The sequence below is a fragment of the Bradyrhizobium australiense genome, from assembly GCF_013114825.1.
Lineage (GTDB): Bacteria > Pseudomonadota > Alphaproteobacteria > Rhizobiales > Xanthobacteraceae > Bradyrhizobium > Bradyrhizobium australiense.
Genome location: NZ_JAAVLX010000006.1, coordinates 55392 through 169901 on the forward strand (window position 1 = coordinate 55392; position 114510 = coordinate 169901).

General features: G+C 62.6%; 108 protein-coding genes (2 of these 108 running past the window's edge). 40 read left to right on the forward strand and 68 right to left on the reverse strand.

Going from position 1 to position 114510, the window contains the following annotated elements; all coding sequences use genetic code 11:
* Together rcdA and HCN58_RS18990 are read right to left on the reverse strand one after the other, a co-directional pair.
* Window positions 1–376 carry the 5' portion of a protease adaptor protein RcdA gene (gene rcdA / locus HCN58_RS18985; protein WP_171580904.1) on the reverse strand. Its footprint begins 137 nt before the window's first position, so 376 of the gene's 513 nt are visible here — the first part of the coding sequence; the start codon lies at window positions 374–376; the stop codon falls past the left edge of the window.
* A 515-nt stretch (window positions 377–891) separates the two neighbouring features.
* Complete coding sequence (locus HCN58_RS18990) at window positions 892–1083, reverse strand: DUF1192 domain-containing protein (RefSeq protein WP_171580905.1); 192 nt, start codon at window positions 1081–1083, stop codon at window positions 892–894.
* Window positions 1084–1202: 119 nt separating this feature from the next.
* On the opposite strand from HCN58_RS18990, the gene HCN58_RS18995 reads away from it, so the two are divergent.
* Entirely contained in the window at window positions 1203–2201 is a 999-nt protein-coding gene (locus HCN58_RS18995) for an NAD(P)H-quinone oxidoreductase (protein ID WP_171580906.1), read from the forward strand.
* A 120-nt stretch (window positions 2202–2321) separates the two neighbouring features.
* Window positions 2322–5198, forward strand: a complete 2877-nt coding sequence (locus tag HCN58_RS19000) for an EAL domain-containing protein (RefSeq protein ID WP_171580907.1) — start codon at window positions 2322–2324, stop codon at window positions 5196–5198.
* A gap of 150 nt (window positions 5199–5348) precedes the next feature.
* On the opposite strand, the gene HCN58_RS19005 is transcribed toward HCN58_RS19000, so the two are convergent.
* A complete protein-coding gene (locus HCN58_RS19005; RefSeq protein WP_171580908.1) occupies window positions 5349–5606 on the reverse strand; it encodes a DUF7662 domain-containing protein in 258 nt (85 codons plus the stop codon).
* A 131-nt stretch (window positions 5607–5737) separates the two neighbouring features.
* On the opposite strand from HCN58_RS19005, the gene HCN58_RS19010 reads away from it, so the two are divergent.
* A complete protein-coding gene (locus HCN58_RS19010) occupies window positions 5738–7261 on the forward strand; it encodes a GGDEF domain-containing protein (protein ID WP_210266068.1) in 1524 nt (507 codons plus the stop codon).
* 134 nt (window positions 7262–7395) lie between these two features.
* Here HCN58_RS19010 and galU read toward each other — a convergent pair whose 3' ends face one another.
* Window positions 7396–8274 (reverse strand): UTP--glucose-1-phosphate uridylyltransferase GalU, encoded by an 879-nt coding sequence (gene galU, locus HCN58_RS19015; RefSeq protein ID WP_171580909.1) that lies wholly within the window; start codon window positions 8272–8274, stop codon window positions 7396–7398.
* A 254-nt stretch (window positions 8275–8528) separates the two neighbouring features.
* Between galU and HCN58_RS19020 the strand changes: the two genes are divergently transcribed.
* Complete coding sequence (locus tag HCN58_RS19020) at window positions 8529–9911, forward strand: lytic murein transglycosylase (RefSeq protein ID WP_171580910.1); 1383 nt, start codon at window positions 8529–8531, stop codon at window positions 9909–9911.
* 156 nt (window positions 9912–10067) lie between these two features.
* Window positions 10068–11783 carry an SGNH/GDSL hydrolase family protein gene (locus tag HCN58_RS19025; RefSeq protein ID WP_171580911.1) on the forward strand — a complete coding sequence of 572 codons (1716 nt, stop codon included), beginning with the start codon at window positions 10068–10070 and terminating at the stop codon, window positions 11781–11783.
* A gap of 108 nt (window positions 11784–11891) precedes the next feature.
* Here the strand turns inward: HCN58_RS19025 and HCN58_RS19030 are convergent, their stop codons facing one another.
* Together HCN58_RS19030 and HCN58_RS19035 are read right to left on the reverse strand one after the other, a co-directional pair.
* Complete coding sequence (locus tag HCN58_RS19030; protein WP_171580912.1) at window positions 11892–12266, reverse strand: CsbD family protein; 375 nt, start codon at window positions 12264–12266, stop codon at window positions 11892–11894.
* Window positions 12267–12347: 81 nt separating this feature from the next.
* Window positions 12348–13082, reverse strand: coding sequence for an SDR family NAD(P)-dependent oxidoreductase (locus HCN58_RS19035; RefSeq protein WP_171580914.1), 735 nt, complete (start codon window positions 13080–13082; stop codon window positions 12348–12350).
* A 111-nt stretch (window positions 13083–13193) separates the two neighbouring features.
* Between HCN58_RS19035 and HCN58_RS19040 the strand changes: the two genes are divergently transcribed.
* Complete coding sequence (locus HCN58_RS19040) at window positions 13194–13973, forward strand: SDR family NAD(P)-dependent oxidoreductase (RefSeq protein ID WP_171580915.1); 780 nt, start codon at window positions 13194–13196, stop codon at window positions 13971–13973.
* A gap of 98 nt (window positions 13974–14071) precedes the next feature.
* Window positions 14072–14959: a TauD/TfdA dioxygenase family protein gene (locus HCN58_RS19045; RefSeq protein WP_171580916.1), complete on the forward strand. Its 888-nt coding sequence runs from the start codon at window positions 14072–14074 to the stop codon at window positions 14957–14959.
* A gap of 143 nt (window positions 14960–15102) precedes the next feature.
* Here HCN58_RS19045 and HCN58_RS19050 read toward each other — a convergent pair whose 3' ends face one another.
* Entirely contained in the window at window positions 15103–15753 is a 651-nt protein-coding gene (locus HCN58_RS19050) for a YqgE/AlgH family protein (protein ID WP_171580917.1), read from the reverse strand.
* A gap of 137 nt (window positions 15754–15890) precedes the next feature.
* Here HCN58_RS19050 and HCN58_RS19055 point away from each other — a divergent pair, with 137 nt between their 5' ends.
* A complete protein-coding gene (locus tag HCN58_RS19055; protein ID WP_171580918.1) occupies window positions 15891–16727 on the forward strand; it encodes a protein-disulfide reductase DsbD domain-containing protein in 837 nt (278 codons plus the stop codon).
* Window positions 16728–16848: 121 nt separating this feature from the next.
* Here the strand turns inward: HCN58_RS19055 and HCN58_RS19060 are convergent, their stop codons facing one another.
* Together HCN58_RS19060 and HCN58_RS19065 are read right to left on the reverse strand one after the other, a co-directional pair.
* Entirely contained in the window at window positions 16849–17103 is a 255-nt protein-coding gene (locus tag HCN58_RS19060; protein WP_171580919.1) for a hypothetical protein, read from the reverse strand.
* An 89-nt stretch (window positions 17104–17192) separates the two neighbouring features.
* Complete coding sequence (locus HCN58_RS19065; protein WP_171580920.1) at window positions 17193–17390, reverse strand: hypothetical protein; 198 nt, start codon at window positions 17388–17390, stop codon at window positions 17193–17195.
* Window positions 17391–17745: 355 nt separating this feature from the next.
* Between HCN58_RS19065 and HCN58_RS19070 the strand changes: the two genes are divergently transcribed.
* The gene (locus tag HCN58_RS19070; RefSeq protein WP_171581197.1) at window positions 17746–19104 is read left to right on the forward strand and encodes an oligosaccharide flippase family protein; all 1359 of its coding nucleotides are present in this window, start codon (window positions 17746–17748) and stop codon (window positions 19102–19104) included.
* 297 nt (window positions 19105–19401) lie between these two features.
* Window positions 19402–20232, forward strand: a complete 831-nt coding sequence (locus HCN58_RS19075; protein ID WP_171580921.1) for a sulfite exporter TauE/SafE family protein — start codon at window positions 19402–19404, stop codon at window positions 20230–20232.
* Window positions 20233–20382: 150 nt separating this feature from the next.
* On the opposite strand, the gene HCN58_RS19080 is transcribed toward HCN58_RS19075, so the two are convergent.
* From HCN58_RS19080 to cysG, 12 genes are all read right to left on the reverse strand, one after another.
* Window positions 20383–21171 (reverse strand): 3-hydroxybutyrate dehydrogenase, encoded by a 789-nt coding sequence (locus HCN58_RS19080; RefSeq protein ID WP_171580922.1) that lies wholly within the window; start codon window positions 21169–21171, stop codon window positions 20383–20385.
* Window positions 21172–21176: 5 nt separating this feature from the next.
* The gene (locus HCN58_RS19085; protein ID WP_171580923.1) at window positions 21177–22352 is read right to left on the reverse strand and encodes a DUF3734 domain-containing protein; all 1176 of its coding nucleotides are present in this window, start codon (window positions 22350–22352) and stop codon (window positions 21177–21179) included.
* Between the two features lie 136 nt (window positions 22353–22488).
* Window positions 22489–22986 carry a CAP domain-containing protein gene (locus tag HCN58_RS19090; RefSeq protein ID WP_171580924.1) on the reverse strand — a complete coding sequence of 166 codons (498 nt, stop codon included), beginning with the start codon at window positions 22984–22986 and terminating at the stop codon, window positions 22489–22491.
* A gap of 205 nt (window positions 22987–23191) precedes the next feature.
* Window positions 23192–24241 (reverse strand): sulfate/molybdate ABC transporter ATP-binding protein, encoded by a 1050-nt coding sequence (locus tag HCN58_RS19095; protein WP_171580925.1) that lies wholly within the window; start codon window positions 24239–24241, stop codon window positions 23192–23194.
* On the reverse strand, window positions 24231–25205 hold the full coding sequence (gene cysW / locus HCN58_RS19100) for a sulfate ABC transporter permease subunit CysW (protein WP_171580926.1): 975 nt from the start codon (window positions 25203–25205) through the stop codon (window positions 24231–24233). Before cysW ends, HCN58_RS19095 begins: the two co-directional genes overlap by 11 nt.
* A 10-nt stretch (window positions 25206–25215) precedes the next feature.
* The gene (cysT, locus tag HCN58_RS19105) at window positions 25216–26028 is read right to left on the reverse strand and encodes a sulfate ABC transporter permease subunit CysT (protein ID WP_171581198.1); all 813 of its coding nucleotides are present in this window, start codon (window positions 26026–26028) and stop codon (window positions 25216–25218) included.
* A gap of 63 nt (window positions 26029–26091) precedes the next feature.
* Window positions 26092–27081, reverse strand: a complete 990-nt coding sequence (locus tag HCN58_RS19110) for a sulfate ABC transporter substrate-binding protein (RefSeq protein WP_171580928.1) — start codon at window positions 27079–27081, stop codon at window positions 26092–26094.
* A gap of 138 nt (window positions 27082–27219) precedes the next feature.
* On the reverse strand, window positions 27220–27942 hold the full coding sequence (locus tag HCN58_RS19115) for a phosphoadenylyl-sulfate reductase (RefSeq protein ID WP_311966844.1): 723 nt from the start codon (window positions 27940–27942) through the stop codon (window positions 27220–27222).
* 5 nt (window positions 27943–27947) lie between these two features.
* Window positions 27948–28463, reverse strand: coding sequence for a DUF934 domain-containing protein (locus HCN58_RS19120; RefSeq protein WP_171580930.1), 516 nt, complete (start codon window positions 28461–28463; stop codon window positions 27948–27950).
* Window positions 28450–30105: a nitrite/sulfite reductase gene (locus tag HCN58_RS19125; RefSeq protein WP_171580932.1), complete on the reverse strand. Its 1656-nt coding sequence runs from the start codon at window positions 30103–30105 to the stop codon at window positions 28450–28452. Before HCN58_RS19125 ends, HCN58_RS19120 begins: the two co-directional genes overlap by 14 nt.
* A gap of 12 nt (window positions 30106–30117) precedes the next feature.
* A complete protein-coding gene (locus HCN58_RS19130) occupies window positions 30118–30432 on the reverse strand; it encodes a DUF2849 domain-containing protein (protein WP_171580934.1) in 315 nt (104 codons plus the stop codon).
* A complete protein-coding gene (gene cysG, locus HCN58_RS19135; protein WP_171580935.1) occupies window positions 30429–31865 on the reverse strand; it encodes a siroheme synthase CysG in 1437 nt (478 codons plus the stop codon). The genes HCN58_RS19130 and cysG overlap by 4 nt, the downstream gene beginning before the upstream one ends.
* A 253-nt stretch (window positions 31866–32118) precedes the next feature.
* Here cysG and cysD point away from each other — a divergent pair, with 253 nt between their 5' ends.
* From cysD to HCN58_RS19155, 4 genes are all read left to right on the forward strand, one after another.
* On the forward strand, window positions 32119–32913 hold the full coding sequence (gene cysD, locus HCN58_RS19140) for a sulfate adenylyltransferase subunit CysD (protein WP_171581199.1): 795 nt from the start codon (window positions 32119–32121) through the stop codon (window positions 32911–32913).
* A 24-nt stretch (window positions 32914–32937) separates the two neighbouring features.
* Entirely contained in the window at window positions 32938–34854 is a 1917-nt protein-coding gene (gene cysC, locus HCN58_RS19145) for an adenylyl-sulfate kinase (protein ID WP_171580936.1), read from the forward strand.
* Between the two features lie 134 nt (window positions 34855–34988).
* On the forward strand, window positions 34989–37151 hold the full coding sequence (locus HCN58_RS19150; RefSeq protein WP_171580937.1) for a malate synthase G: 2163 nt from the start codon (window positions 34989–34991) through the stop codon (window positions 37149–37151).
* A gap of 84 nt (window positions 37152–37235) precedes the next feature.
* Window positions 37236–37436 carry a CsbD family protein gene (locus HCN58_RS19155; RefSeq protein WP_171580938.1) on the forward strand — a complete coding sequence of 67 codons (201 nt, stop codon included), beginning with the start codon at window positions 37236–37238 and terminating at the stop codon, window positions 37434–37436.
* Between the two features lie 64 nt (window positions 37437–37500).
* Here HCN58_RS19155 and HCN58_RS19160 read toward each other — a convergent pair whose 3' ends face one another.
* Window positions 37501–37653, reverse strand: coding sequence for a Thivi_2564 family membrane protein (locus HCN58_RS19160; protein ID WP_156438825.1), 153 nt, complete (start codon window positions 37651–37653; stop codon window positions 37501–37503).
* Between the two features lie 195 nt (window positions 37654–37848).
* Here HCN58_RS19160 and HCN58_RS19165 point away from each other — a divergent pair, with 195 nt between their 5' ends.
* Entirely contained in the window at window positions 37849–39942 is a 2094-nt protein-coding gene (locus HCN58_RS19165; RefSeq protein WP_171580939.1) for a methyl-accepting chemotaxis protein, read from the forward strand.
* Between the two features lie 173 nt (window positions 39943–40115).
* On the opposite strand, the gene HCN58_RS19170 is transcribed toward HCN58_RS19165, so the two are convergent.
* Window positions 40116–40763, reverse strand: a complete 648-nt coding sequence (locus HCN58_RS19170) for a DUF2865 domain-containing protein (RefSeq protein ID WP_171580940.1) — start codon at window positions 40761–40763, stop codon at window positions 40116–40118.
* A gap of 34 nt (window positions 40764–40797) precedes the next feature.
* Complete coding sequence (locus HCN58_RS19175) at window positions 40798–41568, reverse strand: L,D-transpeptidase (protein ID WP_171580941.1); 771 nt, start codon at window positions 41566–41568, stop codon at window positions 40798–40800.
* A gap of 308 nt (window positions 41569–41876) precedes the next feature.
* Between HCN58_RS19175 and HCN58_RS19180 the strand changes: the two genes are divergently transcribed.
* The 3 genes from HCN58_RS19180 (at window position 41877) to HCN58_RS19190 (ending at window position 43985) form a co-directional block, all read left to right on the forward strand.
* A complete protein-coding gene (locus HCN58_RS19180; protein ID WP_235983753.1) occupies window positions 41877–42980 on the forward strand; it encodes an AI-2E family transporter in 1104 nt (367 codons plus the stop codon).
* A 66-nt stretch (window positions 42981–43046) separates the two neighbouring features.
* The gene (locus HCN58_RS19185; protein WP_171580943.1) at window positions 43047–43406 is read left to right on the forward strand and encodes an ElaB/YgaM/YqjD family protein; all 360 of its coding nucleotides are present in this window, start codon (window positions 43047–43049) and stop codon (window positions 43404–43406) included.
* Between the two features lie 132 nt (window positions 43407–43538).
* A complete protein-coding gene (locus tag HCN58_RS19190; RefSeq protein WP_171580944.1) occupies window positions 43539–43985 on the forward strand; it encodes a hypothetical protein in 447 nt (148 codons plus the stop codon).
* A gap of 919 nt (window positions 43986–44904) precedes the next feature.
* On the opposite strand, the gene HCN58_RS19195 is transcribed toward HCN58_RS19190, so the two are convergent.
* The 8 genes from HCN58_RS19195 to HCN58_RS19230 form a co-directional block, all read right to left on the reverse strand.
* On the reverse strand, window positions 44905–45303 hold the full coding sequence (locus tag HCN58_RS19195; protein ID WP_171580945.1) for a hypothetical protein: 399 nt from the start codon (window positions 45301–45303) through the stop codon (window positions 44905–44907).
* A gap of 373 nt (window positions 45304–45676) precedes the next feature.
* Complete coding sequence (locus HCN58_RS19200) at window positions 45677–46066, reverse strand: hypothetical protein (protein WP_171580946.1); 390 nt, start codon at window positions 46064–46066, stop codon at window positions 45677–45679.
* Window positions 46067–46087: 21 nt separating this feature from the next.
* Window positions 46088–47671: a tetratricopeptide repeat protein gene (locus HCN58_RS19205; protein ID WP_171580947.1), complete on the reverse strand. Its 1584-nt coding sequence runs from the start codon at window positions 47669–47671 to the stop codon at window positions 46088–46090.
* Between the two features lie 168 nt (window positions 47672–47839).
* Window positions 47840–48112, reverse strand: coding sequence for a hypothetical protein (locus tag HCN58_RS19210; protein ID WP_210266069.1), 273 nt, complete (start codon window positions 48110–48112; stop codon window positions 47840–47842).
* Between the two features lie 7 nt (window positions 48113–48119).
* A complete protein-coding gene (locus HCN58_RS19215) occupies window positions 48120–48272 on the reverse strand; it encodes a hypothetical protein (RefSeq protein WP_171580949.1) in 153 nt (50 codons plus the stop codon).
* 502 nt (window positions 48273–48774) lie between these two features.
* Window positions 48775–49386, reverse strand: coding sequence for a LabA-like NYN domain-containing protein (locus HCN58_RS19220; RefSeq protein WP_235983739.1), 612 nt, complete (start codon window positions 49384–49386; stop codon window positions 48775–48777).
* 330 nt (window positions 49387–49716) lie between these two features.
* Window positions 49717–50277, reverse strand: a complete 561-nt coding sequence (locus HCN58_RS19225) for a group I truncated hemoglobin (protein ID WP_171580951.1) — start codon at window positions 50275–50277, stop codon at window positions 49717–49719.
* Window positions 50278–50671: 394 nt separating this feature from the next.
* Window positions 50672–51478, reverse strand: coding sequence for a response regulator (locus HCN58_RS19230; protein WP_171580952.1), 807 nt, complete (start codon window positions 51476–51478; stop codon window positions 50672–50674).
* Window positions 51479–51787: 309 nt separating this feature from the next.
* Here HCN58_RS19230 and HCN58_RS19235 point away from each other — a divergent pair, with 309 nt between their 5' ends.
* On the forward strand, window positions 51788–51979 hold the full coding sequence (locus tag HCN58_RS19235; RefSeq protein ID WP_171580953.1) for a NepR family anti-sigma factor: 192 nt from the start codon (window positions 51788–51790) through the stop codon (window positions 51977–51979).
* Window positions 51979–52527 (forward strand): sigma-70 family RNA polymerase sigma factor, encoded by a 549-nt coding sequence (locus HCN58_RS19240; protein ID WP_171580954.1) that lies wholly within the window; start codon window positions 51979–51981, stop codon window positions 52525–52527. Before HCN58_RS19235 ends, HCN58_RS19240 begins: the two co-directional genes overlap by 1 nt.
* A gap of 259 nt (window positions 52528–52786) precedes the next feature.
* Here HCN58_RS19240 and HCN58_RS19245 read toward each other — a convergent pair whose 3' ends face one another.
* The 16 genes from HCN58_RS19245 to urtA all read right to left on the reverse strand — a co-directional run bounded on the left by HCN58_RS19245 (window position 52787) and on the right by urtA (window position 67895).
* Entirely contained in the window at window positions 52787–54445 is a 1659-nt protein-coding gene (locus tag HCN58_RS19245) for an HWE histidine kinase domain-containing protein (protein ID WP_171580955.1), read from the reverse strand.
* Window positions 54446–54999: 554 nt separating this feature from the next.
* Entirely contained in the window at window positions 55000–55632 is a 633-nt protein-coding gene (ureG, locus tag HCN58_RS19250) for an urease accessory protein UreG (RefSeq protein WP_171580956.1), read from the reverse strand.
* An 87-nt stretch (window positions 55633–55719) separates the two neighbouring features.
* Entirely contained in the window at window positions 55720–56454 is a 735-nt protein-coding gene (locus HCN58_RS19255; RefSeq protein WP_171581200.1) for an urease accessory protein UreF, read from the reverse strand.
* A complete protein-coding gene (gene ureE / locus HCN58_RS19260; protein ID WP_171580957.1) occupies window positions 56435–56992 on the reverse strand; it encodes an urease accessory protein UreE in 558 nt (185 codons plus the stop codon). Before ureE ends, HCN58_RS19255 begins: the two co-directional genes overlap by 20 nt.
* 272 nt (window positions 56993–57264) lie before the next feature.
* Entirely contained in the window at window positions 57265–57564 is a 300-nt protein-coding gene (locus tag HCN58_RS19265) for a putative quinol monooxygenase (protein ID WP_171580958.1), read from the reverse strand.
* A 28-nt stretch (window positions 57565–57592) separates the two neighbouring features.
* Window positions 57593–57892: a putative quinol monooxygenase gene (locus tag HCN58_RS19270; RefSeq protein ID WP_171580959.1), complete on the reverse strand. Its 300-nt coding sequence runs from the start codon at window positions 57890–57892 to the stop codon at window positions 57593–57595.
* Window positions 57893–57940: 48 nt separating this feature from the next.
* The gene (ureC, locus tag HCN58_RS19275; protein ID WP_171580960.1) at window positions 57941–59656 is read right to left on the reverse strand and encodes an urease subunit alpha; all 1716 of its coding nucleotides are present in this window, start codon (window positions 59654–59656) and stop codon (window positions 57941–57943) included.
* Window positions 59657–59798: 142 nt separating this feature from the next.
* Complete coding sequence (locus tag HCN58_RS19280; protein WP_171580961.1) at window positions 59799–60290, reverse strand: endonuclease domain-containing protein; 492 nt, start codon at window positions 60288–60290, stop codon at window positions 59799–59801.
* A gap of 96 nt (window positions 60291–60386) precedes the next feature.
* Window positions 60387–60692, reverse strand: coding sequence for an urease subunit beta (locus HCN58_RS19285; protein ID WP_171580962.1), 306 nt, complete (start codon window positions 60690–60692; stop codon window positions 60387–60389).
* A 102-nt stretch (window positions 60693–60794) separates the two neighbouring features.
* A complete protein-coding gene (locus tag HCN58_RS19290) occupies window positions 60795–61097 on the reverse strand; it encodes an urease subunit gamma (RefSeq protein WP_028349318.1) in 303 nt (100 codons plus the stop codon).
* A gap of 41 nt (window positions 61098–61138) precedes the next feature.
* Entirely contained in the window at window positions 61139–61975 is an 837-nt protein-coding gene (locus HCN58_RS19295; RefSeq protein ID WP_171580963.1) for an urease accessory protein UreD, read from the reverse strand.
* A gap of 44 nt (window positions 61976–62019) precedes the next feature.
* Window positions 62020–62715 carry an urea ABC transporter ATP-binding subunit UrtE gene (gene urtE, locus HCN58_RS19300; RefSeq protein ID WP_171580964.1) on the reverse strand — a complete coding sequence of 232 codons (696 nt, stop codon included), beginning with the start codon at window positions 62713–62715 and terminating at the stop codon, window positions 62020–62022.
* Window positions 62716–62875: 160 nt separating this feature from the next.
* A complete protein-coding gene (gene urtD / locus HCN58_RS19305; protein WP_171580965.1) occupies window positions 62876–63637 on the reverse strand; it encodes an urea ABC transporter ATP-binding protein UrtD in 762 nt (253 codons plus the stop codon).
* A gap of 4 nt (window positions 63638–63641) precedes the next feature.
* On the reverse strand, window positions 63642–64808 hold the full coding sequence (urtC, locus tag HCN58_RS19310; RefSeq protein WP_171580966.1) for an urea ABC transporter permease subunit UrtC: 1167 nt from the start codon (window positions 64806–64808) through the stop codon (window positions 63642–63644).
* A complete protein-coding gene (gene urtB, locus HCN58_RS19315) occupies window positions 64805–66382 on the reverse strand; it encodes an urea ABC transporter permease subunit UrtB (protein WP_210266081.1) in 1578 nt (525 codons plus the stop codon). The genes urtC and urtB overlap by 4 nt, the downstream gene beginning before the upstream one ends.
* A gap of 193 nt (window positions 66383–66575) precedes the next feature.
* A complete protein-coding gene (gene urtA / locus HCN58_RS19320; protein WP_171580968.1) occupies window positions 66576–67895 on the reverse strand; it encodes an urea ABC transporter substrate-binding protein in 1320 nt (439 codons plus the stop codon).
* Window positions 67896–68437: 542 nt separating this feature from the next.
* On the opposite strand from urtA, the gene HCN58_RS19325 reads away from it, so the two are divergent.
* The 4 genes from HCN58_RS19325 to HCN58_RS19340 all read left to right on the forward strand — a co-directional run bounded on the left by HCN58_RS19325 (window position 68438) and on the right by HCN58_RS19340 (window position 72535).
* Window positions 68438–69883: a DEAD/DEAH box helicase gene (locus HCN58_RS19325; RefSeq protein WP_171580969.1), complete on the forward strand. Its 1446-nt coding sequence runs from the start codon at window positions 68438–68440 to the stop codon at window positions 69881–69883.
* A gap of 23 nt (window positions 69884–69906) precedes the next feature.
* Complete coding sequence (gene infA, locus HCN58_RS19330; protein ID WP_025588295.1) at window positions 69907–70191, forward strand: translation initiation factor IF-1; 285 nt, start codon at window positions 69907–69909, stop codon at window positions 70189–70191.
* A 268-nt stretch (window positions 70192–70459) separates the two neighbouring features.
* Entirely contained in the window at window positions 70460–70672 is a 213-nt protein-coding gene (locus HCN58_RS19335; RefSeq protein ID WP_002714433.1) for a cold-shock protein, read from the forward strand.
* A gap of 282 nt (window positions 70673–70954) precedes the next feature.
* The gene (locus HCN58_RS19340) at window positions 70955–72535 is read left to right on the forward strand and encodes a TadE/TadG family type IV pilus assembly protein (RefSeq protein ID WP_171580970.1); all 1581 of its coding nucleotides are present in this window, start codon (window positions 70955–70957) and stop codon (window positions 72533–72535) included.
* A 586-nt stretch (window positions 72536–73121) separates the two neighbouring features.
* Here HCN58_RS19340 and HCN58_RS19345 read toward each other — a convergent pair.
* The 7 genes from HCN58_RS19345 to HCN58_RS19375 form a co-directional block, all read right to left on the reverse strand.
* A complete protein-coding gene (locus HCN58_RS19345; RefSeq protein WP_235983740.1) occupies window positions 73122–73757 on the reverse strand; it encodes a TadE/TadG family type IV pilus assembly protein in 636 nt (211 codons plus the stop codon).
* A 3-nt stretch (window positions 73758–73760) separates the two neighbouring features.
* Window positions 73761–74315 (reverse strand): TadE/TadG family type IV pilus assembly protein, encoded by a 555-nt coding sequence (locus HCN58_RS19350; protein WP_171580971.1) that lies wholly within the window; start codon window positions 74313–74315, stop codon window positions 73761–73763.
* 232 nt (window positions 74316–74547) lie between these two features.
* Window positions 74548–75039: a pilus assembly protein N-terminal domain-containing protein gene (locus HCN58_RS19355; RefSeq protein ID WP_171580972.1), complete on the reverse strand. Its 492-nt coding sequence runs from the start codon at window positions 75037–75039 to the stop codon at window positions 74548–74550.
* 208 nt (window positions 75040–75247) lie between these two features.
* Window positions 75248–76105, reverse strand: a complete 858-nt coding sequence (locus tag HCN58_RS19360) for a sterol desaturase family protein (protein ID WP_171580973.1) — start codon at window positions 76103–76105, stop codon at window positions 75248–75250.
* A gap of 67 nt (window positions 76106–76172) precedes the next feature.
* Window positions 76173–77624: a hypothetical protein gene (locus HCN58_RS19365; protein ID WP_171580974.1), complete on the reverse strand. Its 1452-nt coding sequence runs from the start codon at window positions 77622–77624 to the stop codon at window positions 76173–76175.
* A 113-nt stretch (window positions 77625–77737) separates the two neighbouring features.
* Complete coding sequence (locus HCN58_RS19370; RefSeq protein WP_171580975.1) at window positions 77738–79183, reverse strand: hypothetical protein; 1446 nt, start codon at window positions 79181–79183, stop codon at window positions 77738–77740.
* A 104-nt stretch (window positions 79184–79287) separates the two neighbouring features.
* Window positions 79288–80115, reverse strand: coding sequence for a sterol desaturase family protein (locus HCN58_RS19375; RefSeq protein WP_171580976.1), 828 nt, complete (start codon window positions 80113–80115; stop codon window positions 79288–79290).
* Window positions 80116–80421: 306 nt separating this feature from the next.
* Here HCN58_RS19375 and HCN58_RS19380 point away from each other — a divergent pair, with 306 nt between their 5' ends.
* From HCN58_RS19380 to HCN58_RS19420, 9 genes are all read left to right on the forward strand, one after another.
* Entirely contained in the window at window positions 80422–80586 is a 165-nt protein-coding gene (locus tag HCN58_RS19380) for a Flp family type IVb pilin (protein WP_171580977.1), read from the forward strand.
* Between the two features lie 196 nt (window positions 80587–80782).
* On the forward strand, window positions 80783–81307 hold the full coding sequence (locus HCN58_RS19385; RefSeq protein WP_171580978.1) for an A24 family peptidase: 525 nt from the start codon (window positions 80783–80785) through the stop codon (window positions 81305–81307).
* Window positions 81308–81434: 127 nt separating this feature from the next.
* Window positions 81435–82229, forward strand: coding sequence for a Flp pilus assembly protein CpaB (cpaB, locus tag HCN58_RS19390; protein WP_171580979.1), 795 nt, complete (start codon window positions 81435–81437; stop codon window positions 82227–82229).
* Between the two features lie 17 nt (window positions 82230–82246).
* Window positions 82247–83713 (forward strand): type II and III secretion system protein family protein, encoded by a 1467-nt coding sequence (locus HCN58_RS19395; RefSeq protein WP_171581202.1) that lies wholly within the window; start codon window positions 82247–82249, stop codon window positions 83711–83713.
* A gap of 9 nt (window positions 83714–83722) precedes the next feature.
* On the forward strand, window positions 83723–84478 hold the full coding sequence (locus HCN58_RS19400) for a CpaD family pilus assembly protein (protein WP_171580980.1): 756 nt from the start codon (window positions 83723–83725) through the stop codon (window positions 84476–84478).
* Window positions 84475–85746, forward strand: coding sequence for a CpaE/TadZ family protein (locus tag HCN58_RS19405; protein ID WP_171580981.1), 1272 nt, complete (start codon window positions 84475–84477; stop codon window positions 85744–85746). The genes HCN58_RS19400 and HCN58_RS19405 overlap by 4 nt, the downstream gene beginning before the upstream one ends.
* Window positions 85747–85768: 22 nt before the next feature.
* Entirely contained in the window at window positions 85769–87235 is a 1467-nt protein-coding gene (locus tag HCN58_RS19410) for a TadA family conjugal transfer-associated ATPase (RefSeq protein WP_171580982.1), read from the forward strand.
* A 7-nt stretch (window positions 87236–87242) separates the two neighbouring features.
* Entirely contained in the window at window positions 87243–88220 is a 978-nt protein-coding gene (locus HCN58_RS19415; RefSeq protein ID WP_171580983.1) for a type II secretion system F family protein, read from the forward strand.
* A gap of 10 nt (window positions 88221–88230) precedes the next feature.
* A complete protein-coding gene (locus HCN58_RS19420; RefSeq protein ID WP_171580984.1) occupies window positions 88231–89205 on the forward strand; it encodes a type II secretion system F family protein in 975 nt (324 codons plus the stop codon).
* A gap of 337 nt (window positions 89206–89542) precedes the next feature.
* Here HCN58_RS19420 and HCN58_RS19425 read toward each other — a convergent pair whose 3' ends face one another.
* Entirely contained in the window at window positions 89543–90373 is an 831-nt protein-coding gene (locus HCN58_RS19425) for a tetratricopeptide repeat protein (protein ID WP_171580985.1), read from the reverse strand.
* 128 nt (window positions 90374–90501) lie between these two features.
* Here HCN58_RS19425 and HCN58_RS19430 point away from each other — a divergent pair, with 128 nt between their 5' ends.
* Both HCN58_RS19430 and HCN58_RS19435 read left to right on the forward strand, forming a co-directional pair.
* The gene (locus HCN58_RS19430) at window positions 90502–91884 is read left to right on the forward strand and encodes a leucyl aminopeptidase family protein (protein WP_171580986.1); all 1383 of its coding nucleotides are present in this window, start codon (window positions 90502–90504) and stop codon (window positions 91882–91884) included.
* Window positions 91877–92719 carry a C40 family peptidase gene (locus HCN58_RS19435; protein WP_171580987.1) on the forward strand — a complete coding sequence of 281 codons (843 nt, stop codon included), beginning with the start codon at window positions 91877–91879 and terminating at the stop codon, window positions 92717–92719. Before HCN58_RS19430 ends, HCN58_RS19435 begins: the two co-directional genes overlap by 8 nt.
* A 139-nt stretch (window positions 92720–92858) precedes the next feature.
* On the opposite strand, the gene HCN58_RS19440 is transcribed toward HCN58_RS19435, so the two are convergent.
* The 6 genes from HCN58_RS19440 to HCN58_RS19465 all read right to left on the reverse strand — a co-directional run bounded on the left by HCN58_RS19440 (window position 92859) and on the right by HCN58_RS19465 (window position 101324).
* Window positions 92859–94484, reverse strand: coding sequence for an ABC transporter ATP-binding protein (locus HCN58_RS19440; RefSeq protein WP_171580988.1), 1626 nt, complete (start codon window positions 94482–94484; stop codon window positions 92859–92861).
* A 13-nt stretch (window positions 94485–94497) separates the two neighbouring features.
* Complete coding sequence (locus HCN58_RS19445; RefSeq protein WP_171580989.1) at window positions 94498–95676, reverse strand: ABC transporter permease; 1179 nt, start codon at window positions 95674–95676, stop codon at window positions 94498–94500.
* Entirely contained in the window at window positions 95676–96782 is a 1107-nt protein-coding gene (locus tag HCN58_RS19450; protein ID WP_171580990.1) for a microcin C ABC transporter permease YejB, read from the reverse strand. The genes HCN58_RS19445 and HCN58_RS19450 overlap by 1 nt, the downstream gene beginning before the upstream one ends.
* Before the next feature lie 3 nt (window positions 96783–96785).
* Window positions 96786–98654 carry an extracellular solute-binding protein gene (locus HCN58_RS19455; protein WP_171580991.1) on the reverse strand — a complete coding sequence of 623 codons (1869 nt, stop codon included), beginning with the start codon at window positions 98652–98654 and terminating at the stop codon, window positions 96786–96788.
* A gap of 11 nt (window positions 98655–98665) precedes the next feature.
* Complete coding sequence (locus tag HCN58_RS19460) at window positions 98666–100513, reverse strand: extracellular solute-binding protein (RefSeq protein WP_376701197.1); 1848 nt, start codon at window positions 100511–100513, stop codon at window positions 98666–98668.
* 259 nt (window positions 100514–100772) lie between these two features.
* Complete coding sequence (locus tag HCN58_RS19465) at window positions 100773–101324, reverse strand: c-type cytochrome (RefSeq protein ID WP_171580993.1); 552 nt, start codon at window positions 101322–101324, stop codon at window positions 100773–100775.
* Window positions 101325–101532: 208 nt separating this feature from the next.
* Between HCN58_RS19465 and HCN58_RS19470 the strand changes: the two genes are divergently transcribed.
* Entirely contained in the window at window positions 101533–102273 is a 741-nt protein-coding gene (locus tag HCN58_RS19470; protein ID WP_171580994.1) for a 3-deoxy-manno-octulosonate cytidylyltransferase, read from the forward strand.
* Between the two features lie 34 nt (window positions 102274–102307).
* A complete protein-coding gene (locus HCN58_RS19475; protein ID WP_171580995.1) occupies window positions 102308–103168 on the forward strand; it encodes a prephenate dehydratase in 861 nt (286 codons plus the stop codon).
* A gap of 144 nt (window positions 103169–103312) precedes the next feature.
* Here HCN58_RS19475 and HCN58_RS19480 read toward each other — a convergent pair whose 3' ends face one another.
* Window positions 103313–104332, reverse strand: a complete 1020-nt coding sequence (locus HCN58_RS19480; RefSeq protein ID WP_171580996.1) for an LLM class flavin-dependent oxidoreductase — start codon at window positions 104330–104332, stop codon at window positions 103313–103315.
* Between the two features lie 382 nt (window positions 104333–104714).
* On the opposite strand from HCN58_RS19480, the gene metF reads away from it, so the two are divergent.
* The 3 genes from metF to maiA all read left to right on the forward strand — a co-directional run bounded on the left by metF (window position 104715) and on the right by maiA (window position 110311).
* Window positions 104715–105629 (forward strand): methylenetetrahydrofolate reductase [NAD(P)H], encoded by a 915-nt coding sequence (gene metF / locus HCN58_RS19485; protein WP_171580997.1) that lies wholly within the window; start codon window positions 104715–104717, stop codon window positions 105627–105629.
* A 4-nt stretch (window positions 105630–105633) separates the two neighbouring features.
* Window positions 105634–109491, forward strand: coding sequence for a methionine synthase (metH, locus tag HCN58_RS19490; protein WP_171580998.1), 3858 nt, complete (start codon window positions 105634–105636; stop codon window positions 109489–109491).
* Between the two features lie 160 nt (window positions 109492–109651).
* Entirely contained in the window at window positions 109652–110311 is a 660-nt protein-coding gene (maiA, locus tag HCN58_RS19495) for a maleylacetoacetate isomerase (protein WP_171580999.1), read from the forward strand.
* Window positions 110312–110478: 167 nt separating this feature from the next.
* Here the strand turns inward: maiA and HCN58_RS19500 are convergent, their stop codons facing one another.
* The 5 genes from HCN58_RS19500 to pimD form a co-directional block, all read right to left on the reverse strand.
* Window positions 110479–111108 carry a glutathione S-transferase family protein gene (locus tag HCN58_RS19500; RefSeq protein ID WP_171581000.1) on the reverse strand — a complete coding sequence of 210 codons (630 nt, stop codon included), beginning with the start codon at window positions 111106–111108 and terminating at the stop codon, window positions 110479–110481.
* Between the two features lie 169 nt (window positions 111109–111277).
* Window positions 111278–111871 (reverse strand): GNAT family N-acetyltransferase, encoded by a 594-nt coding sequence (locus HCN58_RS19505; protein WP_171581001.1) that lies wholly within the window; start codon window positions 111869–111871, stop codon window positions 111278–111280.
* Entirely contained in the window at window positions 111868–113379 is a 1512-nt protein-coding gene (glpK, locus tag HCN58_RS19510; protein WP_171581002.1) for a glycerol kinase GlpK, read from the reverse strand. Before glpK ends, HCN58_RS19505 begins: the two co-directional genes overlap by 4 nt.
* Window positions 113380–113580: 201 nt before the next feature.
* Complete coding sequence (locus HCN58_RS19515) at window positions 113581–114354, reverse strand: SDR family NAD(P)-dependent oxidoreductase (protein ID WP_171581003.1); 774 nt, start codon at window positions 114352–114354, stop codon at window positions 113581–113583.
* A 129-nt stretch (window positions 114355–114483) separates the two neighbouring features.
* Window positions 114484–114510: the end of a pimeloyl-CoA dehydrogenase small subunit gene (gene pimD, locus HCN58_RS19520; protein ID WP_171581004.1), read on the reverse strand. 1116 nt of this gene lie beyond the right edge of the window; 27 of the gene's 1143 nt are visible here — the last part of the coding sequence; its start codon lies beyond the right edge, outside the window; the stop codon is at window positions 114484–114486.

The following is a 114510-nucleotide window of genomic DNA, read 5'->3' on the forward strand; positions in this document are numbered from 1 at the left end:
TCAGATCCTGCAATTGCTGCGGGAGCTTCGCGATCATGTCCTCAGGCCCGGGATCGGCGGCCGTGAGCTTGACCTTGGTCTTTTCCCGATTGGCTTGAGTCAGCGTCATCTCGCCTTCCTTGACCGCGCGATGCAGCAACAGCCATGACGCAAGCTGCATCAGGCGGGTGGTCAGGCGCATGCTTTCGGTTGCGTAAGTGAGGCTGACAGAACGTTCGAGCGCCTTGGCTTCCGTGCGGCCGTCGCCGTCGAGATAGGCGGCGGTTTCCTCGACGAGATCCATGCCTTCCCGGAAGAGAGTTCCGAACGCCGCCGAATTAGTCAGCCGCTCGCTGAACAGAACGAGCGCGGATTCGCTTTGCGAACGGTCCGCCATGGTTAACGCCCTCACGCCACTATTTGCCCCACCGGCTGTGAACCACCGGCTTATGATGAACAAATCATTGCTCGGACCAAGTCGAGAGTCCAGCGGCAACCGGATTTATGGTTTCCAGCTCGTGGGGGCACAAAATAGCCGCGGAGAGCACAAAAAAGAGCCGCCGTTTCCGGCGGCTTTTGAAGTTGATAACAGGGAGGCGTCAAACAGAGTGGACAGGAGCCACTCGGTGTCCAAACGAGGACGATGACAGTCATAATCGAGAAAGCTTAACGTATCGTAAACGAACGATTATCTTTAGGCTTTGTTTGCCATGTCGGCCATTGGCCGAGTTTGATGTTTACTCCAAACGCTGTCGTCCGTGCGAACGCAGGAACCCATAACCACCGGCGGTTATGATGGAGGAAAAGTCGGCCAGCGGCCTGCCACAAGATAAGCCGCGGCGTCTGAGTCCCGATCACGTTCGCTGCGCTCATCGTCCGGGACGGCGGAGGAGAGAGGTCGCGGCTTGAATTCTACGTCTTGAAAAAGCTGTTTGCCGCATCTTTCGACGCGCGCTTTTTGGTGACGGCTTGTTGCAGTCGTTCGATTTCCGAATTCAACAGCGCAATGCGCTCGGTCAATTCCTCGACGGACAGCAGCGACAGGTCCTGCCCGATCTCATGGCTGATTTTCTTCCGTGGCTTGTCATCATCCTCGATCGCCATGCGCTTCCTCCTTCGGCCAGTTCGTAACGGCTTGCTGATCCCCCAAGCGGTTGCCAGCCGGAGCCGGGCTGGCTAATCAGGGACCGCCTTCAATTCTCAGCCTTTCGCAAGGACAAATCATGGAAAAGCTGCCCGCGCAAATGACCGTCATCGGCATCAGCAAGCCAGGCGGCCCCGAGGTGTTGCTGCCCGAAACCCGCAGCGTTCCAACGCCCGGTCCGGGTGAAATCCTGGTCAAGGTGATGGCCGCCGGCGTCAACCGTCCCGACGTGGCGCAGCGTTCCGGCGCTTATCCACCCCCGCCCGGCGCCAGCGACCTGCCCGGCCTTGAAATCGCAGGCGAAGTGGTGGCGCTCGGCGAAGGCGCCAAAAAGCACAAGCTCAGCGACAAGGTGATGTCGCTGGTCGCCGGTGGTGGCTACGCCCAATATTGCATTGCGCAAGACGCGCAGGCGATGGCGGTGCCGCCGTCGCTATCCATCCTGGAAGCCGGCGCGATCCCGGAAACATTGATGACTGTGTGGCACAATGTGTTTGAGCGCGGCGGGCTCAAGCCCGGCGAAACACTTCTGATCCACGGCGGCTCATCCGGCATCGGCACCATGGCGATCCAGCTTGCGAAAGCGTTCGGGTCGAAAGTGATCGTGACCGTCGGCTCGCAAGAGAAGGCCGATGCCTGTCTCAAGCTCGGCGCCGATCGCGCGATCAACTACAAGACCGAGGACTTCGTCGCCGTGGTCAAGGCGGAGACCAACAATGTGGGCGCCGACCTGATCCTCGACATGGTCGCCGGCGACTATGTCGATCGCAACTATGACGCCGCCGCGGTCGACGGCCGTATCGTGCAGATCGCAACCCTCAACGGCCCCAAGGTCAGCGTCAACATTGCCAAGGTGATGGTGAAGCGGCTGACGCATACCGGCTCCACGTTGCGCCCCCGTACTAATGCGGATAAGGCGGCGATGGTGGCGGCGATCGAGGCCAAGGTGATGCCGCTATTGCGCGAGGGACGTGTAAAACCGCTGATGGACAGCTCATTCCCGCTGGAAAAAGCAGCCGACGCGCACCGGCGGATGGAAACGTCAGCACATATTGGCAAAATTGTGTTGGCCGTCTAGCCGATCGCGAGCGAAGCACGGGTGGAAACCCTTTGATTTGCTTCGCTTTCATGTCATTTATCGCGGCAACGCCGACCCGTTCGCTGGGCCGGGAGAATCGCTGGTCGCGGAGTACTGACATTGCGTCTGATCAGGTGCCTTGCGCTGGTAGCGCTGGGCCTCATGATTGTTGCGGCCGCGCCTGCGGCGCATGCCATCGACGCGGTCAGCGTCCGCAGCGACGCGCCTGCCATCGATCTCACCGCCGTGCTCGACCACCAGCGCAGCGAAACCGATCGTATCCAGGTTTCGACGGCGCCGGGAACTGACGGCATCGTCCGCCGCATCGAGGTCCGCGCCCGCGAGGGCGGACAGAACTGGGTGGTATTCGCGCTGGCCAACAACACCGACGACCAGCTCGACCGCCTGATCGTCGCCCCGCATTATCGTATCGTGTCGTCGGGTCTGTTGTGGCCCGACCTCGGCCTGTCGCGCATCGCGACAATCACGCCGTCGACCGGCGACCGTCCCGAGCGCCAGGAAAGCGCGACCGCTGACATCTTCCGCATCACGCTCGACCCCGGCGCCGTCATCACCTTCGTGGCGGAACTGCGCACTGACAAGCTGCCGCAGCTCTATCTCTGGGAGCCCGACGCCTACAAGGACAAGGTCAACTCGTTCACGCTTTACCAAGGCATCGTGATCGGCATCTCCGGCCTGCTGGCGCTGGTGCTGACGATCCTGTTCGTGGTGAAGGGCAGCATCATGTTCCCCGCCGCCGCCGCGCTTGCCTGGGCGGTTCTGGTCTATATCGGCGTCGATTTCGGCTTCTGGGGCAAGGTGCTCGACATGTCGAACAACGCCGAGCGCGTCTGGCGCGCGGCCGGCGAAGCGATCCTGGCGGCGACGCTACTCGTGTTCCTGTTCGCCTATCTCAATCTCAGTCGCTGGCATGTGCGCTATTCCCACATCACCGTCGGCTGGCTCGCTTTCCTGGGCTCGCTGGTGGCGCTGGCGCTGTTCGATCCGGCGGTTGCCTCCGGCATTGCGCGCATCTCGCTGGTGCTGATCGCCTTCGCCGGTTTTGCGCTGATCGTCTATCTCTCAACGCATGGTTTCGACCGCGCGGTGCTGTTGATCCCGACCTGGTTCCTGCTGGTGGTCTGGGTGATCGCGGCAGGCATGACGGTGGCGGGCAGCGTCACCAACGACATCGTCGGTCCGGCGCTACTCGGCGGCCTCGTGCTGATCGTGATGCTGATCGGATTTACGGTCATGCAACACGCGTTCGCCGGCGGCGGTGCGACCACCGGCATCGTCTCCGACATCGAGCGCCGCGCGCTGGCGCTGACCGGCTCCGGCGACCTGATCTGGGACTGGGACGTTTCCGCCGACAAGGTGTTCACCAGCCCGGAGACCGAAAGCCTGCTCGGGCTGAAGCGCGGCACGCTGGAAGGTCCCGCCGCAAAATGGCTGGAGGTGCTGCACCCGCTCGACCAGGATCGCTTCCGCGCGGCGCTGGACAGCGTGCTCGATCAGCGCCGCGGCCGGCTGGTGCAGGATTTTCGCCTGCGCACGCCCGATGGCCATTTCATGTGGTTCGCGCTGAAGGCGCGCCCGGTAGTCGGCTCCGACGGCGAGGTCTCGCGCGTGGTTGGAACGCTCACCGACGTCACCGAAATCAAGAACGCCGAAGAGCGCATGCTGCACGACTCCGTGCATGACAACCTCACCGGCTTGCCCAATCGCAAACTGTTCATGGATCGCCTCGGCGCAGTGGCCAATTTCGCCAAGAGCATGCCGAACCTGCGGCCGACGCTGATGGTGATCGACCTCGACCGCTTCAAGCAGGTCAACGATTCCGTCGGCATCGCGGTCGGCGACTCCATCCTGCTGACGCTGGCACGGCGGCTGACCCGCATCCTGAAACCGCAGGATACGCTGGCGCGGCTGGCCGGCGACCAGTTCGGCCTGATCCTGATGTCGGAGCAGGACCCGGCGCGCATCACTGCCTTCGCCGAAACCATCCGCAAGACCATCCGCGCGCCGATCGCCTTCAACGATCGCGAGATCTTCCTGACCGCTTCGATCGGGCTCGCGCTGTCGGATCCGCAGGCGCAACTGTCCGACGAGATCATCAAGGACGCCGAGCTTGCGATGTATCACTCCAAGCGGATCGGCGGCGACCGCATCGACGTCTATAAGCCGGCCATGCGCGCGCGAAAGACCGACCGCCTGACGCTGGAAAGCGAATTGCGCCGCGCCATCGAGCGGCAGGAAATCACCATTCTCTACCAGCCGATCGTGCGGCTGGAAGATCGCTCGATCGCCGGCTTCGAGGCGCTGGCGCGCTGGGATCATCCCAAGCTCGGCCGGATGTCGCCGTCGGAATTCATCTCGATTGCGGAGGAAATCGGCCTGATCGTCGATCTCGGCATGTTCGTGCTGGACCAGACCGCGCGGCAGCTTTCGGTGTGGCAGCGCGCGATGCGCTCGCGCGAGCCGATCTTCGCCTCCGTCAACGTCTCCTCGCGGCAATTGCTGCGGCACGACCTGATCCACGATATCCGCACCGTGCTGTCACGCTCGTCGGTGGCGCGCGGCACGCTGAAGCTGGAGCTCACCGAGTCGCTCGTCATGGAGAATCCGGAGCACGCCGCGCAGATGCTGACGCGCATTCGCGAACTCGGCACCGGACTGTCGCTGGACGATTTCGGCACCGGCCATTCCTCGCTGGCGTACCTGCAGCGCTTTCCCTTCGATACCATCAAGATCGACCAGTCCTTCGTGCGCACCACCAGCCGCGGCACGCGGCCGGTGATCCTCAAATCGATCATCGCGCTGGCGCACGATCTCGGCATGGACGTGGTGGCGGAAGGCGCGGAGACGGATTCGGACGCGGTCGAGCTCTATCAATTGGGCTGCGAATATGCGCAAGGGTTCGCCTTCGGCGAGCCGATGGACGCGGATGCCGCGATGCGGCTACTCACGGAAGAACGGCTGGAAGCGGCGAGTTAATCGCGGTGCAAGTAATGCACCGCCCACCACGGTCGTCATCCCTGCGCAGGCGGGGATCCAGTACGCCGCGGCTCCTCGGCTCTATCCCTGACTTTCTGGAATACTGGATCGCCCGCCTTCGCGGGCGACGACAGCTGAATTTTGCGGCACTCACCGCTTCACCGGCATCCGCTTGAATTTCACGCTCTTCCCATCCGCCTGCCGCGTTGCGATGTAGCCGGCTTCCAGGCAGGCCTGGCGCTGCGGCATCTTCTCCTGCGGGCTGCGCAAGGTTTCCCACCACGATGCTCGATGTGCGGCGCGCGGCAACGCCGCATCGATGATCTCCTCGATCTGTTCGAAGCTCAGCACGAATTCGGTGCGCGCCTGCGCCCTCAGATAGTCCCGTAGCGGATCATAAACGTTCACGCGTATCCTCAATGGCGAATTGCATAAAACCGTCGACGCCTGCAACCAGGCATTAACTCTCTATCATATCGCCGCCGCCGCTTAAGGCCGCAACAATTTATCCGGCGCATACCGGAAGCTTGGAGCGGACGATGCTATTCGGACGGCGCAGAGACGTGGTCAACGGTTTGTTCAGAAAAGACGCCGGCCGCCGGCCCTGGCGGCTGTCGGCAAAACTCTTGATCGCTTCGTCGATCGCGACCGTGATCGGCTTCTCGACGATTTGCGCCAGCGTCATGCTCGACATGCGCCGCGGTGAGGAAGAACTCGCGCGGCAGACGCTGGAAAATCTCGCCTCGAGCATCGACGCCGATATCAACCGGAATATCGAACTCTACGATCTGTCACTGCGTAACGTGGCCACCAATCTGGTGATGCCGGAGATCGAAAAGGTCAGCAAAGAGATTCGCCATCTGATTCTGTTCGACCATGCCGCGACTGCCAGGCATTTCGGCGCGATCCAGGTGTTCGACGCGCAGGGCAAGCTGATCATCGATGCAGCAAGCCTCGATCCGGTGCCGGAGGATCGCAGCGATGAGGAGTACTACTTCGTCCATCGCGACAAGCCCGACGTCGGCTTGTACATGAGCCGCCCGATGCTGCATCGCAGCGCCTACTCGATCGTACTCAGCCGACGCATTACAGACGCTGATGGTGGTTTTCTCGGTGTGGTCGTGGGCTCGATCCGCTTCAGCTATTTCCACGAACTGTTCGGACGGCTGACCCTCAACCCCGGCGACACGATCACCGTGCTGCGCCGCGACCGGACGGTTATCATGCGGACGCCGTTCGACCTCGACATCATCGGCAAGAATTTGGCGGAGCGGAAAACCTGGAATCCGGCCAACCTGAAGGAGGGCGGAAACTTCGCCGGCGTCGGCCCGGTGGATCCGACACCGCGGCTTTACGTTCGAAGCGCCAGCACGAGCCTGTTCTTTGTCGTGGTCGGAAAGCCGCTGGCAAGTGTCCTAAGCCTCTGGCACGGTGAGGTGATCCGGATCGGAGCGGTCATGCTGGCCCTGATCCTGTTCGTGCTCGGCACCACACTGTTCCTCGCGCGCGAGATCGGCCGCCGCGCCGAGGCCGAGGAAAAGCTGGAAGAGCTTGCGACCACTGACGCGCTCACCGGCCTGAAGAACCGGCGCAAATTCGATTCCGAAATCGACCTGGAATGGCGGCGGGCGGCCCGCAACCAGACCCCCGTCGCGGTGCTGATGATCGATGCCGATCATTTCAAATCCTACAATGACACGTTTGGACATCAGGCTGGCGACCAGGTGCTGGTCGGCATTGCGATCTGCATTTCCGACTCGGTGCGGCGGGCCGGCGACTGTCCGGCTAGATATGGCGGCGAGGAATTCGCGGTACTTCTGCCTGGCCTCTCGGCGGTGGAAGCGTTCACCGTCGCCGAGATCATCCGCCTGAAAGTCGAGCAATGGGCGGAAGACCCCAGCGTGACGACCGTTAGCATCGGCGTGGCAAGCATGACGCCCACAGCGGTGATCGATTGGTCCTATCTGATCGAAGCGGCCGACAAGGCGCTCTACGCAGCCAAGGCCAACGGTCGCAACCAGTCGGTGGTCGCCGCGATCCCGCAGCTTGCGCTGGTGGCTTAGGCTATCTCGTCATGCCCGCGAAAGCGGGCATCCGGTACGCCGCGCCGCTTCCGATCATCACTAATGCCGCGGAGTACCGGATCATCCGCTTTCGCGTATGATGACAGCGGAGACGCTGATTGCGTCCCCGCCTCCTATTCCTCCAGATACTTCTTCATCTCCGCGCGCAGGCCGTCGCGCAGCTCGGCGCGGGCCATGCCGTAGGCGATGTTGGCGCGCAGAAAGCCCGACTTGGAGCCGCAATCGTGACGTTCGCCCTCGAACTCGACGCCGTAGAATTTTTGCGTCTTGGCGAGAGCTTTCATCGCATCGGTGAGCTGGATCTCGTTGCCCGCCCCACGTTCCTGGGTTTCGAGAATTTTGAAGATCTCCGGCTGCAGGATGTAGCGCCCGGTGATGGAGAGATTTGACGGCGCCGTGCCTTTCGGCGGTTTTTCCACCATGCCGTCGACCTCGAACATGTTTTTGGCCAAGCGTTTGCCGACGCCGCAAATGCCGTATTGGTGGGTGAGATCGTCTGGCACCGCCTCGACCGCGAGCAGGTTCGACTTCCCGCCGAGCTTTTCTGCCGCATCGATCATCTGCTTCAGGCAACCGGGCGTGTTCAGCACCAGTTCGTCCGGCAGCACCACGGCGAACGGCTCGTCGCCGACGATGTCGCGCGCGCACCAGACCGCGTGGCCGAGGCCGAGCGGCGCCTGCTGGCGGGTAAAACTCATCGCACCCGCCTCGGGCTGATCGCGCGCCAGAATGTCCTGCTCGGTCTTCTTGCCGCGCGCAGCCAGCGTGGTGTCGAGTTCGAACATCCGGTCGAAATGATCTTCGATCACGCCCTTGTTGCGCCCGGTGACGAAGACGAAATGCTCGATGCCGGCCTCCTTGGCCTCGTCGACCACGTATTGGATCAGGGGCTTGTCGACAATGGTCAGCATTTCCTTCGGCATCGCCTTGGTGGCGGGCAGGACGCGGGTGCCGAGACCGGCGACCGGGAAAACGGCTTTACGGATTTTCATGGGATGTCGGGCGCCTTGACATTGAGAAATTTGGAAATGCGGAAAGTGCTTTGATTGCACGTTGATAGTCGGTTTGCACCCCTGAACAAAGGCGGATGTATGGTGGCCTTCCCGCCTCCCTTGCACCTCCCCTTGCGCGCGCCGGGCACGACAACAAAATGCCCTCTGTTAAGCTGTTGGAAACCGTGACAGGGCCTTCTGGCACGGGGTTGGTTGCGACGGACGGGTACGGCATGGGTCTTTTGGAACGAGCGATGAGCAATCGAACCGGCGCGATCATAATCGTGGCCGCGGTGTTGTGTTCCTATCAGGCCGCTTTGGTCAGCCCGTCTCATGCCCAATCCGCCGGCAGTGACGGTATTTCGAACTTTTTGGGCAACATCTTCTCCGGGCCTAAGTCCGGCCAAGCGCCGCAGGCCGCGCCGGGCCCGGACGGCGGCCCGCCGCCCTGGAGCGGCGAGGACGGCGCCTCCGGCCATCCGCTGATGACGGCAGCCGCGATCCGGCAGGCGGCGGCGAATTTTCAAAACTGCGTCGCCTCGATGTGGCCCGATGCCGCACGGCGCAACATCACGCAGCAAAATTTCGAGCGCTTCACCGCTGGCCTCGAGCCCGATTTGCGCATCATGGACCTGATGGATTCGCAGCCCGAATTCACCAAGGCGGTCTGGGACTATCTCGACATCCTCGTAAACGACAACCGCCTGGCCAAGGGTCGCGAGATCCTTGCCAAGTACAAGCCGCAATTTGACGCGGTGGAGAAAGCCTACGGCGTCGACCGCTACATCATTGCGTCGATCTGGGGCATCGAATCCAACTACTCGACGCAGATCGGCGACCGTAACGTCGTGCAATCGACGGCGACACTTGCCTGCGTCGGCCGTCGCCAGACCTATTTCAAGGACGAATTCCTCACCGCGTTGGAAATCCTCAACCGCGGCGATCTGCGCCCCGAACAGATGCGCGGCTCCTGGGCCGGCGCGTTCGGGCCGACGCAGTTCATGCCGACCGCCTTCAAGCGCTACGCGGTGGATGGCGATGGCGACGGCCGCCGCGACGTCGTCGACAACGCCGCTGACCTGATCGCCTCCACCGCCAACAACCTCAAGAAGGACGGTTGGCAGACCGGGCGGAGCTGGGGCTACGAAGTGGTGTTGCCGGAGGGTTTTAATTTCATGCTGGCGGACAAGTCCAAGGCGATGACGATTGCGCAGTGGCAGAGCCAAGGATTGAAGCGGGCCGATGGCCAGCCGTTTCCAGACACAACCGAGAAGGCCTATCTGCTGGCGCCGGCCGGCATGCAGGGGCCCGGCTTCCTGATGCTGCAGAATTTCCGGGTGATCATGAAATACAATCCGGCGGAGGCCTATGCGCTGGCGATCGGCCACTTTGCCGACCGCCTGCGCGGCGGGGCGCCTTTCGTGCAGCCCTGGCCGCGGCAGGAACGGGTGCTGTCGCGGGCGGAGCGGCTGGAACTGCAGCAGCTCCTGGCCCAGCGCGGCTTCTACAAGGGCACGCCGGACGGCCAGTTCGGCGGCCAGACGCGGGAGGCGCTCCGCAGCTTCCAGGCCTCCATCGGGGCGCCGGCGGACGGATTTGCCTCCTCTGACGTGCTGGAGCGACTCAGGGGGCGGTAAACCGCGCTTTCGCCGTCAAACTAACCTGAAAACCACGATTCCGCAGAAGCCTTGACGGCCGGGCCGGAACCCCGGTTTATGGGGAAAATCTGCCCGCTTGCGGCCCGATTCCGCTACTATATTTGACGCTTCACGATCCATTTGCGACCGAGCCGGATGCGAAAGCCAAAGTCCTTTTTGCGCGTGTTCACCGACACCGGCCCGCTGGTGGCGCTGGCGGTTGCGATCGCGCTTCTGGTCGGGATCGTGGGCCCTGCCTCCGCGCAGTTTTTCAATTTCGGCGGCTTTGGCGGCCCGCCGCAGCGGCAAGCGCCGCAGCGTGGCGGCGGCTGGTTCGGCGGCGATTTCTTTTCACCCTTTCAACAGCAGGCACCGCAGGCGCCGCGCCAGGATTTCTCCCGCGCGCCCGCGCCGGCCAAGCGCGACACGGTGCCGGAACGTAACGTGCTGGTGCTGGGCGACGCCATGGCGGACTGGCTCGCCTATGGCCTGGAAGACGCCTATGCCGAGCAGCCCGACATGGGCGTAATCCGCAAGCACAAGACCGTCTCCGGCCTGATCAAGTATCAACCGCGCGGCGAGCCTGCCGATTGGGTGGCGGCTGCCAAGGGCATCCTTGCCACCGAAAAGCCGGACGCCATCGTCGTCATGCTCGGCCTCAACGACCGCCAGGCGATCCGCGAGCCGGTCACCGAGAAGAAGACCGACAAGAAAGAAGACAAGAAGGACGCGCGCGGCAAGACCGATGCCAAGCCAGCAGATGCAAAGAAGCCGGAAGGTTCGGCTGATGCGGCAAAACACGACGACAAGCCGATCGACGCCGAATTGTCGCCGGACGACGCGGCCGACAACGACACGCCACAAACCGCCGCGCCCGATAAGACTGCGCGCTCCGGCGGCGGACTCTACGAATTCCGCGACGAGCGCTGGGTCGAACTCTACGCCAAGAAGATCGAAGAGCTGATCGGCGTGCTGAAATCCAAGGGCGTGCCGGTATTGTGGGTCGGCCTGCCGGCGATCCGCGGGCAAAAGGGAACGGCCGACATGCTGTTCCTTGATGCGCTGTATCGCGACGGTGCCGGCAAAGCCGGCATCACATATGTCGATATCTGGGATGGCTTTGTCGATGAAGCCGGCCGCTTCCTGCAGAAAGGTCCCGACTTCGAAGGCCAGATCCGCCAGTTGCGCACCGCCGATGGCGTCTTCTTCACCAAGCCCGGCGCACGCAAGCTTGCGCATTATGTCGAGCGCGAGGTGACGCGCCTTTTGGCCGCACGCTCGGGGCCGATCGCCGTGCCGATCGAACCGGCAACGCCGGAGGCCAATGTCGCGCCCGGCCAGCCTGCGCCGCGTCCCCTCGCAGGACCGGTCATGCCGCTGGTGGCGTCGTCCGTGGGCACCGATCAGTTGCTCGGCGGTCCAGGCTCGCGTCCAGCGGCGGTCGATGCGCTCGCCGCCCGCACGCTGGTGAAGGGCGAAGCACTGGCGCCGCCAGCCGGGCGCGCCGACGACTACCTGTGGCCTCGCCGGGAAATCGGCCGCGAGCCGGCCAAGGGCGATACGCCGGTGGCGGCCACCTCGCCGAGCGGTACCACGGCAGCCGCCCCTGCACAGAAGCAGCTTTTGCTGCCGCCGCCGCAGCAAACCTTGCAGCAGCAGCAAAAGAGACAGCCGCCGATGCAAATCCGCCCGGCGCAAAACAACGGTCCGTCACTGCGCGATTTCTTCGGCGGTTTCGGCGCGGCGCCGCGGCCGCCTGCACCGCCCGCGGCTGCACCGCCGCGTGGACCCGCTGCTGCTCCGGGCGCGCCGCGTCCGCCGGGTAATGTCGGGCGCTCGGCAGAGGTCCCGCCGGGCAATTTCATGCGATGATCACGCAGTCCCCATGGTGAGGAGCGCGTCTTCGCGCGTCTCGAACCATGAAGCTCCGATGCCACCATCCTTCGAGACGCGGCCAAGAGGCCGCTCCTCAGGATGAGGTTAGCCGTAATAGCGCCAGCGCGGCGGCGGGCGGCGCGGCGGGCGCGTCATCAAGAGCGCCAGGGCAAACCCAATGCCACCGGCAACCAACAGCGCGCCGAGCGGATTTTCCTGCACGGTTTTCGCCACCGCGTGCTGGCCGCTGCGAACGGTGTCGCCGCTGTTCTCATAAGCATCCTTGGCATAGCCGACCGCGGCATCGGTAGCATCGCGGGCGACATCCTTGGCCTGGCCGTAGAGATTTTGCACCGTGCCGGCCGCTTCGCGCACGCGGCCCTCGGCTTGCGTCTTCGCATCGCCAGCCATGTCGCCGGTAGTACTTTCGACCTTACCCGCAAAATCCTTGGCCGAACCAGCAATCCGATCCTTGTCCATCGCGGTCACTCCTGTTTTCAGCAGATGTAACCGACGAGACGCGCCCGGGTTCCTGCCGCACTCGAAACGCCGGTGCAGGGCTCACAGGATCAGCCCGCCATCGACCACGATGGTCTGGCCGATGATGTAGGACGACAGCGGGGAGGCCAGGAACAGCGCTGCACCGGCCATGTCGGCCGGCGTGCCGAGCCGTTTCAACGGGATCCGCTCGAGCGCACCTTCGAGGCGTTTCGGATTGGCGGTGGTCGCCTTGGTCATCTTGGTGTCGACCAGCCCTGGCGCGATGCCGTTGACGCGGATGCCGCTTTCGGCCCACGCCTCGCCGAGCGTGCGGGTCAACCCAACTGCGCCGGTCTTCGAGGCGTTGTAGGCCGGATTACCCATGGTGGAGTGATAGGCGGCGGTCGAACTGACGATGATGAGCGAGCCTTTGCTGGCGCTCAGCATCGCATGGAATTTGGTCGCACAGGCCATCAGGCTCATCAGGTTGACTTCCACTACCTTGCGAAAGCCAGCCATCTCGAATTCGCCGCGGCGGTAGATCACCGCGCCCTGCGCCAGCACCAGCACGTCGAGTTTCGCGAAGGATGGCTGGAAGGATTCAATGGCCTGCGCGTTGCTGACGTCGAGCCGGAAATAATCGAGACCTTCGAGATGCGATCCTTCATCGGGCGAATAATCGGCAGCGCTCGCGCGGGTACCGCACACAGCAACATGCGCGCCCTTGGCGCGGAAGGCGTGCGCGATGCCGTTGCCGATGCCGCTGGAGCCGCCGATCACCAGCACGTGCCTGCCGCTGAAATCCAGTTCGTTCATCCCTGCGATCCTTTTCTTGGTTGCGTTTTTGGCTTCGTTTGACCTGTCTGAGGATCGGTGCCAGCCTTGTCAATCCTGCAACGCGCCCAGCCTTCATTGCCCGGACCCGTCATGTCAGATTTCAAAGAGCTCAGCCGTTCGGTCAAAGGTCTGACCGTTCTTGTCACCGGTGCCGCCAGCGGCATGGGACGCGCCACCGCCCTTGTGTTCGCGGCCGAGGGCGCCAACGTCGCCGTCACCGATCTCAACGTAGACGCCACCGAGAGCGTCGCCGGCGAGATCCTGGCAAAGGGCGGCTCGGCGAAAGCATGGGCGCTGGATGTCACCAAACCTGACGAGATCATCAAGGTAGTCAACGAGATTGCCGCGCATTTCGGCTCCCTCGATATCGTCATCAACAATGCCGGCATCTCCGTGCGCGTGGCGATCGACGACGACGGTTATGAAGCAGCCTGGGACAAGGCGCTCACCGTGATGCTGACGGCGCATCCGCGAATCATCCGGGCCGCGTTGCCGCATTTGCGCCGATCGAACAATCCGCGGATCGTCAACATCGCCTCCACCGAAGCGCTCGGCGCGACGGCGCTGCACAGTCCCTACTCGGCGGCGAAAGCCGGGGTCACCGGCTTGACGCGCTCGCTCGCCGTCGAGCTCGGCCGCGAAGGCATCACCGTGAACTGCATCTGCCCGGGGCCAATCCGCACCGCGATCACCGAGCGGATTTCCGAAGAGCACAAAACGATCTACGCCAAGCGCCGCACCGCACTCGGCCGCTACGGCGACCCGGAGGAAGTGGCGCATATGACGCTGAGCTTGTGCCTGCCCGCCGCCTCGTTCCTGACCGGCGCGGTGATCCCGGTCGATGGCGGGCTGATGGCGCGGAATGCGTAGCGGGCATGCGTCCGCAGCGTTGACTTGGGCATTTCGGAGAGTAATTTTTCTCGCAAACAGAACGGGCAAAACCGCCCGCCGGTTTCGGGAGAGACGCCATGACGGTTACGATCCGCCAGCTTCATCCGCATTTTTTCGGCGAGGTTTCGGGCGTTGATTTGCGCAAACCGCTGACGCCGCAGGAGGCGGCGGATATCGAAGCCGGTATGGACAAATATGCCGTGCTGCTATTCCGCAATCAGGACATCACGGACGAACAGCAACTCGCATTCGCGCTGAATTTCGGCGAGCGCGAAGATGCTCGCGGCGGCAATATCGTCAAGCCTCAGGATTCGCGCCTTTCGACCGGCCTTAACGACGTCTCCAACCTCGGCAAGGACGGCAAGCCATTGCCGCGCGACAGCCGCGCGCATCTGTTCAACCTCGGCAATTGCCTGTGGCATTCCGACAGCTCGTTCCGCCCGATCCCGGCAAAATTTTCGCTTTTATCGGCGCGGGTGGTGAACCCAAAGGGCGGCAACACCGAATTCGCTGACATGCGCGCGGCCTATGACGCGCTCGACGACGAGACCAAGGCCGAGATCGAGGACCTGATCTGCGAGCACTCGCTGATGTATTCGCGCGGCTCGCTCGGCTTCGTGGATTATACCGATGAAGAAAAGGAAATGTTCAAGCCGGTGCTGCAGCGGCTGGTGCGGACGCATCCGGTACACCGCCGCAAGTCGCTGTATCTGTCGTCGCACGCGGGCGCGATTCTGGGCATGAGCATGCCCGAGGCGCGGCTTTTGCTGCGCGACCTGACCGAGCATGCCACGCAGAAGGAATTCGTCTACGTCCATAAATGGACCGTGCATGACCTCGTGATGTGGGATAACCGCCAGACCATGCACCGGGTGCGGCGCTACGACCAGTCGCAGCCGCGCGACATGCGCCGCGCGACCGTTGCCGGCACCGAGCCGACGGTGACGCAGCAGGCAGCGGAATAATACTCTCCGTCGTCCCGGCCAAGCGAAGCGCGCGAGCCGGGACCCATAACCACCGACTTACGTTGTTACGCTGGAAAGCGGCGCCAGCCTTCGCAATCACCCACGCTCGTGGTTATGGGTCCCTGCGTTCGCAGGGACGACAACTAAGCGTGCCCGGCTTCGTTCGACAGCATGCCGGGGTCGATGCCGATCTTGCGCAACGCGCGCGGATATTTTTCCTCGACGTCGTCGCCGAAAATCAGATCCGGGTCGGCGTCGCAATGCAACCAGCCATTGTGCTGGATCTCGCTCTCGAGCTGCCCGGGCGCCCAGCCGGCATAGCCGAGCGCCAGGATCGCGTGCTTCGGCCCGGCGCCCCTGGCGATCGCCTTGAGGATGTCCACCGTCGCGGTCAGGCAGATGCCGTCGTCGATATTCAGCGTCGCGTCCTTGATGAAAAAATCGCTCGAATGCAGCACGAAGCCGCGGCCGGTATCGACCGGGCCGCCCTTCAGCACCTGCATGGTCTCGGCGTTTTCCGGGAGCTTGATCTGGTCGGCCTTCTCGATGATGTCGAGTTGCACCAGCAATCCGGGAAAGTCGATGCTGCCGGCCGGACGGTTGACAATGATGCCCATCGCCCCTTCCGACGAGTGCGCGCACATGTAGATGACGGAGCGCTCGAAGCGCGGATCGCCCATCACAGGCATGGCGATCAGCAGCCGGCCGTCCAGATAACCCTCGCCGGACGAATTATCGCCAAAGCCAGCGGTTTTGCGGCGGACAGGCTTCGGTGTCTTGCCTTCAGGGCTCATCCGCAAAGGCCTTTCTCTTGCAGGTCCATATCCTGATATCGGGTACGGCTTCTGTCAATCAAGCTTCCGGCATCATTCGGCTGCCGATCACATGCAATTCAATGGTTTGCATCGAAAGTTGCATGTAAAGACGTGCCATGAGCGTCATAGTTCCCCTGCGCGCCGCACTCGGCGTCGTCGCCTTGTGTGTTGCGTGTGCGGCGTCGGAGGTTCGCGCCGAGGATGCCTCGCCGTGGCAACGCGACGCCCATTCCGCAGTCCGGTTGCTGGCAGGATCGCGCAGCGGCACGGTGCTGCTCGGCGGCGTAGCCATCCAGTTGCAGCCGGGATGGAAGACCTATTGGCGGACGCCTGGGGATTCCGGCGTACCACCCCGCTTTGACTTCTCCAAATCGGACAATGTCGAAGCCGTGACGGTGCTGTGGCCGGCACCGATGAAATTTGATGACGGCGCAGGCGGCACCGCGCTGGGATACAAGCAGCAGGTCGTGCTGCCGTTGCGGATTGTCGCAAAGAATGTCGACAAGCCGGTGACGTTGCGGGCCAACATCAGCTACGCGGTTTGCGAGAAGCTCTGCATTCCCGTCGAAGCCCATGCCGAACTCGCTTTTGCCAGCGTGGCAAGCACCGAGGACGGCACGCTGTCCGATGCGCTCAATACGGTGCCAAAGCCGGCCAATGTCGGCGATCCCAATCCGCTGACCATCCGCGACATCAAGCGCGAGGGAAAGAGCAACGTCTTGGTCGACGTGACCGCGCCCGAGGCCAAGGAGGTCAGCCTGTTCGTCGAGGGACCGACGCCCGACTGGGCGCTGCCGGTTCCCAGGCTGGTGGAGCAAAGCCAGCCCGGCGTCAAACGCTTTGCCTTCGAACTCGACGGCCTGCCGCCCGGCGCCAGCCCGGAAGGCGCCGCACTCAAACTGACGCTGGTCGGCGGCGACCGGGCCTATGAGTTCAACGTCAGTTTGAATTGATGCGACCTGCCGTCCCTGCGGATGTGCGCAATCGCGCCACGTGTTTCCGTCCCGGTGCAGCGGCTTTCTAGCTCGAGGAGAGCCGGCGCTTGGCAGCTCTCTTCTTCAGCAACGTGTACGCCTAGCCTTTCTGCCCGCTCATTTGCTGAGCGCGCATATAGCTCTTGCAAGCGCTACGCATGTCGCCCTTTGCCATGGCGGCATTCACCGCGCCGATCTCCCTCATCATCGCCGCCTTACCTGGAGTATCAGGCATAGCGTTACTGGACGTGACGAGCTTGGCCATGTTTTCGCTTGTGCAAGCCGTCTTCTGGGCAGAAGCCGGGCTGACAGCCAGCGCGGTAGTGATCGTTACAGCGGTGACAAGCAGTTTCATATTTTTCCTCCCCGACCGCACCATGCGGCCGAAGCTCAAAATTACAAAAAACCGGAAAAGTTCCGCCAATCCGGGGCCCCAACATCAAGCTACGAAACCGGGGATACCTGCACGGCTGGCGGGGCTGTGCGGGTCGGTATGGGATCGGGCGTCATGATGAGATAGAGCGCGCCGGCCACCAGCATGATGGCGGCCATCGCCAATCCCAACATGGCCAGGACCAGATCGTTCGGATCATCCATCTCGCGGCCCGGACACGCGGGCTGTTCGGGTGGGTCGGCAGCCATCGCCTTTGGCTATCCGCGCGAGCGCCTGTAATGAATAACGGCGGGTCCGAAGACCTTTGGCTATCCGCGACATGCGCCATTGTGAACGGCGGGCGATGGCTCCGCGGCATCAAACGACGGGCCGGCAATTTTGTTCCTGAGAGGCTTCATCGTGCCGCCGTCAGGCGGCAGCAATTCAGCAGAATGCGGTTCGGGAGCGATCAGCAAGCCAGGTCGGTGCGACTTTGCAGTTGCGCAAAGCCAAATCGGTACCGGTCCTCACCGGCCCCACCCAACCGAATCTTAACGAATGGTTGATACATCCGACCGTCGCCGCCGCTCGCGGCACGTTTCGGGATGCACCCTCGTGGCCGTGATGGATACTCAATCGGCAACCGCTTCGCCCGCCGGCGTGATCGCGCGCTTGCGTGCGCTGCTTGGCGGCTCGAGTGAAGCCTCCGTGACAAGGCGGCTGGCCGGCACTATCTTCGTCATCCGCGTCTTCAGCGCAGCGCTGGCCTATTTGTCGCAGATCCTGCTGGCGCGCTGGATGGGCGGCTCCGACTACGGCGTCTATGTCTATGTCTGGACCTGGGTGCTGCTGCTCGGCAGCATGATGGATTTCGGCATTTCGGCATCCGCGCAGAAGCTCATTCCGGAGTATCGAACGCGTGGCGAACACGCGCTGTTGCGCGGCTTTCTCTCCGGCAGCCGATGGATGACGTTCGCCGTGTCTTCGATCGTCTCGCTGCTGCTGGCGGGCGTGGTGAAGGGATTGTCGCCGTGGATCGATGGCAGCGCGATCGTTCCGCTCTACATCGGTTGCCTGACACTACCGGCGTTTGTCGTCGCCAACACCCAGGACGGCATCGCCCGCTCGCATGACTGGATGCGGCTTGGCCTGATGCCGCAATTCATCGTCCGCCAGTCGCTGATCATCGGCCTAACCGCCGGCGCCTTCGTGCTCGGCTTCAATCTCGGCGCCACCGCAGCGATGTGGGCCAGTGCCGCGGCGGTATGGATCGCGATGATCGGTCAGATGATCGTGCTCAATCGCAAGCTCGGCCACCACATCGAGCTCGGCCCCCGAGCCTACGACTTCCGCGGCTGGCTCGCGGTCTCGCTGCCGATCCTGCTGGTGGAGAGTTTTTATCTGCTGTTGTCGTACACCGACGTACTGGTGCTGCAGCAGTTCCGCTCCTCGGAGGAGGTAGGCATTTATTTTGCCGTGGTGAAGACGCTGGCGCTGGTCTCCTTCATTCACTACGCGATGTCGGCGACAACCGCGCACCGCTTTGCCGAGTACAACGCGCAAGGCGATAAGGCGCGGCTGTCGGCCTACGTGGCGCATGCGATCCAGTGGACGTTCTGGCCGTCGCTGGCCGCGACCATTCTGCTGCTGGCGTTGGGCAAGCCGCTGTTGTGGTTGTTCGGACCGCAATTCGTTGTCGGCTATGACATCATGTTCATTGCAGCTGTTGGACTTGTGGTGCGTTCCGCGATCGGCCCGGTCGAGCGGCTCCTGAACATGCTCGGTCACCAGCATATCTGCGCGCTGGCCTACGCGCTGGCCTTTGTCATGAACGTCGTTCTGTGCGTCATCCTGGTGCCCCGCTTCGGGGGCCACGGCGCGGCGGCGGCGACCTCGATCTCGCTGACGTTCGAGACGGTGCTTTTGTTCTGGATCGTGCGCCGGCGGCTCGGACTACACGTGCTGGCGTTCGGCAAGCGCTGAATCAGGCGCCCATCGATCATGGTGCGCGGCGCAGCGGGGCCAGGCTGCTCATCCCTTCAAGTGGGCGATCTTCGGGGAATTGGCGGCTGCTTCGGTGACCGCGACCGCCTTTCGGTGGTGTCGCTTTAGCCGCAGGACGTCACTATCGCCCAGCACCGCCAAATTGGGGAAAATAACCACCGGGGCTCGATGCCCGCATGAAATATTCTTATTTCGCCCGATCAACCGCCATCGATAGGACGTTTATTCCCTGCGTTGATATATATTCGCACATGCGAAATGGAACTTGCGCCGGAAATGATTGATCCGCTTTACGTTGCCTCGGGTTTCGGGGTCGGCCTGCTGGTCGGGATGACGGGCGTCGGCGGCGGCTCGCTGATGACGCCGTTGCTGATCCTGCTGTTCGGCATTCACCCGTCGACCGCTGTCGGCACCGACCTCCTATATGCCGCGGCCACCAAGACGGGCGGCAGCCTGGTGCATGGCTTTGCACGCAGCATTCACTGGCCGGCAGTGATCCGGCTCGCCAGCGGCAGCATCCCGGCAAGCATCGTTACCTTGCTCGTGCTGTGGCAACTCGACCTCAAGGGAGATTCCGCCCGCAGCCTGGTCAATCTGGTGTTGTGCTTTGCGCTGCTCCTTACCGCGATATCGTTGATCTTCCGCAAAGCGATCATGGACCGGTATCGCCGACACATGGAGCGGCTCGACACCTCGACCACCAGCCAAGCGACCGTGATGGTCGGCGTGGCGCTCGGCGTGCTGGTTTCGATTTCATCGGTCGGCGCCGGCGCAGTTGGCGTCACCGCGCTCCTGCTGCTTTATCCGCGCCTGCCGATGGCGCGGATTGTCGGCTCCGACATCGCGCACGCGGTGCCCCTGACATTGGTCGCCGGCATTGGACACTGGGCGCTGGGTTCGGTCGATTGGGCGCTGATGGGTGTGCTGTTGATCGGATCGTTGCCCGGCATCGTGATCGGCAGCTACTGCGCGGTTCGCGTGCCGGAGACGGTGCTGAGGCTGGTACTGGCCTCAGTTCTGATTCTCGTCGCCAGCAAGCTAGCCTTTAATGAGCTGCATTTTTCGCAGGAGAGTATCGCAGCCGTGACCGGGAGCACCGCCCATTAGGCGTGATGACTTTCATTCGTGTCCCGGACGCGGTGCAGCGCGTAACGCTGTTCCGCAGAGCCGGGACCCACGACCGCCGCTTGGATCCCGGATCAGCAGCGCACCACGCCGCGAGTGAGGCGCGCTGCGCAGCATCCGGGGAACGCAGTCCTACTCCGCGGTCCAACCGCCGTCGATCGACAGGTTGGCGCCGGTGATCTGGGCGGCATCGTCGCTACACAGGAACAGCGCCAGCGCCGCGACCTGTTCGGAGGTCACGAACTCCTTGGTCGGCTGCGCCTCCAGCAGCACGTCGTTGATGACCTGCTCCTTGGTCAGGTTGCGCGCCTTCATGGTATCGGGAATTTGCTTTTCGACCAGCGGCGTCCACACGTAACCGGGACTAATGCAGTTGCAGGTGATCTTGAAGGTCGCAAGCTCCAGCGCCACCGTCTTGGTGAGACCGGCGATGCCGTGCTTGGCCGAGACATAGGCTGCCTTGAACGGCGAAGCGACCAGCGAATGGGCGGAAGCCGTGTTGATGATGCGGCCCCAGCCGCGCTTCTTCATCCCGGGCACCGCGGCACGGATGCCGTAGAACGCCGACGAAAGGTTTATGGCGATAATGGCTTCCCACTTCTCGGGCGGAAACTCCTCGATCGGCGACACGAACTGGATGCCGGCATTGTTGACGAGGATATCGACCGAACCAAACGTCTTCTCGCCAAGCGCGACCATTTCGGCAATCTCGGCGGGCCTGGTCATGTCGGCGGGCGAGTGCACCGCGCGGACCTTGAAGTCGGTCTCGATACCGGAGCGCTCGCGCTCGATATCGGCCGGCACGCCCATGCCGTTGAGGACGACATTGGCGCCGGCGGCGGCAAAAGCGCGGGCGTAAGCCAATCCGATGCCGCTTGTCGAGCCGGTCACGACAGCGGTCTTGCCTTTTAACGTACCCATTCCATTCACTCCTGCTTGCCTGCGGCGGTCTTCGAAACATCCCCCGTCATATCGTATGCCATCATGGTCTGGCCGGATTGCGGACGCTCCAGCACATCCTTGTGACGCATCGACAGATGAACGTCGCGGACGCCTGCGTTCCAGTGCTCGACCATGGCGACATGCGAAAAGTCGTAATCCTTGGATGACGTTTCGTAGTTCTTGCTCTTGTAAATCAGATGCACGACGGTGACGGTGTTTTCCTTTGCCGCGTTGCAGAGAACTGCCACCGACGGGTCGTTCTTGAGATCATCGGGCAGCTTTCGGAGCAGTTCGCGCAGCGCCTTGCGCGCGTTGTGCACCTGCTTGTTCTTGTCGGTGGCCATGCGGGTGCGACTGGAATAGCGGATGTCCTTTTCCCGCTCCGCGGCCTCCAGCAGCGACGTCGGCAATTCGCCGCGCGCACTGAACAAATCGACCTGGAAGATCAGGAGATCGCGGCTGGTTTCCTCGCCCAGCACATAATCGAGCGGCGTGTTGGAGGCAACGCCGCCGTCCCAATAGTGCTCGCCCTCGATCTCGACGGAAGGAAATCCCGGCGGCAGCGCGCCGGAGGCCATGATGTGCTCCGGGCCGATCTTCTTGCCGAGTTTCCTGAACTCGAAATTGTCGAAATATCTCAGGTTGCCCGAGGTCACGCCGACCGCACCGACGCTGAGCCGCGTCTTCAGATCATTGATGCGATCGAAATCGACAAGCCGCTCCAACGTTTTCTTCAGCGGCGCGGTATCGTAATAGCTTTGCGATTGCGGGCTGCCCGGCGGCCACAACGGTGCAGGCGGAATGCGCGGCGTGAAGAAGCCCGGTACGCCGAAGGTCGCAATCAGCGCGGCGCTGGTCTCGTTGAACAACGAGCGTGCGCGGTCGCCTGACGCGACGGGATTCCATGGCACCGGAGACGATACCATCTCCCAAAATTCTTTCAGCCGATCGACGCGCTTTTCGCCTTCGTTGCCGGCAATGATCGCGGCATTGACGGCGCCGATCGAAATGCCCGCGATCCATTCAGGTTCGAATCCGGCGCGGCACAGCGCATGGAACGCGCCGGCCTGGTAAGAGCCGAGCGCGCCGCCGCCTTGCAGCACCAGCACACGCTTCGCCATCGCGGGCGTGGTTGCAGGCGCGGAATTGGAATTATCCATCGTGACCGTCAATCAGAGGACAAATATGCCGGCACCGTGGCGGCAGTTCGCTGCCGCGTCAATCGGCGAGATCAAAGCAGGGATCACGCCGAGTTTATCGTCTTGCGAAGCGCCACACCGGTGTCAAAGATGGGCCTCAGGTTGACGCCAGAATGAGCGTCCAGAACACCTTGTATTTGGTGTTTGGAGCATAAACCGCGGCGATGCCCAATTTTGTGACACCGTTCTTCAGCATATTGGACTTGTGCGGCGGCGAGTCGCGCCAGCCCGAAAACGCTTCCGCCATCGTGTGATAGCCGGCCGAGATATTCTCGACCGCCAGCGTCGCCGGATAGCCCGAGGCCCCCAGACGTTTCTCCAGCGGTGCCTTCACATTGTGGTCCATCTTGTTGCGCGCCGCCATCGCCTGCGACTGCTGCTCGGCGAGCTTGATCAGCTCGGGGTCGACCACGACGGCGCCAAGCCCGTTGTTCTGACGATATTGCGAGATCAGGATCGCCGCGGCGACGGGATCGAGCGTGGCGCCGGGTTGGGCCATGTCGAGATACATGGCCGGCTGTTCCGGAATCTTGACGTCTGCCGAGCAGCCGGCAAGCAGCAATAGGCCGATAATGGCGGTGGTCGCCCGTTTCACTGAAAGAATCCCCCAAAGAATCCCTAAGCCTGGATCGCCGCTTGTTGCATACCAACCGTGGCTGAATGGTGAACGGGGGACTTAATTCGACCGTCATTCCGGGATGGTGCGCTAGCACCAGAACCGGAATCTCGAGATTCTCAGGTGCGCAAGCGCGCACCATCGTTCGATGCTGCGCATCGCCCCCGGAATGACGACTTCGTCGTCATTCCTTCGCGGCAAAAATCCGGTAACGGCGGGGCTGCAGGCTGATGATTTCGCCGGCCTGGAGTTCCCGGTCCCGGGGGGCGTCGATCTCGATCACGGTCTTACCCTCGCCGCCCGAGAGAGCGATCTCCGCCCGCTGGATCGGGCCGAACGAGCGGACATGGCGCACCGCGCCCTCCAGCGAGCCGGTTCCCGCAGGGCCGATCTGCATGTCGTGGCGGCGGACGAACAGCTTTGAGGCGCCCGCGGCCGCGCCGTCGGCGGCGATGTTGAGCGGCCGGCCGGCGAGCCGCACTGAGCCGCCTGAGACCTCCACCGGCAGCACGATGGATTCTCCGATGAAGCCGTGGACGAACGCGGTCGCCGGATTGTCATAGACATCGCCGGGCGTGCCGATCTGCTCGATCCGGCCCTTGTCCATCACCACCACGCGGTTGGCGACTTCCAATGCCTCTTCCTGGTCGTGGGTGACGAAGATCGAGGTGACATGGATTTCGGAATGCAGCGAGCGCAGCCATTGCCGCAGCTCTTTGCGCACCTTGGCGTCCAGCGCGCCGAACGGCTCGTCGAGCAAGAGGATGCGCGGCTCGATTGCGAGCGCGCGGGCGAGTGCAATGCGCTGACGCTGGCCGCCGGACAATTGGCTGGGATAGCGGTTTGCCAGCCAGTCGAGCTGCACCAGATCCAACAGCTCCTTGACGCGGGCGCGGATCTTAGCCTCGTCCTTGCGGACGGCGCGCGGCTGCACACGCAGGCCGAAGGCGACGTTCTCGAACACCGTCATGTGGCGAAACAGCGCGTAATGCTGAAACACGAATCCGACGTGGCGCTCACTCGCGCCGTGGCCAAGTGCGTCCTCGCCGTCGATCCGCACCTCGCCTGCGTCGGGCCAGTCAAGGCCGGCAATGATGCGCAACAGCGTGGTCTTGCCCGAACCGGACGGGCCAAGCAGTGCCAGCAGTTCGCCCTTGCCGACCTTCAGGTCGACATTGTCGAGCGCCGCGAACGCGCCGAACCGCTTGACGATGTTTTTGACTTCAATGGTCACCGGGATCGTTCCTTGGAATTTGTCCTTCGTCCAGGCGCCGTTCGAGAACCGCTTTCACGACCAGCGTGATCAATGCCAGCATTGCCAGCAGCGAGGCAATCGCAAATGACGCTACGAACTGATACTCATTGTACAGAATTTCGACCAGTAGCGGCATGGTGTTGGTCTCGCCGCGGATATGGCCCGACACCACCGACACCGCGCCGAACTCGCCCATGGCGCGCGCATTGCACAGCAGTACGCCATACAACAGGCCCCATTTGATATTGGGCAGAGTGACGCGGAAGAAGGTCTGCAGGCCTGACGCTCCCAGCGAGATCGCGGCCTCCTCCTCCTGCGTACCCTGCTCCTGCATCAGCGGGATCAGCGAACGGGCGACGAACGGGAAGGTCACGAAGATGGTCGCGAGCGCAATGCCCGGCACCGCGAACAGAATATGGATGTTGTGTGCCTGCAGCCAGCTGCCCCAATAGCCCTGCGCGCCGAACAAGAGCACGAAGACGAGGCCCGAAATGACCGGACTGACCGAGAACGGCAGGTCGATCAGCGTGATCAGGAAGGTCTTGCCGCGGAAGTCAAATTTCGCGATCGCCCACGCCGCGATCACGCCGAACACCAGATTTAGGCCGACGGAGATCGCCGCCACCAGCAGGGTCAACTTGATCGCGGACAGCGCCTCCGGCTCTGCGAGCGCAGCGAAATAGGCGCTGATGCCCTTCGAAAAAGCCGATGCAAACACCACGACCAGCGGCAGCACGACAAAAACGGTGAGGAACGAGACCGCCAGCGCGATGACGACGAAGCGGATCGGCCCCGGCTCGGTTCGCAGGTCCCTCGGCGAAGCAACCGCGCGCGACCGCTCGCCCGGCTCGCCGTGCGACGGTATGGCAATGGCAACGCCCGCCGTCGACGCGTAGGCCTTCAACTGCGCCACCGGAGTCACAAAGTTCGTTTGCATCGACATCGATCGGCCCTCAATGCGCGGGAATGCGGGTTTGCGCCCAGCGTTGCAGGCGATTGACGGCGAGGATGATCACGAACGAGGCCAGCAGCATGACGACGGCAATCGCCGTCGCATCGGCGTAGCGGAATTCGGACAGCCGGATCACGATCAGCAGTGGCGCAATCTCCGACACATTCGGCAGATTGCCGGCGATGAAGATGACCGAACCGTATTCGCCGACCGCCCGCGCAAACGCCAGCGCGAAGCCGGTCAGCAGCGCCGGGATCAGGCTCGGCAAAATCACCCTGAACACCGTGTGCCAGCGGTTGGCGCCGAGGCTCGCGGCCGCCTCCTCGATTTCCGGATCGAGATCGATCAGGACGGGTTGAACCGTGCGCACCACGAAGGGGATGCCGATGAAGACCATCGCGATAAAGATGCCGATCGGCGTGAACGCCACCTTGATGCCGAGTTCAGCGAGCGGCGCGCCGAGCCAGCCCTTCTGTGCAAACAATTGCGTCAGCGCCACGCCCGCGACCGCGGTCGGCAGCGCAAAGGGAATGTCGACGATGGCATCGAACAGCCGCCGGCCCGGAAAGCGATAGCGCACCAGCGCCCATACGATGATCGTGCCCATCACCAGATTGACGCAGGCCGCAGCAAAGGAGAGGCCGAACGAAATTTTCAGCGCATTCAGGGTACGGCGGCTGGTGAGAATTTCCCAGAACTGTCCGGGGGAAAGCTCGAGCGTCTTCAGAAACAGGCCGGCAAGCGGGATGAGGATGATGACGGAGAGCCACGTCAGCGTCAGGCCCATGGTCAGACCGAACCCGGGCAAGCTCATGCGCCGTGCGACCGCTGTGCTCACAAATCCCCCTGCTTCTGCTACGGCTGGCCGTTGGCCAGATCAGTTCTTGTAAATCTGGTCGAAAATGCCGCCTTCGCCGAAGTGATCTTTCTGCGCCTTGGTCCAACCACCGAAAACATCGTCGATCGTGAAAAGTTCGACCTTGGCAAAGGATTTTTCGTATTCCTTCGCAATTTCCGAATCGCGCGGACGGTACGAATTGCGTGCGGCGATTTCCTGCCCCTCCTTGGTATACCAATACTTCAGATAGGCTTCGGCGACCGCGCGGGTGCCTTTTTTATCGGCAACCTTGTCGACGAGGGCCACCGGCGGCTCGGCGAGAATTGACAATGGCGGCGCCACGATCTCGAACTTGTCCTTGCCGAATTCGCGTTGCGCCAGGAACGCCTCGTTCTCCCACGCCAGCAGCACGTCACCGACGCCGCGCTCGACAAACGTTACCGTCGAGCCGCGCGCACCGGTGTCGAGCACCGGAACGTTCTTGAAGAGATCGGCGACGAACTTCTTCGCTCTGTCGGCAGAACCGAATTTCTTTTCGGCAAAGCCCCACGCCGCCAGATAATTCCAGCGCGCGCCGCCCGAGGTCTTCGGGTTCGGCGTGATCACCTGCACACCGGGCTTGATCAGATCGTCCCAATCCTTGATGGCCTTGGGGTTTCCCTTGCGCACCAGGAACACGATCGTCGAAGTATACGGCGAGGCATTGAGCGATAGCCGCTTCTGCCAGTCGGGCGCCACCAACCCCTTGGCGGCGATGGCGTCGATGTCATAAGCCAGCGCCAGCGTGACGATATCGGCCTGTAGGCCATCGATCACCGCGCGCGCTTGCGAGCCCGAGCCGCCATGCGACTGCTTGATCTCGATGCTCTTGCTGGTTTCTTTTTGATAGGCCGCCACGAACGCCTTGTTGAAATCGGCGTAGAGTTCGCGTGTCGGATCGTAGGACACGTTGAGCAGCGTGTAATCGGCAGCAAAGGCCGAACTCGCCCAGAGCAATCCAGCGACGAGTGGCAGAATGCGACGGATCATCATTGATCTCCATTCGGCTTGATGCAGCATATCATCAAAGCACGAACGTATAAGTCGCGACGAAAGGTCGCTTAGTCAACGAAACCGCATTTCATTGTTTGCGGTTCCGCAGCTTCGTTGTCCCATGAAGTCCGAATTCTAGGAAGTTTTCGTCGTATGAATGCCGCATTCCGTCTTGGACCTACCGCGCCAGCGGCCGGCACGGGCGTCCTCGTCCGGCGCGGTCCGGGTTGAGCACGGCATGCATCCGACCGACAGGTAGCCCGAGGCGACCAGCGGATGCGGCGGCAATTTGGCGAGCTTGTAGATCGCCTCGATCTCCTCGCGCGACGCATTGGCGAAAGGATTGAATTTCAGCTTCGCGCCGTCGTCCTCGACGACGGGGATCTCGGCGCGCGCGCCGCCCTGAAAACGCTTGCGTCCGTTGATCCAGGCCGAGAACGGCTTGAGCGCCCGCGCCAGCGGTTCCACCTTGCGGATACGGCAGCAGGCGTCCGGATCGGAGAACCACAATTCGCGATCGGGATCCTGCCGCGAGAGCGCGCCTTCCAGCGGCTTGATCGAGCGAACGTCGCGAAGGCCTAGCATCGCGGTCAGCGTGTCGCGATAGGCGAGCGTTTCCTCGAACAGCCATCCGGTATCGAGGAAGATCACGGGAATCGCGGGATCGACGTCGGCCATTACCTTGAGCAGCGCCGCCGATTCCGTGCCGAACGACGACACCAGCGCAAGCTGCTCGCGGCCTACCGTCTTCAGCGCGGTTTCAATGACATGCGACGGCGAAGCGTCGCGCAGGGTATGGTCGAGCGTCTGCGCCGAATGACGGCTTGCCGCTTCAGCGGCGAACGCATGGTGTGAAATCGTGCTCACTGGCCGGCACTCTCTGAATGACGCAACTGCATCCGCCGATTGAGCGCGGTCACGCGGCCGTCGCCGGTCGGCTGGTAGAACACCGAATAGCGCTTCATGGTTTCGGCGAAGGCATCGGCGTCGGCATTCTTCTTTACCTCGAACGCGTCGAAGCCGGCGCGCGACATGAACACGAACTGGTCGCGCAGCACCTGGCCGGTGGCGCGCAGCTCGCCGTCATAGCCATGCCGCTCACGCAACAGGCGCGCCTGGCTATAGGCACGGCCGTCGCGGAACGTCGGGAACACCAGCGCGATGGCGGCCAGGCGATCGAGATAGGGCACGAGATCATCGACCGCGCGATTGTTCGGCCATATCACGCCGGCCTTGCCGGCGCGCTTGAGAATGGCTTCCGGATCTTCAAGGAACCGCGCTGCCGGAACGAGGACCGCTCCGTCGCCCGGCAATTCGGCGCCGTCGGCGACATGGACGAACAGGTCGGTGGTGATTCTTCCGTTTTTAACGAGTGGCATAGACCCGCTCCTTGAAAGGCTCGACGCCCAGACGCTTCACCGTATCGACGAACAGTTCCTCGGGACGGTCGCGCAGCGCGAGATAGGCTTCGACAATGTCTTCGATCACGTCGGCAACTTCCGCATAGGGAACGGCCGGGCCGATCAGCACGCCCATCTGCGCGTTCTCGTCGGCGCGGCCGCCGATCGTGATCTGGTAAAATTCCTCGCCGTTCTTCTCGACGCCGAGAATGCCGATATGGCCGACATGGTGATGGCCGCAGGCGTTGATGCATCCGGAGATGTTGATGTGCAGCCGGCCGATCATATCGGCGGTGTCATGGTTGGCGAACCGCCGCGTCAGTTCCTGCGCGATCGGAATCGAGCGTGCATTGGCGAGCGAGCAATAGTCGAGCCCGGGGCAGGCGATGATATCGGTCACCAGATTGACGTTCGGCGTGGCGAGCCCGAGACGGTCGAGCGCCTTCCACAACTGCGGCAGGTCGCGCTTGGCGACATGCGGCAACGCCAGGTTCTGCTCGTGGCCGACGCGGATTTCACCGAATGAATATTTGTCGGCGAGATCGGCGACCGCGTCCATCTGGTCGGCGGTGGCATCTCCGGGCGGACCGCCCACCGGCTTCAGCGACAGCGTCACGATCGAATATCCCTGCACCTTGTGCGGGGCCACCGAGTTCTTGCGCCAGCGCTCGAATAGCGGATCATGGGCGGCCTGCTTCAACTCGTCCGGCATGTGCGGCAGCTTCTCGTAGGCCGGATAGGAAAAGCGCGAACGCACCTCGTCGATGACGGAATGGTCGAGCGTCAGGGCGCTGTCGCTCATCTGCCTCCATTCCTCGTCGACCTCACGCGCGAACTTCTCGATGCCGAGCTCATGCACCAGGATCTTGATGCGCGCCTTGTAGATATTGTCGCGGCGGCCATACTGGTTGTAGACGCGCAGGATCGCCTCGACATAGCTGAGAATATCGCGACCGTGGACAAACGGCTTGATGGTCTTGGCGATGAATGGCGTGCGGCCGAGGCCGCCGCCGACCAGCACCTCGAAACCGGTCTCGCCATCGGCGTTCTTGTGCAGGCGCAGGCCGATATCGTGGATCTTGATCGCGGCGCGGTCGTGCTCGGATGCGGTAATCGCAATCTTGAATTTGCGCGGCAGGAACGAGAATTCCGGATGCAGCGTGGTGTGCTGGCGCAGTATCTCCGACCAGATGCGGGGATCCTCGACCTCGCCCGGCGCGACGCCGGCCCACTGGTCCGAAGTGACGTTGCGCATGTTATTGCCGGAGGTCTGCATCGCATGGATGCCGACTTCGGCGAGATCGGACAACGCATCGGGCAACTCGGCCAGCTTGATCCAGTTGAACTGGATGTTCTGCCGCGTGGTGAAATGGCCATAGCCGCGGTCGTAGCGGCGGGCGACATGGGCGAGCCGCCGCAACTGCTTCGACGACAGCGTGCCATAGGGAATGGCAACGCGGAACATGTAGGCGTGCAATTGCAAATAGACGCCGTTCTGCAGCCGCAACATCTTGAATTCGTCCTCGGTGAGTTCGCCCGAGAGGCGGCGCTTCACCTGATCGCGGAATTCAGACACGCGTTCATTGATCAGCGTGCGATCGAGTTCGTCATATGCATACATAATGGATCAGCCTCAGGCCGGAAGAAGGTCGATGGTGAGGCCCTTCGACCGGATGTGTTCGCGCAGATTGCCGGGCTTGATCACCCCGCCCTCCTTGATTTCGACCGGCGCGATATAGGCACCGACCGCGCCGACGTCATCGGCCACGCTTTCAGCGAGCAACGCACGCGCGTCATCCGAAGTGCTCACGATCGCGGCATCGGACAGGACGGTCGACCAACCCTGTTCCGAGGTTCGGTAGACTACTGCGCCATCCCAGGTGCGGTTGGCGGTCACCACCGACGGCCCCATGATTCTGATTTTCTTCTGTTCGAGCGGAGAGGTCATTCGGCAGCATCCAATAGTTTTGAGAGGACTTGATTGAGGTTGGACTGGCGCCACGGCGCGGAATGCGCGACGACGTCGCCGATGATCAGGATGGCGGGACCGCCATCGATTTTTTCGACCAGCGCTGGGAGGTTTTCAAGCGTCCCGACCACGGCCTGCGCGTCCGGCCGCGTCACCCGCGCGAACACGCCGACGGGCGTTTGCGGCAACCGGCCCGCGGCCAACAGGCCTGCGCGCACCGACGGCGCGGCGGTCATGCCCATATAGACCACGATGGTCATCTTCTTGTCTGTGAGCACCGACCAGTCGACGGTCTCGGCGTCCTTTGCCTTGTGCGCGGTCAAGAAGGTGATGCGCAGCGCTTCATGCCGATAGGTCAGCGGCGCCTCGAATTGCGCGGCGGCGCCGAGCCCTGCGGTGATGCCGGGCACCACCGAATAGGCAACGCCCGCCGCGCGCAGCACTTCGATTTCCTCGCCGCCGCGGCCGAAGATGAAGGGATCGCCGCCCTTCAGCCGCACCGCGCGCTGTCCAGCCCTGGCAGCCTCGATCAGCAGCTTGTTGATTGCGTCCTGGCCCATGCCGGGCTTGCCGACCCGGCGGCCAACCGGAACGCGCGAAGCGTCGCGGCGCACGCGATCGAGAATTTCCGGCGAGACCAGTTCGTCGTAGAAAACCACGTCGGCGTCCTGCAGCGCGCGCAACGCCTTGATGGTGAGCAGATCCGGATCGCCCGGGCCAGCGCCAACCAGCGTCACCCTGCCCTCCGCCTTGCCGTCTTTGCTCGCGCCAGCGAAGGCAGAGGGATCGGCGATTTCGTTCAGCGCGGTTTCAGCCTCGGCCTTGCGCCCGGCCAGAACCAGCGCGCCGATCGGGCCGTCGATCACGCGCTCCCAGAAGCGGCGGCGCAGTGAGAATTCGGGAATGCGCGCATGCATGGATTTGCGAAAGCTGCCGATGAAGGCGGCCAGATCGCCGATGCGTGCCGGCAGCACCGCTTCGATGCGCTCGCGCACGCGACGCGCGACCACCGGCGACGCGCCGCCGGTTCCGACGGCAACGACGACATCGCCACGATCGACGATCGCGGGAAAGATGAATGTGGAATGCGCGAGGTCGTCCATCACGTTGACGGGCAGCCCGACCGCCTTCGCGCGCGCTGACATCGCAACGCCGATATCACCGGCGCCGGCGCACAGAATCGCAATGACGCCTGAAAGATCGGCCGTGAGCGGATCGTCAGTGGCGCGCTCGATTAGCGCGGCATCAGCCGCATCGAGTCCCGAAACGTCATGGCTGCCGTCGGTCGCATACCAGCGAATGTTTGCGCCGGCCGATGCCAAGAGGCGCAACTTCGCACGCACGAGATCGCCGGCTCCGACGAGCAGCACCACGCCGCTTTGCAGATCGAGAAACACGGGCAGGAATAGCATGCGAAACTCGCTTCCCCCACTTCGGGGTTGACTGGAATTATTTTCTATATATGTCTCGTTCAGCGCCCGCAAAGAGAAAATTATTTCTTCTCTATTGCATCGCAACTATAGAATTTTCGCCCACACAGGCCAAGGCCCAGAGATGCATCTTCTCAACCCCGACTCCGCCAAAGACCGGCTGCGTGGCGCCGACATCAAAAATGGCTCTGCCGTCCCACAAATTTTTCCCGACGGACGGCTGCCGCCGCCCTCGATGGATCATCTCGACGAACTCGAGGCTCAAAGCATCTACATTCTGCGCGAGGCGTTCGCACGGTTGAAGAAACTTGCGCTGCTGTGGTCGCTCGGGAAGGATTCCAACGTGATGATCTGGCTGGCGCGCAAGGCCTTCTTCGGCCGCGTGCCATTTCCAGCGCTGCACGTCGACACCGGCAAGAAATTTGCCGAGATGTATGCCTTCCGCGATCGCTTCGGAAAAGAGTGGGATCTCGATCTCAAGGTCGAGCCGTGCCCGCCGATCGATGCGGTCGATCCAACGCTACCGCCGGCCGCACGCTCCGCCGCCCGCAAGACCGAAGGACTGAAGTGGGCGCTGACCAAATATGGTTTCGACGGCTTGATCGCCGGCATCCGCCGCGATGAAGAAGCAACGCGCGCCAAGGAGCGCGTGTTCTCGCCTCGCGGGCTCGAAGGCGGCTGGGACGTGCGCGATCAGCCGCCGGAGTTCTGGGATCAGTTCAACGCATCAGTGCCGCAAGGCGCACACTTACGCGTCCACCCGATCCTGCATTGGACCGAGGCCGACATCTGGGCCTACACCAAGCGCGAAAACATTCCGATCATCCCGCTCTATCTCTCGAAGAACGGCAAGCGCTATCGCTCGCTCGGCGATCAGGACATCACCAATCCGGTGGAGTCGACCGCCTCCAACATCGACGAGATCCTCGCCGAACTCGACGGCACCAAGGTGCCGGAGCGCGCCGGCCGTGCGCTTGATCATGAAACCGAAGATGCGTTCGAGCGGCTGCGCGTCGCCGGCTATCTCTAACGGACATTTGCTGTGAGCGTTGCGATGAACATGATCCTGCCTGCCAGCGTTTCGGCAACACCGAACGGCACCACCCGCCCGCAAGTCCGCATCGTCATCGTCGGTCACGTCGATCACGGCAAATCCACGCTGGTCGGCCGCCTGCTACACGAGACCGGCAGTCTGCCGGAGGGCAAGCTGGAAATGCTGAAAGCCGTCAGCGCGCGGCGCGGCATGCCGTTCGAATGGTCGTTCCTGCTCGATGCGCTGCAGACCGAGCGCGACCAGGGCATCACCATCGACACCACGCAAATCCGCTTTCGCACCCGCTCGCGCGACGTCGTGCTGATCGACGCGCCCGGCCACGCCGAATTCCTGCGCAACATGATCACCGGCGCCTCGCAGGCGGACGGCGCGGTGCTGATCATCGACGCACTGGAAGGCGTGCGCGACCAGACCAGGCGTCATGGCTATCTGCTGCATCTGTTGGGCATCAAGCAGGTCGCGATCGTCGTCAACAAGATGGACCGCGTCGACTTCAGCGCAGATCGCTTCAAGGAGATCAGCGACGAGATTTCGGCGCATCTGACCGGCCTCGGTGTCACGCCATCCGCAGTGATTCCGATTTCCGCGCGCGACGGTGACGGTGTCGCCGAACACACGGCCAGGATCGGCTGGTACCAGGGACCGACCGTGGTCGAGGCGCTCGACGCGCTCGAGCCAGCGCGGCCGCTGGAGCAACTGGCGCTGCGGCTGCCGGTGCAGGCGATCTACAAGTTCGACGACCGCCGCATCGTCGCAGGGCGCATCGAGTCCGGACATCTGAGTGCCGGCGATGAAATCGTAATCATGCCCGCGGGCAAGATCGCGAAGATCAAGACGGTGGAGAGCTGGCCGGTGACGCCGCTCAAGGGCAGCCACGGCGCCGGCCGTTCGGTCGGCATTACGCTCGATCGCGAATTGTTCATCGAGCGCGGCGACGTCATCGCTCATGCCGGCGCAACACCGCGCGACACGCGGCGAATTCGCGCGCGGATCTTCTGGCTGCACGACAAGCCGCTATCGAAGGGCGACCAGATCCTGATCCGCCTCGGCACGCGGGAAACCCGCGCGAGCGTCGTCGCGATCGAGAAGGCAGTCGATCCCGGTGAACTCTCCAACGAGGAGACCAGGGCGATCGCGCGCAACCATGTCGGCGAAATCGATATCTCGCTGGCGCAGCCGATCGCGGCCGATCCCTATCAGGAAAATTCGCGCACCGGTCGGCTGGTGATCGAGGTCAATGGCCGCATCGCCGGCGGAGGCCTCGTGCTGTCGGTCGACGCCGGGCAGCGCGCCGTTCCGATCGACATCGTGCCGGTGGAATCCGCACTACGTCCCGAAGAGCGCTCGGCGCGCTACCGTCACAACGGCGCGGTGATCTGGCTGACTGGCTTGCCTGGCTCCGGGAAATCGACGCTCGCGCGTGCGCTAGAGCGGCGGCTGTTTTCGCGTGGCGGTTCGCCGATCCTGCTCGACGGCGACACACTGCGCGCTGGCCTCAACGGCGATCTCGGCTTCTCGGCGCAGGACCGCACCGAAAATATCCGGCGGTTGGCGGAAGTTGCGACCCATCTGGCGCGCAACGGACACATCGCTGTCGTCGCCGCGGTCTCGCCATCGGCGGACGATCGCGCCGCCGCTCGCCGCATTGCGGATAATTCGTTCCGCGAGATCTACGTCGCGACGCCGGCGGAAGTCTGCGAGACCCGCGATCCCAAGGGCCACTATGCGAAGGCGCGCGCCGGCACATTGCAGGCCTTCACCGGCATCGGCAACGACTACCAGCCGCCGGCTCAAGCGGAGCTGCGCATCGACACCTCTGCGCGCACAGTTTCGGATGCGACCGACGAGATCGAGCGAATGCTGGCTGAGACTGGCATTTTGTTCGACGAACTGGTCGACCTGGCGGCCAACATCTAGGCTTTTTGGGGCCTTCTCATCGACCCGGCTTTAGGGCTAAAAGGGCGGCCAACGCCGCTCCTTTGGCGCGTTTTTTGCTGTTTTCGCCTGAAAACCAGCCTTTAAACGCCAGTTTTTACCTCAGAAAGCCCGCCATGAATCGTGTCGATATCAACGGATTGAAGATCGCCCCTGTCCTGTTCGAATTCATCGCCAAGGAGGCGACCCCGAATACGGGGATTTCACCCGATGCATTCTGGGCCGGTCTCGCGGCCATTATCAAAAAGCTGGGGCCGAAAAATCGCGAGCTGCTCGCCTTCCGCGACGCGCTTCAGGCGAAGATCGACGGTTGGCATCGCGCACATAAGGGTAAGGCGTTCGACATGGCCGCCTATACGGCGTTCCTGAAGGAGATCGGCTATCTCCTGCCCGAGCCGGCCACGAAGCAGGTCGAGACATCAAACGTCGATGAGGAGATCGGCAAGATCTGCGGACCGCAGCTCGTGGTCCCCCTGACCAATGCCCGCTACGCGCTGAACGCCGCGAATGCGCGCTGGGGCTCACTCTATGACGCCTTCTACGGCACCGATGCGATTCCGCATGATGCGAGCGAAAGCGGTAAGGGCTACAACAAGGCGCGCGGCGACAAGGTGATCGCCAAGGCCAAGACCTTCCTCGACGCCGCCGTGCCGCTCGCGACCGGTAGCCACACCGATGTGACATCGTACAGCGTGATCGCGGGACAGCTCGCGGTGAAGCTGAAGAGCGGCAACGCCACCGCGCTGAAGTCTGCGGCGCAGTTCGCCGGCTACCAGGGCGATGCCGCGCAGCCTTCCGCGGTCCTGCTTGTCAACAACGGCATGCATATCGAGGTCAAGATCGATCGCGGCCACGTCATCGGCAAGGACGATCCTGCCGGCGTCGCCGACATGATCCTGGAATCGGCGGTCTCGACCATTCTCGACATGGAAGACTCGGTTGCCGCCGTCGATGCCGAGGACAAGGTGCTGATCTATCGCAATACGCTCGGCCTGATGAACGGCACGCTCTCTGCCGATTTCGAAAAGGGCGGCAAGACGGTGAAGCGTTCGCTCAACCCCGACCGTGTTTACAAGACGCCGGACGGCAAGGATCTGACGCTGCACGGCCGCAGCTTGCTGTTGATGCGCAATGTCGGCCATCACATGTTCACCGACGCCGTGCTCGACGAAAACGGCGAGGAGATTCCGGAAGGCCTGCTCGATGCGGCGGTCGCCGGCCTGCTCGCGATCCATGACCTCAAGGGCAATTCTAAGGTCAAGAATAGCCGCACCGGCTCGGTCTATATCGTTAAGCCGAAGATGCACGGCCCCGATGAAGTCGCGCTGACCTGTGAATTGTTCGGCGAAGTGGAAAAGCTGCTCGGAATGCCTGAGAACACCATGAAGGTCGGCATCATGGACGAGGAGCGCCGCACCACGGTCAACCTCAAGGCCTGCATCCAGAATGCATCCAAGCGGATCTGCTTCATCAACACCGGCTTCCTCGACCGCACCGGCGACGAGATTCACACCTCGATGGAAGCGGGCCCGATGATCCGCAAGAACGACATGAAGGCACAGCCCTGGATCAAGGCCTATGAGGACTGGAACGTCGACATGGGCCTGATCGATGGCCTGCCCGGCCATGCCCAGATCGGCAAGGGCATGTGGGCCGCGCCCGACAAGATGGCTGACATGCTTAGCCAGAAGCTCGGCCATCCGCAGGCCGGCGCGACCACGGCGTGGGTGCCGTCGCCGACCGCCGCCACGCTGCACGCGCTGCATTATCACCAGGTCAACGTGACCGCGCGCCAGCAGGAGCTCGCCAAGGGCGGCCAGCGCGCCAAACTCTCCGACATCCTCACCATTCCGGTGTCGCAATCGAACTGGGCGCCCGACGATGTGAAGCAGGAGATCGACAACAACTGCCAGGGTATTCTCGGCTATGTCGTGCGCTGGATCGACCAGGGCGTCGGCTGCTCCAAGGTGCCCGACATCCACGACGTCGGCTTGATGGAAGACCGTGCCACCTTGCGCATTTCCAGCCAGCATCTGGCGAACTGGCTGACGCATGGCGTCGTCACCAAAGATCAGGTGATGGAGTCGCTGAAGCGCATGGCAGTCGTGGTCGACAAGCAGAACGCCGGCGACCCGCTTTACAAGCCGATGGCGCCTTCGTTCGACGGCGTTGCCTTCCAGGCCGCCTGTGATCTGATCTTCAAGGGCCGCGAGCAGCCGAACGGCTACACCGAATATATCCTCACCGCGCGGCGCCGCGAGGCAAAGGCGACGGGCTGAGCCATGTCATGATGCCGCGGTTCCGGCCGGAACGTCCGGCGCGGATTGTCGTTGATTGTCATCTCAACACAGGAGGAGATGACGATGGATTGGAACAGGGTGGAAGGCAACTGGAAGCAGTTCAAGGGCTCCGCGAAGGAAAAATGGGGCAAGCTCACCGATGACGATCTCAACGTAATCGAGGGTCGCCGCGACCAACTCGAAGGTAAGCTGCAGCAGCGCTACGGCTTCGCCAAGGACCAGATCCACAAGGACGTGGACGACTGGTTCAAGACGTTGAAGTAATACTCCCGCTTCCGAACATCGAAAGCCCCGGTATCCGCCGGGGCTTTTCGTTTGTGCCGTCGCGCTAGACCGTGATGTATCTCAACAGCGAGATCACGCCCAGAATGATCACCACGACGCGGGCGATCTGCTTGGCGCGGCCGTCGAGCGGCAGGAGGTTGATGAGATAGAGGACGAGGATAACGACCAGGAACGTAATCAGGATACTGACAAGCATGCGGGCCCCCTTCGGCGCAAGTGCGCTGGTAGTACCTCGTTAACGTGAATCGAGGCAGCAGGTTCCGGGCAGGGAACTGCGATCGGGCCACGAAAATCGCAATTATTTCAACGACCCCGTAGTACTACCAAGTTCCAACTGGCTAAGTTTTTACGGTTTTTCCTCCAAATGGCCATGACGCCTCGGGGAAGCATCATGTTGAACCGTCTGACCGTATCCGCGCTGCTGAAAACCCTCATCCTCGTCACCTCCTTCTGCGTGGTGGTTGGATTTTCACTCAACGCCGGGGACTCCTGGGGCCGCTTGCAGGCGGCTAGCCGCATTGCTGTCATCGCCGACGCCTCCGCGAACATGTTCAAGGCGATGCACAATCTGCGCACCGACCGCTCCACGACCAACCGGCTGCTGAATGCCGATGCGCCGATGGACGCCGATATCGAGAAGTATCTGCGCAATATCCGCGACACCGAGATGCCGGCGATGGGCAATGCGCTCGGCCTGCTCGGCAGCCTGGAGTTCGCGCAGCACCAGACGCTGGTCCCCGAGTTCGACCGCCTCTACAAGACGATGACGGCGCTGCAGAAGGAGTTCTGGGATGCCGTGGCCAAGCCGAAGGCTGCGCGCCGACCCGAGCTGGCCAAGGAGTACATGGCCGCCGCGAATGCCGTGCTGGAGACGCTGGAGAAGCTGTCGGGAGCGCTTGCTGGCGCCGTCAATCACCGGGACGCGACGATCGACCAGTTGCTCGCGATCAAGCAGATCGCCTGGCTGTTGCGCAACACCGCCGGCGAGGCCTCGCTGATCGTTTCGAACGGTCTTAACGCCGGGAAGGTGTCGCCGGAGGCGAAGCTCGCCTACACAAAGTATACTGGCGGCATCGATGCTGCGTGGGGCGCGCTGGAGCTGACAGCCTCGGGGATGCAGTTGCCTGCGGCCATTTCCAGCGCGATGGCGGCGAACAAGACCGCCTATTTCGAGCCGTCCTATCTCAGTCTGCGCGACCGGTTGCTGGCGCAGATTGCGGATGGTGCGAAGCCGGAAATGACCGCCAACCAGTGGACCCCGGTCACGGTCGGACGCCTCTCCGCGGCAGTCGCCGTGGCCGAAGCCGCGCTCGACGCCGCCAAGAATCACGCCGCGCACCTGCACTCCGCCGCCCAGCGCTCCCTGGTAACTCAACTCATGCTGCTCCTCGGCGCGCTGGCGCTTGCCTTGGGGGCCCAGGTGATCGTCGCCCGTCGCGTGATCAAGCCGCTGCACGCTATGCGCGACGCCATGCTAAAGGTCGCAGCCGGCGATCTTGGCGTCGATACCGGTTATGCCGCGCGCCACGACGAAATCGGTGCGCTGGCCGGCGCACTGGAGACGTTCAAGCAGCAGGCGGTCGACAAGGTCCGGATCGAGGCGCAGGAGCGTGAGCGCAACGCCGGCGCGATGGCGCGGCAGCAGGCGATCGAGAGCTATGTCGGCGAGTTCGAGAGCGTGGTGCGCCAGACGCTCGATCAGCTCGGCGATGCCTCCGGCCAGATGCGGAGCACCTCGACGGGCCTATCGACGATTTCGCGCCAGACCAATGAGCGCGTCCAGATCGCCGAGAAGGCTTCCGGCGACGCCTCGATGAGCGTTGAGACGGTCGCCGCGGCGTCTGAAGAGCTCAGCGCCTCGATCAACGACATCAGCCAGCAGGCGGCGCACGCGGCCAGCATTGCAAGCCGCGCCGTCGGACAGGCACGCAATACCGACGGCACCGTCCAGGGCCTCGCCCAATCGGCGGGCCGGATCGGCGAGGTCGTGGGTCTCATCAATACCATCGCCGCGCAAACCAACCTGCTCACGCTCAACGCCACCATCGAAGCCGCCCGCGCCGGCGAGGCCGGCCGCGGCTTCGCGGTGGTCGCCTCGGAAGTTAAATCGCTGGCGAGCCAGACCGCCAAGGCGACCGAGGAAATCTCTGAGCAGATCTCCGACATCCAGCGTGTTGCCGGCGAGGCCATCGACGCCATCAAGGGCATCGGCAGCATTATCGGCGAGGTCAACGAGGTCGCGACCGCGATTGCCGCTGCCGTGCAGCAACAGGGCGCCGCGACGCAGGAGATCACGCGCTCGACGCAATTTGCTGCGCATGGCACCAAGAACGTGTCCGACAACATCACCGGCGTAAAGGCCGATGCGGACGCAGCCGCAGCCGCTGCCGAGGATGTAAAGCATGCTTCCCAGACGCTGGAGACGCAGAGCCAGCAACTCGGCAATCAGGTTACCGCGTTCCTCGGCAAGATCCGCGCGGCCTAAGTAGTCACCTCTCCCGCTTGCGAGGTCGAGACGAGCGCAGCTTGGTCTTGGTCGACGCCCTCGCAGAGCGCGGCGGGTGGGGGAAATCTTTCGTCGAACTCTGACATCCATTACGCGGCGCGACGCCCGACCCCCACCCTCTCCCGCAAGCGAGAGAGGGAGGACAAACAGCATCACTCCCGCGCCACCACGGGCACCCGCCCATATTTGGCGCGAACCTTGCCGGAGGCGGGCGAAAAATTCAGTTCGGCGCCGCGCTTGTCGCCGCTGCGGCCTGCGACCAGAAGGCCGTTCTCGCCGGCGACGATGTCGCCCTTACGCAGCGTGGGGTCGTCCTCGATCTTGACCTGGGCGAGACCGACCTGATCTTTGCCGTTGCAGGTGCAGCCGTTGACGAGCTCGTTGCGATAGCGGAACGCGTTTGGCAGCTCGGAATAGGATTTTCCGTTTTCGGCGGTCGCATCATCGATGCTGCCGCCATAAAACAATTTGGTCTCGCTGGCCGGGCACAACTTGTTGCAGGAGGCCGCCTTGCTTGCGTTGTCAGATCCGCTGACCGGGAAGTAACGGCCATCGCAGGTCCGCACGCAGTAGACCTGGCCGTCGCCACCACCGCCATAGCGGGCTCGCCGCTCGCCGCGCGGCGCGTACACCTGGCCGTCGTCATTGGGGAACGGCATCTGGACATAGGGTTGATGGCGCGGACGGGCGAACCCGCCGAACAGTTGCGAGAAGAAGTCCTGCGCCTGCGCCGCAGGCGCCAGCGCGGAAGCGCACATCAGCGCGGCTGCTCCCCAAGCTGCCAGTCTTCCCGATCGCATCAACCTTCTCCTCTCACGCAATATAACGCATCAATCAGTTGAGCTGCGGCGCTGTCAGATTCATCGCCTGGCGGCCCGACGGCGCAACTGCGATCGGGCGCGGACGCGCGCCGGCCGGACGAGCCGTGATGCCGGTCCTGGAATCCGCGCCGCGCGCCATGACCGGCGCGTTCTTCCGTAGCACCACGACCTTGGTGCCGACATCGACCCGGTTGAACAAATCGATGACGTCCTCATTGGTCAGGCGGATGCAGCCGGACGAGACGAATTTTCCGATCGTCGAGGGATCGTTGGTGCCGTGAATGCGGTACTGGCTGGTGCCGAGATACATCGCCCGCGCGCCGAGCGGATTGCCGGGACCGCCGGCCATGAAGCGCGGCAGATAGGGCTGGCGCGCGATCATCTCCGGGGGAGGATACCAGTCCGGCCATTCCGCCTTGCGGCTGATGGTCTGCACCCCGGCCCAGGTAAAGCCTTCGCGGCCAACGCCGACGCCATACCTGATGGCCCGGCCTTGGCCGAGCACGTAATAGAGCGTGGTGTTGCCGGTATCGATGATGATGGTACCTGGCGCCTCCGTCGTGCCGAAGGGGACGACCGCGCGGCGAAGCCGTTCGGGCGTCGCACCCTCGTCGGCTCCGATCACTTCATCGGCGGGATAAGCATTCGGCTGGGTGGACGCATAGCCGAGCGTCTGCGCGTTCGCAGCGCTCAAGAGCACCGACGGTGTCAGCAAAACGGCGGCGACAAGAGCGAACGCGCTCGCCACGCGCGACGAAAGCCGGCGATCGGAGGACTGTGTCATGAGACTGCCCCTTGGGATGTGTGCATCGCTGGATGCGCTGCTTCAACAAACGCTGCCGCGGGCCGACGGTTCCGCGACGCCGGCGCCTCGGCCTATCGCACCAAACGCGACACCGCTCACGCCTGCGCGATGGAACCCGCGTCTCCGCGCCACGTTATAATCCCAGTCCGCTTCGCGACGTCGCTGTTGCCGTGTCATCGCCGGATCGGGCGAGGAAAACCATTGTGAGCGTCACTCCCACCAAGCCGTCGCCCACCAAACCTTCGCCTGCCAAGCCATTGGCCGATAAATCCCCGCCGACAAAACCTTTGCCCGGTGAGCGCCAGCTTGCGCACGAGCGCGAAGGCACGCCGGTCCCCGATAGCAGGACAGAGTCGCCGCCGGTCATCCGCCGCACTGAAGTGGTAGTGATCTCGCTCGTCGGCCTGCTGGTCATCTGCATCATTGTCGGCCTCTATCTCGCCAAGGCATTCTTTCTGCCGATCACGATGGCCTTCATCATCGGCACTATGCTGTCGCCCGCCGCTAACTTCCTGGAGCGTTTTCGCATTCCGCGGGCGGTCGCAGCCGTCGTGATCGTGGCCGCGGTCAGTGCCGCGGCGGCCTTCATGGTCGGCCTGATCGCTTCGCCCGCGATGGAATGGAGCAGCAAACTCCCGGAGCTGGGCGCACGGCTGAAGGACAAGCTGCACGTGTTCGACCGGCCGCTCGCGTTTTGGCAGGAAATGCAGAGCACGCTCGGCGGCCCGGACACGCTGACCACGTTCCAATTGCCGAAAATGGAATGGGTGCAGCCGACGCTGGAATTCCTGTCGCCGACCTTTGCCGAATTCCTCTTGTTCATCGCCACCCTGATCCTGTTCATCGCGAGTTGGCGGGAACTGCGCCGGGCCTTGATCATGAATTTCGGCGAGCGCGAGTGGCGGCTGCGGACATTGCGCATCCTCAACGAGATCGAGGAGCATCTCGGCAATTACCTTTTGGTGGTGACCACGATTAATGTCGGCGTCGGTATCGCCACCGGCCTGATCTGCGCGGTGACCGGCATGCCCAATCCGGCCGGCCTTGGCGCCCTGGCGGCGATCCTGAATTTCATTCCGATCATCGGCCCGGTGGCGATGTTTGCCGTGCTGGTCGTGGTCGGGCTTGTCGCATTCCCGACCATCAGCGCCGGCCTTCTCGCATCCGCGATGTTTGCGGTGATGACCTTTCTGGAAGGCCATTTCCTGACGCCGACGATCGTCGGCCACCGGCTGGCGCTGAACGCGCTGGCGGTATTCCTGGCCTTGGCGTTCTGGACCTGGCTGTGGGGCCCGATGGGCGCGTTCCTGTCGTCGCCGCTCCTGATCGTCGCGCTGATCGTGAAGGAGCATTTGATGCCGCCCGATTCGCCGCAACTGCCGGAAGATTAGGCCGGGGAACTTCCCGTTCCACGAAGCGTTTGTTCCGCGGATGAACTCAGTGCCCGGGAGCTTTCGATGTCTGATGCCGCCATGAAAAATCTGACGGACAAAGCTACCTACGAACGCCTGCAAAAGGATGTGACCGCCGTGAAAAACGATATCGCAGCCCTGACCGAGCAGATCACCGACGCGCTGAACAGGTTTGCCGGCACCGCCGGCAAGCAGGCGCGGCATGGCTACAGGCAGGCGCGCGCCAATGCGGAACAGGCGGTCGACGACATGTCCGAGCGCGGCAGCGCGATGATGGACGCCGCCCAGGACGCCGCCTCCTCGATCGAGGAGACGCTGGAAGATGCCATCGCGCAGCGTCCGCTGGCGACCGTCGCCCTCGCGCTCGGTATCGGCTTTCTGATCGGTGTGACGTGGCGTAGGTAGATTTGGCGTAGGCAGGTTTGGCGCAAAGCAGTGCGCGCCGGAGAGCCATGCCTTGCATCGCCTCTTGCATTCCCGTGGCGGCGGCGCGCTGCGGGTTGTTTGTTGACGCGGTTTTCAGATCGAGGCGTGGTCATGTTTCAGCGACTGATCGATGATTTCAAGGAATCGACCGGCACCGCGTTGCGGCTGACCTCGCTGGCGGCAGCTGCGGCCATGGCATTGCTGGTCACGACCGCGTTTCTGTGCGCGGCGGCCTTCGTATTCGTGCTGGAGAGGTACGGCCCCGTGCAGGCCTGCCTGACCGGGGCCGCAATCTTCTTCGTGATCACTCTCATCGCGGCCGGCAGCTACATGGCGCGCAAGAAGCAGATCGAGGCGCGCGCCGAACAAGCGGCGAAGGCGGCAAAATCCACCGCGCAGACCGTGCTGTCCGATCCGATGCTGGTTGCCGCCGGCATCCAGGTGATCCGCGCCATCGGCGTCAAGAAGCTGATCCCGATTCTTGCGGTCGGCGGACTGGCGTTGGGATTTTTGGCCAGCCGCGCCAACGCAAGCAGCGGCGAGGCGCCGGCGGAGTAGGCGCGACGCCGGGTCTTCCGTGGCCACATGAGCGAAGCAACCGGATCGGATTTCGAGGTCGTCACCTTGAGCCAGCAGGGATGCGGCATACTCGCTGCGTTCCCTCCCCCCTTGCGGGGGAGGGCTAGGGAGAGGGGTGGCGGCATCGGCAGTGCTCGACCCCTCTCCCCGACCCTCCCCCGCAAGGGGGGAGGGAGCTCACCGTCCGCGCGGCGACAGTGCGCGTATGATTCAAAACAAGATATGAGCTCGCGATCTCGCGGCGCATGGCGCCCGAGGGTTGCTCTTCTCTTTCCGCCCTCTCATCAGAGGGCGCAGGGAAGACCGGGTGCTGGCTGCACCCGCGGTCTCGTGTGCAATTGCGAACAAAAAGCGCGCACACGAGCATACAGGTACAGCGGGAGCACATCCCGGCCTTCCCTGCGCAATGGCTTTACGGCTTACTTCGAGTCTCCCCGGTGAACGGCTTTCTTGCCACCGTCGCTCCACGAGATAACCCGTGAAACTTAGCGCCAGCACCGCGGCGCCAGGACCACACGACTTCGCCGTACGCGTCAGGCGCCACCGTCCTGCGCGCCATTCGCGTCCATCGCATCTCACCGCACGTTCGTGACGATCGCGAAGCGCCCCTCCAACGGGTGCGACGGGCGGAGTCAAACCATTGATTTGTCCGACAACGGAAGAGGAATATTTTTTGTGAAGGGTCTGGACAGACTTTTGGTGATTTGCCCGTCGTGCCAATTGGTCGCAGCCGCGCATTGAATTTTCGCTTGTGCGCGCGGCAAATCAGTTTGCGGTTTGTGGGGGGCAAAGAAAGCGTGCCCACCATGAGGAAGCGTGCTCGATGATAGATGGTAGGCACGGCGCTACACGCCTTTACCCACCCTTCTGATCTCGCTACGACGCCTCACTCCGCGGATCAGGTCACGCAACGGCCGGGTTGGAGCAGTTTTGCAATTTCGGTCAACACGCTAACGGGCGGTTCGCAGGCGATTGCCGTCTGTGATTTGCCGGGCTTGGTGTCTGGCTTGGCCGGTGGCGCCGAGCGGTTCCGCGCCTCCTCCTGGACCACGGGAACACGTACCACCACGGAGGTGTCGTCGAGGCCGACGGTCCGGATCGTAATCGTCTCGGTCTGGCCCGCCGCGGCTTTGACCGCCGCGCGGTCGGCCTTGGCGGCGCGATTGATGTCCGTTCCGTTCGGGGTCGCGGTGAGTTGCAGCCGACTGGTGAGATCATGACCGGAAGCAAGCTGAACGGCGCCTAACGTACCGGTAACGGCGAGAGCGGCTAAAATTGCTTTGAAAATCTGTGACATGGCTCCGTGTCCCTCGCCCCGTGGCTCACGGACACAACCCGAACCGAGTAGCCGTAGGTCCGGCGCTTATCAATCACTTAACCGTGTACGAAAAAGATTCAAAAATATTTGCGGCACCATGGAACGAATCCGGGGGGCTCGGAGTCATCTCGGCAGCCGGTTATTCCCCCTGCCCCATTGACCGGCGACGTAGGGCGCGACCGTGGTGATGCCGGTCGCGCCCTGCTTTTTTCAATTTCCACATGCAGGGTCTTCGTCTGTTCGTGTGCTGGTGATGTCGCGCGCGGCGCGCTGTTGTTTTGCACTTCAATGCGAATCATGGCGCAAGTCTTGGCCACTGCTGCTCGATTACAGCAGGGGTAACTTCAGCGAATTATTTCACCCACAGCTTGAGCGGAACGCCCTGTCGACCAGGGCAATTCATCGTACCGGAATATGAATCTGACAATTGTCCGGCGTAGGTGCACTCGACGCCAGCCACCGATATTATTGCATTCAATCTCGACGACGCAGTCGAGATTCTAAAACGCAGGGCACCTGTCTTCTCTTCCGGACCATCCTGGGTGCAGATGCCAACGTGCTTCATCGTCAAAGGGCCGGAGTATTCCGGGGTCGAGCCGGAAGTCGTTTCCGCAACCGTTGCGGTCAACTCCCACTCGCCGAGATAACCGGAATACCCGATGACCTGAAGCGGCTGCGCAGCCCCGGCTGGAGATGGGGTCACGAGAACACTCAGCAGGACTGGGAGAAAATATGTTTTCATGACCCCTGCTTGCCTTCCGCCTCAGCGCCTCTGCAGGAACGCTTGCGCCTCGGCAACTTCAGTGCGCGCCTTATCGGCACCCTCGGCGATCGCGACGACCTTGCTGTAGTACTCCCTTGCCTTGGTGAGGTCGCCAGATTTTTCGGCAGCCATGGCCGCACCCGCATAGGCCCCGAGCCGATTGGGCTCCTTCCTTAGCGTCGCCTCGAAGGCTGCGAGCGCTTCCTTGGCCATGCCGCGCTCCAGCAGCATGGAGCCGTATAGCTCGCGCGCCGGCTTAGGCACGCCGGGTGTAACTGGATGTTTTTCGGTCTTGTCCTCAGCATCGGCGGCCGCGCTCATCGCGGCCAGCGCCTCGTCCTGCTTGCCTTCGGCATGTAGAACCCAGGCGGCAGCGACCTGCCGCTCGATGTCCACCTGCTCCGACCAATAGGCGTCCTTTGCCGCACGCAACTTGTCGCGCAACTCGACGAGCTTGTCGATGTCGGCCTTGGCGGCCTCAGGATTGCCTGAGCGGGCCGCCCCGAGCGCACGGGCGCAATACGTAATTGCCTGCACCTGAGCCAGCGGGCTCGGACGGACCTGAAGGTTCGCTGCCGCCTTCCAGTCGCCGCGTTCTACCAAGTAACGTGCCGGCGAGATGGCCAGCGCGTAAGGCCCGGGCAGGAAGGTCTCGGTGAAACCGGTGATCGCCGTCATTTCATTGATGACGGCCTTGGCTTTATCGTCCTGCCCGAGCTGCAAGTAGGCATAGACCTGGTAGTCCATGGCGTGCAACTGGTCGTGGAGATCTCCGGACTCTTTGGCCACGCGCGCCGCTTCGGCGTTCGATGCGATCGATTCAGTCCAATAGCCGACGCGGGTGAAAATGTGCGACGGCATATGCTGGGCATGCGGCGAAGCTGGCGCGATTTTGGCGTAGCGCCGCGCCGCATTGAGGCCTTTTTCGGCAATCGGCGGATAATCATAGAGATGGATCAGGTAATGCGAGACGCCGGGATGTTGTGGCTGGCGTTCTGCAATTGGCTCCAGGATTGCCGCTCCCTTGAGCTGGCTGGCGTAGGTCTTGTCTGCAGGTGATGCCGAAGTATTGAGCGCGAGAGCATAATGGATCTGCGCCTCGTCGTCCTTGGGATAGCGCTGCGCCAGTTGCTCCATGGCCTTCGCGTAGGCCTGGATGCGGGTGCGGTGATCGATCTTCTCGTGGTCGGCATACATGACGGCGAGCGCGTCGATATAGTCCCGCTCGCGCTGGGTCTTGGCGCCGACGCTCTGGCCCTTGGCAATCATGGCCGCGCCCTCGACGAGATTCTTCGTGGGCGGCGAGGTGTGCGGATTCCACAGCAAGCTTAGCGCGATGCCCCAATAGGCAATGGCGCATTCGGGATCGGCCTTCAGCGCATCTTCGAATACCCTTTGCGAAGCGCGGTACCAGAACGAGTGCTGATACAGCATCCCCTGGTTAAAAAGCCTATGCGCTTCCGGTTTGCATGATGTTTCGAAGTTCACCGTACCGAGCTTGTCGTCCGATTGTCCCAATGCGGGTTGCGCGAGCGAAAGTCCTGCCGCCGCTACGGCGACAACCGCGAATAATGTGTTTCTCATGATTCAGCTCCAAGCAGCATTCAATACCGACAGAGCACGCTCGGAGATTATGCGGATTTCATGAGGCCCGCCATGCCTTTCTACTTGGCAATGCAAGCTACTTGGCACTGCAAGGCACGTCAGCGATGCTTACACTTGTCTTGCCGCTGAAGGCGAGATCGCCTGTCGCTATCGCCTGGCCGCCTTCATTTCCTCGCACGGCTTCACGTCCTGCGACCGGCTGTAAATCGCAATCGCCACGATCAGCACCAGCGTCAACGTGCCGAACAGCTCGCGGTAAGCATCTTCCGTCCGCGCGCCGCTGGCGAGCGGTTCGAACGCGTCGCCTATGATTCCGGAAAGCGTCTGCATGCAAGCGACGCCGAGCATCACCGATGTGTTCATGGTCGAGATGCCGCGGCCGATCAGGCGGTCGGGGAAGATGCCGCGGCCATGCGTCATCACCGTGCTACTGGAGGCGGAGAAGAAGCCCATGCAATGATGACGGCAGGTGGGAGAACAGCGCCAGAACCGCGAGCAGCAAAATGATCGCCGAGGTGCCGCCAATGGCGATCCATTTGCGGGTATCGAGCCGGCGGTCGAGCGGGCCGAAGGCGAGCATGCTGGCCTGGTAGGCGAGCACGGCGCAGAGCAGGACATTGCCGACCGCTCGGCGAGCTGCATCGGCGAAGGGACGTTCCGGTTATTTTCTTGTTGCTAGCCGCGAGCCTATGCGGGCGCGGCGCGCCGTTCAACAAGAAATCAATCCGAGTGGCAGCCTCTATATCGGGGCGAGCATGGCCATTGCCGAAAAAAAATCCGGCGCGCAGGTAGCGCGCCGGATCAGTTCGACCAGCTTTCACGTCCAAGCTGGTGGCCCAGCCAGGGGGAGGTGCCTGGCCGAGAACACGGTAAGGCCGGCGGCCGCCGATCCCAACGTGTGGAATTCCGGGATCGGGGGCGTATCAATCATACCGCCGGCCTCACGAGCCGGAGGTGAACTGCTTCACAGACCGCGTGCACAAAAAAGCAGGCCGTGCAGCGGGCACGTGGGATCCATTCCAACTCTACACAACAACAACTCGGATTAGTCCGCAGCGCGCGGTTCCACGGTCAATCAGAAATCATTCCGCAATGCCACCGCCATTGATCGCTCCGCGCGTCGCGAACGACGGCAATTGCTGGCGGATGTCGCGTAGTCCCGGCCGCTCGGACGGATCGCGCCCGAGCACTGCCTTCAATTCCGCAAGCTCGATGAAAGCATCGGCCTGACGCCGCAGTTCGTCAGCCACCATCGGCGGCTGGCTGGTCAGGGTCGAGACGACAGTAACGTGCACGCCGCGGCGCTGCACCGCCTCCAGCAGCGGGCGGAAATCCCCATCGCCGGAGAACAGAAACATCTTGTCGATACGCTCGGCGAGTTCCATCGCATTGACGGCAAGCTCGATATGCATGCTGCCCTTCACCTTCCGGCGGCCGCCAGCGTCAGTGAATTCCTTGGTCAGCTTGGTGACGACGGTGTAGCCGTTATAATCGAGCCAATCGATCAGGGGACGGATCGATGTATATTCCTGATCCTCGACAATGGTCGTGTAGTAGAACGCGCGCAATAAAGCGCCACGGCCCTGAAACTCCTTGAGCAGACGCCGGTAATCGATATCGAAACCGAGTGTCCTGGCGGTCGCGTATAGATTGGCGCCATCGATAAAGAGTGCGATTCTGTCGGACTGCATCATCAGACACTGGCCTCTCATTTAACGGGACGCAGATCGAGCGAGCATTCGCTAAAGGCTTGCCCGCACACTGCTAGGTACCGAAGCTGACCGGGGTGACGAGGCAGGTGGCGCCGACGACCGGGAGGAACAATCGTGCGTTGCGCCGGTAATTCAATCGATAGGCATCCTGCCTCGACGCGCCAAGATTAAAGTGCGTGCGCGCCGAGCTCAATTGTACCGAGGTAAGCCGCCGGTATCAAAACGGATGGACCTGCTATACGAAGGTTTATGATTCGGCTTCGCGGTGAGGCCGCGGGCGGTAGGTTTCATCCGAACGGCGACGCGGCTGCGTCAACCGCGCTTGGCACCCGCGACGTAGCCGGCGGTAACCTCGTCCTTGTGGGCGGCGAAGGCTGCGAGGACCTCATCCTTCTCGCGCTTCGGCAACTTGAAGAAGCTCAGCGTCCGCCCGAGCTCGGCTGCCACCTCATCGAATTCCGCAGGCGAAATCCGCAAGTTCCGGTGGGCCTCCTCGAGGCCAACCGGCGTCTTGCCGGGCCTGGTCGCGGTGAACTGGAACGGGCCGCCCGCAACGTTGCAGACCCAAAGCGTCCGCATGAATTTGAGGCCGGGCAGCCTTTGCAAGTTCTTGGTGTGCCATTCCCGCAGTTGCGGGTTCTTGGATTTTTGGCCGACGATGGGATTCTTCACGACAGCATCGCTGAAGTGATCGATGACGGCTGCGATGGCGAACACGCCGCCCAGCCGTTCATACAGACTTTTCTCCGGCGTTGCGTCCTTGGCCTGCGCGTGGGCGTTGTCGGCCGTTGCCAAAGCCGCCGGCGCGGCGGTGAGTGCCAGTGCCGCGACCACGCTGCGTCTGGAAATCGAAGTCGAACGAGCCTTTGCCATTGGTTACCTCCATGGTGTGGGTACGAAAGGCATCACCGTCCGGGCGCCTGGCGCGCTGAACCAGCTCGGTATCGTCCGGTACAAATGGGCCGAAGCCCGTTGCGGCATCGGCGCTCTCCTCGCCGTCCCACTTGGATGGCGCTGGAAGAAAAACGTTCCTGATAAAATCGGGCTGGCCGGCGTTTCTCGTTGCGCTCCACAAGAGCTTTCGGAACGCCCGGGCTCTCGCCTTCTGCAAACGCCAGCGCCACACCGCCGAGCACCACGACTAGGGCCGCGATCTCACGCCGAGGCGGCTCGATAGTCCGCGCGCGCATGGCTCTTTGCGCGAAAAAAATCCGGCGCGCTACTCAAGCGCGCCGGATCGTTCCTACTCTACGCTACAAGGCTTCCGTCAGCCGGTGGCCGCGCGCGGTGCGCGGTTGCGCGAGTTGCGCTGGAAGAACAGCGCCTGGCTCGCGACCGCCGAGACCATCGCGGGCTGGAACGGTTTCGAGATCAGGAACGCGGGCTCCGGGCGCTCGCCGGTCAGGAAGCGCTCGGGGTAAGCGGTGATGAACACCACCGGCACCTCGAACGCGCGCAGCAATTCGTTGACGGCATCGAGGCCCGACGAGCCGTCGGCGAGCTGGATGTCGGCGAGGATCAGGCCGGGCTTCTTGTTTTTCGCCAGCGCCACCGCGTCGGCATGGGTGCGCGCGACGCCGATGACGTTATGGCCGAGATTCTTCACGAGGCTCTCGAGATCCATCGCGATGAAAGTCTCGTCCTCGATGATCAGGACGTCGGTGGCGATTTCCGCCGCCATCTCGCGGCCGGCGGCATCCGTCAACGCGCGGGTCTCGGCGATATCGATATTGAGAATGAACGCCACCTCTTCCTCGGAGAAGCCTTCGAGCGACAGCAACAAGAAAGCCTGCCGCGGCAGCGGCGTGATGTTCGACAGCCGCCGCTCCGGCGGCAGCGCCAATGTGGCGACATCAGGATTCTCGTTGAGCGAGACCGAATTCCAGATCTGGGTGAACAGCTTGAACAGCCCGGCGCGCGGGCCGTACCGTTCGTCCAGCAGCGAGGCATCCTGCAACAGGGCCTCCAACATGGCGGCCACATAGGCATCGCCCGAGGCCTGATTTCCGGTGAGCGCACGGGCATAGCGCCGCAACAGCGGCAGATGTTCAGCAACGAGCTGTGATCGGGACATCCCCATTCATCCTTGTCTTGGGCCGTATCCTTGGCCGTACTTAGGGTCGCATATGGGCGGACGTAACCTCGAGCGCCGCGTCCGGCGCCAATTTAAGCCTGAAGCCTTCGATTCGGGGGGACCCGGTTCCCCTGTCACCCCGACTACTCGCGGACGGCAAAAAAGTTCCAGAAAAAGTTCCCAGAATTCGGAACCTTCCGCAGATATTCGCATTAGCCTTTGACCTATAACGCGGCGGCCTAGGCCCAATTTCGAGGTAACCTCTTGAAACCACAGAGAATTAACTCTCGGGGAAGCGTGGATCAGACCATGAAGGAAGCAAAAAAGCAGGGCGGGCTCAACGCCGAGATTCAATCGAGGATCGGGCACCAGCTCCGCGCCATGTATGACGATGTGGTCCGACAAGGCGTGCCGGACCGCTTTGCTGAGCTGATCCGAAAGCTCGACGGGCCGGAAGCGGCGGCGGCCCAAATCGACAAAACAGATGAGGGGAGGGACTAATGCCTCTCACCGATTCACTTCGCGACGACATTTTAGCGTCGGTACCGAGCCTGCGCGCGTTCGCGATCTCGCTGTCAGGCAATGGCGACCGTGCGGACGACCTGGTGCAGGAAACGTTGCTGCGCGCCATTGCCAATATCGACTCGTTCCAGCCCGGCTCGAACCTGCCGGCCTGGTTGTTCACCATCTTGCGCAACCTGTTCCGCTCGGACTATCGCAAGCGGCGGCGCGAGGTGGAGGACGCCGAGGGCAATTACGCGAAAACTTTGAAGACCCAGCCGGCGCAAAACGCGCATTTGGAGTTCGAGGAGTTTCGCAACGCGCTCGACAAGCTGCCGCAGGATCAGCGCGAAGCGTTGATCCTGGTCGGCGCCTCCGGCTTCTCCTACGAGGACGCCGCCGCCATCTGCGGCTGCGCGGTCGGCACCATCAAGAGCCGCGTCAACCGCGCACGCTCGAAGCTCTCAGCGTTGCTCTATGTGGAGGGCGCAGAGGATTTTGGACCTGACGAGACCGTGCGCGCCGTGATCGGCGGCAATGGCGGCTGAGTGAGGCGATCGCGACGACACGGAAAGGCGGCCCGAGCGGGCCGCCTTTTTTGTTTGATGTGATGCGTAGTTTGATGACGGATTAACGCGTGCGCTTGCGGAGGGGTTCCGGCGCGATCGTCTCCAACGATGGAGTCCCTGCGAACGCAGGGATCGATACGCCGCGGCCGACGGAAGTGGCACAATGCGAAACGGCTTGTCTCACAGTTCACAGCGGTGGTTATGGGTCCCTGCGTTCGACGGGCGGATGGGGCGAGCCTCAGCGCGCCGGCCGGACCGGCGCGGAAATCTCGCCGGTCCTGTCGCGCTCGGTCATATCGACCACCGTCATCATCGGCGCGGTCAGTTCGTAGACGTAGCTGACATCGGTGAAGTAGCGTTTTGCGGTGCCGCCGAGCGCTTCGGGGGCGACGCGGTCGAGCAGGATCAGGCCGAAATCCGAGTCTTCGCGCCGCGTCGCCGCGCTGGTGTTGAACTCTTCCCAGCGGAAATGAAAGACCGTATCCGGCTCCTCGCCGCTGATTTCCCAGTTTGCGACGATGTGCGGGTGCTTGCCGACCAGCGACAGGCCCTCGTCGGAGTGCGAAGCCAGTTCGAAAAACAGCAGCGAGAGCGACTGCGCGGCGCGCGCGCTGACGGCGATATCCGGGCCGTTGACGACGATGCGGTCGGCATGCGGGATCGCGCGCGACTCGAACAGGCCCTTGAGCTTCACGCCCTGCCACTGGCTTTCACTGAGCAGCGTCACCACGTTCGACATCGCGTGAATGCGGCCGATCAATAGCTCGCGCGACACATCCATGTCGGAGCCGTGACGCAGTGTGCGCGTCACGATCGACTGGATCACGGCGAGGATGTTCTTGACGCGGTGATTGAGCTCGTCGATGACGGCGGTCAAGCGCCGCTCGAAACCGATCCGCACCTGGATCTCGCGGCTGAGCCGCAGATTGTTGTAGGCGACATAGCCGAACAGCCCGCAGACGATGCCGGTGAGCGCCAGCCCAATGGCCGCCACGACGATCGCGGTCTGCTGCGCACGCTGCGCGGCATTGTTCTTGGCGTAATAGCCGAGCGACCAGTCGCGACTGCCGAACGTCACCGTCCGCACCACCGACGGCAACGGATCGCCCTGCCTCACCGCCCGCAGGGTGACGACGCCCTGGTCGTTGGCAACGTATTCGTCGTTGGCGTCATCGGGGTCCTTCAGCACCACTGAAAACAGCGAGCGGTCGTCATCGGTCAGCATCAAGGGCGCCAGCTCGTAGGAAAACGTGACGAAGCCGGCCGGCTCCGAACTGCCCTCCAGCAGAATCGGAGACGCCAGCACGAGACCGATCGGCCCGTTCTGGCGCAACAGTGGGATCGGATCCGACGCCAGCGGCTTTCCGGCCGCCGCCGCCTGCGCCAGCATCGGCCCGATCACCGAGTGCCGGTCGTAGGCGCGGCCAGGAAAACCGAGTGTGTCCGGACTGCGCGGCTCGAGGTCCATCAGCACGTCGATCGGCTTATTGATGGTCCGGATATCCAGCGGCTTGTCGTCAAAATCCCTGATCGTTGGGTTGGTGAAGCCGGCCCCCTTCAGCTCCGCCTGCGCAGCCGCCAGATCGCTCGGCTTGAGCCGCGCGATCCAGGACGCGATCACAAAATCGGTCTTGAAGGCATAGATCGCCGAGCGCAGCGGCTGCAGCATGTTGGCCTTCACCACCGAAGACGTGCGAAACAATCCAGATGCAACGCGGGCGAGTAATTCGCGCTCGGTCAGCCGGTCCTGCACCAGGCTGGCGTGAACGTCGATGGCGCGCGACAGCGCGATGCCGTCGATCGCCAGTTCCTGCTCGTGGACGCGATAGGCTGCGAGACCGGAAAGCAAAACTCCGATCAGCGCGATAAAGCCGATAATGAAGCCCAGCCGAACCACTCGCTTACTCAGGAATGACGTGTTGGCGAAGACGTATTGGAAGCATTTCGAGGTCTGCCGGGGCAGAGACACATGGCAATAGCGCGAAGGCCAAGCGCGGCGAATATGACGGAGCGATCATCAGCACGCAACTGACAGCTTGGCAGCGGACAAATAACACGGCCGCCATTTACGCTGATTTGGCGGCGCCAGAAGTTGATAATCGGACAGCGTCGATTTGGTTCCTGCGAGGACGGACAAATCCAAGGGCTGCGGCGGCGGACCGTATATTAATGTTAACGCGCCACTCACCGGCCGCTGGCCCGAGCGCTTGTCCAGCCGCCTGCTCGCTGGGCGGGCTAGCCGGCGCCGGCCATCTTTGCTCCCTCTCCCCGTTGTTCACGGGGACAGGGTCGGGATGAGGGGCTCTATCCACGAGCGAAGTTTGTCGAGAGACCCGTCCCGCCTCAGATGCAGACCTACTGAGAGAGGTGGCTCTTTCAACTAGCAGCAGACTCGCGGATACACCCTCACCCCGGCCCTCTTCCCGCAAGTGCGGGGCGAGGGGGCTCGGCCTACCGCGCCTTCACGGCCGGGCGCAGGCCGCCCTTGGTCTCGATGAAGCCGATGATGCGATCGAGCCCCTCGCTCTTCTTCAAATTGGTCATCACGAACGGCCGCCCGCCGCGCATCCGTTTGGCGTCAGTCTCCATCTTCTCCAGCGACGCGCCGACATAAGGCGCCAGGTCGATCTTGTTGATGACGAGGAGGTCCGAGCGGGTGATACCAGGCCCGCCCTTGGAGGGGATCTTGTCGCCGGCTGCGACGTCGATCACGTAGATCGTGAGATCGGCGAGTTCGGGCGAAAACGTCGCGGCGAGATTATCGCCGCCGGATTCGATCAGCACCAGGTCGAGATCGGGAAATTTCGCGCGCATGTCGGCGACCGCCGCGAGATTCATCGAGGCGTCCTCGCGGATCGCGGTGTGCGGGCAGCCGCCGGTCTCGACGCCGGCGATGCGGTCAGGCGTCAGCGAGCCCGAGCGCACCAGAAACTCCGCATCCCATTTGGTGTAGATGTCGTTGGTGATCGCGGCGATGTCGTAGCGCTCGCGCATCGATTTGCAGAGCAGGTCCATCAGCGCGGTCTTGCCGGAGCCGACGGGACCGCCGACGCCGATCCGAAGCGGGCCGTGAGGAGTTGCCATGTGAGTCGCTCTCTGTTGTTGTCGTCCCTGAGAAAGCAGGGACCCATAATCACCGAACTTGCTCGTAGTGAAAAGCGCGGCGCGGCTTCATGACCGGAACAGCCGCGTATATTGCGTCTCGTGGCGGAGGCTGGCGAGATCGGCGCGGAAGGTGGCGCTGCCGAGGTCGTCCAGCGCGGCGGCGAGGGCGCGCTTCGCCGTAGACACGACGTCGGGCTCAAGGGAGGCGAGAATGCGCTGGCTGTCGGTCTGCCCGAGCGGCACCAGCCGTGCGCCAGCGGAAATCCAGTTCGAGACCAGCGCATGCAGGAAGGCATGCATCGCCGGCGCAAGCGGAACGGCATGTGCGGCGCTGACGACGCCAACCGCGACGGGATAGACGATCGCGCTTCCGCAAGCTGCGACCATCGCGTCGATCCCGTCGCAGGCCCAGGCTGCGCGTGCAATGTCGATGAAGGCGCGGCCCTGCGTCGAGGTCTCGAGCTGGCGTTCGCGTGAGGGCACGAAGGCGGCTGCCAGTTCGGCGCTCTCGCGCAACGCGGCCTCGTCCTGCGCCGACGCGGCGCGATGCGCCTGCGCCAGAAACACGCTGTCGCAGAAACCGGAGCCGTCCGTCAGCATCGCCGCCAGCCAGTCGCGCAGCGATGCGGCGTCGGTGATATCGCCCGCTTCCACCGCCCATTCGACGCCACTGGAATAGGAGAATGCGCCGACCGGAAAGGATGGCGACAGCCAGGTCATCAACCGGTAAAGCGCGGCCGCCTCTTCCGCCGTCATCCCGCTGCGTTCACCGGGCGAAAGCTCACTTGTGGTCATGAGCATGGGAGTGATCGTGGTGGTGATGATCGTGGTCGCAATGCTCGTCATGGCGATGGTGGTGGTCATCATGGTGATGATGGCCATGGTCGTGCGCGGCATGATCATGTGCCGCCTGCGCATACGCCCCGCCTTCGGGATCGAACGGCGCCTCAATCTCGATCACCCGCGCACCTAGCCCTTTCACCATCGTTTCGATGACGTGATCGCGGCGGATACGCAGGCCCTTTGGCATGATCTGGGTCGGCAGGTGGCGGTTGCCGAGATGCCAGGCGATGCGGACCAGATGCAGGGGATCGGCGCCGCGGATCTCGATCAGGGGCTCGGCGGCCGCGACCACTTCGATCAGCCTGCCGTCCTCCAGCACCAGCGCGTCGCCGCCGCGCAACGCCACCGCGTTCTCCAGGTCGAGCAGGAATTCCAGCCCGCGCGTACCGGTCATCGCCATTCGCCGCCGGTGCCGGTCGTCGAAATCGAGCACGACGGTATCGGCGGCTGCTTGCGTCCAGCGATGCTGGCCCAGGACTTTGGTCGCGCGGATCATCGAAGCGGCTTCCATGCTAGAACGCGATGATTATTGGTTGAAGCCCCCGGTCCCCGACCTCGCTTGACCTCTCCCGCTTGCGGCGGTCGAAGCTCGCTCTTAGGTCGCATCGCATCGAATAATGCGATGCGGGTGGGGAAACTCTGTCCACACGTACAGTGTCACTTGCGGAGACACCCCACCCCGGCCCTCCCCCGCAAGCGACCGCAAGCGGGAGAGGGAGCGCAGTTCCTTCGGCATCACTGGTTCGGTCTAATCTCATCTGACTATGGTCAGAACTTCTCCACCTTGCCGTCGCTGATGATCTCGATCACCGTCGGCGCGGTCTTCATCTGCGCGGAATATTCCCGCCACACCTTCATGTGGGGCGCACGGCCGTGGGCGTTGAGATCCTCGCGGGTCTCCCAGCGCTCCACCACGACGTACAGATTGGGATCGTTCACGCTGATATGGCCGTCATAGGAGATGCAGCCCTTCTCCTTGAGCGTTTCGGCGGTACACGCCTTGTGCCCCCTGATGAAGTCGTCCTTGCTTTCCGGCTTCATCGGCGTGGTGGCGATGACGTAGATCATCAGTTTACTCTCCCGTTGTCTTTTCTTGTTAGCGGGTTTCGACCTTCGCGGGCGTGATATATTCGATCTTAGGCGGCGCCGTCATGCATTTGACCGCGACCCGCCCGAACGCTTTCATGTGATCGGCGGTCCGGTGCGGGCCCAGCGCTTCCATGTTTTCCCACTGCTCGACAAACACCATCTTGGTGGGGTCGGTGACGCTTTCGTGCAGATCGTAGGCTATGTTGCCCGGCTCTTTGCGGGTTTCCTTGATGCAGGCGGTGGCGGCCGCAATGAACTCGGCGCGGGTTTCAGGCTTCACGGTCAGTGTGGCAACGACGTAAATCACTCGATCCTCCCGGACTTTTGTTCTGGCTTTGATCGCCCAGGCGGGACCTTAGAACATGAAATACCTCTGCGCCATGGGCAGCACCTCCGCCGGCGCGCATGTCAGAAGCTCGCCGTCTGCGCGCACCTCATAGGTCTCGGCATCGACCTCGATCTTAGGCGTCGCGCCGTTATGGATCATGCTGTTCTTGGAGATGCCGCCGCGGGTATTTTTCACGGGGTAAAGCGTCTTGCTGATGCCGAGCTTGCGCGCCAGCCCGCCGGTGATGGCCGCCTTCGACGTGAATACCACCGAGGACGCGGTCAGCGACTTGCCGTAGGCAGCGAACATCGGCTGGTAATGCACGGGCTGCGGCGTCGGGATCGACGCGTTGGGATCACCCATCGGCGCCGCCACGATCGAGCCGCCTTTGATGATGCAATCCGGTTTCACGCCGAAGAACGCCGGCGACCACAGCACCAAGTCCGCCAGCTTCCCCTTCTCGACCGAGCCGATCAGCTTCGACACGCCGTGCGCGATCGCGGGGTTGATGGTGTATTTTGAAATGTAACGCTTGACGCGGAAATTATCGTTGTCGTTACTCTTGTCTTCCGGCAGCGCGCCGCGCTGCTTCTTCATCTTGTCGGCGGTCTGCCAGGTGCGGATGATGACTTCTCCCAAGCGCCCCATCGCCTGCGAATCCGACGACATCATCGAGAGCGCGCCGAGATCGTGCAAAATGTCTTCCGCCGCGATGGTTTCTTTCCGGATGCGGCTCTCGGCGAAAGCGAGATCTTCGGCGATCGAGGGATCGAGATGGTGGCACACCATCAGCATGTCCAGGTGCTCGTCGATGGTGTTGCGGGTGAAGGGGCGCGTCGGATTGGTCGAGGACGGCAGTACGTTCTTGAGGCCTGCGATCTTGATGATGTCGGGCGCGTGGCCGCCGCCGGCGCCTTCGGTGTGGAAGGCGTGGATGGTGCGGCCCTTGAACGCCTTCACCGTGTCCTCGACGAAGCCGGATTCGTTCAGCGTGTCCGAATGCAGCATCACCTGGACGTCGTAATCGTCGGCGACGGCAAGACAGTTGTCGATCGCGGCCGGCGTGGTGCCCCAGTCCTCATGCAGTTTCAGCGCGCAAGCGCCGCCCTTGATCATCTCGATCAGCGCCGCCGGGCGCGCGGCGTTGCCCTTGCCCGAAATGCCGAGATTGACCGGGAAGGCGTCGAACGACTGGATCATTCGCCCCATGTGCCACGGGCCCGGCGTGCAGGTGGTCGCAAAGGTGCCGTGCGACGGGCCGGTGCCGCCGCCGAGCATCGAGGTGACGCCAGACATCAGCGCGTGCTCGATCTGCTGCGGACAGATGAAATGGATGTGGCTGTCGAACCCGCCGGCGGTGAGGATTTTTCCTTCACCCGCGATGACGTCGGTGCCGGGGCCGATCACGATGGTGACACCGGGCTGGATATCGGGATTGCCGGCCTTGCCGATGGCAGCGATCATGCCCTCCTTGATCGCGATGTCGGCCTTGACGATGCCCCAGTGATCGACGATCAGGGCATTAGTGATGACGGTATCGGCCGCGCCCTGCCGGTTGGTGACCTGCGACTGCCCCATGCCGTCGCGGATCACCTTGCCGCCGCCGAACTTCACTTCTTCGCCGTAGGTGGTGAAATCCTTCTCGACTTCGATGATGAGATCGGTGTCGGCCAGCCGCACCTTGTCGCCGATGGTGGGCCCGAACATGTCGGCATAGACGGAACGTTTTATTTTTACGGACATGACGGACTCCAGCGTTCAGATGATCGGTGGTTCATTACTGGCTTCGTGACTCGGGGCCACCCCTCTCCCCTCCCCCGCAAGGGGGGAAGGAGCCTGACGAGTGTGCACACATCACGATGCTCCGGAGCCCGTGCACCGTGCATCACGGCTTCTCCCGGTTAGTGTAACCGAGGGAAGCACCGGCGTCCGTGAGGGACGCATTATCCTCTGTGAGGAACGCATCGGCGGCAGGGTTCCCTCCCCCCTTGCGGGGGAGGGTTAGGGAGAGCGGTGCCGCTTGCTCAGCTGCTTGAAGAATGGAAAGAACGACGCCTTCGAGGTTTTTCATCACGTCGTCGTTGGTGATGCGGAGCACGCGATAGTCACGGGAGGCGAACCATCCATCACGCTTGGCGTCGTGACGAACGCGCTCCTCGAAATCGTGACTCTCGCCATCAAGTTCAACGACAATCTTGCAGGAATGCGCGGCAAAATCGGCGATGTAGTTGCCCGTGGGAGTCTGCCGCCGAAATCCGACTCCGGCGAGACGACCTGCCTTGAGATGACGCCACAGAAGAGTTTCGGCACGCGTCATCGCTCGCCGAAGTTGTTTGGCGCGAGCTCGCTGTATTTCGCTCACCGGAGTGTGCGGCATACCCCTCTCCCCACCCTCCCCCGCAAGGGGGGAGGGAGCCCGACCAATGTGCTCGCCTCACTGCAAATTGTCACGACGCTATTCTCGATCACATGCTCACAGCTTGCCCTGCACGTCGCCGCGAAAACCGTAGATGACGCGTTTGCCCGCAAGCGCGACGAGTTGCACGTCGCGCGTTTGCCCCGGCTCGAAACGCACCGCGGTGCCGGCGGCGATGTCGAGGCGCATGCCGCGGGCTTTCTTGCGATCGAATTTCAGCGCGGGATTGGTTTCGAAGAAATGGTAGTGCGAGCCGACCTGGATCGGGCGGTCGCCGGTGTTCGCGACCGTGAGTGTCACGGTCTTGCGGCCGGCGTTGAGTTCGATCTCGCCGTCCTTGATGAAGCGTTCGCCGGGGATCATCTTTCCTCCTCCGTCATTCCGGGGCGATGCGCAGCATCGAACCCGGAAATGATTAACCTCTGGATTCCGGGTTCACGCTTCGCGTGCCCGGAATGACGATGACTAACGTATCGGCTCGTGCACGGTGACGAGTTTCGTGCCATCCGGAAACGTCGCCTCAACCTGGATGTCGTGGATCATTTCGGGGATGCCATCCATCACTTGTGCGCGGGTCAGCACCTGCGCGCCGGCCTGCATCAGTTCGGCGACGGTGCGGCCGTCGCGGGCGCCCTCGACGATGAAATCGGAAATGATGGCGACTGCCTCGGGATGGTTGAGCTTGACGCCGCGCTCGAGCCTGCGGCGCGCCACCATGGCCGCCATCGAGATCAAGAGCTTGTCCTTTTCGCGGGGGGAGAGATTCATGCGAGCACTCGGGTGATTGATAGACTAGTTAAGCCACGTCTCTAATTTAGCCAAAGCCTTGGTAGCGCCACGCCGCTGGCGCGGCTGAGCACCGTCATCATATCGGCGCGCAACCGCGCCGCATCTTGGGCACAGAAGCGCGCCATTGCAAATCCATTCCAGCAGGAGATGCCGACCTCGCCGCTGAATGTTTCCGTGGCTTCGCGAATGCGCTCCACGACTGCCTTGTCACCGGGCACAATCAGTGCGGTGCCGATGGCGACACCGCCCCTCGCAACCGCCGGCCGCGCCAGCTTTGCGCCGATGTCGCCGTCGAGGCGGACGGTCTCCGCAAACACCAGCTTGCCGCCGCGGCGCAGCCGCCAGCGATCGACGAATTCGCCGTGCCGCATCGTTTCGCCCATTGCGGCGCGGCCGAACACGACGATTTCGCAGAGCAGAAGCGCGGCGTCTTCCGCCAGATCGATATCGATACGCCTGACGATCCGCGCGCGGTCGAACAGGATGGTCTCCTGCGGCAGCCAGGCGAGATGCGCACCGGCTTCGGCTTTTAGGGCAATATTGAGCTGCGCGGCCGGCCCGGCGGCGCGATAGACTTTTTCGGCCGCCGCCGTCGTCAGCGTCAGTCGCGCCCCCTCACCGGCCCCGATGTCGATGTCGAAGCGGTCGCCGCCGGCGATGCCGCCGGCCGTATTGACGAACACGCCCGATAGCCCTTCCGCTTCAGGAGAAGGAAAGCGCACGCGCAGCGAACCGGATTCATGCAGGTCCCCGCGGCGGGTGACGCCATCCTGCAGATGCACGCCGAACCTCACCGCGCCCCGCGCCCGGTTGGCGGCGAACGTCGCTGAAGTGCCGCGCGTGATATCGGTCCGCATCCGTCCCCCAACGGCGTTAGGTGGCAACCTCGAAATCGCGTTTGCTACAGCGCCATCTGGCGGCTGATCTCGGCGGGATCGAGGCTGGCGCGGTCGCAGGCGTATTTCACCGCGCCGCGGTCCATGACCGCAAAATTGTCGCCGAGCTCGCAGGCAAAGTCGAGATACTGTTCGACCAGTACGATCGCGATGTTGCCGAGGCTGCGCAGGTAAGAGATGGCGCGGCCGATGTCCTTGATGATCGACGGCTGGATGCCTTCGGTCGGCTCGTCGAGCAGCAACAATTTCGGCCGCATCACCAGCGCACGGCCGATCGCGAGCTGTTGTTGTTGCCCGCCGGAGAGGTCGCCGCCGCGCCGGCCCAGCATGGTATTCAGCACCGGAAACAGCGAGAACACGTCGTCCGGGATATGGCGATCCTCGCGCTTGAGCGGCCCGAAGCCGGTCTTGAGATTTTCCTCAACCGTCAGCAGCGGAAATATCTCGCGGCCTTGCGGCACGAAACCGATGCCGCGCCGGGCGCGCTCGTAGGGTTTAAGGCCAGTGATATCGTTGCCATCGAGCGTGATCGACCCGCCCGCGATCGGGTATTGGCCGACCATGGCGCGGAGCAGCGAGGTCTTGCCGACGCCGTTGCGCCCCAACACGCACGTCACCTTGCCCGGCTCGGCGGACAGTGAGACGCCGCGCAGCGCCTGCGCTGCACCGTAGTAAAGGCTGATGTTGTCGACCTTCAGCATGTCTTCGGCGTTCCCATCTCGTGTCCCGCGCGCGGTGCAGCACGCAGTAATGCACCGCTGACGCGGGATGCGGAGTGGGTCCCGGTTCTACAGCGCACCGTTTCGCTGCGCTCAGGCTGCGCTGTGCCCGGGACACGAAACTGAATATTTGCATCCATGCTTAGCGCCCCAAATAAACTTCGATCACCCGCTCGTTCGATGAGACCTGATCGATGGTCCCCTCCGCCAGCACCGTGCCTTCGTGTAAGCACGTCACCTTGACGCCGAGCTGGCGCACAAAGGTCATGTCGTGCTCGACGACCATGACCGTCTTTTCCTTGTTGATTTTCTTCAGAAGCTCGGCGGTCTGGTGGGTCTCGACGTCGGTCATGCCGGCGACCGGCTCGTCGACCAGCAGCAGTTTCGGGTCCTGCGCCAGCAGCATGCCGATCTCCAGCCACTGCTTCTGGCCGTGTGACAGGCTTCCCGCCAGACGATTGCGCGCATCGGTCAGGCGAATTGTTTCGAGCACGCGGTCGATCCGCTCGGATTCGTTCCTGTTGCCGCGCCAGAACAGCGTGCCCTTGACGCTGTGATCGACGTTGAGGGCCAGCAGAAGATTGTCCTCGATGGTCTGGCTCTCGAACACCGTCGGCTTCTGGAATTTGCGGCCGATGCCGAGTTCGGCGATTTGGGTCTCATCCAGCCGCGTCAGGTCGGTCATGCCATCGAACAGCACTGTGCCTTCATCCGGCTTGGTCTTGCCGGTGATGATATCCATCATCGTGGTCTTGCCGGCGCCATTCGGGCCGATGATGGCGCGCATCTCGCCGGGCTCGAGCGTCAGCGACAGGTTGTTAATGGCGTGAAAGCCGTCGAACGAGACGTGCACGCCATCGAGATAGAGCAGCGCGGAAGTGGTCCTTCCCTCCATGACACTCATGCGCTCACTCCGCCGGGTTCGGTTCGCCGACGCCGTCTTCGCGCGCGGCGCTTTCGGCATTGGCCTTTTCCGTTGCTTTCCGGGACTCCCGCCAGGCGCTGAAGGTGCCGACGATGCCCTTCGGCAGCAAGAGCGTCACCAGGATGAACAGCGCACCCAGCATGAACAACCAGTACGGCGCCAGCGGACCCGAGGTGAAGTAGGTTTTTGCGTAGTTGACGACGACGGCGCCGAGCGCAGCACCGACCAGCGTGCCGCGGCCGCCGACGGCGACCCAGATCACCGCTTCGATCGAATTGCCCGGTGCGAATTCGGATGGATTGATGATGCCGACCTGCGGTACATAGAGCGCACCCGCAACGCCAGCCATGCAGGCCGACAGCGTGAACACGAACAACTTGTAGGATTCGACGCGGTAGCCAAGGAAACGAGTCCGGGATTCGGCGTCGCGGATTGCGATCAGGACCTTGCCGAGTTTCGAGGTCACCACCGCCCGGCAGATCAGGAAGGCCAGGATCAGCGCCAGACAACTCAGCGCGAACAACGCCGCGCGGGTGCCGTCGGCCTGCACGTTGAAGCCAAGAATGTCCTTGAAATCGGTCAGGCCGTTATTGCCGCCAAAACCGAAATCGTTGCGGAAGAACGCCAGCAGCAGCGCGTAGGTCATCGCCTGCGTGATGATCGAGAGATAGACGCCGGTGACGCGGGAGCGGAACGCCAGCCAGCCGAAGCAGAACGCGAGCAAGCCGGGAACAAGAATGACCATCAGCGCCGCGAACCAGAACATATCAAAACCGTGCCAGTACCAGGGCAGTTCTGGATAGTTCAGGAACACCATGAAGTCGGGCAATATCGGATTGCCGTAGACGCCGCGGCTGCCGATCTGGCGCATCAGGTACATGCCCATCGCGTAGCCGCCGAGCGCGAAGAACGCGCCATGGCCGAGCGAGAGAATGCCGCAATAGCCCCAGATCAGGTCGATCGAGAGCGCGAGAATAGCGTAGCAGGCGTATTTGCCGAACAGCGCGACCAGATAGGTCGGCACCTGTAACATCGAGCCCGCCGGCAACAGCAGGTTGGACAGCGGGATCAGCAAGCCGAGACCGGCGACCACCAAGATGAAGATGGAAGCGCTGCGATCGAGCGAGCGCGTCAGGACATGCGGCGTCATGCTTCCACCGCCCGGCCCTTGAGCGCGAACAGGCCGCGCGGCCGCTTCTGGATGAACAGGATGATCAGCACCAGAATGGCGATCTTGCCGAGCACGGCGCCGGCCACCGGCTCCAGGAACTTGTTGGCAATGCCGAGCGTGAAGGCGCCGACCAGCGTGCCCCAGAGATTGCCGACGCCCCCGAACACGACAACCATGAAGCTGTCGATGATGTAGCTCTGGCCGAGATTCGGACTGACATTGTCGATCTGCGACAGCGCCACGCCGGCGATCCCGGCAATGCCCGAGCCGAGGCCGAAGGTCAGCGCATCAACACGGGAAGTCGCGATTCCCATCGAGGCCGCCATGCGGCGATTTTGAGTGACCGCGCGCATCTCGAGCCCGAGCGCCGTATAGCGCAGCATGGCGAGCAGGATGACGAACACCGCCAGCGTGAAGCAGAGGATCCAGAGCCGGTTATAGGTGATGGTGATCTGCCCGAGCTCGAACGCGCCGCTCATCCAGGAGGGGTTGCCGACCTCGCGATTGGTGGGGCCGAACATCGTGCGCACCGCCTGCTGCAGCACCAGCGAGAGGCCCCAGGTCGCCAAAAGCGTTTCCAGCGGGCGGCCGTAGAGAAAGCGGATGATGCCGCGCTCGATCAGGACACCGATCGCACCTGCAACGAGAAACGCAAGCGGCACTGCGATCAGCAGCGAATAGTCGAACAGGCCGGGATAACGGGTGCGGATGACTTCCTGCACCACGAAGGTGGTGTAGGCGCCGAGCATCACCATCTCGCCATGGGCCATGTTGATGACGCCCATGACCCCGAAAGTGATGGCAAGCCCGATCGCGGCGAGCAAGAGCACCGAACCCAGCGACAGGCCGTACCAGGCGTTCTGCACCATCGACCACATGGCGAGATTGCTCTGGATCGAGGCGATCGCGCTTGCCGCGGCACGCGCAACATTGGGCGGCACGTCGCTGCCGAGGCCGGTCAGGAGCGCCATGGCTTCCTGATCACCTCTGGCCTTGACGACAGCGATCGCTTCGAGCTTTTCGATCTCGGTCGCGTCAGACTTGTAGAGCAGGATGGCGGCGCGCGCCTCGGCGAAGGCCGCCTTGGCGGTCTTGTTGGTCTCCTTCGCGAGCGCACTATCGATCGTAGCGAGCGCGCTCTCCTCATGGCTCTTGAAGACCGATTGCGCGGCCGCGATCCGCTTGGCCGGATCGGGTGACAACAACGTCAATCCGCCGAGCGCGGCCTCGACGGCGCGGCGCAGGCGGTTGTTGAGGCGGACGGCGGCCGCATTGTCAGGCAGCTTGTCCACGGCGGCGCCGGTGGCGGCGTCGATGATCTTGCCGTCGCTCCCGGTCACGAAAACCTTCCTGGTATCAGGATCGGCCGACAGCCGGCCTTCCTGCAGCGCGCTGATGATGGGAAAGGCCAGCGGATTGCCCGAGACGGCGACCGCGCCGATCGCCTCGTCGGTATCGGAGAAATCGTCATTGGCGAATTTCGCGATCGCATCCTCGAATGGACCCGCCAGCGCCGGCACGGCGAAAGCTGCGGTCAGGAGGATTGCGAGCAGAACCGCGCGAAGACGGTCGAGGAAATTGGCAGACACAATACGACCCCGGCAGGAGTGGGGAGAAGGCGGCGGCACCGCCGCCTTCTCCTATCTTGTAGTTCAAGTTCTCTTGGAAGTTTCTTGTTTTGCGTCAGGAGGGTCATGATCCCTTCGGATCAGATCGAAATCATGATCCTGTCGGATCAGATCGAGATCAGGAGCCCTGACCGCCGCACTTGTTGGTCTTGGTGTTGTAGTTGCCGCACTTCTTGCCGACCCAGTCGCCGATCAGGTCCTTGGAGCCCTCGAGCTCCTTCGACCAGGCGTCGCCGGCGACCAGGCCCGGGGTCTTCCACACCACGTCGAACTGGCCGTTGGCTTTGATTTCGCCAATGAACACCGGCTTGGTGATGTGATGGTTCGGCAGCATCTTGGAGGTGCCGCCGGTCAGGTTCTTGGCTTCGATGCCGGGCAGCGCGTCGATCACCTTGTCCGGATCGGTCGACTTCACTTTCTCGACTGCCTTGACCCACATTTCGAAGCCGATGACGTGCGCCTCCATCGGATCGTTGGTCACGCGCTTCGGATTCTTGGTGTAGGCCTGCCACGCCTTGATGAACTTGTCGTTCTCGGGCGACTTGATCGACTGGAAGTAATTCCAGGCGGCGAGATGCCCGAGCAGCGGCTTGGTGTCGATGCCGGCGAGTTCTTCCTCGCCGACCGAGAACGCGACCACCGGAATGTCGGTCGCCTTGATGCCCTGGTTACCGAGCTCCTTGTAGAAGGGAACATTGGCGTCGCCGTTGATGGTGGAGACCACGGCGGTCTTCTTGCCGGCCGAGCCGAACTTCTTGATGTCGGCCACGATCGTCTGCCAGTCGGAATGCCCGAACGGCGTGTAGTTGATCATGATATCTTCCTGCTTGACGCCCTTCGACTTCAAGTAGGCTTCGAGAATCTTGTTGGTGGTGCGCGGATAGACGTAGTCGGTGCCGGCCAGCACCCAGCGCTTCACCTTTTCGTCCTTCATCAGGTAGTCGACCGCCGGGATCGCCTGCTGGTTCGGCGCCGCACCGGTGTAGAACACGTTTCGCTCGCTCTCCTCACCCTCGTACTGCACGGGGTAGAACAGGATGTTGTTCAGTTCCTTGAACACAGGAAGCACGGACTTGCGCGACACCGAGGTCCAGCAGCCGAACACGACCGCAACCTTGTCCTTGGTGATCAGTTCGCGCGCCTTCTCCGCAAACAGCGGCCAGTTCGACGCCGGGTCGACCACGACGGCTTCGAGCTTCTTGCCGAGCACGCCGCCCTTCTTGTTCTGCTCGTCGATCAGGAAGAGGATCGTGTCCTTCAGCGTGGTTTCGCTGATGGCCATGGTGCCGGAGAGCGAATGCAGGACGCCGACCTTGATGGTGTCGTCCGCTGCTTTGGCGTTCGAGAACGCAGCCAGACCCAAAACCAGGCCGGCGGTGGCCGCGAGCCAGCGGCGGCGGCTCAGCGTCGCTATATCGTGTGACAATTTTGTAAGCATGAAATGTCATCTCCCTGACGCAGGCGTTAAACGCTGCGAACGGCCCCACGGCCGCCTGCGTTAATGGAATCGCAAGAACCATGCCACCGCCTATAGACGGGATAAGCCTATCAAATCGCTGGGAAATCACCGCGGAACAGGAACCAACGGCGTGTAATCTGCCTAATTTTTGTACCGAAGAAATGTATGCTTTAGCGGCATAAGGTATATTTTTTAGGCAAAATCATCAATTTGGCTAAATTTGTTGCACGAAATTTCGTCGTTTGAAGCAATCGCGGGCGGCTTTGGTCTGGGGCTTACGGCCGCTTTCTTAACCGCATCGGCAATGGCTGTCGGATTTACCTTGAAAGCGCCGTGCGGGTGCTCCATATGACTGGCGTGACCTAGAGAATCATCAGGTCCTTGCGAGCCGCGTGTTCTGATCCCGTTTTGCGGTTTCTGGCTTGCCCCCTTCAGCTAGCAAAACCGACGCCCCAAACACGCGGGTGTCTCTGACACACTCGCGCGCTCCTGGCGGACATCGCCGGGCGCCTGCCTTTTTAATGGAAAGAACCACCCTTTTGACCTCCTTTCAGGATTTCGGCCTTGCCGATCCCATCTCGCGTGCGCTCAAGGAAGAAAATTACCACACGCCCACGCCCATCCAGGCTCAGACCATCCCCATCGCGTTGACCGGCCGTGACGTCGTCGGCATCGCCCAGACCGGCACCGGCAAGACTGCAGCGTTTGCGTTGCCGATCCTGCACCGGATCCTGGAGAACCGGACCCGGCCGCAGCCGAAGAGCTGCCGCGTGCTGGTGCTGTCGCCGACCCGCGAATTGTCGGGCCAGATCCTCGATAGTTTCAACGCCTATGGCCGCCATATCCGGCTGACCTCGGCGCTGGCGATCGGTGGTGTGCCGATGGGCCGCCAGGTCCGCTCGGTCATGCAGGGCATCGAGGTGATGGTAGCGACGCCGGGCCGCCTGCTCGACCTCGTCCAGAGCAACGGGCTCAAGCTGAACCAGGTCGAGTTCCTGGTGCTCGACGAAGCCGACCGCATGCTCGACATGGGCTTCATCAACGATATCCGCAAAGTCGTTGCCAAGCTGCCGATCAAGCGGCAGACGCTGTTCTTCTCGGCCACGATGCCGAAGGATATCGCGGAACTCGCCGAATCCATGCTGCGCGACCCTGCGCGGGTGGCGGTGACGCCGGTGGCTTCCACCGTCGAACGCATCACCCAGCGCATCCTCCAGGTCGATTTCGCGGCCAAGCCGGCCATTCTCGCCCAGCTCCTCAAGCAAGAGCCGGTCGACCGCGCGCTGATCTTTACCCGCACCAAGCATGGCGCGGACAAGGTGGTGAAGGGCCTCGCCAAGGTCGGCATCAGGGCCGACGCCATTCACGGCAACAAGTCGCAGAACAACCGCGAGCGCGCGCTGGCGGCGTTTCGCAGCGGCGAGATCCGCACCCTCGTCGCCACCGACATTGCCGCCCGGGGCATCGACGTCGATGGCATCAGCCATGTGGTGAATTACGATCTGCCCAATGTTCCCGAAACCTACGTCCACCGCATCGGCCGCACCGCGCGTGCCGGCGCCGAGGGCGTGGCGATCTCGCTGATCGCGGGCGCCGAGGAAATGGGCTATCTGCGCGATATCGAGCGGCTGATTCGCATCGCGCTGCCGCGAGAAGACCGCCGCACGCCCGGCAGCCGCGACGCCGCTCCGGCGCCCGCCCAACACCGGGGTGGACGCTCGGCGCCACGCGCCCACACCGTGAGGTCCAATGACGCGGGCCAGCCTTCAAAAGGCCCTCGCCGACGCCGCCGCGGTGGTGGTAATAATGCGCCGCCGCAGCCGAACCGGCACGAAGGGCCGCGTCCGGCGCAGCAGGGCGGCAAGAGCCAGGCCGGCCACAGCGAAGGCATTCAAGGCGTCGCCTTCTTGCATCGCGAGAGCCGTCCGAATAATCAATCGAACCGCAGCCACCGACCGCAGCGCTAGCCTCGATCGACCTGGAGACCACCATGGCTAAAGAAGAGCTGATCCAGTTCGAAGGACTGGTGACCGAAATCCTTCCCGACGCGCGCTACCGCGTGCAGCTCGACGCCGGACACGAGATCGTTGCCTATACCGCAGGCAAGATGAAGAAGAACCGGATCAAGACGCTGGCAGGCGATCGCGTGACGATCGAAATGTCGCCGTACGATCTGGAGAAGGGTCGCCTGATCTTCCGACACAAGGATGAGCGCCCTTCGACGGGCGCCCCGCGTGGTGCGCCGCCGCGCGGCGGCCAGTTCCGCCGCCGGTAAACGCATCGTAAACGCCTTCGAAATTGCGCGCGACGCGGCCCCGTCGCGCGCAAGCGCGGGTGGCTGGCCGGCCGAATCAAAAAATCGCACGTCAGGATTGTTTTGGACCCTACTATCGAATAATATTAAGTATCGATTTTCGGCCGGACGACATTAGCTATCCACCGGTACAGCCGGTTTAGACGCTGACGACCCTTCCAAAAATTCGATCTCACCAGCCCATCGAAGGGTGGGCTACGACTTGTATATCTGAGAAGGGACTACCCCCGTGAGCATGGGAACCGTGAAGTGGTTTAACGCAACCAAGGGCTATGGCTTCATCCAGCCGGATGACGGCGGCAATGACGTGTTCGTGCACATCAGCGCTGTCGAGCGTGCCGGCCTCGGAACGTTGCGTGAAGGCCAGAAGATCTCCTACGAAATCGTGGCAGATCGCCGTTCTGGCAAATCTTCGGCCGACAATCTGCGCGCCGCCGGATAAGGGATTTCCTCCGGCCTAGGCCGCGAAATCCAATTCGAAAGATAGAAAGGCCGCGCTGGTGCGCGGCCTTTTTTATTTGGTCGGTGCGGGCGATCTGGCTATCGACGAAGAATGCGCAGGCGTTGCGCCTTCACGGAGCCCACGTAGTAAAGAGATCGTAACCGACCGCTCCTGAAATCGCTAACATCCGAGATCAGTCTCTTTTTTGGTAATCGAATTAAGGGGCACTTAGGGAGGCTAGGGCTACGATCGCGCGCTTTTGGATAGCCAGGGGGCGCTCTCGTGCCATTTCGTCTTCAGCAGTTTCTTTCCCGTTTCCGCCGCGATCGACGCGGCAATGTCGCGATAATTTTCACGATCGCGGCGATCCCCCTGGTATCGGCCATTGGTTCTGCGGTGGATTACTCGCTCGCGACCCGAATGAAGGCAAAACTGCAAACCGCGGCAGACTCCGCGAGCATTGCCGCGCTTTCGCAGAAATCGCCTGGCTTTCTCGCGGCCTCGGTAATGTCAGGCAACGGCTCGGTCGCCGCCGGCATTACCGATGCCAACAATGTCTTTGACGCCAACATGAACGGGATCACCGGCTACCAAAACCTGGTTCGCACCAGCACCGTTACGAAGACCGGAATCAAGCTGGCTGCCAGCGTCACGTTCACTGCCGATGTACCGGTAACCTTCCTGAAAGTGATCGGGTTTCAGAAACTGACGGTAACAGGCGTTTCAAGCTCGGCCGCCACGCTGCCGCCGTATCTCGATTTTTATCTGACGCTGGACGTCTCGGGGTCGATGGGCCTGCCGTCGACGGGCGCCGAGCAGACGCGGCTTTCCCAAGTCAACCCGGATAACTATCGCCAATATCCCACCGGCTGCACCTTCGCCTGCCATTTTACGCCGAAAAACAGCGCCTGCACTGATACCGGGACCCAGGCATATCCAACGAACGGCGCTTGTCTGGGCTATGCGATCTCACGCGTCAGCCAGACCGGATACAAAGGTCTTCTCTCGAACACGACAGTCAATTCGACTTATCCTGCGGGTAAGAAACTCCCAGATACGATGGTGCCCGGTCTGCCCGATTCGCTGTATGCGGCCTTGACGCCGGTTTCATCCTGCGACACCGACGGCACCAACGCATGCATCCAGTTGCGCGCCGACGCTGTCGGCTACGCCGTGAACGAATTGTTCAAGACCGCGAATGCCTCCGCGAAGGTTGCCAACCAGTTCCGGATCGGTCTCTACCCGTTCATTCGGTATCTCTACGCCTATTTTCCTCTGACCAGCAGCATCAACGGCTCTCCCACCAATTCCTCAACCATCAACTACGCCGCCGCAAACCTTGCCACGCTGCTTGACACAAATATGAATGCAAACCTTGGCTCCGGCGGCACGCATATCGATACCGCGCTTAATTCGGTCAATAACCTCATCTCCGGCGGCAGCGGCCTCGTCGGCGACGGCAGCACGCCGACCACCCCGCAGCCTTACGTCTTCCTCGTCACCGACGGCGCACAAGACAACCAAGTCAAGGGCGTTCCCAACGGCAGCTGGTCCGGCAGCAACCACGCCACCGTGCTAAGCGACCCCGTTAACAGCTACCCCAACGCCTGCAAGACGCTCAAGGACCGCAACATCATCGTTTCCGTGCTCTATATTCCCTATGAACCGATCTCTCCCGTGAACACGACCTTTGCTGGCAATGAAGACACCTATGCCAACAACAACATCCCGAAAATTGCGCCCAGTCTTCAAGCCTGCGCGTCACCTGGCTTCTTCTACACAGCGAACACGCCAACTGATATCACAGCGGCGCTGAACGCCATGTTCAACCACGCGCTGCAAACCGCACATATTACGCAATGACCTGACAGAAAGCGCCGGCCATCTGCCCCAACGGGGCTGTCGGCGTGGGTCTTCAAAATCGGCAAAGACCGCGGATGGCCACGGGGCCAGCGTTTTTCGTCGCGTCCTATCCCCAAGATGGCAAGGCGCCCAGAAGGACCACGATGCGATCGGTTGTCCGTTCGATGGCCAGCCAGCCCAGGCAGGCGGTAGATCGAGGAAAGCCGGATTCTGGCGCGCGCATTGGATCCTGATCCGATCAAATTGAATCGGGTCAGGATCTAAAATCTCTGTCTGAGCATGACCTCCGGGCAAACGCTTCGGGTTTGTCCCGAGGAAACCCGGCTTCCGCTTTTCCGAATGATGCGCTGGCAGCTCAAGCCACGATGCGTTGGGCAGAGGCGGCTTGTGTCGGAGAGTTGGACGTATCCCGCACTAAAAAATGGAGTGCTGCTGTACGCGAGCCGCTTTCCGATGCAGGGGATCAAGCCCGCCCTTAGCGAAGCCTGAACCAAGGCAACCCCACGAAGACGGCGCCGATCCTTCCTTCAAGAGGAGGTCGCAGTGAACGCTAACGAGTTGCGAAGGTTGTTCGGAACTGCTGCCGTCACAGTGTCGGACAAGCCGGGAGGCTACTTCCCGAAGGGGGTGTTGGATATATAACGCAGAGCACCGTGCGCGGACGCGTGAAGGCTGCATCGTTAAAGGTTAGACCAGTCTTCGCCAGCACATAACCGACGGCCGGCGTATACTTGTAGCTGACCTCGCTCCAGATCACGTATGTCCCCTTGGCCGCGACGAGAGTTGTAGGCAACACCACAACGTCACCCTGATTATGAGGCGGCGTCGACGCGATCGAAACATTGCCTGCTGTATCGATCGCCAACCCCTTGCTCCACTGAACCCGAGCGGCCCCCGATGCGCTATCGATGTAAACCTCCGTGATCGAGGATATCAACGGCGAACCCGGGTAAGGTGTCATGATCGCCTTTGCCGTTTCACCGAAACTGAGGAGATCGGCATTCGCCACGCTCGCCATCTGAGACGTCAGGTCGGAAAGCGTTCGCGCCACCAGGGTGGCCTTGCGATCCACGGCAACGGCGGACGAAATCTCGACCACTCCGAAGAACATCACCGCCATGATCGGAAAGACCATGGCAAACTCGACAGCCGCGAGACCGCTGCGATCATCCATCAGGCTGCGCACTCGAAACGACATTTTCTGCAACGGGGATACCATCATCTATCACGGCTCTACATGAAAAGCGGCGGTCGCAGCGAGCAGCCGCTGGCTGCCATTGAGATTTGCAATGTTGAAGCCGAACCGCGTCACGAACAGCGGCCATTGATAAAAGGCGCGAATGACGACGGTGTTGGGAGAGCCGGCTGGCGGCAGAGAATATGAGAAAGGTCCAGTCAGGCTTCCACCGGAGATCGGATCGGTGATCGTGATCGCGGTGCCTGGGGTAAAGACCTTCACATCCACGGTAATGTTGCCCAGATTGCCGGAGCAGTTGAACATCACCTTGATGCGATTGCAGAGGTCCGTTTTGAATGCATTTTCGGTCATGCCGCTGTCCTGGGCTTGATGCGTGAGCATCATCCGCGCGCTTTCCGCCGTTCCATGCTCCAGAAGCTGGCCCGCAAAAAATACGATCGCCACCTCGATAATCGCAAACAGCATGCCGAGGAACAACGGCGCAACCAGCGCGAACTCGACGGCGGCCGAACCCCGGCGGTTGCGGCGAAATCGGTACAGTACATTTCTGACAGAGACTGTTGCAGCAGCGGGTGACGACATCGAAAGATCCCCAGACGGCAGCGATTATCCGCCTGCAAGAACTACCGCAAAGTGATTGTGGAAGTGTTTCGTCGAATCGAGGTAGAGCGGCCCGGCCCGCTAACCGGGCGTTTACTATCTTCGGAACGGGCCTCGTGCGGGCCGAAATCGATTCGAGGACGGGCTAATGCGGCGGACACGCCGACTGCAGTTTCGGTTCTGATTCGATCAGAACCGGAAGAGCTCAGGTTGCCTATTTGGTCCCTGCGTTGGCGGCTTGACCGCTGAGAGAACCGGCCTGATCAATGGCGGTCCTGAAGTAGCCGTCGCCGTCGCCAAGGGTGACCCGGCGCTGGCAGATCGGCATGCAGCTATAGGATTCGCGCTCGACGCCGCGGTAGACGGTGACGAGCTGATCGGTCGGGCCTTCGACCTGGATCTGACGGTCCACCAACACTTCGCCGTTACGGTCCATGGCGATGAAATTGGTCGCGCCGTAGCCCTTGCCAGTAACGACGACGATGCCGCCGCTTTGCAGCGTGACGTCTGCAATCAGGGGATTTCCGACCACGATGGTAGAGACCTTGGCAGGAAGCTTCACGAGCTTCGCCTGGTCGACGTAGACGGCGATTCGGTCGGGATCGGGCGAGGCCAGGCCGACGGCCGGCCACAGCAGGATTCCTGCAGCGAGAGAACGCAATCCAAAACGCGCGCGTGCGCGAATACGCGGGAACTTGAACGACATACTTTACCCCGGGGCATCAACAAGCCGGCAATGGCGATACGCAGCGGAACCGGCGCCCGACAAAGTGAATCTGACGACAATTCATGAACAAAGGGCAAATAGGCCCCGGCATGCGGCAAGAAATCCGCCATTAGCCCATTTATGTGGGCGCGATCTGCGGGCAAACGCTTCGCGTTTGTCCCGAGAGAAAGCCGGTGCCCAGCTTGCGCTAACGCTGCCCTGCGGGTCCGGACCTGCCCCATTTGCGGAACGGATAGGCCAGTTGCCCGATGATCTCGCGGGGAAACGAGACCTGGTCGTCCACGCCATAATTCTCCGGCAGCGCGCATTTAGGCATCCGGAAGGTCCCGAACAGCAGGTCCCAGAGCGGAAAGGTGCCGGCGAAATTGGTGTCCCCGCCCTCCTCGCGACAGGTGTGGTGCCAGCGATGAAACACCGGCGTTGCAACGACGTATTTGAACGGTCCGAGCGTCCAGTTGAGGTTGGCGTGAACGAACGCCGAATGGAAGATGTTGAACGGCCCGAGCCAGAGCATCACGCCCGGCGAAATGCCGGCCACCAGCAGCGCGACATCGACCCCGATAGTGCCTAACAGCAGATTGACGGGATGAAAGCGCGCCGCCGAGATCCAGTCCACATCCTCCGACGAATGATGAATGGCGTGGTAGTTCCAGAACCCGCCTCCGTGGAACATGCGGTGCAGCCAGTACATCATGAAGTCGGCCGCGACCAGAAACAGGATCGCCTGCAGCCATAAGGGCATCCTCGACATCGGGCCGTGGCCGTTGTCGTAGAAGGCGATCAGCTCGTCGGCGTCGTGAATTCCAAACAGCAAAGCGGCGCCGAGCACCAACAGCCCGATCCGAAACACGCGCGCGAACAGCGGCACCATGAACCAGTAGCAGATGTCGGTGACGAGCTCGCGCTTGCGCCACCACGGCTTGCCGGGATTGCAAGCCCAGAAATGCGAAAGCAGCGAGAACAGCAGCGCCAGCGCGATCGTAACCGGCACCACCTTGGCCAGGGTCTGGCCGAGCATTTCGACGATTTCGGTCGGCAGGTTCATCCGGTCCGCGTACCAGAATCCTGGCCCGCCCGCCAGTTTGCCCGCTGCAAATCGAAGGTGATCCGGGTCAGTTGGCGGTACGAACGTGCAACACCGCGTTCTCGTCGGCATAGGCGCGCCGCCAGCCAGCGAGATTGTCGAGCAGGCCGACTGCCGGGGTGTGCGGCGTCAGCAGCACGGCGTCGATCTCCCAGTTCTTCAGAATGTCGAGAAACTGCTTGACGTCCTTAAGCTGCATCGCGCGGTAGTATGCGATGTCGAACGCTTCGCCGTAGAGCTCGGCGCGCCCGTCGATGAACACTGGGATTTGCCGCCAGATCAGATAACCGCCGAACGGAAGATCGTTGAGAACCCGCTTGGGATTATGCGCCTTCAGTGCATCGACGGCCGCGGAAGGCGACTGGCTTTCCGGCGGTGCTAAAGTGGTGTTGGCCGCTAGCAGCCATGTCCAGCCGCCGAGCAGGACCATAACCGCTGCCATCATCCGCGCCGGAGCGCCGGTGCGGGCGGCCCAGGCCGGCCGCAGCGCGAACTGCGAAGCCACCGGCGCGAGCACCACGATCGGCAGCAACAATGCGAAGATCTCGACGTTCCGGACGTGCGACAGCGCCATGTGCAAAAGACCGAGCACCAGCGCGATCCGCGTCGGCGACAGCTTGACGCCGCCGTACAGCGCGCCGGCGATCAGCGTGAGGATCGCCATCTCGAACGCGCCGAATTTGCTGAAGTCCGCCGGCATCCATTCGTAGATCAGGTGCAGGAGCTCGCCGAGATCGAGAATCTTGCGTGCGGCGAGGATCGATCCCCAGCCGTAAGGTGTAGCGCAGCAGGCCACCAGCGCACTGAAGCCGAACGCTGCCCAGCGTAGCGCCAGCGGTTTTTGCCGCGCGCGCTCGGCATTCCACAGCGCATCGAGCGCGAACGCGCCAACCAGCACCAGGCCAAACACGAATCCGCCGTGCAGGTTCGCCCAAAACGCGATCAACGGCAAAAGCCATGGCGACGGCGCCTCGCCGCGCTCACTCGCCGACATCAGCCCGTGCGCCCACGCAAGCATGATCGGCAGCACCAGCACATGCGGGCGCGCCAGAAAATGCCCCATCGAAAGCACCAGCGCCGCGATCGCTACCGCGACCGCATACGCCGCAGGGACGCGGCGGCCGAGAATATGAGCGAACAACGCGAAGGTCGCGGCGATGCATACCGCGGCAACAACGACTGGCCCGGTCCAGCCCGCCAGATTGTAGCTGACCGCATACAGCACCTGCGCCAGCCAGGACGATGATGTCCACGGCTCTCCCGCCCTGGTGAAGGAATAGATGTCGACGCGCGGTAATGCGTGATGATCGAGGATCCATTGGCCCACGGCGATCTGCCAGTAGGTATCGGAATCGTTCAGGAGCATGCCGCCATTGCTCAACAGCAGCGCGTAGATACCGATCCCGACCCAGAGCCATGCAGGCACCTGCCAGAGGATGGAGGACTTCTCGTTGGACGCAGCTGCAATATTTGTGTTCATGCCGGCAGGCTGCGAACCGTGGGAAAATCTGGCTTACGGCAGCCGGAATATTCCGGACGGGAGGCCCCCGGTTTGGAATACGTGAATGAAGCCGATACCGCTGCGCTCATCTATCAACTGCCGCCCCGCACGTAGAGGACGGCCACATCGTCAGCGTAGACCCGCCGCCAGACGCCGACGTGATCGAGCAGGCTCGCCGCAGGCGCCCCCGGCCGTAGCAGCAACGCATCGATGTCGTGGTCCTTGAGCAGACTGAGAAACCGGCTGACGTCTTTGAGCTCCAGCGCGTTGTAATAGGCCATGGTGAATTTTTCGCCGTACAACTCGGCCCGCCCGTCGATGAATACGGGCATCTGCCGCCAGATCAAGTAGCCGCCGAATGCACGATCGTTGAGAACCCGCCGGAGATTGTGCGCCTTGATTGCTTCGACGGCGGCGGCCGGTGAATCGCTTTTCGGCGGCGAATGCGCCTGGTACGCCGCGACAGCCCAGGTCGAGATGCTGAGCGTGACGGCCAGCACCGCTGCCGAAGCAAGCGTCATCCTGCCCGACCAGGTCGGTTGCAGAGCGAACTGCCGTGACACCGGCGTCAGCACGACGATCGGCAGCAGTAGCGCAAATATCTCCAGATTCCTGCCATGCGAGAGCGCCATATGCAGCAGCCCGAGCACCAGTGCGATCCGCGGCGGCGACAGCGTGACGCCGCGATAAAGCGTCCCCGCGATCAAAGCGAGGATCGTCAGTTCGAATGGACTGATCCTACTGAAATCCGCCGGCGCCCATTCGCTGATGAGACGCAGGAGTTCTCCAAGGTCGAGAATCTTGCGTGAAGCCAGGATCGATTCCCAGCCGTAAGGCGTGAAGCAGCAGGCCAGCAATGCTGCCAACCCGAATGCAACCCAGCGCAGCGCCAGCGGCTTCCGCTGTAACGGCGCAGCGTTCCATACCGCGTCGATCGCGAATGCACCCGCCAGCACCAGACCGAACACGAAACCACCATGCAGGTTGGCCCAAAGCGCAATCAGCGGCAGCAACCAGAATGACGGCGCCTGCCGCCGCTCGCTCGCCGTCATCAAGCCGTGCGCCCACGCAACCGTGACCGGCATCGCCAGCACGTGTGGGCGCGCCAGAAAGTGCGGCGCCGACAGCACCATTGCCGCCAGCGCAACCAGGGCCGCATAGCTTGCGCGCATGCGGCGCTCCAGGATATGCGCCAGCAGCCCGAAAGTCGCTGCGATCGAGCCTGCCGCAACCACGACGGGCCCGGTCCAGCCGGCCAGATTATAGCTCACGGCATAGAGGATTTGCGCAAGCCAGGATGATGAAATCCAGGGCTCGCCAAACTTGCTGAAGGAATAGACATCAACGCGCGGCAGAGCCCCGTGATCGAGAATCCATTGGCCGACGGCGATTTGCCAAAAAGTATCGGAATCGTTCAGAAGCCCGCTGCCATTGACCAGCAAGACCACGTACACGCCGGTGCCAAGCCATGACCAGGCCGGGACCCGGCCAAAGCTGGAGGCTTTCGCCTGGTGAATCGTTGCGACGTCAATGCTCATGACACGTTCCAGCCCGGCGCCCTGGCACGCGATCGGCTCATACCGGACTTCTGTTTCCTGTTGCGATGTGTTGCCTGGTCGCGTTCCGGCAAGCGCTGCATACTCTAGTGACGGAACGGATAGGCCAATTGCCCGCCGATCTCGTTCGGGATCTCTTGATCGTCCACGCCATATGCCACCGGCAGCCGGTTCTCCGGCATGCGGAACGTTCCAAACAGGATGTCCCAAATCGGAAAGGTGCCCGCGAAATTGGTATCGCCGCCCTCTTCCAGCGAGGTGTGATGCCAGCGGTGGAAGACCGGCGTGGCAAGCACATATTTGAATGGCCCTAACGTCCAGTTCAGGTTGGCGTGAACGAACGCGGAATGGAAGGTCGTGAACGGTCCGACCCACAGCATGATGTTGGGGGAAATGCCCGCCATCAGAAGGATGACGTCGACCAGGATCGTTCCGATGAACAGGTTGACGGGGTGAAACCGCGCGGCGGAGATCCACTCGAGATCTTCCGAGGAATGATGAATGGCGTGATATTTCCAAAAATCACCGCTGTGAAACATGCGATGCAGCCAGTACAGCATGAAGTCCGATGCAACGAGGAACAACAGTGCCTGCACCCAGAGCGGAAGCTGTGCCAGCGGTCCATGGCCATTGTCGTAGAATGCGATCAGCTCGTCGACCTCATGAATGTTGAAGACGATGGAGGCGCCGAGCACCAATAGTCCGATGCGGAAGATGCGGGCAAATACCGGCACGAAGAACCAGTAGCAGATGTCGGTGATGAGTTCGCGCTTGCGCCACCAGGGCTTGCCCGGATTGCAGGCCCAGAAATGCGAGAGCACCGTGAACACGAGCGCGAGCGCGAGCGTGACCGGAACGACCTTCGCCATCGTCTGGCCTACGACCTCGATGACTTCCATTGGCAAACCGGACATGACGGCCTCGTTCGATCGGAGAACTCAAGGCGTATCTGCTCGCGCTTAAAGAGCCGTGAATCAAAGGAGCCATCGACACAGCGCGCGACCACGACGATCGCTTTCAAAGCCGTGCTTGCATTTTATCGCTCGCCTTAACGCGGTGTTTACTGTGCCCAAGAACTGCAAGTTCCAAGCATTTTTGCACGGTCGAATTAACTGCGTCGAAATTGTCGCACCCTAGTGTGACGCCATGGTCACGGTGCTGAGAACGCCGGCGAGACCAAACTTAAGTTCGACCAGCCACGTGTGTACACAGGAGTTATCATGAAGAATCTCGTTTCGCGTTTCGTGAAGGATGAGTCCGGCGCCACCGCCATCGAATACGGCCTGATTGCCGCCGGCATCGCGGTCGCGATCATCGGCGTCGTCAATGGTCTCGGCACCAAGATTTCGAGCAACTTCAATACGATCTCGTCCTCGCTGAAGTAAGCGACGGCTGCGAGCTAGCTTTAAAGGCCCCGGCTTGCCGGGGCCTTTATCGTTTCCGCAAAGCCGCACGGCGAAACCATAAGCCGCCGTCGGATGCGGTTCGAACTGATTTCTGGTGTTTCCCGATTGTTCACTTCTCGTGACTAGGCTCGTTCAGAGCCTCCACCCCAGGTCAACCGCAGCCTCGCGTGAATTCATGATCCTCGACACTGCCCGCCTCCTGATGTTTCCGGCCCTGATGGCGTTTGCAGCCGCGAGCGACCTCTTCACCATGACGATTTCGAACCGGGTGTCGCTGGCGCTGATCGCGGGCTTCGTCGCGCTTGCAGCGCTCGGCGGCATGGGCCTGCACGACATGCTGCTGCATTTCAGCGCCGGCGCAGTCGTCCTGGTGGTGGCCTTTGCCTGCTTCGCGATGGGGTGGGTCGGCGGCGGCGACGCCAAGGTCGCGGCCAGCGTGGCGCTCTGGTTTGGCTTCGACCATCTCCTCAATTATCTGGTCTATGTCTCGCTGCTCGGCGGCGCGCTGACGATCCTGCTGATTCAATTCCGGCAATGGCCGCTGCCCTCTTTCCTCACCGGACAAGCCTGGCTGAACCGGCTGCACGACAAGACGAGCGGAATCCCCTATGGCATCGCGCTCGCCCTCGGCGCGCTGATCGTCTATCCGGAGACCGAATGGATCAAGGCGGTCGACCTCACTCATCTTGCCATGCGCTGATCTATTCGCCGCTAACTTTCCGTTAAGGCAATTTACACACGCCTCATTAACCATGCTTTGACGAATAGCTGGTCAACTCCCATCACCGCGACGGAAGCGTCGCAGCGTAATGTGGAAAGTGAAGCGTATGAATAAGCCACGCATTGTGGTCCTGGCCATCGCGATCGGCGCCGGCGGCATTGCCGCATATCTCGCCAGCGGGTCCGACGACAAGCCTGCCCCGGCCCAGCCGGTCGCGCAGATGCAGACCGTCGATATTCTCGTCGCGAAATCGGATATCGGTCTCGGCCAATCGGTCAAGGCGGACGATCTGCAATGGCAGACCTGGCCGGCCGCGACCGCCAGCAACAATTTCATCAGCCGCGCCAGCAAGGCCGACGCCGTCAAGGAGATCACCGGCTCGATCGCGCGCGCGCCGTTCATCGCGGGCGAGCCGATTCGCGAGCAGAAGCTGGTGAAGGCCGATGGCTCCGGCTTCATGGCGGCGATCCTGCCCGCTGGCTACCGGGCCATTTCCACCGAAATTTCGCCGGAAACCGGCGCCGGCGGCTTCATCCTGCCGAACGACCGCGTCGACGTGATTCTTACCAAGCGCGAGAAAAATCCGGACGGCAAGGGCCCGGATATCCCCAATTCGGAGATCATTCTCACCAATATTCGCGTTCTCGCAATCGACCAAGCACCGAAAGAAAAGGAAGGCGCCAGCTCGCTGGTCGGCAAGACGGTCACCCTCGAGCTGAAGCCCGAGCAGGCCGAGACGCTGGCGCGGTCGCGCCAGAGCGGCACGCTGACGCTGGCGCTGCGCAGCATTGCCGACATTAACGCAGTCGAAAAGCCGGACGAGCAGCAACTCAACAAGCGCGGCGAAAACCTCAACGTCGTCCGTTACGGCGTTGCCAGCCAGCAGACGATGCAGAAGTGACCGAAAGGACGCACGATATGAAGTGCAGGGAAATTCAGCCGATGATGCGAACGTTCATCGTCCGCGCCCTGTCGTTTTCGGCCGTGACTGCTCTCACGCTCAATCCGGCGCTGACGCCGGCGGTGGCGAGCGACTATCGCGCCATGACTCCCGTCGCCGCCGACGGGCAGATGAACGCGCGCTTCGTTTCGCTCGGGATCGGCAAATCCATCGTGATCGACCTGCCGCGCGAGATCAAGGACGTGCTGGTTGCGGATCCGAAGATCGCCAATGCCGTGGTGCGTTCGACCCAGCGCGCCTATGTCATCGGCGCCGCGGTCGGCCAGACCAATATCGTTTTCTTCGATTCGACCGGCGCGCAGATCGCGGCCTACGACATCGCCGTCAAGCGCGACCTTAACGGCGTCCGCGCCGCGCTGAAACAGTCGCTGCCGAATTCGGACATCCAGATCGAAGGCGTCGGTGACGGCGTGCTATTGAGCGGCACCGCGGCAACCCCGATCGAGGCGCAACAAGCCACCGATATCGCCGCCCGCCTGGTGGGCGGCCCGGAAAAGGTCGTCAATTCGATCGCAGTTCGCGGCCGTGACCAGGTGATGTTGAAAGTCACGCTCGCTGAAGTCCAGCGCTCGATCATCAAACAGCTCGGCATCGATCTCAGCGCCAGCATGACCTACGGCACGTCAGTTGTTAAGTTCACCAACAACAACCCGTTCACCGCAAACAGTGCGCCGCTCGTCGCCGGCAACAGCCTCGCCGGGACTTTCGGCACAATGCCATCCGTGCAGGCGACGCTGCGTGCGATGGAAAGCGCCGGCGTGGTGCGGACCCTTGCCGAGCCCAACCTCACAGCCATTTCCGGCGAGTCCGCGACGTTTATCTCCGGCGGCGAATTTCCAATTCCGACCGGCGTGACGTGCCAAACAACAACGTCCGGTAGCATCGGACAATGCGTTCAGACAGTCAGCTTCAAGAAATTCGGCATTTCCCTCAACTTTACGCCGGTCGTGCTGACGGAGGGCCGGATCAGCCTGCGGGTGATGACCGAAGTGTCGGAGGTCTCGACCGAAAACGCTTTAACCGGCGGCCAAGGCGGAACAACCATTCCCTCGATCAAGACCCGTCGCGCCGAGACGACGCTGGAAATTCCCTCCGGCGGCGCGATGGCGATGGCCGGCCTGATCCAGGAACAGACGAAGCAGGCCATCAATGGCTTTCCGGGCCTGGCGCAACTGCCGGTTCTCGGCTCGCTGTTCCGCAGCCGCGATTTCGTCAACAACCAGACCGAACTGATGGTTCTGGTCACGCCCTATGTGGTGCGCGCGGTGGCGCAGAAGGACCTGTCGCGCCCCGATGACGGCTTTGCCAGCGCGTCGGACCCGCAGGCCGACCTGCTCGGCAGCATCAATCGCATCTATGGCGTTCCGGGCCGTGTCGAGAAGGCACGGAATTATCGCGGCACCTACGGCTTTATCACGGACTGAGGCGGGACGATGACAGCACAGAGTACATCCGCAAGACGCGCCGATCGCAAGCGCGCGCTCCGCCTGACCGGAGCGCTGATCGGCCTTTCCGTGGCGCTCGGCGCCTGCAAGCATACCGTTGTCGATCCCGCGACGACGGCCGGCGTGCCCGACGATTACCGCCTGCGCCATCCGATAGCGGTCCAGGAAGCCGATCGCTCGATTGTCGTTTTCGTCGGTCGCGGACGCGGCGGCTTGTCCGCCTCTCAGCGCGCCGACGTCATAGGCTTGGCCCAGGCCTGGCTTCGCGAAGGCACCGGCGCCATCAGCGTCGACGTGCCCGTCAATACACCGAACGCGCGGGCGGCCGAGGATTCATTGCGCGAGATCCGGGCGACCTTTGCCGCTGCCGGCGTGCCGCCGCGCGCGATCAATGTCCGCCAGTATCACCCCGAAGACCCCAGGCATATGGCCGCGATCCGCCTCAACTATCCGAAGATTTCGGCGGTGGCCGGCCCATGTGGGCTATGGCCGGAGGACCTTGGGCCGTCGATCAACAACAAGGGCTATTTCGACAACAAGCAGTATTACAATTTCGGCTGCTCCAATCAGCGCAATCTGGCGGCGATGATCGACAACCCGTCCGACCTTGTGCAGCCCCGTCCCGAAACCCCAGCCTATGCGCCACGCCGCGGCATGGCCTTCGAGAAGTATCGCAAGGGCTCCACCACCGCGACCACCTATCCCGAGAGCGACAAGGCCAAACTCAGCGATACCGGCAAATGATCACTTACTCGCGCCAGAATTCAGAATCGCAGCCGGAAATCACGGCGTCGCCGACCGAGGACCACATCGCACCGGCGCCGCGGGTGTCGGTGCAGGCGTTCTGCGAGACGGTGGAGACCGCGGCCGCGGTGCAGTCGGCGGGCGAAGACCGCCGCCTCGGCAAGGCTCATCTCAAGATCCAGATGGGCGGCATGGCTGCTGCCATCGAGGCCTACCGCTCGGCCCCGACCCCGAACGTCATCATCCTGGAGACCGAGGGCCGCAACGACATTCTCGCCGGTCTCGACCAGCTCGCCACCGTCTGCGACGCCGGAACCCGCGTGATCGTGATCGGGCGGATCAACGACGTCATGCTCTATCGCGAACTGGTCCGCCGTGGCGTCAGCGACTACGTCATCGCTCCGGTCGGCGCCATCGACGTCGTGCGCTCGGTCTGCAACCTGTTCTCGTCGCCGGAAGCCAAGGCCGTCGGTCGCATCATTGCTGTCGTCGGCGCCAAGGGCGGTGTCGGCGCTTCCACCGTCGCCCACAACGTCGCCTGGGCGATCGCGCGCGATCTGGCGCTGGATTCAGTGGTCGCCGACCTCGATCTCGCTTTCGGCACCGCCGGTCTTGACTACAACCAGGACCCGCCGCAGGGCATCGCGGATGCGGTGTTCTCGCCTGACCGGGTCGATACCGCGTTTCTCGATCGCCTGCTGTCGAAATGTACCGACCATCTCAGCCTGCTGGCCGCGCCGGCTACGCTCGACCGGGTCTACGATTTCGGCGCGGAGGCCTTCGATTCGATCTTCGATACGCTTCGTACCACGATGCCCTGCATCGTACTCGACGTTCCCCACCAATGGTCGGGATGGACCAAGCGCGCCTTGATCGCGGCCGACGATATCCTGATCGTCGCCGCCCCCGATCTCGCCAACCTCCGCAACACCAAGAATATCTACGACCTCTTGAAGGCATCCCGGCCGAACGATCGCGCGCCGCTTTATTGCCTGAACCAGGTCGGCATCCCGAAGCGGCCGGAGATCCCCGCCGCCGAGTTCGCCAAGGCGATCGAAAGCCACCCGATCGCCAGCATCCCGTTCGAGCCGCAGATGTTCGGCTCGGCCGCCAACAATGGCCAGATGATTGCGGAAATCTCCGCAACCCATCGCACCACCGAGATGTTCCTGCAGATCGCGCAGCGGCTCACCGGCCGCGGCGAGACCAAGAAGCCGAAGAGTTCGTTGCTGTCGCCTTTGATCGAGAAGTTGCGGGCCAAGAAGTAGACAGCCCGCGTGGAGTGCCATCGTGTTCGGTAAGCGTAGCGGAAATGATAGCGAGATGCGGGTACTCAAGCCCGCCATTCAGGCGCCGGAGCCGGTCTCCAGCGCTGCAGCCGCGCCGCGCGAGATCGCGGCGCCGACGGTGGCTTCGCCGCCGATTGCCCCCGCAAAGCAGCAGCCCGCCCCCACCGTGGAGGCGCGGCGATCCGACAATTACTACCAGGTCAAGGCGACCATCTTCGGCGCCCTGATCGAGGCGATCGACCTTGCCCAGCTCGCCAAGCTTGACGGCGAGTCGGCGCGCGAGGAAATCCGCGACATCGTCAACGAAATCATCGCGATCAAGAACATCGTGATGTCGATCGCCGAGCAGGAAGAGCTGCTCGACGACATCTGCAACGACGTGCTCGGCTACGGCCCGCTCGAGCCGCTGTTGTCGCGCGACGACATCGCCGACATCATGGTCAACGGCGCCGGCACGGTATTTATCGAAGTCGCCGGCAAGATCCAGAAGACCGGCATCCGCTTCCGCGACAACCAGCAGCTCCTCAATATCTGCCAGCGCATCGTCAGCCAGGTTGGCCGGCGCGTCGACGAATCGTCGCCGATCTGCGACGCCCGCCTCGCCGACGGCTCCCGCGTCAACGCGATCGTTCCGCCGCTGGCGATCGATGGGCCTGCACTCACCATTCGTAAGTTCAAGAAGGACAAGCTGACGCTCGAGCAGCTCGTCAAGTTCGGTGCGATTTCGCCGGAGGGCGCGCAGATCCTGCAGATCATCGGCCGCGTCCGCTGCAACGTGCTGATCTCGGGCGGCACCGGTTCCGGCAAGACCACGCTGCTGAACTGCCTGACCCAGTTCATCGAGCATGACGAGCGCGTCATCACCTGCGAAGACGCCGCCGAACTCCAGTTGCAGCAGCCTCACGTGGTGCGGCTGGAAACCCGCCCGCCCAACATCGAAGGCGAAGGCCAGGTCACGATGCGCGAATTGGTCCGCAACTGCCTGCGTATGCGCCCCGAGCGCATCATCGTCGGCGAAGTCCGCGGACCCGAGGCGTTCGACCTCTTGCAGGCCATGAACACCGGCCACGACGGCTCGATGGGAACGCTGCACGCCAACAACCCGCGTGAAGCCCTGTCGCGCTGCGAATCGATGATCACGATGGGTGGCTTCTCGCTACCCTCGCGCACCATCCGCGAGATGATCTGCGCATCGATCGATGTCATCGTGCAAGCCGCGCGCCTGCGCGACGGCTCGCGCCGCATCACCCACATCACCGAGGTGATGGGCATGGAAGGCGATACCATCATTACCCAGGACCTTTTCCTGTACGACATCGTCGGCGAGGACGCGAACGGCAAGATCATCGGGCGGCATCGCTCGACCGGTATCGGACGGCCGCGGTTCTGGGAGCGGGCACGATATTACGGCGAGGAGAAGCGGCTTGCCGCCGCGCTCGATGCCGCCGAAGTCTCCGATAAGGCTTGAGGGTGCAATGACAATGCAGACACTCGCACTGGCCTTCCTCGCCGCGACCGCCATCGGCGGATTGGCATGGGTCTTCATCTACCCGTCGCTGTCGGGCGAGCGGAAGGCCGAGTCCCGCCGCGCCTCGATCGCACGTTCCGACGCTCCGGCGCGCCAGGCCGAGAAAAGCCAGCGTTCGCGTCGCGAGCAGGTCGAGGGATCGCTCAAGGAACTCGACGCCCGGCGGAAGAAGGACAAGTCCGTTCCGCTCTCGTCCCGCCTCGCCCAGGCCGGCCTGGGATCCTGGACGCCTCAGAAATTCTGGATCGTTTCCGGCATCCTCGCAGCAGTGGGCTTCGTGCTCGCATTCATGGTCGGCGGCTCGCTGCTGGGCGCCGCCGTGATGGCTTTCGGCACGGGCCTTGGCCTGCCGCGCTGGCTCTTGAGCTATCTCAAGAAGCGCCGCGAGAAAGCGTTTCTGAAGGCGTTGCCCGACGCCGTCGACGTCATCGTGCGCGGCATCAAGGCCGGTCTGCCGCTGTTCGAATCGATCAAGGTGGTCGCAGCCGACGCACCGGAACCGCTCAAGAGCGAGTTCAGCGCTATCATCGAAACCCAGACCATCGGCATGCCGCTCGGCGACGCCTGCGCGCGGCTGTATGAACGGATGCCGGTGCCTGAGGCGAACTTCTTCGGCATCGTGGTCGCAATCCAGCAGAAGTCCGGCGGTAACCTGTCGGAAGCGCTCGGCAATCTCTCCAAGGTGCTGCGCGATCGCAAGAAGATGGCGGAGAAGATTCAGGCGATGTCGATGGAAGCCAAAGCCTCCGCCGGCATCATCGGCTCATTGCCGCCGGCCGTGATGATCATGGTGTGGATCTCGACGCCCGACTACATCTCGCTGCTTTGGACCACCCAGCTCGGCCAGTTCATGCTGGTATGCTGCGCCGGCTGGATGACCATCGGCGTTCTGGTGATGAAGAAAATGATCAACTTCGACTTTTGACGGTGCGGCCATGATTGAGTTTCTGATCACCAAGATGCACGACGCGCGGTTCATGACCATGCTGCTTGCCGCCGTCGCGGCGAGCGCAACCGCCTATACGCTGATCATGCCGCTGTTCGCCGGCGAAGGCCTTGCCAAGCGCATGAAGGCTGTCGCCAACGAGCGCGAACGGCTCCGGCAGCGCGAGCGCGACCGCCTCAACAAATCCGAGAAGGTGTCGCTGCGCCAGACCCCGAAACAGCTCGTTTCCAAGGTGGTGGAAGACCTCAACCTGACCAAATGGCTGGCGCAGGAAGCCGCGCGTGACAAGCTGATCATGGCCGGCTACCGCGGCAACGCGCCCTACATCACCTTCCTGTTCGCCCGCGCGGTGACGCCGATCGTGCTGTTCCTCGGCGCGGTCCTCTACGTGTTCGTGATCACGCAGATGGACAAGTCGTTGACGGTCAAGCTCGGCATCTGCATCGGCGCCGCCTATCTCGGGCTGCAGGGCCCGATGCTGTTCCTGAAGAACGCCATCAGCAAGCGCCAGCTCTCCATCAAACGCGCCTTTCCCGACGCGCTCGACCTCCTGCTGATCTGCATCGAGTCCGGCATGTCGGTGGAAGTCGCCTTCCGCAAGGTCTCCACCGAGATCGCGTCGCAATCGATCGCGCTGTCGGAGGAATTCGCGCTGACCACGGCGGAATTGTCCTACCTGCAGGACCGCAAGGTGGCCTACGAGAACCTAGCCAAGCGCACCGGCCTCGAGGGCGTGAAATCGGTCTGTCTGGCGCTGATGCAGTCGGAGCGCTACGGCACCCCGCTCGGCCAGAGCCTGCGCGTGATGGCGCAGGAAAACCGCGACATGCGGATGAGCGAGGCCGAGAAGAAGGCGGCGGCGCTACCGCCGAAACTGACCGTGCCGATGATCCTGTTCTTCCTGCCATGCCTGTTCATCGTCATTCTCGGACCGACCTACATCAAGATCCAGGCGTTGCCGTGAGGCGAGCGGCCCGGCCGGCGCTCCCCGGGCGCATGTCCGGTAGTCGTGGGCCCCGGCTCTGCGTCGCGCCACTGCGTGCCGCGCCGCGTCCGGGACACGAGAGCTCTTGAGACCTGGAAACAATCTCCGTTCCCCGGACGCTGCGCAGCGCCAAAAGCGCCTTTACGCGCGTCTTCAACGCGTTATAGCGGTGCGCTGCAGATCCGGGGCCCATGCGGCAGGCCCGGAACTCCGTCCTCATTAGTCGAAAGCTGTAAGCAGTATTCGTTGAGCTGCGGACAGACAATCAGCGCTTTCGCGCGGCGATCACGGCTGCGGCGGGTGACCGCTGTGATGCTCAGTCCGGCTGGTTCAGCGCGGCGACCGGGACGGCCTTGCGGCCGGGGCGCGAATTGTCCTTGTCTTTGCGGCTCAGCATTTCCCGCAAGTAGGCTACGTTGGCGGCCGCCTCGTCGGCGGGCAGATCGCCCTTGGCGATGGTTTCGGCTTCCGCAAATCGGCCCTGCAGGCCGACGACGAGCGCGAGGTTCTGCCGCACCCTTCCGTCGGCACGCGGATTGGAATAGGCGCGCCGCAGCGTTTCCTCGGCCTGCGGCAATTCCCGCGTCAGCATGTAGGAGAGGCCGAGATTGGACAGCACCGACGGCTCTTCCGGCACGATCTTCAGCGCGCTGGCGTAATAGCGGCGAGCCTCTTCGTGCTTGCCCATCTTGTCGAGCGTGGTGCCCTGCACCGAAAGAATGCGCCAGTCGGGATTGGCGGGCGAATGCGCGCGGCTCAGCACGTCGAATGCAGCCTGCGAATTGCCGTTGTCGGCGAGCGCGCGGCCGTAAGCGGCGAGCAGCGTTTTGTTGCCGGGATGGGCGATGGTGGCCTGTTCGAGCACGGCGGCGGCCTGGGTCCACTGGCCCGTGGCGCGGAGCGCCTGGCCGTAACCCAGCGCCGCCTCGGCATCTTTGGGATTGGCGCGATAGCGCTCGCCGTAAACCTCGGCCGCGCGACGCGGATCGTCGGGAACGGCCTGTGCCTTGGGTGACGATGAGCTCAGCGACCCTGTTATGTCGGACATGGTTTGGCAGCCGCCGAGGCCCGCGGCCAAAACCGCGGTTACCGCGGCTGAGGTCAGGAACCGGGCAAAAGACCCGGCGTGGCTGGACGGTCGACGCATGGCACTTCAACTCACGGGAATGGCGGACAAATAGAGCCGTACGCGTCAGCAATAGACTGTTAACCCTAACGGCCGGTTAATCAGTCGTGCTATGCCGGCCAGACACGCCCATCCCTCGCGAGACAAGCATGCAATTGCCGTTCGAGACCACGCCTGTCGTCCCCGCCATTCCGATTACATTCGCCACCAAAGCGACCTGGAGCACGATCGCCAAAGACCTTCCCGAACCGGCCCGGCAGTTTGCGCTCGCCAATGATTTCACCGGCAAGCCCGGCAAGTGCCTGACGCTGCCCGCGCCCGATGGGCAGATTGCGCACGTCGTGTTCGGGCTGGAAGACGAGAGCGCCAAGTCGCGCGACCTGTTCCGGCCCGGCGCGCTGCCCGGCCTGCTGCCGCCGGGCGTCTATCGCTTCGCCAACGCGCCGCACGACCCGCGTCTTGCGACGCTCGCCTTTGCGCTGGGAAGCTACCGCTTCGGCCGCTACCGCAAAGCCGAAAAGCCCGAGGTCCGGCTGGTGCCGCCCGACGGCGTCGATATCGCCGACATCGCGCGGACGGCGGAAGCGGCGGCGCTGGCACGCGACCTGATCAATACGCCGTCGAACGACATGGGGCCGGAGCAACTAGCGGACACTGCCAAGGCATTGGCGGAGCGTTTCGGCGCCAGTTTCAAGTGCATTATCGGCGATGATCTCGTGAAGCAGAATTTTCCGCTGATCCACGCGGTCGGCATGGCTTCGGCGCGTACCCCGCGCCTGATCGACCTGAGCTGGGGCGATCCTGCCCACCCCAAAGTGACGCTGGTCGGCAAGGGCGTCTGCTTTGATACCGGCGGACTCGACCTAAAGCCGTCGAGCGGCATGCTGATCATGAAAAAGGACATGGGCGGCGCCGCCAACGTACTGGCGCTGGCGCAAATGGTGATGGACGCGAAGCTGAAGGTCCGCCTGCGCGTCCTGATCCCCGCGGTGGAGAACGCAGTGGCCGGCAACGCCTTCCGTCCGCTCGACATCTTCAAGTCGCGCAAGGGACCGACGGTGGAGATCGGCAACACCGACGCCGAAGGACGGCTGGTATTGGCGGATGCGCTGGCCTTGGCGGACGAAGAGAAGCCGGAGCTCCTGGTTGACCTCGGCACCCTGACGGGCGCGGCGCGGGTGGCGTTAGGGCCGGATTTACCGCCCTTTTATACCCATGATGAGATGCTCGCCGAAAGCGTCGCAGCGCATGCGAAACGGGAGAACGATCCGTTGTGGCGAATGCCGCTGTGGCCGCCCTATGATTCGTGGCTGGATTCGAAAGTCGCCGACATTAACAACGCGCCAAGCGGCACCTTTGCCGGCTCGATCACCTGCGCCTTGTTCCTGCAGCGCTTCGTCACCGACGCCAAGAGCTGGCTGCATGTCGATATCTACGGCTGGACGCCGTCCGCAAAACCCGCGCGTCCCGAAGGCGGCGAATGCCAGGCCGCACGAGCGATCTACAAACTGTTGAGCGAACGCTATGCATGATCTGCGCCTGACGCCGGCACGGCCCGAAATCGCCGCGAAATATCTCGAAGGCAAGGTGAAGGCCGCGCGTTTTGTCGACGGCGAGGAGTTTTGCGTGCGCGAGGCTATCGCGCCGCTGTGGGAGCGACCTGCTGCGGGCGCCATGATGCTGACGCAGGCGCTTAAGGGCGAACGCGTCACGATCTACGACCGCAACGGCGAGGGGTTTGCGTGGGGCCAACTCGCGAGCGACGGCTATGTCGGGTGGATTCCGGATGCCGCGCTTGCAAAACCCGTGGCCACACCGACGTACAAGGTCACGGCCCTGCGGACGTTCGCGTTTCCGGGCCCCTCGATCAAGCTGCCGCCGATCGAAACGCTGACGACGGGAGCCAGGGTGGATGTCATACGCGACGATGGCGCGTTCGCCATCACAGGCGAAGGCTGGTATCTGCCGCGCCACCATGTCGGCAGCCTCGACGTGGTGGAAAAGGATTTCGTCGCGGTCGCCGAACGCTTCATCGGCACGCCCTATCTATGGGGCGGCAAAAGCTCACTAGGTATCGATTGCTCCGGCCTCGTCCAGGTCTCGCTCGACGCCGCCGGCATCGGCTGCCCGCGCGACAGCGACATGCAGCAGGTAGGCCTCGGGCGGACGTTGAGTTCTGACGAGATGACGAAGCTGCATCGCGGCGATTTGATCTTCTGGAACGGACACGTTGCGATCGTTCGTGATGCCGCAACCATCGTGCATGCCAATGCGCATTTTATGGCGACGGTGGTGGAGAACACGCAGGAGGCGATCGCGCGGATCAAAGCCGCCGGAAGTGAGGTGAGGGCTATTAAACGACTCTAGTCTAGAAACCACCGGCGAGGCCTCATCCTTGATGCCTGCTGCGCAGGCTCCTCAGGGATGAGGGGAGATATTGGATCCTCATGATGAGGAGGCGCGAAGCGCCGTCTCGAGCCACGAGGCCGAGATGCCGACAAGAGCGCTACGTAGCGGCCGCGTCGCCCGGCACAGCCTCGATCCGGAACGCCGCGGCGAACAGCGCGCGGGTGTAGTCGCTCTTCGGGTTCTTGAAGAGCTCCGCGGCGGGCCCCTCCTCCACTACCTTGCCGTGACGCATCACGATCAGATGGCTCGCCAGCGAGGCCACGACGCGCAGATCGTGTGAGATGAACATATAGGTCAGGTCCCGCTTGCGCTGCAGCTCGCGCAGGAGGTCGACCATCTGCGCCTGGAACAGCATGTCGAGCGCGCTGGTCGGCTCGTCCAGCACGACGAAGTTCGGCTCCAGCACCACCGCGCGCGCGATCGAAATACGCTGGCGCTGGCCGCCGGAAAATTCGTGCGGATAGCGGAATCGCGTCGCCGGATCGAGACCGACATCTGTGAGCGCCTTGACGACGCGCGCCTCACGCTCTTCATGCGACAGCGACTTCTGGTGCACGCTCAGGCCTTCGGCGACGATATCGCCGACCGACATGCGCGGGCTGAGCGCGCCGAACGGATCTTGAAACACGATCTGCATGTCGCGGCGGAACGGCAGCATGGCCTTGAAACGCAGGCCCTGAATGTTGTTGCCGAGGAATACGATCGGGCCGTCGGAGGAAATCAGCCGCAGCAGCGCGAGACCCAGCGTGGTCTTGCCCGAGCCGGACTCGCCGACGACGCCGAGCGTCTCGCCCTTGCGGACCGCGACGCTGACGCCATCCACGGCCTTGATGTGGCCGACGGTCGAGCGCAACAGCCCGCGCTTGATCGGAAACCAGACCTTGAGATTGTCGGCCGACATCACCACCGGCTCGTTGGGCCGCGGCGGCGCCGGATCTGGCTTGGGTTCGGCCGCGAGCAACGCGCGGGTGTAGGCATGCTTCGGCGCCGTAAAAACCTGCTCGACCGGGCCCTGTTCGACGATCTTGCCCGAGTTCATCACGCAGACGACGTCGGCGATGCGACGGACGATGCCGAGATCGTGGGTGATGAACAGCATGCTCATGCCGAGCCGGGACCTGATCTCGGCGAGCAGGGCCAAAATTTGGGCCTGCACGGTGACATCGAGCGCGGTGGTCGGCTCGTCCGCGATCAAGAGGTCCGGCTCGTTGGCGAGCGCCATCGCGATCATGACGCGCTGGCGCTGGCCGCCGGATAGTTGGTGCGGATAGCTCTTCAGCCGGGTTTCGGGATCGGGAATGCCGACCTGCGCCAAGAGCTCCAGCGTGCGCGCCCGCGCCATCTGCCCACTGATGCCGTTGTGCAGGGAGAGAATCTCGCCGATCTGCGCCTCGATCGTATGCAGCGGATTGAGCGAGGTCATCGGCTCCTGGAAGATAATGGAGATGTCGTTGCCGCGGATCTCGCGCATCTCGCTTTCCGACGCGCGCAAAAGATCACTGCCGCGGAAGCGGATATGGCCTGAGGGATGCGAAGCGCTCGGATACGGCAGCAGTCTCAGGATCGACAATGCGCTGACGGATTTTCCGGAGCCGGACTCACCGACCAGCGCCACGCATTCGCCGCGCTTGATGGAAAACGAGACACGATCGACCGCGAGCGTATCGCCGAATGCCACCGAGAGGTCACGGACATCGAGCAGAGGCTGGTTGATGGCATCCATGCGCGAGCCTCCCTTATCGGAACGTCTTGCGCGGGTCGAAGGCGTCGCGCGCGGCTTCGCCGATGAAGATCAGCAGCGACAGCATGATCGCGACCGAGAAGAAACCGGTGAAACCGAGCCACGGCGCCTGCACATTGGCCTTGCCCTGCGAGAGCAATTCGCCGAGCGACGGCGAACCGGGCGGCAAGCCGAAGCCGAGGAAGTCAAGCGCCGTCAGCGTCATCACCGAGGATGACACGATGAACGGCAGGAACGTCATGGTCGCCACCATCGCATTCGGCAGCAGATGGCGGAACATGATGACGGCGTTGGAGACGCCGAGCGCCCGCGCCGCTTGGATGTACTCAAAATTGCGCCCGCGCAGGAATTCGGCGCGCACGAGTCCCACGAGCGACACCCAGGAGAACAGCAGGAGAATACCGAGCAGGATGAAGAAGCCCGGCGGCAACACCGCCGATATGATCAGGAGCAGATAGAGCGAGGGGATCGCGGTCCAGACTTCGATCAATCGTTGGAAGGTGAGGTCGATCCAGCCGCCGAAATAACCCTGAACGCCACCGGCGGCGATGCCGATTATCGAAGAGAGGATAGTGAGCGTCAGCCCGAACAGCACTGAAATACGGAAACCGTAGATCAGGCGCGCGACCACGTCGCGGCTCTGGTCGTCGGTGCCGAGCCAGTTGTATTCAAGGTCGCGGCAGCTCTTCAGCCCCTTTTTCTGCACCACCTCCTTGCACTGCTCTTCCGTCAGCATCCAGGTCGGCTTCGAGGGCGCCGGCGTCGGCAGGTCGAGATTGTGGGTGTCGTAGGAGTAGCGGATCGGCGGCCAGATGACAGTGCCGCCCTTCTCCGCAATCTGCTTCTGCAGATAGGGATCGCGATAATCCGCGGTAGTTTCGAAATCGCCGCCGAAGGTGGTCTCGGAGTAGTTGAAGAGAACCGGCCAATAGAGGCGGCCGTCATATTTGACGAGGAGCGGCTTGTCGTTGGCGATGAAGTTGGCAAACAGCGAGATCGTGAACAGGACGAGGAAGATCCAGAACGACCAATAGCCCCTGCGGTTGGCCTTGAAATTCTGCCAGCGGCGGCGGTTCAGCGGCGACGGCGTAAAGGCATGGCTTGTGGCGGGAACGACTTCGCCGAGCGGCGACTGCGTTGTGGTCTCGACCGGCTGGCGCGCGGTGATCGTCATCAGACCTCCCGCGCCTCGAAGTCGATCCGCGGATCGATCCACATATAGGTGAGGTCCGAGATCAGGTTGATCACGAGGCCGACCAGCGAAAAGATAAACAGGGTACCGAACACCACGGGATAGTCGCGGTTCAACACGCTCTCGAAACCGAGCAGGCCGAGGCCGTCAAGCGAAAAGATGGTCTCGATCAACAGCGAGCCGGAGAAGAAGGCGTGAATGAACGCGCTCGGAAAGCCTGCGATCACGATCAGCATCGCGTTGCGGAAAATGTGGCCGTAGAGCACCTGGCGCTCGCTGCAGCCTTTGGCGCGCGCGGTCATCACATACTGCTTGCGGATTTCGTCGAGGAACGAATTCTTGGTCAGCAGCGTCATGGTGGCGAAGGCGCCGAGCGCCATCGACACCAGCGGCAGCGTGATATGCCAGAAATAGTCGATGATCTTCCAGTACCAGGGGAACTGCGCCCAGCCGTCCGAGGTAAGCCCGCGCAGCGGGAAAATGTTGAGGAACGAGCCGCCGGCAAGCAGGATGATCAACAGGATAGCGAACAAAAATCCCGGAATCGCAAAGCCGATGATGATCATCGCCGACGTCCAGGTATCGAACTTCGACCCGTCGGCGACCGCCTTGCGGATGCCGAGCGGGATCGAGATCAGATAGGTGAGCAGCGTCATCCAGATGCCGAGCGACATCGAAACCGGCAGCTTCTCCTTGATCAACTGGATCACGCTGACGTCGCGGAAATAGCTCTTGCCGAAATCGAACCGCGAGAAATTCCACACCATGAGCGCGAATCGCTCCGGCGCCGGCTTGTCGAAGCCGAATTGCGCTTCCAGCTTCTTGATGAAGTCGGGATCCAATCCCTGGGCGCCGCGGTATTTCGAACTGACGGCATCGGCCGACGCGCCGACCTGACCGCGCGGGCCGAGATCGCTGCCGCCGCCGGAAATCCTTGAAGTGCCGCCGGTGTCGGCGCCGGAGAGCTGCGCCAGCACGCGCTCGACTGGTCCGCCCGGCGCGAACTGCACGACCACGAACGAGACGAACAGGATCCCGAGCAGCGTCGGGAACATCAGCAAAATTCGGCGGGCGATATAGCCGGTCATGAATTACTTCGCCTGCTCCAGCTTCGCGGCCTTGGAGGCTTCATACCACCAGTTCTCCGGCGCGCCGGTGCCTTGCGCGTAGCGCGCCGGCTTGGGCGGATGCGCGAACACGTCCCAATAGGCGATCGGGTGGTTGGTGCGATACCATTGCGGCACCCAGTAGCGGCCGGCGCGGAACACGCGATCGAGCGCACGGCACGCGATCGTCAATTCGGCGCGCGTCTCGGCGCCGATGGCCTTGTCGACCAGCGCGTCGATCGCCGGGCTGGCCACACCAGCCAGATTGTACGATCCCTTCGTAGCAGCCGCGTGCGACGTAAAGTACGGCCGCAGGCTGTCGCCGGGTGTCGGCGACATGCTCAGGCGCATCGTCGTCATATCGAAATCAAAGGCTTCGACCCGGGCGCGGTATTGAACGGCGTCGATTAATCGAATGCTGGCGTCGATGCCGAGTTGGCCGAGATTCTTGATGAAGGTCGCGTGATGCGGCTGGAACGACGGCTCGTCGAGCAGAAATTCGACGGTAAAAATCTCGCCGTTCGGCAACAGCCGCTTGCCGTCCTTGACGGGGAGTCTTGCTTCCTGCAGCAAATGCTGCGCCTTGCGCAGCAGTGTTCGGTCCTGACCCGATCCGTCCGACACCGGCGGCACGAACGGCTCGCCGAACACCTCGTCCGGCACCTGCCCGCGGAACGGCTCGAGCAGCTTCAGCTCTTCCGGAGAGGGCCGCCCGGTCGCCACCATGTCCGAATTCTGGAACGGCGAAACCGTGCGCGCATAGGCGCCGTACATCACGGTCTTGTTGGTCCATTCGAAGTCGAACGCATGGATGATCGCTTCGCGCACCTTCGGGTCTTTGAGCTTGTCGCGGCGGGTATTGAAGAACCAGCCCTGCCCGCCGGACGGCAGTTCATCCGGCAGGGTCTCGCGCTTGACGCGGCCGTCCTTGATCGCCGGAAAGTCGTAACGCGTCGCCCAGATCCGCGCGGTGAATTCTTCGCGGTACAGATAGTTCTTGCCGGTAAAGCCCTCGAACGCCACGTCGCGGTCGCGATAGAACTCGTAACGCACGGTGTCGAAATTGTAGCTGCCGCGATTGACGGGAAGATCGGCCGCCCACCAATCCTTGACCCGGTCAAACTCGACGTAGCGGTTGATCTCGTACTTACCCACCTTGTACGGCCCCGAACCGAGCGGGATCTCGGTGGTCGATTCGTCGAACGGACGCGTCGCATAATACGCCTTGGAGAAGATCGGCAGGCTCGCGACATAGAGAGGCACATCGCGCGCGCGGTTCGGCGCGAAGGTCACGGCCACCGTCGCATCGTCCAGCGCCTCGGCTTTCACGAAGTCGCGCAACTGAACCACGATCAGCGGGTGCCCTTTTTCCTTCAAGATGTTGAACGAGAAGCCGACATCGTGTGCGGTCAGTTTCGAGCCGTCGTGAAAACGCGCCTCGGGCCGCATCGTGAAGCGGTAGGTGAGCTTGTCGGACGAGATCCACACCGACTTTGCGGCAAGGCCGTACATCGCGTCGGGCTCGTCGTTGGCGCGCGCCATCAGCGAATCAAAGCTCAGCTCCATACCCTTGGCGCCTTCACCCTTGAGGATGAAGGCATTGAACGAATTGAACGTGTGGAAGGACTGATTGTAGGCGCGGACCGACGGGATCGTGGAAAACAATCCGCCCTTCGGCGCCGCCGGATTGACGTATTCGAAATGCTTGAAGTCGGCGGGGTATTTCAGATCGCCGAACACCGACATGCCGTGCATCTCGGTGCCGCCATTGTCGGCGGCGGCGGAACGAAATCGGCCCGCGCTCAGCGCACCGATGCCGAGACCGAGTACGTGTCGGCGATTGAGTAGCGCCATGCGCGATTCCTTCAACTGCGCTTGCCGATCTTGGCGGCCTTGTCGGCATCATACCACCACACCGTCGGGAATCCCGACACGCCGTATTTGGGCAGGGGATCGGGGTGGCTGAAACGATCCCAGCGGGCGTAGCGCTGGAATCCGTAGTTGAAGTGCGGAACGCAGTAGAAGTTCCAGAGCAGGACCCGGTCCATTGCCTTGCAGGCGGCCGTCTGCTCGGCGCGGGTCTTGGCAAAGATGATGCGCTCGATCAGGGCGTCGACCGCGGGATTCTTGATGCCGCCGAGATTACGCGACCCGGGCTTCTCCGCCGCCTTCGAGCCGAACCAGTCGCGCTGTTCATTGCCGGGCGACAGCGACTGCGGCCAGACCACCGTCGTCATGTCGAAATCATAGTCACGCGTGCGGTTCTGGAACTGCACGTCATCGACCCGGCGAATGCTCACGGTGACGCCGAGCCGTTCCAGCGAAGGCTTGTAGAACAATGATATCCGCTCGTTGCCTTCGTCGGGACAAAGAATCTCGACGCTGACGGGTTGTCCCGCGGGATCGACCAGCTTGCGGTCGCGGACTTCGAAGCCGGCCTCCTTCAGAAGACGCGTCGCCTCGCGCAGATTGCTGCGCACCGCTTCCGGCGTACCACCGACCGGATCCTTGTAGGGCGTAGTGAAGACTTCAGGGGGCACCTTGTCGCGCAAGGGCTCCAGCATTTCCAGTTCGAGACCCTCGGGGAGCCCGGTCGCCATGAAATCGGGAATGCCGTCGAAATAGCTGCTGTTGCGGTGATACTCGCCGGTCGACAGCGTGCGGTTCATCTCCTCGAAGTCGAATGCGTAATTGAAGGCGCGGCGGAGCCGGACATCCCTGAACAGCGGCCGGCGCAGGTTGAAAGCCCAGCCCTGCATCCGTCCCGAACTCAGGACCGGAAACTTCTCCTTGATCACCCGCCCGTCATGGACAGCGGAGAAATCATAGGCCACCGACCATTCTTTGGCGCTGCGCTCGGCGTACCAGTCGAACTGGTCGGCGCGAAAGGCCTGACGACCGACCACATCGTCGCGGAAGAACTCGTAGCGGAGCTCATCGAAATTGTCCTGGCCGATAGTGTTGGGCAGATCCTTGGCCCAATGATCCTTGACCCGCTCGAGCACCAGCGACCGGCCGGCGACGAATTCCTTGATGCGATAGGGGCCCGAGCCCAGCGGCGGCTCCAGCGTGGTCGCCGTCACGTCGCGCTTGCGCCCCTGCGCGTCCGTGCCTTCCCACCAATGTTTCGGCAGAACGTTGAGCTGGCCGATGATCAGCGGAAGCTCGCGATTGCCGGGGCTGTCGAAGGTGAACTTGACGTCGTGGTCGCCGACCTTTTCGGCCTTTACGACATGCTGGTAATAAACGCCTTGCCTGGGATTGTGCTTCTTGAACGCATCGAACGAGAAGACGACGTCTTCCACCGTCACCGGCTTGCCGTCATGCCACCGCGCGATCGAGCGCAGCCGATAGATCGCGTAGGAGAAATCATCGGGATAGGCGACGAGCTCGGCCAGCGTGCCGTAATAGCTGTCGGGCTCGTCCAGCGATGGGTCCATCAGGGATTCATAGATCCGGCCAACACCGCCGGCGACCGATCCCTTAATTCCGGCCACCACGATGTTGAAGCTGTCATAGGTGCCTAGTTCAAACAGGCGTGCGACGCCCCCCTTCGGGGCGTTCGGATTGACGTAATCGAAGCGCTTGAAGTCGGCCGGGTATTTGATGTCGCCGAAAGTCGAGACCGCATGCCGCCATTTCAACCCCTCCGGCGGGGCCTGCTCCTGTGCAAGCGAGGAAATACCGGGGTTAAGCCCAAGCGCTGGAGCCATTGCGGCAGCGGCAGTGCCTTGCAGAAGATGTCGTCGGGTGATCGCCAAATGCGGAAATCCTGTTGCTTATGGGAGCCAGCCAGCACCCAATATAAGGCAAGGGTTCGACCAATTACGTTGCTTTTTCCTCATGATAACAACACCGGAACAATTGCGCTGCGGCGAAACGTCTCGATAACAACACCGCGATCCACATATGCAAACGGCCAGGCAATGCCTGGCCGCGTAAGCTGCAAGTCCATGGCCGGACTGGCGAATATTATTTCGCCGCAGTCGGCATCGGTGCCGGGTGTTCCGAAAGCGAGTTCAAATAGGCGATGACGTCAGCGCGCTCACTGTCCTTCGGGATGCCGGCGAAGCCCATCGCCGTGCCTGGAACGAATGCCTTGGGATTGGTCAGGAACTTGTTCAGATCATCAAACGTCCAGGTCCCACCCTTGCTCTTCATGGCGGCCGAGAAATTGAACCCGCCGTGTCCCTGGCCCTTCGGCTCGTTGACGACGCCGTAGAGGTTCGGGCCGACGCGGTTCGGACCGCCCTTTTCGAAGGTGTGGCAGGCGCCGCACTTCTTGGCGGCAGCGGCACCCTTCTCGACTGAAGCGGTCTGCAACAACTTCTCGATCGGCTCGGACGGCGCTGCGGCTTCCTTGGCTCCGCCGCCATGGGTGTCTTCCTTCACGGCGATCTCGAAGCCCGGCTTTTCCGGTTTCACGGGCGCGAAAATCGCATGAGCGGCAAAGCTCGTCACCAGAACGAGAATGCAGGTGCCGAGGATGGCACCGAGAATCTTGTTAAGTTCGAAGGAGTCCATAACGGATCAGGCTCCAGGCCGGAAAGTTCGACTGAGGCCGGCAAAACGGCCGCGGGTGGGCGTGAGGAATCAGCCTTTCGCGCCGCACCCTCAGCAGGGTTGAGATATCGGTTTGCCCCGGCTCTGGCAACCCGTATAAACGCGCCGACTTTCCACCGATCCCCATTATTCCCGGCCTGTTTTTGCCGGCCGGCTGACCTCGTTCCGGATGACCGAAACCCGCATCTTGGTGCTGATTCCCGCCCGCATGGCGGCGACCCGCCTGCCCGGCAAGCCGCTCCTGGATGTCGGCGGCATGCCGATGATCGTCCACGTGCTGCGGCGGGCTGAGGAGGCAAAAATCGGCCGGGTGGCGGTCGCCACCGACACGCCGGAGATCGCCGTCGCCGTAAAGGCCCATGGCGGCGAGGCGGTCATGACCAGGCCGGAGCACCCCTCCGGCTCGGACCGGATTTACGAGGCGCTGAGAACTCTCGACCCCAACGAGAAAATCGAGGTCGTGGTCAACGTCCAGGGCGATCTTCCGACCATTCCCTCTGAGGATATCCGCGCCGCGCTCGCCCTGCTCGACGATCCCCAGGTCGACATCGGGACCTTGGCTGCCGAGATTCGACGGGATGAAGAGCACACCAACCCGAGCGTGGTGAAGCTGATCGGCTCCCCCGTGGGCGGCCAGCGGCTCCGTGGGCTCTATTTTACCCGCGCCACGGCGCCCTACGGCGACGGGCCGCGCTACCATCATATCGGCCTCTATGCCTATCGGCGGCAGGCGCTGGAGCGGTTCGTCACGCTGCCGCCCTCCGTGCTGGAACAGCGCGAGAAACTCGAGCAGCTCCGCGCGCTGGAAGCCGGCATGCGGATCGACGCCGCCATCGTGAATTCGGTGCCGCTCGGGGTCGATACGCCCGCCGACCTCGAAACCGCCCGCCGCATACTGGCAAAAGCTTGAGCGGCTGCTAAAAGGCCCGCCAGAGAAACGAGACATGACCAAGAAGCTCAAAATTGCATTCCAGGGCGAGCCTGGCGCCAATTCCCACATTGCCATCGTCGAGGCGTATCCGGACGCCGAGCCGATGCCGTGCGCGACCTTCGAGGACGCGCTGTCGGCGATCGCATCGGGCGAGGCCGATCTCGGCATGATCCCGATCGAGAATTCGGTCGCGGGACGCGTCGCCGACATCCATCATTTGCTGCCGGCGTCGGGCCTGTTCATCGTCGGGGAATGGTTTTTGCCGATCCGCCATCAATTGATGGCGCCCAAGGGGACAAAACTTACCGACATCAAGACGGTGGAGAGCCACGTCCACGCGCTCGGCCAATGCCGCCGCATCATCCGCAAGCTCGGTATCAGGCCGATCGTGGCGGCCGATACCGCCGGCAGCGCGCGCGACGTCTCAGAACGCAAGGATAGAAGCGTGGCCGCGATCGCGTCCCGCTTGGCGGCGCAGATCTACGGCCTCGATATCCTGGCCGAGGATGTCGAGGACGAGGCGCACAACACAACGCGCTTCGTGGTGCTGGCGCGTGAGGCCGACTGGGCCAAGCAGGGCTCGGGGCCGCTTGTGACGACTTTTGTTTTCCGGGTGCGCAATTTGCCCGCCGCGCTCTACAAGGCGCTCGGCGGCTTCGCCACCAACGGCGTCAACATGACGAAATTGGAAAGCTACATGGTCGACGGCAATTTCTTTGCGACGCAGTTTTATGCCGATGTCGACGGCCATCCCGACGACCGCGGCCTCGCCTTTGCGCTGGAAGAGCTGAAATTCTTCTCGCGCGAATTCCGCATCGTCGGCGTCTACCCGGCGCATCCGTTCCGCGCGACATTCAGCGAGAAGCAGGATTGAGGTAAGCGCGGGCTCTCTACACGTCGTCCCTGCGAACGCAGGGAACCGTAACGCGTGATCTATCGATGAAGCGCGATGCCGACCTTCACTAAGACAATTGCATTCGGTGGTTATGGGTCCCTGCGTTCGCAGGGACGAAAGTTTTTACGCAGCAGCCTTCTTTCCCAGCCCGAACGCGTCCGCCAGGAGACTATACGACTTCTTCCGCGCGTCGTGATCGTAGACGGCGGTGATGATCATCAGCTCGTCCGGTTGGCTTGCGGTAATCATCGGCTGCAGCTTCGCCATGATGGTCGCGGAGCTGCCGACGAACAGCCGTGAGCGGTTGCGCAGGACCGAGGCGCGCTCGGCGTCCGTATAATCATAGGCCAGCGCTTCCTCGATGCTCGGCAGCGGTAAGTATTGTCCGCGATCCCTGCGCAGGCGGTTGAGGTCCATGGACGAAGCGAGCTTTTCGGCTTCCGCATCGGTTTCGGCAGCGATCGCTGCCACTGCGAGAATGCCGTGCGGCGTTTCGCGCCAGCCGGACGGCTTGAAATGGCTGCGGTAGTTGGTCATCGCCGCGATCGCGTCGTAGGACGCGAAGTGGTGCGCGAACGCGAAGCCCATGCCGACTTGCGCCGCGAGTTCTGAGCTGTAGTCGGAGGAGCCGAGCAGCCAGATCGGCGGCAGCGGCGTATCGTCCGGCATCGCGACCACGTTGTTGTAGGGATGGCCGGCCGGAAAGCCGCGGGTCTCCCACAACACCAGTTCGCTCAGCCGTTCGAGAAAGTCGTCGCCCTCGCGGCGATCGAGCCGGCTGCGCAGCGCGTGCGCGGTGGCGCCATCGGTGCCGGGCGCGCGGCCGAGGCCGAGATCGATGCGGCCCGGAAACAGCGCCTCCAGCATCTTGAAGCGCTCCGCCACTACCAGCGGCGCGTGATTGGGCAGCATCACGCCGCCGGAGCCGACGCGGATGTTCTGCGTCACCGCCGCGATCTGGCCGATCATCAGATCGGGCGCGGGGCTGGCCACCGAAGCCAGATTATGATGCTCGGCGAGCCAGTAGCGGACATAACCGAGGCCATCTACATGGCGCGCCAGATCGATGCTGTTCTGCAGCGCCGCGGCGGGTCTTGTGCCTGTGGTGACGACGGAGAGGTCGAGGACGGAAAGCGGGATCATGGCGCTAAACTAGTGCGGCAATGGGAGGCGACAAAGGCCCGGCCGGCGCAGAGCAGGCCCGCGCTTGTGGGGAAAGGAGGGTCACATCGCCGCGCCGAAGTGGGAAGACATGTGACAAATTCGATCCTATGCACGATTGCCCACCAACCAATACACCCCGATCCGGAGGAATCGTTATAATATATCATTGTTTTTGCTGCACACTTCAGCAAAAGCCAAAGCCCACTCAACCTTCTCTTAAGACCTAAATTTCACATATTTTGCAGATATTGGGCTATTTCCCATCTCCAATGGGCTGTTTGGCCCGCCCTGTTTCGCTTATTTTAGCTCATCGTCGCTACGGCTGACGTCCGCCCATTCTTTCGGAGCTTTGTGAAGTGCCATGACCGAGGTTACGCCCGCCGCTTTCGACGGCCATCGTGCGCTGCATTCGCCGAAGATCTCCTTCGAGTTCTTTCCGCCCAAGACCGAAGAGATGGAGCGGAGCCTGTGGGAGACCATCAACCGCCTGGCGCCGCTGATGCCCAATTTCGTCTCGGTGACCTACGGCGCCGGGGGATCGACCCGCGAGCGGACCCATTCGACCATCGCCCGCATCCTAAAAGAGACCCGCCTGACGCCCGCCGCGCATCTGACCTGCGTCGGCGCGCCAAAGGGCGAGATTGACGACGTGGTGGCGCGCTATCACGAGATCGGCGTCCGCCATATCGTCGCCTTGCGCGGCGATCCCACCACCGGCATCGGCACCGCCTATCACGCCCATCCGGATGGCTATCAGAGTTCGCCCGACCTGATCGCCGGCATCAAGAAGCGCTATCCCGATATCGAAATCTCGGTTTCGGCCTATCCCGAAAAACATCCCGAGAGCCCGACGATCGATGCCGATATCGACACGCTGCAGGCCAAGGTCGACGCCGGCGCGGCGCGGGCCATCACACAGGTGTTCTTCGATAACGATCTCTACTTCCGCTACCTCGACCGCGTCCGCGCCCGCCGCATCGATATCCCCATCGTCCCCGGCATCATGCCGATGCACAATTTCAAGCAGGCGCGCGGGTTTGTGACCCGCGCCGGCACGACCGTGCCGGACTGGCTCGCAGAAAAGTTCGCAGGCCTCGACGACGATGCCGAGACGCGCAAGCTGGTGGCCGCCGCCGTCGCGGCCGGCCAGGTTCACAAGCTCGCCAAGCACGGCGTCGACACCTTTCACTTCTACACCATGAACCGCGCGGACCTCGTGTTCGCGATCAGCCATTTGCTGGGCATTCGCCCCAATGGCGCACAGAAAGCCGCCTGATCCGATGAGTGTTTCGATTCCGAAGGTTTCGCCGAAGCGAACCGCCTTGCTCGCCGCGGCCCGCGAGCGCATTCTGGTGCTCGACGGCGCCATGGGCACCATGATCCAGGGCCTGCAGTTCGACGAAACTGCGTTTCGCGGCGAGCGTTTCAAGGACTTCCATCGCGATGTCAGAGGCAACAACGATCTGTTGATCCTGACGCAGCCGAAGGCGATCGAGGATATCCACGCCGCCTACCTGCGCGCCGGCGCCGACATCGTCGCCACCAATACGTTTTCGTCTACCTCGATCGCACAGGCCGACTATGACATGTCGGACCTCGCCTATGAGCTGAACCGCGACGGTGCAAAACTCGCCCGCGCCGCCGCCGAACGCGTTTCGGCCGAGGACGGCAAGCCGCGCTTCGTGGCCGGCGCACTCGGCCCGACCAACCGCACGGCTTCGATCTCGCCCGACGTTTCCAATCCCGGCTACCGCGCCGTCACTTTCGACGATCTGCGCAAGGCCTATGGCGAGCAGATCAACGGCCTCTTGGACGGCGGCGCCGATCTGCTGCTGGTCGAAACCATTTTCGATACGCTCAATGCCAAGGCGGCGCTCTACGCGATTTCGGAAATCACGGAAGAACGCGGCATCGACGTGCCCGTGATGATCTCCGGCACCATTACCGACAAGTCGGGCCGCCTGCTGTCGGGCCAAATGCCGGAAGCGTTCTGGAATTCGATCCGCCACGCCAAGCCGATCACGGTCGGCTTCAACTGCGCGCTCGGCGCGGAGGACCTGCGCGCCCATATCGCCGACATCGGGCGCGTCGCCGATACGCTGATCTGTGCCTATCCGAATGCCGGCTTGCCCAACGAATTCGGCCAGTATGACGAAACGCCGGAATATATGGCTCGGCTGATTGGCGAGTTCGCAGAGGCGGGCCTCGTCAACGTTGTCGGTGGCTGCTGCGGCACCACGCCGGATCATATCGCGGCGATTGCCGCGGCGGTCGCCCCGCACAAGCCGCGCATCGTCCCGGCGATCGAGCCGCGGTTGCGGCTATCGGGCCTCGAGCCATTCGAACTGACGCCCGCAATTCCGTTCGTCAATGTCGGCGAACGCACCAACGTCACGGGCTCCGCAAGATTCCGCAAGCTGATCACCGCGGGCGATTACACCGCGGCGCTCCAGGTGGCGCGCGACCAGGTCGAGAACGGCGCGCAGATCATCGACGTCAACATGGACGAGGGCTTGCTCGATTCCGAAGCCGCGATGGTGACGTTCCTCAACCTCGTCGCCGCGGAGCCCGACATCGCGCGCGTGCCCGTGATGGTCGACTCCTCGAAGTTCAACGTGATCGAGGCCGGCCTGAAATGCGTTCAGGGCAAGCCGGTCGTGAACTCGATTTCGATGAAGGAAGGCGTGGAGAAGTTCATTCACGAGGCCCGCATCGCGCGCCGCCATGGCGCGGCGGTCGTGGTGATGGCGTTCGACGAAATCGGCCAGGCCGATACGTTCGCGCGCAAGACCGAGATCTGCAAGCGCGCCTACGACATCCTGGTCAACGAGGTCGGCTTTCCCCCTGAGGACATCATTTTCGACCCCAATATCTTTGCGATCGCTACCGGGCTGGAAGAGCATAATAATTACGGCGTCGATTTCATCGAGGCGACACGCTGGATCCGCCAGAACCTGCCGGGCGCGCATATTTCCGGCGGCGTCTCCAATCTGTCGTTTTCGTTCCGCGGCAACGAGCCGGTGCGCGAGGCGATGCACTCGGTGTTCCTCTACCATGCCATCCATGCCGGCATGGATATGGGCATCGTCAATGCCGGGCAGATGATCGTCTATGACGACATCGATCCCGAGCTGCGCCAGGTGTGCGAGGACGTCATCCTCAACCGCGATTCTGGCGCGTCGGAGCGTCTCTTGGCGCTGGCGGAAAAATTCCGCGGCAAGGAGAAGCAGAGCAAGGAGCAGGATCTCGCCTGGCGCGCATGGCCGGTGGAAAAGCGGCTCTCCCATGCGCTGGTGCACGGCATCACCGAATTCATCGAGGAAGACACCGAGGCCGCGCGGCTAACGGTGGAGCGTCCGCTCAACGTCATCGAGGGCCCGCTGATGGCCGGCATGAACATTGTCGGCGACCTCTTCGGCGACGGCAAAATGTTTTTGCCGCAGGTGGTGAAATCCGCGCGCGTGATGAAACAGGCGGTCGCTTATTTGATGCCGTTCATGGAAGAGGAAAAGGCGCGCAATCTCGCCAATGGCGTGACCGGCGATGGCCGCAATGCAGCCGGCAAGATCGTGCTGGCGACCGTGAAGGGCGACGTCCACGACATCGGCAAGAACATCGTTGGCATCGTCCTGCAATGTAACAATTTCGAGGTGATCGACCTCGGCGTCATGGTGCCAGCCAACAAGATCATCGAGACCGCCAAGGCCGAGGGCGCCGATATCATCGGGCTATCCGGCCTGATCACGCCCTCGCTCGACGAGATGAGCTTTCTGGCCGGCGAAATGGAGCGGCAGGGCATGAAGATGCCGCTGTTGATCGGCGGCGCCACCACGAGCCGCGTCCATACCGCCGTGAAGATCGAACCGAACTACAAGGGCGGGCCGGTGGTGCACGTCAATGACGCGAGCCGCGCGGTGGGTGTCGCATCGTCGCTGCTCTCGCCCGACAGACGCGAGGCCTATGCCGCCGACATCCGCGCCGAATACGCCAAGATATCGGCGGCGCATCTGCGCGCGCAGGCCGACAAGAAGCGGCTAAAACTTGCCGACGCCCGCGCCAATGCGGTCAAAGCCGAGTTTGCGAAAACGCCGCCGAAGAAGCCGTCGTTCCTCGGCCTCAAGAGTTTTGATGCCTACGATCTCGCCGAGCTTGCCGAATACATCGACTGGACGCCGTTCTTCCAGACCTGGGAACTGACCGGGCGCTTCCCGGCCATTCTCGATGATCCCAAGATCGGCGAGGTCGCGCGCTCGCTCTATGACGACGCGCGCAGGATGCTCGACCGCATCATCAAGGAAAAATGGTTCACGGCCCGCGCTACCATCGGCTTCTGGCCGGCCAATGCGGAAGGAGACGACATCGCGGTTTATGCCGATGATAGGCGAGCCAGGAAGATCGCGACCTTCCACACGCTGCGTCAGCAGTTGGAGAAGCGCGAAGGCCGCTTCAACGCCGCGTTGTCGGATTTCATCGCGCCTGCGTCGTCGGGCGTATCAGATTATGTCGGCGGCTTCGTCGTCACCGCCGGTATCGGCGAGGATGCGGTGGCCGACCGTTTCAAGAACGCCAATGACGATTACTCCTCGATCCTGTGCAAGGCGCTGGCCGATCGCCTCGCCGAAGCCTTTGCCGAGCGGATGCATCAGCGCGTGCGCAAGGAGTTCTGGGGCTATGCGCCGGACGAGGCGCTGACCTCCGACCAGCTCATCCTCGAGCAATATGCCGGCATTCGCCCCGCGCCCGGCTATCCCGCCCAGCCCGATCACACCGAGAAGGCGACGCTGTTCCGGCTGCTCGATGCGGAAAACACCGCCGGCGTGAAGCTGACCGAGAGCTTTGCAATGTGGCCGGGCTCGTCGGTATCGGGGCTTTATTTCTCCCACCCCGAAAGCTTCTATTTCGGCGTCGGCAAGATCGAGCGCGACCAGGTCGAGGACTATGCCGCGCGCAAGGGCATGAGTGTCGCCGAGACCGAGCGCTGGCTGGCGCCGGTGCTGAACTACATTCCCTCGCAGGAACAGGCGACGAAAGAGCCAGCGCCGAAGGCGTCCGTTCCCGCCAACGACGTTACCTCGCATCCGCCAGGATGCACCTGCGCGGTGCATCTGGCCTGGCGGAAGAAGGCGGTCGGGGCCTAGAGCCGCTTTCTTCCCTTCTCCCCTTGTGGGAGAAGGTGGCGCGAAGCGCCGGATGAGGGGTTTCTATTCGCGGAGAGAACCCCTCACCCGTCTCGAATGAGCTTCGCTCATTCGATCCACCCTCTCCCACAAGAGAGAGGGGAAGAAAGGCGGAGGTCCCATGAAATTCTTCTCCTTCTGGCGATCGCTGGCGAGCTTTCGCGTTCGCATCGCGCTCAATCTGAAAAATGTGCCGGCCGACGTGGTGTTCGTCGACATCGATGCCAATGCCCATCGCGATCCCGAATATCGCCGGATCAATCCGCAGATGGCGCTGCCGGCGCTGGTGGAAGATGACGGCACCACGCTGTTCCAGTCGCTCGCCATCCTCGAATATCTTGACGAGAAATACCCCACGCCGCCGCTGCTGCCCGCTGAGCCCGCCGGCCGCGCCCGCGTCCGGGCGCTGGCGCTGATGGTCGCCTGCGAGGGTCACCCGCTGCTGACGCCGCGGGTGCGGCGCTATCTCGACCATGAGTTGAATCTGCGCGACACGCAGCAGGCGGCATGGCGGCGGCACTGGATCGTGGAAACGCTGGCGGCGCTGGAGGGGCATCTCGCTGATAACAAGGACACCGGCAAATTCTGCCATGGCGATGCGCCCACGCTGGCCGATATCTGTATGGTCGGTCATGTCACCGTGGCGCTGAACCAGCAGGTCAATCTGGCGACCTATCCGACCGTGAAGCGCATCTTCGAGACCGCGATGGCGTTGCCGGAATTCGCCAAGGCCCATCCGCTGGCGCAGCCGGATACGCCGGAGGCGATGCGGGCGAAGTAGGGTGGGCAAAGGCGCGCTTGCGCCGTGCCCACCATTTGTCTGCAGACCATCCTCGATGGTGGGATGCCCATCCTACGGGGCCAGCGGCTGCTGAACAAATCGCGAAAACAACCCCATGCAAAGTAGGATTGGGCCTAGCTCCGTGGCCGGGCGCGGCCCCGTCCAGCTCAATCGCCGCTTGGCGGCGCCAGCGGCTGGACGATTTCCTGGAACGGCGGCAGCGCCTCACAAGCGGCGGAATGCGCCTTCAGCGCGCGATAGCTGGCGTCGAACAACTCGGGATGTGCTTCCCCGACGAAACGCAGCACGCAGGCGACCGCGATATCGGCATGGCCGGCGCGCTCGCCGAACCAATACGGCGTCTTGACCGCGCCGCGCTCTTTCTCCAGCACCTCCAGCACTCCCGCGATCTGCGCCTTGCAGCGCTCGACCCAGAGATCGAGCTGCTCCTTGCGCAGCACGCGCTCGTACAGCAGGCTGACACCCTTATCGCCGAGCCCCATCGCCAGCGCGCAAATCCGCAAATGCCGCCAGCGCGCCTCGCCGCTCCGCGCGATCATCGCTTTATCGGCGCCGACGCGATCGTCGAGATAATCCAGGATCAGCGCGCTCTCGATCAGCGCCTCGCCGCTATCCAGCACCAGCGTCGGCACCCGCCGCAGCGGATTGTGGGCCGCGATTTTGTCGGCATCGCCGAAGGTCGACCACGGCTTGTGCTCGAAGTCGATGCCATAGAGCCGCATCGCAATCGCAACGCGGCGGACGAAGGGGGAGTCGAATTGGCCGATCAGGATCATTTTGTTTTCACCACTCTTCGGGCGGACGGAACGGCCAGTGTAATGGACTCTCAAACCCGGCGAAAGCGGGGTGTCGAGTACACTGCAGCCTTGCCGATTTATCATCAGCGGCTCTGAAACACTGGGTCCTCGTCTTCGCGGAGCAGAGGATGAGAAGCGCTCTACTGCTTCACTCAATCACCGGCACATGCTGCGCCACATCGCGCGGCGCGGTGCCATCGAGCCGGGGATCGTCGGCGATCTCGATCTGCCGCCGGAAGGCACGAAAACCCGAGCGCTGATAGAAGGGAAGCGCGGCGGGGTGGTCGAAGGTGCAGGTGTGTAGCCAGAGGCGCTCGATCGGCCGCGACCAGGCGATGTCCAGCGCGCGATTCATCAGCCAGCGGCCGGCGCCGGTGCCGACCAGTTTTGCGGTGACGCCGAACATGCCGATCTCGCATTGCCCGGGTTCGCGAAAGTCCAACTCCAGCAATCCCTCGTCGTGGCCGTCATCGATCAGCGCGTAGACTTCGAGCTGCGGCGAATGAAGCCGTGCCGCGAGTTCGGCGTCGGGCATCGGTATCCGCGAAAACCACAGCCATTCCTCACCGACGCGACGATAGAGATTACGAAACCAGTCGAGCGGCGGCATCTCAACCCGGCGCAGCGACCAGGCTCCGGCGGGATCGGGACGCCGCGCCGGGCGCGCGGTCATCTCCAGATGGGTGACGACGGCGGCGACCTTGCCGGCGGGAACGTCCGAATAGCCGTTGGGCACCATCAACTGACGTCACTCCCCTCATCGCTGGCGAGCACGCCTTTCACCGCCCTCGCCCAGCCAGCCAACTTCCGCTCTCGCGTCGCCTTGCTCATCGCCGGCTTGAAGCGGTGTTCGAGGCGCCAGTTGTCGGCAAACTTTGCAGGCTCGGGATAAACCCCGGCCGATAGCCCCGCGAGATAGGCGGCGCCCAATGCCGTGGTCTCCTGGATCATCGGACGATCGACCGGCGCATCGAGCAGATCGGCAAGGCGCTGCATGGTCCAGTCCGACGCGGTCATGCCGCCGTCGACGCGGAGCACGACATTGGCGGCGGTTGCGTCCGGCCAGTCGGCGCGCATCGCCGCCCAGAGATCGAAGGTCTGATAGCAGACGCTCTCCAGCGCGGCATGCGCGAGCTCGGCGGGGCCGGTGTTGCGGGTCAGGCCGAACAGCGCGCCGCGGACGCGCGGATTCCAGTAGGGCGCGCCGAGGCCGACGAAAGCCGGCACCAGATAGACGCTCTGCATCGAATCGGACTTGTCCGCGAGCGGGCCGGTCTCGGATGCCTGCTTGATGATGCCGAGGCCGTCACGGAGCCATTGCACCGCGCTGCCGGCGACGAAGATCGAGCCTTCGAGCGCGTAGGTGCGTTTGCCGTTCAGTTGATAGGCGATGGTGGTGAGTAGCTTGTTTTTGGAGGCCACCGGCGTGGTGCCGGTGTTGAGCAGCGCGAAGCAGCCGGTGCCATAGGTCGATTTGATCATGCCGGGCGTGAAGCAGGCCTGGCCGATGGTCGCGGCCTGCTGGTCGCCGGCGATGCCGGAGATCGGAATCGAGCCGCCGAATAGATCAGCGACGCTGTCGCCGAACTTGGCGGAAGAGTCCTTGACCTCCGGCAGCATCGAGCGCGGCACACGCAGCATTTTCAGCAGCTCGTCGTCCCACTCGCCGGTGTGGATGTTGAACAGCAGCGTGCGCGAGGCGTTGGTGGCGTCGGTGACGTGTACCTTGCCGCCGGTCAGCCGCCACAGCAGGTAGCAATCGACGGTGCCGAACATCAGTTCGCCGCGGCCGGCACGTTCGCGCGCGCCCGGGACGTGATCGAGGATCCAGGCGACTTTGGTGCCGGAAAAATAGGGGTCGACGATCAGGCCGGTCTTGCCAGAGATCGCCGGCTCATGGCCTTCGCTCTTCAATTTGGCGCAGGTATCGGCGGTGCGGCGGTCCTGCCAGACGATGGCGCGGTGCACGGCTTGCCCGGTGGCGCGATCCCACACGACTGTGGTTTCGCGCTGGTTGGTGATACCGATCGCGGCGATGTCTTTTGCTTTCAGGCCGGCTTTTTCCAGCGCTTCGCGGCAGACCATCACGGTCGAGGTCCAAATATCCTCCGGCTCGTGCTCGACCCAGCCGGAGGCCGGAAAATGCTGCGGGAATTCCTGCTGCGCGGTGGCGGCGATGGAGATGTCGCTGCGGAATACGATCGCGCGCGAGGACGTGGTGCCCTGATCGATGGCCAGCACAAAGGACATGACGTTGCTTCCCTGGGAGGATTGTTGGTTGTGGAGAGGCAATCCGATTGGGGAGGGTTCGTCAATATCACTCTGTCGTCGTCCCTGCGAAAGCAGGGACCCATAACCACCGGCGCCCATTGACGAAAAACGTCAGCCATCTGGGCTTGAGCCGAGAGCACAACGCGGTATGGGTCCCTGCGTTCGCAGGGACGACGGCAGCTACACCGCCGCTGTCGTCACGCCACCGTCCACCACGATGGTCTGGCCGGTCATGAAGGTGGAGGCGTCGGAGGCGAGATAGGCTACTGCGCCGGCGATCTCGTCAGGCTCACCGATACGCCGCAGCGGTGTGGTGGCGGTGCGGCGCTTGAGGTTTTCCGGGTCTTCCCACAGCGCGCGGGCGAAATCGGTTTTGACGAGGCCCGGCGCCACGCAATTGACGCGAACGCCCTTCGGGCCCCATTCGCCGGCGAGGCTGCGGCATAGTGCGAAATCCGCCGCTTTCGAAATGCCGTAGGCGCCGATCACGGTGGAGCCGCGCAAGCCGCCTATCGAGGAGATAATCACCACCGAGCCGTTGCCGCGTTCGGCCATTTGCGGAATCGCCAACGCGCAGAGCCAGATGTTGCTCTTGACGTTAGAGCCCATGATTTTGTCGAACGCCTCGTCCTTGATGTCGAGCAGCGGGCCGTAATACGGGTTCACCGCGGCGTTGCAGACGAGGATGTCGACCTTGCCGTAATGTTTTGTGGTGCCCGATATCAACGCCTCGACTTCCTCGCGGCGGGAAATGTTGCATGGAATAACATGAGCGTCGCCGCCGGCCTTTTTAATTCCCTCGGCGACTTCGTGGCAGGCGTCCGCCTTGCGGCTGGAGATCACGATTTTCGCGCCGAGTTTTGCCAATAGCTCTGCGGAGGAACGGCCGATGCCGCGGCTGGAGCCGGTGATGACGGCGACTTTGCCGGTGAGATCGAACAGGGTGTTTTTCATCGTTGTCGGCCTCCCTTAATCCTGCCCGTCATTCCGGGATGCGCCGCAAGGCGCAGACCCGGAATCCAGAAGTTATCGGCGCGAGATTCCGGGTTCGCGCTGACGCGCTTCCCGGAATAACGGAGGGCGTTACACCAACCCGCCGGCGTCGGTGAC

What these genes read in the sequence shown, in the direction of transcription:
- HCN58_RS18990 (WP_171580905.1), bottom strand. Translation starts at nt 1,083, where the DNA reads ATGGCGATCGAGGATGATGACAAGCCACGGAAGAAAATCAGCCATGAG.
- HCN58_RS18995 (WP_171580906.1), top strand. Translation starts at nt 1,203, where the DNA reads ATGGAAAAGCTGCCCGCGCAAATGACCGTCATCGGCATCAGCAAGCCA.
- HCN58_RS19010 (WP_210266068.1), top strand. Translation starts at nt 5,738, where the DNA reads ATGCTATTCGGACGGCGCAGAGACGTGGTCAACGGTTTGTTCAGAAAA.
- galU (WP_171580909.1), bottom strand. Translation starts at nt 8,274, where the DNA reads ATGAAAATCCGTAAAGCCGTTTTCCCGGTCGCCGGTCTCGGCACCCGC.
- HCN58_RS19020 (WP_171580910.1), top strand. Translation starts at nt 8,529, where the DNA reads ATGAGCAATCGAACCGGCGCGATCATAATCGTGGCCGCGGTGTTGTGT.
- HCN58_RS19025 (WP_171580911.1), top strand. Translation starts at nt 10,068, where the DNA reads ATGCGAAAGCCAAAGTCCTTTTTGCGCGTGTTCACCGACACCGGCCCG.
- HCN58_RS19030 (WP_171580912.1), bottom strand. Translation starts at nt 12,266, where the DNA reads ATGGACAAGGATCGGATTGCTGGTTCGGCCAAGGATTTTGCGGGTAAG.
- HCN58_RS19035 (WP_171580914.1), bottom strand. Translation starts at nt 13,082, where the DNA reads ATGAACGAACTGGATTTCAGCGGCAGGCACGTGCTGGTGATCGGCGGC.
- HCN58_RS19040 (WP_171580915.1), top strand. Translation starts at nt 13,194, where the DNA reads ATGTCAGATTTCAAAGAGCTCAGCCGTTCGGTCAAAGGTCTGACCGTT.
- HCN58_RS19045 (WP_171580916.1), top strand. Translation starts at nt 14,072, where the DNA reads ATGACGGTTACGATCCGCCAGCTTCATCCGCATTTTTTCGGCGAGGTT.
- HCN58_RS19050 (WP_171580917.1), bottom strand. Translation starts at nt 15,753, where the DNA reads ATGAGCCCTGAAGGCAAGACACCGAAGCCTGTCCGCCGCAAAACCGCT.
- HCN58_RS19055 (WP_171580918.1), top strand. Translation starts at nt 15,891, where the DNA reads ATGAGCGTCATAGTTCCCCTGCGCGCCGCACTCGGCGTCGTCGCCTTG.
- HCN58_RS19060 (WP_171580919.1), bottom strand. Translation starts at nt 17,103, where the DNA reads ATGAAACTGCTTGTCACCGCTGTAACGATCACTACCGCGCTGGCTGTC.
- HCN58_RS19065 (WP_171580920.1), bottom strand. Translation starts at nt 17,390, where the DNA reads ATGGCTGCCGACCCACCCGAACAGCCCGCGTGTCCGGGCCGCGAGATG.
- HCN58_RS19070 (WP_171581197.1), top strand. Translation starts at nt 17,746, where the DNA reads ATGGATACTCAATCGGCAACCGCTTCGCCCGCCGGCGTGATCGCGCGC.
- HCN58_RS19075 (WP_171580921.1), top strand. Translation starts at nt 19,402, where the DNA reads ATGATTGATCCGCTTTACGTTGCCTCGGGTTTCGGGGTCGGCCTGCTG.
- HCN58_RS19080 (WP_171580922.1), bottom strand. Translation starts at nt 21,171, where the DNA reads ATGGGTACGTTAAAAGGCAAGACCGCTGTCGTGACCGGCTCGACAAGC.
- HCN58_RS19085 (WP_171580923.1), bottom strand. Translation starts at nt 22,352, where the DNA reads ATGGATAATTCCAATTCCGCGCCTGCAACCACGCCCGCGATGGCGAAG.
- cysW (WP_171580926.1), bottom strand. Translation starts at nt 25,205, where the DNA reads ATGTCGATGCAAACGAACTTTGTGACTCCGGTGGCGCAGTTGAAGGCC.
- cysT (WP_171581198.1), bottom strand. Translation starts at nt 26,028, where the DNA reads ATGAGCTTGCCCGGGTTCGGTCTGACCATGGGCCTGACGCTGACGTGG.
- HCN58_RS19110 (WP_171580928.1), bottom strand. Translation starts at nt 27,081, where the DNA reads ATGATCCGTCGCATTCTGCCACTCGTCGCTGGATTGCTCTGGGCGAGT.
- HCN58_RS19120 (WP_171580930.1), bottom strand. Translation starts at nt 28,463, where the DNA reads ATGCCACTCGTTAAAAACGGAAGAATCACCACCGACCTGTTCGTCCAT.
- HCN58_RS19125 (WP_171580932.1), bottom strand. Translation starts at nt 30,105, where the DNA reads ATGTATGCATATGACGAACTCGATCGCACGCTGATCAATGAACGCGTG.
- HCN58_RS19130 (WP_171580934.1), bottom strand. Translation starts at nt 30,432, where the DNA reads ATGACCTCTCCGCTCGAACAGAAGAAAATCAGAATCATGGGGCCGTCG.
- cysG (WP_171580935.1), bottom strand. Translation starts at nt 31,865, where the DNA reads ATGCTATTCCTGCCCGTGTTTCTCGATCTGCAAAGCGGCGTGGTGCTG.
- cysD (WP_171581199.1), top strand. Translation starts at nt 32,119, where the DNA reads ATGGATCATCTCGACGAACTCGAGGCTCAAAGCATCTACATTCTGCGC.
- cysC (WP_171580936.1), top strand. Translation starts at nt 32,938, where the DNA reads ATGAACATGATCCTGCCTGCCAGCGTTTCGGCAACACCGAACGGCACC.
- HCN58_RS19150 (WP_171580937.1), top strand. Translation starts at nt 34,989, where the DNA reads ATGAATCGTGTCGATATCAACGGATTGAAGATCGCCCCTGTCCTGTTC.
- HCN58_RS19155 (WP_171580938.1), top strand. Translation starts at nt 37,236, where the DNA reads ATGGATTGGAACAGGGTGGAAGGCAACTGGAAGCAGTTCAAGGGCTCC.
- HCN58_RS19160 (WP_156438825.1), bottom strand. Translation starts at nt 37,653, where the DNA reads ATGCTTGTCAGTATCCTGATTACGTTCCTGGTCGTTATCCTCGTCCTC.
- HCN58_RS19165 (WP_171580939.1), top strand. Translation starts at nt 37,849, where the DNA reads ATGTTGAACCGTCTGACCGTATCCGCGCTGCTGAAAACCCTCATCCTC.
- HCN58_RS19170 (WP_171580940.1), bottom strand. Translation starts at nt 40,763, where the DNA reads ATGCGATCGGGAAGACTGGCAGCTTGGGGAGCAGCCGCGCTGATGTGC.
- HCN58_RS19175 (WP_171580941.1), bottom strand. Translation starts at nt 41,568, where the DNA reads ATGACACAGTCCTCCGATCGCCGGCTTTCGTCGCGCGTGGCGAGCGCG.
- HCN58_RS19185 (WP_171580943.1), top strand. Translation starts at nt 43,047, where the DNA reads ATGTCTGATGCCGCCATGAAAAATCTGACGGACAAAGCTACCTACGAA.
- HCN58_RS19190 (WP_171580944.1), top strand. Translation starts at nt 43,539, where the DNA reads ATGTTTCAGCGACTGATCGATGATTTCAAGGAATCGACCGGCACCGCG.
- HCN58_RS19195 (WP_171580945.1), bottom strand. Translation starts at nt 45,303, where the DNA reads ATGTCACAGATTTTCAAAGCAATTTTAGCCGCTCTCGCCGTTACCGGT.
- HCN58_RS19200 (WP_171580946.1), bottom strand. Translation starts at nt 46,066, where the DNA reads ATGAAAACATATTTTCTCCCAGTCCTGCTGAGTGTTCTCGTGACCCCA.
- HCN58_RS19205 (WP_171580947.1), bottom strand. Translation starts at nt 47,671, where the DNA reads ATGAGAAACACATTATTCGCGGTTGTCGCCGTAGCGGCGGCAGGACTT.
- HCN58_RS19210 (WP_210266069.1), bottom strand. Translation starts at nt 48,112, where the DNA reads ATGACGCATGGCCGCGGCATCTTCCCCGACCGCCTGATCGGCCGCGGC.
- HCN58_RS19215 (WP_171580949.1), bottom strand. Translation starts at nt 48,272, where the DNA reads ATGCTCGCCTTCGGCCCGCTCGACCGCCGGCTCGATACCCGCAAATGG.
- HCN58_RS19220 (WP_235983739.1), bottom strand. Translation starts at nt 49,386, where the DNA reads ATGATGCAGTCCGACAGAATCGCACTCTTTATCGATGGCGCCAATCTA.
- HCN58_RS19225 (WP_171580951.1), bottom strand. Translation starts at nt 50,277, where the DNA reads ATGGCAAAGGCTCGTTCGACTTCGATTTCCAGACGCAGCGTGGTCGCG.
- HCN58_RS19230 (WP_171580952.1), bottom strand. Translation starts at nt 51,478, where the DNA reads ATGTCCCGATCACAGCTCGTTGCTGAACATCTGCCGCTGTTGCGGCGC.
- HCN58_RS19235 (WP_171580953.1), top strand. Translation starts at nt 51,788, where the DNA reads ATGAAGGAAGCAAAAAAGCAGGGCGGGCTCAACGCCGAGATTCAATCG.
- HCN58_RS19240 (WP_171580954.1), top strand. Translation starts at nt 51,979, where the DNA reads ATGCCTCTCACCGATTCACTTCGCGACGACATTTTAGCGTCGGTACCG.
- ureG (WP_171580956.1), bottom strand. Translation starts at nt 55,632, where the DNA reads ATGGCAACTCCTCACGGCCCGCTTCGGATCGGCGTCGGCGGTCCCGTC.
- HCN58_RS19255 (WP_171581200.1), bottom strand. Translation starts at nt 56,454, where the DNA reads ATGCTCATGACCACAAGTGAGCTTTCGCCCGGTGAACGCAGCGGGATG.
- ureE (WP_171580957.1), bottom strand. Translation starts at nt 56,992, where the DNA reads ATGATCCGCGCGACCAAAGTCCTGGGCCAGCATCGCTGGACGCAAGCA.
- HCN58_RS19265 (WP_171580958.1), bottom strand. Translation starts at nt 57,564, where the DNA reads ATGATCTACGTCATCGCCACCACGCCGATGAAGCCGGAAAGCAAGGAC.
- ureC (WP_171580960.1), bottom strand. Translation starts at nt 59,656, where the DNA reads ATGTCCGTAAAAATAAAACGTTCCGTCTATGCCGACATGTTCGGGCCC.
- HCN58_RS19280 (WP_171580961.1), bottom strand. Translation starts at nt 60,290, where the DNA reads ATGCCGCACACTCCGGTGAGCGAAATACAGCGAGCTCGCGCCAAACAA.
- HCN58_RS19285 (WP_171580962.1), bottom strand. Translation starts at nt 60,692, where the DNA reads ATGATCCCCGGCGAACGCTTCATCAAGGACGGCGAGATCGAACTCAAC.
- HCN58_RS19290 (WP_028349318.1), bottom strand. Translation starts at nt 61,097, where the DNA reads ATGAATCTCTCCCCCCGCGAAAAGGACAAGCTCTTGATCTCGATGGCG.
- HCN58_RS19295 (WP_171580963.1), bottom strand. Translation starts at nt 61,975, where the DNA reads ATGCGGACCGATATCACGCGCGGCACTTCAGCGACGTTCGCCGCCAAC.
- urtE (WP_171580964.1), bottom strand. Translation starts at nt 62,715, where the DNA reads ATGCTGAAGGTCGACAACATCAGCCTTTACTACGGTGCAGCGCAGGCG.
- urtD (WP_171580965.1), bottom strand. Translation starts at nt 63,637, where the DNA reads ATGAGTGTCATGGAGGGAAGGACCACTTCCGCGCTGCTCTATCTCGAT.
- urtC (WP_171580966.1), bottom strand. Translation starts at nt 64,808, where the DNA reads ATGACGCCGCATGTCCTGACGCGCTCGCTCGATCGCAGCGCTTCCATC.
- urtA (WP_171580968.1), bottom strand. Translation starts at nt 67,895, where the DNA reads ATGCTTACAAAATTGTCACACGATATAGCGACGCTGAGCCGCCGCCGC.
- HCN58_RS19325 (WP_171580969.1), top strand. Translation starts at nt 68,438, where the DNA reads ATGGAAAGAACCACCCTTTTGACCTCCTTTCAGGATTTCGGCCTTGCC.
- infA (WP_025588295.1), top strand. Translation starts at nt 69,907, where the DNA reads ATGGCTAAAGAAGAGCTGATCCAGTTCGAAGGACTGGTGACCGAAATC.
- HCN58_RS19345 (WP_235983740.1), bottom strand. Translation starts at nt 73,757, where the DNA reads ATGATGGTATCCCCGTTGCAGAAAATGTCGTTTCGAGTGCGCAGCCTG.
- HCN58_RS19350 (WP_171580971.1), bottom strand. Translation starts at nt 74,315, where the DNA reads ATGTCGTCACCCGCTGCTGCAACAGTCTCTGTCAGAAATGTACTGTAC.
- HCN58_RS19355 (WP_171580972.1), bottom strand. Translation starts at nt 75,039, where the DNA reads ATGTCGTTCAAGTTCCCGCGTATTCGCGCACGCGCGCGTTTTGGATTG.
- HCN58_RS19360 (WP_171580973.1), bottom strand. Translation starts at nt 76,105, where the DNA reads ATGAACCTGCCGACCGAAATCGTCGAAATGCTCGGCCAGACCCTGGCC.
- HCN58_RS19365 (WP_171580974.1), bottom strand. Translation starts at nt 77,624, where the DNA reads ATGAACACAAATATTGCAGCTGCGTCCAACGAGAAGTCCTCCATCCTC.
- HCN58_RS19370 (WP_171580975.1), bottom strand. Translation starts at nt 79,183, where the DNA reads ATGAGCATTGACGTCGCAACGATTCACCAGGCGAAAGCCTCCAGCTTT.
- HCN58_RS19375 (WP_171580976.1), bottom strand. Translation starts at nt 80,115, where the DNA reads ATGTCCGGTTTGCCAATGGAAGTCATCGAGGTCGTAGGCCAGACGATG.
- HCN58_RS19380 (WP_171580977.1), top strand. Translation starts at nt 80,422, where the DNA reads ATGAAGAATCTCGTTTCGCGTTTCGTGAAGGATGAGTCCGGCGCCACC.
- HCN58_RS19385 (WP_171580978.1), top strand. Translation starts at nt 80,783, where the DNA reads ATGATCCTCGACACTGCCCGCCTCCTGATGTTTCCGGCCCTGATGGCG.
- cpaB (WP_171580979.1), top strand. Translation starts at nt 81,435, where the DNA reads ATGAATAAGCCACGCATTGTGGTCCTGGCCATCGCGATCGGCGCCGGC.
- HCN58_RS19395 (WP_171581202.1), top strand. Translation starts at nt 82,247, where the DNA reads ATGAAGTGCAGGGAAATTCAGCCGATGATGCGAACGTTCATCGTCCGC.
- HCN58_RS19400 (WP_171580980.1), top strand. Translation starts at nt 83,723, where the DNA reads ATGACAGCACAGAGTACATCCGCAAGACGCGCCGATCGCAAGCGCGCG.
- HCN58_RS19405 (WP_171580981.1), top strand. Translation starts at nt 84,475, where the DNA reads ATGATCACTTACTCGCGCCAGAATTCAGAATCGCAGCCGGAAATCACG.
- HCN58_RS19415 (WP_171580983.1), top strand. Translation starts at nt 87,243, where the DNA reads ATGACAATGCAGACACTCGCACTGGCCTTCCTCGCCGCGACCGCCATC.
- HCN58_RS19420 (WP_171580984.1), top strand. Translation starts at nt 88,231, where the DNA reads ATGATTGAGTTTCTGATCACCAAGATGCACGACGCGCGGTTCATGACC.
- HCN58_RS19425 (WP_171580985.1), bottom strand. Translation starts at nt 90,373, where the DNA reads ATGCGTCGACCGTCCAGCCACGCCGGGTCTTTTGCCCGGTTCCTGACC.
- HCN58_RS19430 (WP_171580986.1), top strand. Translation starts at nt 90,502, where the DNA reads ATGCAATTGCCGTTCGAGACCACGCCTGTCGTCCCCGCCATTCCGATT.
- HCN58_RS19435 (WP_171580987.1), top strand. Translation starts at nt 91,877, where the DNA reads ATGCATGATCTGCGCCTGACGCCGGCACGGCCCGAAATCGCCGCGAAA.
- HCN58_RS19440 (WP_171580988.1), bottom strand. Translation starts at nt 94,484, where the DNA reads ATGGATGCCATCAACCAGCCTCTGCTCGATGTCCGTGACCTCTCGGTG.
- HCN58_RS19445 (WP_171580989.1), bottom strand. Translation starts at nt 95,676, where the DNA reads ATGACGATCACCGCGCGCCAGCCGGTCGAGACCACAACGCAGTCGCCG.
- HCN58_RS19450 (WP_171580990.1), bottom strand. Translation starts at nt 96,782, where the DNA reads ATGACCGGCTATATCGCCCGCCGAATTTTGCTGATGTTCCCGACGCTG.
- HCN58_RS19455 (WP_171580991.1), bottom strand. Translation starts at nt 98,654, where the DNA reads ATGGCGCTACTCAATCGCCGACACGTACTCGGTCTCGGCATCGGTGCG.
- HCN58_RS19460 (WP_376701197.1), bottom strand. Translation starts at nt 100,513, where the DNA reads ATGGCTCCAGCGCTTGGGCTTAACCCCGGTATTTCCTCGCTTGCACAG.
- HCN58_RS19465 (WP_171580993.1), bottom strand. Translation starts at nt 101,324, where the DNA reads ATGGACTCCTTCGAACTTAACAAGATTCTCGGTGCCATCCTCGGCACC.
- HCN58_RS19470 (WP_171580994.1), top strand. Translation starts at nt 101,533, where the DNA reads ATGACCGAAACCCGCATCTTGGTGCTGATTCCCGCCCGCATGGCGGCG.
- HCN58_RS19475 (WP_171580995.1), top strand. Translation starts at nt 102,308, where the DNA reads ATGACCAAGAAGCTCAAAATTGCATTCCAGGGCGAGCCTGGCGCCAAT.
- HCN58_RS19480 (WP_171580996.1), bottom strand. Translation starts at nt 104,332, where the DNA reads ATGATCCCGCTTTCCGTCCTCGACCTCTCCGTCGTCACCACAGGCACA.
- metF (WP_171580997.1), top strand. Translation starts at nt 104,715, where the DNA reads ATGACCGAGGTTACGCCCGCCGCTTTCGACGGCCATCGTGCGCTGCAT.
- metH (WP_171580998.1), top strand. Translation starts at nt 105,634, where the DNA reads ATGAGTGTTTCGATTCCGAAGGTTTCGCCGAAGCGAACCGCCTTGCTC.
- maiA (WP_171580999.1), top strand. Translation starts at nt 109,652, where the DNA reads ATGAAATTCTTCTCCTTCTGGCGATCGCTGGCGAGCTTTCGCGTTCGC.
- HCN58_RS19500 (WP_171581000.1), bottom strand. Translation starts at nt 111,108, where the DNA reads ATGATCCTGATCGGCCAATTCGACTCCCCCTTCGTCCGCCGCGTTGCG.
- glpK (WP_171581002.1), bottom strand. Translation starts at nt 113,379, where the DNA reads ATGTCCTTTGTGCTGGCCATCGATCAGGGCACCACGTCCTCGCGCGCG.
- HCN58_RS19515 (WP_171581003.1), bottom strand. Translation starts at nt 114,354, where the DNA reads ATGAAAAACACCCTGTTCGATCTCACCGGCAAAGTCGCCGTCATCACC.